The sequence below is a fragment of the Klebsiella sp. AqSCr genome, from assembly GCF_008452795.1.
GTDB lineage: Bacteria > Pseudomonadota > Gammaproteobacteria > Enterobacterales > Enterobacteriaceae > Klebsiella > Klebsiella pneumoniae.
In genome coordinates this window covers 11,110-123,998 of the sequence record NZ_MJDM01000005.1, presented here as the reverse complement: position 1 = coordinate 123,998, position 112,889 = coordinate 11,110, and the positions used below count along the sequence as shown (strand labels likewise).

Sequence of the window (112,889 nt, the reverse complement as noted above, 5' to 3'; positions counted from 1 at the left end):
TCGTCGGCATCCTGAACGGTTCGCATTCTGCAAGTCGCCAGGCTATATCTAAGACACCTTTCGCCCACAACGAGACACAAAGATGAGCAAGAAAATCCTAATGCTGGTCGGCGATTATGCCGAAGATTACGAAACGATGGTTCCTTTTCAGGCACTGCAGATGATTGGCCACCAGGACGATGCCGTCTGCCCGGATAAAGCCGCTGGCGACTATGTCATGACCGCAATCCATGACTTTGACGGCGCCCAGACTTATAGCGAAAAGCCGGGCCATCGCTTCACGCTGAACGCTGACTTCGCCGCAGTAAAGGCCGAGAACTACGATGCGCTAGTGATCCCCGGCGGCCGGGCGCCGGAGTATCTGCGCCTGAACGAGGAGGTTATTAAACTGGTACAGGCATTCGACGCCGCGCGTAAACCTATCGCCGCCGTCTGCCACGGCCCGCAGCTGCTGGCCGCCGCCGGTATTCTGCAGGGACGGACCTGCAGCGCCTATCCCGCCTGCGCTCCGGAAGTGCGCCTGAGCGGTGGGCACTATGCGGATATTGGTATCGACCAGGCGCATGTGGACGGTAACCTGGTTACCGCCCCCGCCTGGCCTGCTCATCCACAGTGGCTGGCGAAATTCGCCGCCCTGCTGGCGGAATAACCATACTGAGCCGGTGTTTTTGTTGAGCCACCCGCTCCCCTGCGGGAATCTATGCCTCAGCGCGGTGTTTAGTCTCGGGTAAACGCGCTGTTGTATGTTATGCCGATGGCGGGGATGCGCCACGATTTACCGCTTATCTTCAGGGGCCGGTTAAAAAACCAGCCCCTGAAAGATTTATCGCTGCCCTGACGGGCATCATCAATTCAGCAACGCGATCTGCTTGACCGCTATGTAATTGATTTTATAGATTATTTCAGGAGTTACGCGTTCTTTGATATCGCGGTCAACAAATACCCGAATGCAATATTTGATGATTTGATACTGATTTAACTTATCACCACATTCAATTAACGGTTTTATTTCGTAGCGGTTCTTAAGATCTTTCACCAAAAGCTTAACTTCGGTTTTATCCAGGTCTTTAAAGGCGCAGTCGGAGACAATATCAACGGCAAATTCATGTGGTTTGAAATGAGGCTGTAATACAGAAGTCAATAACCCGGTGAGTTGACTCTTCCACGCCTTATTTTCCTTGTCAGCGATGTTAGCTTTATACACAGAGTGTTTGGCCTCATAGACCTTCGACCATGGGTGTCGGTTAATAATGTCATCAAGTATTTTTTTATTAACCGCCTCGGTATCGCTGATATCTATCCATTCACCAACCTTGTCATTCAAAAAATAATCATCACTGCACGCCAAATAAAAATCCTTCAGCGCGTCGATGAAGCTTTCATCGCTATGGTCAACGATACGGTCGGTAACGTCAGCGATAATGACATTTTGTGGATCCTTGCTTTGCATAATCTCACATAATGTGCTCAACATCGTCGCAAAGGCGCGGTTTGTTTTATGGTAATATACCTGCGAAAAAAGGCTGGAGCGCGCCCCAATAAACTCAGCGATCGAATCAATCCCACTCTCTTTGTAAGCAAGGTACAATTTTCCCTGTTCCTCGACCGGGACAATTGACATAAACAAGCGATTGTAATCGTAGATGCCACACTTGACGCCAGAGAAATAGCCATCTCTGAGCAAGTAACCCATCCGGTCGGCATCGATCGGACAGGAAGAGATGATCGAGGTCATTAACGGCAGGATATCTGTTGCCTTTCCATTAATTTCCTCAATGATCTGTTGGTCACCGTATCTTTTTTCGATGATTTTTAACACATTTTCGATATTTATTTCGTCATCAATCTTACCTTGTTTTCTCAGATCATGATAAATCATCAGGCTGAATAACAGCGAAAGCTGTTCATGTTCAACTTTCTGTTCTGGCTTGCTTAATACATCAATGATCGAATGGTAGGCTGTGGGGAGAACATCGGAGAATTCGTGCTTACAAGGCATAAAACTCTCAAACTGGTGGGATACCGGCCCGTGCCCGATGTCATGCATCAGGGCAGCGAGTCTCAACTCCTGAATGTTGTGTTTTGGTATCTGATCGATATGACCAAACACATGGCCATCATCATATTTCTTTTGATACCGTATCGCATTCAGGCGTAAATTATTGAGTATTTCACTTGATAAATGCAGCACCCCGAGAGAGTGTTCGAAGCGGCTGTGCACCGCAGAGGGAAACACCTTATATAAAAAAGAGTTCTGTTTAATGTTGCGTAAGCGCTGGAAAAGGGGGTGATTGATAAAGGCAATCTCGAGTGTCGTCAAACGAATAGTGCCGTGAATGGGATCAAGGATCTTACTGGTCAATTCATTTTCAAAATCCATATCTTAAATCCTTTCATACGTGCATTAAATATATTTAGCATATTGACTGTTTATTCAACAACAATCTTGCGCATTCAGGCAATAAGGTCAATCACTAATATTTAACGAGCAACGCGGCAGATCATTATTTCCTTATCTCTCCACAGCGTCGCGCTATATCGGCATCCACTAACATATCGATTGACTACGGATGAAAACAGCCCCGGTTTTCTTCGCTCAGATGCGCATTCCCCCGGAAACCTCAATGCGCTGGGCATTCACCCAGCGATGATCATCGGATAACAGCGAGGCGATCATCGGCCCGATATCCTCTGGCAGGCCAGGTCGGCCCAGCGCCGTCATGTTCGCTACCGCCTGAGCGACCTGCGGGTTATCCCGCACCACCCCGTCGCTGAAATCGGTGGCGATGGCGCCGGGCGCCACGCAGTTCACCGTGATCCCGCGACTGCCCAGCTCAAACGCCATATAGCGAGTCAGGGTTTCCACCGCGGATTTCATGATCGCATAGGGCGCCCGGTTCGCCATCACGATGCGGGTGAGGCCGGACGAGACATTCACTATTCGCCCGCCATCGGCCAGCAGCGGCAATAGTTTTTGACTGAGGAAAAAAACGCTCTTCACGTGGATGCGATACAGCGCATCGAATTCCGCTTCTGTGGCGTTAAGAAATCCCATGCCGCTGGCGTTGCCGGCATTATTGACCAGATAATCAAATTTATCGGCGCCCAGCTCCGTCAGCGCGCCCTGAAAAGCGCTAACAAATGCGTCAAAGGTGTCGATTTCGCCGGCGCTGAAAGGCAACGCGATCGCCCGGGCGCCCAGTGCTTCAACCCGTGTAACCACCTCGTTCGCCTCGGCAAGACGCGTTTTGTAGGTCAGTACTACATTTACGCCGCGCTGTGCCAGCGCCTCGACGGTCGCGCGTCCCAGGCCGCGGCTGCCGCCTGTCACCAGGGCGATTTTTGCGCTATTGTTCATGTTTTCTCCTTTTCTCTCTGCTGAAAACATGAGCGATTATAAGCCCCTGAATGCCGACGATAAGACCGCGTTGGGCGACAGGATAGTTTTGCCAGCTGGAACAATGTCATGGATAAACTGGATACTCTGACCTTGTTTGTGCGCATCGTCGAACGGGGCTCATTCAGTGCCGCCGCCGCGGATCTGGGGGTTTCCCGGCCAGTAGCGACCGCGGCTATTAAAGCGTTGGAGGTCAGTCTCGGGGCGCGGCTGCTACATCGTACCACCCGGCACGTACGGCCGACGGCAGAAGGCTCGCTGTATTATCAGCGCTGCGTGTCCATTCTGGCGGCCCTTGAGGAGGCCAACCGCAGCGCCGGGGGGAGCATCTCCGGCACCATTCGGGTAGACGTGGCGGGCAACCTGGCGCGGACCCTGCTGCTGCCCGCGCTGCCGCAGTTTCTCGCCCGCTACCCGGACATTGCGCTGCAGATCGGCGAAAGCGAGCGTGACGTCGATCTGGTTCGCGAGGGAGTCGACTGCGTCATTCGCGGCGGCCATCTCCCCGACAGCGAGATGATCTGCCGGCCGCTCGCCGGGTTGCAGGAGATCACCTGCGCCAGTCCGGCCTACCTCGCCCGGTACGGCACCCCGCATACGATTGAAGGACTGACGGGCCACGTGATGATCGGGTTTGTTTCATCGCGCACGCAACGTACCTTGCCGCTGAGCTTTACCCAGGATGGCCGTCAGAGCGAGGTCAGTTTGCCCTGTCGGCTGCTGACTTCCGATGCCGACGTCGGCGCCGAAGCGGCAAGGCTTGGCTTTGGCCTGTATCAGGCCCCCTTGCCCCGCCTTGAGGCCGATCTGGCGTCGGGCGCGTTAACGGAAGTGCTCGCCGATTTTCGCCCTGCGCCGCTGCCGCTCTCCCTGCTCTATCCCAGTAATCGGCAGCTCTCTGCCCGGGTACAGGTATTTATCGACTGGGTGACGGCGCTGATGAAGCCTCCCCTGGCGCAGCAGGCATCCGGAAGGCTAAAATAACGTTTGCTATTATTCACGGCACGTGCGTTAATCGTTGAGTCGATTTACCAGACAAAAAGTTATTATCTGAGTACGTGTTCTCATCTCCAGGCGTTATCCCTGATACCACCTTCCTTTGAGCAGTCCCGTTAGTAGTTTGCTTTTTCTGTAAACAGGCCCTGTCAGATCCTTGTCGGCCCCTTAAAAAGTCCGCCATCTGACACAAAACCCGGCTTACCACCAACTAAAATCAGCCGCGTTAATTTTCCTGAAACGACCATTGTCTTTTCAACAGAACATCACCCATACAAGGTTTACATTATGATCGAACATATCCATTTTAGATGCCCATGCTGCCATGGCTCCCAGTACAGAACGTCCCAGTTTGATGTGACGGAAAAAAATCCCTTTGGTGCGAAATGCATTTTCTGCAAATCAGCCATGATGACATTAGATACCATCCGTCCTCATCACCTGGGCGTGCACTCCGCTGCCCAGGCACAGCAATAAGATGATGAAGCCGGTGAACGCGGGTAGGGAAATTCCCCCGGTGATTCACCCGGGGGCAACGTCTGTTCCCTCACCCGCAGCGATCGTCGGTGGCATGGCTTAGGCGGGTATCAGGCAACGCTTTTATCAGGGTCGTCACATTCTCCCCGGCGCGGGTTTCCACATTAAAATAGTCCACCGCGCGCAGAATAAGCCGCAAACCTCTGCCGCTTTCCGCTAACGGATCGACATCGAAGCGCTCATCGCCACGCGCCAGCGCCAGGCGCTCGGCCGGAAAGACCTCTCCCGCATCAATAAAGCGCAGCGTCACGCGGTCATTGGTAGCGAATATTTCCCGGGAGACTGCCGCTTTAAAGGCCACTGCGACGGAAGCATCCAACCGACATGTCACCGGCCAGAGGATCAACTGTCACCAGTCAGCTGCCCGTGACGATCGACTACCGCATTGACAACCATCGCGGCAAACGCGTGGGCGCTAACCAGCATACTGAACCCGTCGCCGCAGCGCAGGCGAGGAGATGGATATCGAATCAGCCGATGCCGCAATCAGTCGTGGATTTTCACCCCCAGACATCCGCGAACGAACTCAGGGTTGAAGTGTTTTACCGCTTCGCCAACATAGCCTAAATCCAGGGCGCTGATTTGCGCCATTTCGTTATCTGTTAATCCGAAATCCCAGATAGCAAAATTTTCTTCAATGCGCTCCTGGCGGGTGGATTTAGGGATCACCGTGACGCCACGCTGCACGTTCCAGCGCAGGATGACCTGTGCAATGGTTTTTTGATGGGCATCGGCAATCCCCTGCAGCATCGCCTCTTGATACGGATTATGTCTGCCGCCGCCTAACGGCGCCCACGCTTCCGGCTGAACGTGATAATGCTTCATGGTTTCCAGCGCCGCAGGCTGCGCGAAATAAGGATGCAGTTCAACCTGGTTCACCATCGGCCTGATTCTGACAGTTTCGCAGAAGTTAGCTAACACATGGGGGTAAAAATTGGAGACGCCGATCGCTTTCAGGGTACCGGCTTCATACGCGTCTTCCAGCGCGCGCCAGGCGCTGAAATAATCGCCCATCGCCTGATGTAGCAAATAAAGATCAAAGTATTCCAGGCCCGATTTTTTTAATGACGCGGCAATCCCGGCTTTCGCCATCCCGGTGTTGGCCATGTCCTGGACCCACAGTTTGGAGGTAATAAACAGCGCCTCGCGGGTACACAGACCTTCGGCGATGGCTTCGCGCACGGCCTCACCCACCGCATCTTCATTATCGTAGACGGCAGCGGTATCGATGAGGCGATAACCGGTGCGAATGGCGTTCAACACCGCCTGCTTACACTCCGCTTTATCGGTCACCTTGAAAACGCCGAAACCCAGCATCGGCATTTTGCGAGCGTTACTTAATACTGAATATTCCACGGTGAAGCTCCCCTCTTGTTAAAACACCATGGTAAGACAGGAACGCGGTCACGATTAGCCTGTCATTCCTGATTTGACTTATGCATTCAATTCATTAATCGCAGTGCGCTGAGATGATCTGATTTTGACAGAGAGCAGAAAAGTCACCCCTGCCGCGCCCAGCAGTAACAGACCGCTCAGTGCAAAAGTGCTGTGCCATCCCAGACTATCAAACACCAGGCCGCCTACCGTTGACCCGAGGGCTATCGATAGCTGGATCACGGCGACCATCAGCCCGCCGCCCGTCTCCGCATCCTCGGGCAGCGTCCGCGCAATCCATGTCCACCAGCCGGTGGGCGCCGCCGTCGCCAGCAGCCCCCACAGGCTTAACAGTACGGCGACCGATCCCGTGTGGTGTCCGGCCAGCAGAAGCGTTCCGGCAATTGCGGCCATTAACAACGGGATAGCCACCAGCGTCGGATAAAATCGGGCATTCAGAACGGTCGTAATAAGCAGCGTGCCGATAAAACCGGCGATACCCATTGTCAGCAATATCAGGGACAGACCAGAAGGACTGACTTGGGTCACCGTCTCCAGAAACGGTCGCACATAGGTAAATAAGGTAAACTGTCCCATAAAGAACAGTCCGCAGGCCAGCAATCCCAGGGATAGCGTAGAAAGACGGAACAGACGCAGCACCGATCCCTGCCGCTGTGGTGCGCGCGGACTTTTCATCGACGGCAGGCTAATGCATTGCCAGACGAAGGCCAGCACCGCCAGCGGGACAAGACATAAAAAGGCGCCGCGCCAGCCGACGGTGGCCCCCAGGTAGCTGCCCAGCGGCGCTGCCACAACGGTGGCCAGCGCGTTGCCGCCGTTAAAGATGGCCAGTGCGCGGGGGACCTGGCGTTGCGGCACCAGCCGAATGGCCGTTGCCGCCGACATCGACCAGAAGCCGCCGATGACGATCCCAATGAGCGCTCTGCCCAGCATATAAACCGGGAAACTGGACGCCAGGGCAATAATCACCCCAGAGGCCGCCATCAACGCCGTGAGCCCCAGCAGCAGCCATTTACGGTCCAGCGATCCGGTAAGACGGGATATCGTCAGGCTGGTCAGTACCGCCAGCGCGCCAGAAAGCGCAATGCCCTGACCGGCTAATCCCTCGGTAATGTGTAAATCACCCGCGATGGGTGTCAACAGACTGACCGGCATAAATTCTGAGGCAATGAGCACAAATACGCAGAGCGTCATCGCCAGGACGCCGCTCCAGTGTGCCCGGGTGTTATGTAATCCAGACATTATTTATCTCCGACAAAACAAAGCCGCCTGAAGGCGGCTTTGGGGATGTCTCCGGCACAGGAGAGCTATTGCAGGTTGGTTTTGAAAAATTGCGTGAATGTAGCAAAGGGAATTTTGCCCGCGACGTTGTCATAGAGATCGACGTGGTTTGCGCCAGGGACAATCACCAGCGCTTTCTCTGAGCTGCCGATGGCCTTAAAGGCATCTTCGGCAAAATAGCGTGAATGGGCTTTTTCGCCGGTCACGATAAGCGTCGGAATAGTCACTTCGCTGGCGTAACTCAGCAGCGGCATATTCATAAACGACAGCGGCATCGTCGCATTCCAGGCCCCGGTTGAATTAACCGAACGCGGATGGAAACCACGCGGCATACGGTAATAATCGAAGAACTCTTTCAGGACCGGGTTGGGGTTGGCGGGCAAGGTTTCCGGCAAAATACGATCGGCAGCGCTGACGTTGCCCTTATCATCAACATAAATGTCATGCCCACCGGGGACGAAGGTGCCGTTTGCCGCATCTTTCCAGCGCTGCACGTTCAGATAGCGCAGTACGGCGCGACGATCGGCAGTGGTATAGCGGTCTTTGCCATCGCCCACTCCATGCCCCATCGCGCGGCTCATGTCATACATTACGCTGGTCGCCACCGCTTTGACGCGTGTATCCATCGCCGCGTCGTTCAGGGCCATACCGCCCCAGCCACAAATGCCGAGCAAACCGATACGGTTGCGATCCACCTCTTTTTGCAGGCCCAGAAAGTCCACCGCGGCACTAAAATCCTCGGTATTGATATCCGGTGAGGCCACGTTGCGTGGGTAGCCACCGCTTTCGCCCGTATACGATGGGTCAAACGCCAGGGTGACAAACCCCTGTTCGGCCAGCGTCTGGGCATACAGGCCGCTGGACTGCTCTTTTACCGCGCCGAAGGGACCGCTCACGGCAATAGCTGCCAGTTTGCGTTCACCGCGATCCTTCGGCAGGTAGAGATCGCCAACTAAGGTTATCCCGTAGCGGTTCTGGAAGGTCACCTTACGGTGATCCACTTTCGAACTCTCAGCAAAAGTTTTGTCCCATTTTTCAATCATTGAAACAGGCGCATTCGGGTTAGTTGTCTCAGCAGAGCTCATCGTTGTGACTCCAGTTAATGAGGCGCAAAGCAGCATGGCAGGTATCGCGGCTGTCAGTTTTTTGGTGAAAACCGTCATCAAAATTCCCCTAAATAAACGTGATCAATGCAAGTCTTCAGTAGACAACGCTGCTGTGCTTTGTTGTCGTGCGCTTAGTGTAGCCAGCAGTAATGGTTCTGATTAGAGGCTGAAAAATGCTAAAATTAATACCATATTGTTCTAAATGGCATCTGGGTGACGAGGCGGGAGAATGGCGAAACGGGAAAACTATAATGACCTCTATCTGTTTATGCAGGTGGTGCGGGAAGGCAGTTTTACCGCCGCAGCACAACGACTTGGCCTGGCGCAGTCCGGTGTAAGCCGTGCGGTTCGTGAACTTGAAGAGCGGCTGGGCGTTCAGCTTCTGGTGCGTACCACCCGCCGGTTGTCGCTCACTCAGGCGGGTGAGCAGCTCTATCACAATGTCGAATCCGGTTTCGACGCCTTAGATATGGGACTCGCCACGCTGGCCCACTATCGTCAAACGCCCTCCGGTACGGTACGCATCAATGCCAGCCAGCATGCCATTGATAAAGTCCTGCTGCCGAAGCTGGCAGTATTTAAACACCGCTATCCCGATATCAGACTGGAACTGATCAGCGAAAGCCGGTTTGTCGATATTATTGCGCAGCGATTCGATGCGGGCGTGCGTCTGGGCCCGGAAGTCGGGAGTGGCATGATTGCGGTACGCATTTCGCCCGATATGGAGATGGCGGTGGTGGGTACACCGGAACATTTTCGCCGCTACGGCTTTCCACAAACGCCCGCCGATTTAGTCGTCCACCCCTGCATCGCTTATCAGTTCGGCGACGGCAGCCTTTACGCCTGGGAACTTAATGTGGATGGCAAAAAAATTACCCACCCGCCTCAGGGACAGTGGGCTTTCGCCGATAGCTACATGGAGGCCAAAGCGGCGAGGCTCGGTCTGGGGCTGGCCTATGTCCCGGAAGAGCTGATTACCGACGATCTCGCCCAGGGCACGCTTATCCGGGTGCTCCAGCGTTATAGCCAGCGTCTGGAAGGTTCATTTCTCTATTACCCGCACCGCAATGTGTCGCCCGCGCTGAGAGCGGTCATTGATACATTGCGAATGTAGCAAAGGTCGCCTGGATCGTGTTTTGAACTGTGGCAAGAGGTACCTCTATCCGCACTAAATCAAGACTCAATATTCGCAACCTTACGTGAGTCAGCCTCCCTTTGGAACCTGCTTTTTTAATATATCGTTAGCATTTTCAATGGGAAAAAGGATATATCCTTCGTTTTTTTTACATTTTACAACTTCCACATTAATATTATTTCCTCTAATATAGATAACACGGTAACTATCAGATGTTTCAGCGAGATACCTCGCATCTTTCCCTAACTCTGGAATCGTCCAGTACTTATTATTGCATCGAAAAGAGCTTCTGGTATCATAAGAATAAACCTTTTTGGTCACAGCATTAAATAACCAACCTGCGCTACCCAAATAAGAAATATAACTAATGCTAAAAAAAACGCAAGATAAACAAAATATCGAATAATGGATCATCGGAGGCACTTTAATTTTTCTTATCCGGAATAAATCTGTTGTACCTTCTAAAATCATACACCCCACGTGGGAAGTAATCAAAAAAAATGGAATGGCAAACAAAATCGAGAATGACCAACTAATATAAGGAACTTTAGCGATATCAACATCAAAAAACTCTTTAACAAAACCATTTGCAATCATCTTAGAAAAAAACAATATAATCGAGAACACAATAAAAAGGATTTTATTTATTATTTTGACTATCTTTTCTTTTACTCTTGACATACACAAAAAATAATAATTAACAAGCAAGAAAGTAAAATAGCCTGTTGAAATGGCTAAGAGAGCAAGACCATAATTCAAATCACTCCCTGAAAATACTATCGAGCCTGAAACAAAAAAAACCAAGATTAGTACCATCGAGTCTGTAATAATTCTTTTTAGTTTACCTCTTCGTCTGGGAAAGACACCTTTTATTTTCTTTTTTTCCTTAGTTGCAAAGGTCGAAACAGAGTAGAAACTTATAATATATGTGGAAATTGATAACATACCAGTAAATGTTATGATGATGAATAGATCAGTTTCCGGATGCTTCCTGGCATAGATCAAACTAAACAGGATGGCCAGCAATAGATTAAAACCAATCACTAATAGCATAGGTATTGAGCGAAGTATATTTGCCATCATTAATTTCCTTCTTTAACAAATAATATTGCAGACAGTTATAACAGAAATAGTTTCCTCTCGTCTATTCTATGGTGCTACCTAACATACCGGACATATGAAATCAATGTACATTGTTAGTAATTCAGGATTACAGAAAACTGGTATTTTCACTTAAGTCGATCTTCGGTGCGACCAGTTACTGAACATATAATATGCAAAGAACAGCTTTTTTATATATCTCGAACATGAAATATTATTTATTTCTGGTTCATCATTATAGGAAAGACGATATTAATTTTTAAGATCTGGCATAGATTAAAGCACCAAATTCTCAATTGGCTAATTTACTTATTAATAAATAACTGGCGCGGCAAGACGCGCCAGCTCGGGGATCAGCGATGGTTGCCTGACATTATCAGGCAACCAGTACCGGTTAGTGCTTCACGATATACATGGTACGGCTGTAGGCCACATCTTCCGGGTTGGTGATCGGGTAGCCTTTCAGCCACGGCTTAATCAATCGGCCGTTAGTGTACTGGTAGATCGGCGCGATCGGCGCTTTGACCATAATGATCTTTTCCGCCGCGTTATAATCGTCGTTACGCGCTTTGGCCGAATTCTCTACCGCCGCCTGGGCGAGGATTTTGTCGTACGCCGGATCGTTAAAGCGCGAAATATTTCCGCTGTGGGTGGAGGTCAGCAGCGACAGGAAGGTGGACGGCTCGTTGTAGTCCCCCACCCACGAAGCGCGGATCACGTCGAAATTGCCGGTGTTACGGCTGTCGATATAGGTTTTCCACTCCTGGTTCTGCAGCTTCACTTCCACGCCGAGGTTTTTCTTCCACATCGACGCCACCGCGATGGCAATCTTCTGGTGGTTCTCAGAGGTGTTATACAGCAGCGTCAGCTTCAGCGGACGATTCGGGCCATAGCCAGCGGCAGCCAGCAGGGCTTTCGCCTGGGCATTAAGCTCAGCCTGACTCATACTCTCAAACTGTGACGGCTGGGGGGTGAAGCCCGCCGTCACGTCCGGCGTGAAGCGCCAGGCCGGTTTTTCCCCGGTCCCCAGTACTTTCTCCGCCATCACCCGGCGATCGATGGTCATGCTCAGCGCCAGGCGTACCCGCTCATCCGCCGTCGGCCCCTTTTGGGTATTGAAAGCGTAATAGTAGGTACCCAGCTGCGGCGGGGTATACACCTGCCCCGGAATATCCTTCAGCAGTTTCTGGTACATATTTTTCGGGAAAGACTCGGTGATATCGATATCCCCTGCAAGATAGCGCTTGGTGGCGGCGGACTCCTGGTTAATCGGCACAAAGGTGACCTGCTGGATCACCGTTTTGGCGTTATCCCAGTAGTGCGTGTTCGGCACCACCACCAGCTTCTCATTGACCACACGGTCTTTCAGAACATAGGCGCCGTTGCCCACCAGGCTGCCGGGCCGCGTCCAGTTCGCCCCGCTGTCGACATTCGCCTTTTGCACCGGATAGAAGGCAAAGCTGGCGGTCAGGTTGCTGAACCACGGCAGTGGTTTATCCAGCTGCACCCGCAGGGTGTGGGCGTCGACGGCGGTGACTCCCAGGGTCTCCGGCGCGGCTTTGCCGTCAATAATGTTCTGCGCGTTAGCGATCCCCGCCAGCGCCGCGAACCAGGCGAACGGCGAAGTGGTTTTCGGATCCACCAGACGCTGCCAGCTATAGACGAAATCTTCGGCGGTAACCGGCGTGCCGTCGGACCAGCGGGCATTATCACGCAGGGTAAAGGTCCAGACGCGGTTATCGTTGCTCTGCCAGCGGGTCGCTACGCCTGGAACCAGGTTGCCTTTCGCATCCTGATTGACTAAACCTTCAAACAGATCGCGGATCACCTGGATTTCCGGCAGGCCCACCGCTTTGGCGGGATCTAACGAGGCGGGTTCATCTTTGATATGGAGCACTAACAGCTGTTTTTCCGCCAGTACCGTGCCCGGCGGTACGTCAGCCGCCCAGGCCAGAGAAGATACGCTGGCTAACCACAGCGCGCCGCATGTCAAAGCGACAGGATACTTCATAAGATCCCCTTTAAAATGAAAAAAATACCGCCAACAGAGCGATAATTATTTGTTTCATCACCTGAAATTGCAAACGACATATGATAGAAAATTGATGTGCCGTCGGATTTCACGCCTCAGGGAATGGGTTTGATCCCGATACGCTTTTCGCCAACACTAAATAATAACGACACACAGGAAGCCCTATGTCTATTTCACGTCCTCGCCCGCAGCGCGGCGACTTTCCGCCGGGAACCCGGCAGTATGGCAGCTCGGAACTGGGCGCGCCGCTGCTGTGGTTTCCTGCGCCGCAGGCCGACAGCCGTAGCGGGCTGATTATTGCCGGTACCCACGGTGATGAGAATTCGTCGATTGTGACCCTCTCCTGCGCCCTGCGCACCCTGAAACCCGAGCTGCGCCGCCACCACGTGGTGCTGACGGTCAATCCTGACGGCTGTCAGCTCGGGCTGCGCGCCAATGCCCGCGGCGTTGACCTCAACCGTAACTTTCCGGCAGCCAACTGGAAGCAAGGGGAAACGGTTTACCGCTGGAATAGCGCGGCGGCGGAGCGCGACGTGGTGCTGTTGACCGGCGAGCAGCCGGGTTCGGAACGGGAGACCGAGGCCCTGTGTCAGTTGATCCATCAGATTCATCCGGCGTGGGTGGTCTCCTTTCACGATCCGCTGGCCTGCATCGAAGATCCGGGCCACAGCCCGCTGGGTCGCTGGCTGGCCGACGCCTTCTCCCTGCCGCTGGTGGGCAGCGTGGGCTACGACACGCCGGGCTCCTTTGGCAGCTGGTGCGCCGATATCGGACTCCCCTGCATCACCGCCGAGTTCCCGCCGGTCTCCGCCGACGAGGCAACGGAGCGTTACCTGCCGGCGATGACCGATCTGCTGCGCTGGCAGGCTTAAAGATGAAGCACGCCGGTGCTGAACAGCAGCGCCGGCTCAACGTCCACCGCCAGCCATGTCGGGCCGTCGAGGTCAGCGAAGCGCGCCAGCGGCGCCAGAGGGAGCGCGGCGGCGATCCCGCGCGAGGTGCAAAGCATACAGCCCAGCATCCGTTCAAATCCCTGCCGTTCCGCCTCCCCGGCCAGAGCCAGCGCTTCGGTCAGGCCGCCCGTTTTATCCAGTTTGATATTGACCATCTCATAGCGCCCGCGCAGCCGCGGCAGGCTCTCCCGGGTGTGGCAGCTCTCGTCGGCGCAAATCGGCAGCGGATGAACGAAGTTTTCCAGCGCCGAGTCGTCGTCGGCGGGGAGCGGCTGCTCAAGCATCGCCACACCGAGGTCCGCCAGCAGCTGACAGCGCGCCGCCAGCCCCTCGCTGTGCCAGGACTCATTGGCGTCAACAATCAGCGTAGCCTCCGGCGCCGCCTGGCGGATAGCGATTAGCCGCTCGCTGATCAGTCGATCGTCGAGCTTCACCTTCAACAGCTGGGCCCCTGCCTGCCACAGCGCCGCGGCGCTGGCCGCCATCTGATCCGGCGTGCCAATGACCACCGTCTGGGCGGTAATCACCCGGTTAGGCAACGCCACGCCCAACAGCTGGGCCAAGGTTTTGCCTTCGCGCCGGGCCTGCAGATCCCATAGTGCGCAGTCAATGGCATTGCGCGCGGCGCCTGCCGGCAGCAGCCGCTGCAGCTGTTCGCGGGTAAGCCCCGCCTCCAGTTGCTCGCCGATCGCCATCACCTGGGCCATGACCGAGGCGATGCTCTCGCCATAGCGGGGATAGGGTGTGCATTCGCCTACCCCTTTCACGCCGTCCTCTTCCAGTTCCACTACCACCACTTTTGCCTCGCTGCGGCTACCGCGGGCGATCACAAAAGGGGTATGGAGCGGCCAGGCTTCCTCATACACTCGCACGTTACGCATTCCCTTGTCCTCTCTGGTAAATGTTAAATAGGGTTTGCCGTGTAGCTGGCGGATGTCATACACTACTCGCGACGTTAACTATATGTAAACAGGAAGATAACCATGTCACAAACCGTGCATTTCCAGGGCAACCCCGTTTCTGTTCAGGGCACCATTCCGCAGGCAGGCGCTAAAGCGCAGCCGTTTACGCTGGTCGCCAAAGATCTCTCTGACGTCGCGCTGAGCCAGTACGCCGGCAAACGTAAAGTACTGAATATTTTCCCGAGCATTGATACCGGCGTGTGTGCCGCATCAGTGCGTAAATTCAACCAGCTGGCCGCTGAACTGGACAACACCGTAGTGCTGTGCATTTCCGCTGACCTGCCGTTCGCCCAGTCCCGCTTCTGCGGCGCGGAAGGCCTGAGCAATGTGGTCACCCTGTCCACGCTGCGCGGCGCGTCCTTCCTCGCTGACTACGGCGTCGCCATCGCCACCGGTCCGCTGGCTGGCCTGGCTGCCCGTGCGGTGGTCGTTATCGATGAAAACGATCAGGTCGTCTACAGCCAGCTGGTGAACGAAATCACCGAAGAGCCGGACTACGACGCCGCGCTGGCCGCCCTGAAAGCCTGATAACAGATTGCCCGGGCGCATCGCGCTCGCGGACATTCGATCTGCCCAGCCCTCGCTCTGCGAGGGCTTTTTATTGCCGCGGCGCATAGCGGGAGATAGCCCGCGCCATCGCCGGGCCGGTCAGCAAAATGGTAAACAGCCGCAGCGTCTGTAGCGCCATAATAAACGACATGTCCGCCCGGGTGCCGGCGGCGATAATCGCCACCGTGTCCAGCCCGCCGGGACTGGTGGCCAGATAGGCGGTCATAAAGTCCATCTGCAGAATATGGGTCAGGGCAAGGGCCATCAGGGCGCACATCAGGATCAGTCCGATGATGGAGGCGATAATCTGCGGCAGCGTCTTGAGGGCCAGCAGAAAAATGGCTTTATTAAACTGGAGCCCCACCGTCCAGCCCAGCACCGCATAGGCCATCGCCAGCAGCCACTCCGGCAGCTCCAGCATCAGCCAGCCGCCGCCCTGGGCCAGCGCGCCAAGCAGCATCGGCAGCAGCATGGCCCCGGAGGGGATGCGCAGCCGCATGCCCAGCCAACAGGCCACCGCCGTCAGCAGCAGCGTGAAAGGGAAATTCAGGGTCAACGATGGAAACCAGACAATATCCTGAGTCATTTCTTGTGCTTCATTGCCCAGGGCATAGCGCACCACCAGCGCCGCCGCGCCGACGACAAACAGCACCCGCAGATACTGCATCAGCGCCACCAGCCGCACATCGGCCCCGTACTCCTGGGCCATCACCACCATTGCCGACGCGCCGCCGGGAGAGCTTCCCCAGGCGCCAGTGGCGCCCGGCAGCGCGCTGTAGCGGACCAGCAGCCAGCCGGTAAGGCCGCTTATCGCCAGGGTGGTCAACAGGATCGCCAGCACCAGCGCCCAGTTGTTGAATAGCACGCCAAAAACAGAGGGATTAATCGCCCGGGCGATCATGCAGCCGACAATGGCCTGCGCCGCCAGATAACAGGGGCGAGGGATGCTCAGCTTCACCCCGCGCAGGCTCAAAATGAGACCGGCGATCAGCGGCCCCAGCAGCAGCGCTGCCGGCAGGTGTATTCGTAACAGCAGCGAGGAAAAGAGAACAGAGAGCAGCAGCAATATCAGCCAGTGCCCGATCGCGCGACGCGACGCCAAGATGCACCACCCCGGAAAAAGGATTAAAAAACCAGTATATACAGGTTTGGCCCGCTTTGCAGGCCGGGATGCCGGCGACGTGAGTCGCCAGCCTGGCGGGATTATTCGTCACCCTTTTTCTGACTCAGACCATATTCACGCAGCTTATTGGCGATGGCGGTATGCGACACCCCCAGCCGCTTCGCCAGCTTACGTGTGCTGGGGTAGCTGCGATAGAGCTGGGTCAGCACCGAGCGCTCAAAGCGGCGGGTGATGTCGTCCAGCGACCCTTCCATGGCCTCCTCGCCCACCGGCAGCGAGGCGACGTCATGGTCCGGCAGCAGAATGTCCTGTGGACGCAGCTCAAATCCTTCCAGCTGGGTCAGTGCGCGATAGACGGCATTCTTCAGCTGGCGGACGTTGCCGGGCCAGCTGTAGCGGGTAAGCACCGTACTGAGATCGGCAGAGAGCTTCGGCCGCGGGATCCCCTGCTCGTCGGCAAAGCGGGCCACGAACAGCTCCGTCAGCGGCATGATGTCCTGCGGGCAATCGCGCAGCGGCGGCAGATACAGCGTCAGGACGTTGAGGCGATAGTAGAGATCTTCGCGGAAAAGCCCTTTCTGCACCAGCTCGATCAGGTTTTTCTGCGTCGCGCAGATCACCCGCACATCGACGTGCACTTCATGATCCTCGCCAACGCGGCGGAAGGTGCCGTCGTTGAGAAAGCGCAGCAGCTTGGTCTGCATGCGCGGCGACATCTCGCCAATTTCATCCAGCAGCACCGAGCCGCCGTTGGCTTGCTCGAAGAAGCCCTTCTTGCCCTGCAGCGCGTCGCCAAACAGCTCGCTCTCGACCGCGTCCTCGGGAATGGAGCCACAGTTGAGCGCCAGATAGGGTTTGCCCGCCCGCGGACTGGCCAGATGGCAGGCATGGGCCAGCAGATCTTTACCGGTGCCGGTGTCGCCGACAATCAGCAGCGGCGCGCTGAGCATCGCCAGCTTGCGCGCTTGCTCCACCACGTGGCGCATTTTCGGCCCCACCGCGAGGATCTGACTGAAAGCGCTGGTATCCTGGCTGGTCATGGTCTGCAGCTGGCGCCCCATGCGCACGGTTGAGCGCAACATCGCCACGGCGCCGGTCAGCACTCGCTCGTTATGCTCTCCTTCCAGATAGACCGGAGTCACTTCCAGCAGGTAGTTCTGCCCATTCACCACCACATGCTCCGCATGCGTCTCCTGCGGGCTGCTCTCCAGCCAGCGCTGAACGTTAAAATCGGCGATCAGCTGGGCCACCGGGTGGTTACGCAGCTTCGCCTGGCTTTGGCCAAACAGCAGGCAGCTGGCGGGGTTCGCCAGTTCCACCCGACCTTTGGTATCCAGCGACAGCACCGGCTCCGGCATCGCTACCAGCAGCGCGCTGAGCGCCAGGTGTTCACGTTCAGACGGCATCCAGGGCACGGTGCGCACGTCCGTCACGCCGGCGATACGGCGGATCTCAGCCATCAGGCTGCTGAACGTGGCGAATTCCAGTTCGGCGAAATTGAGGTAAATTCGGCCAATAGGGTCAATATCGATACCGCGCAGGTCAATACCACGCAGCACCAGCAAATCGAGCAATTCACGAGTCAGACCGAGACGGTCTTCACAAAAGACTTCAAGACGCATGGGAGTGTTCACCCTAAAAGTGCCAATGACGGGAGAATAATAGGCCAGGAATGGGTTTTCGGGAAGCTAACTGTCAACAATTATTGACAGTGTGGCGGAAAAATGGGCGCTGTGGCGTAAAGTCAGACGGTCAGTGGTTAAATCACCGGCCAGGCGGCCGGTGAGTCTTGGGTCAGGCGTGGAAAGCAGGCAGCCACTGACGGTTCTCAGCGATCACCTCATCCAACGCCAGTTCGAGCTTCTCGCCGCTGACGATCAGCGGATTCAGCATCAGAGCACGCCATGCGGTGTGGCGGTTGCCGGTGAGCGCGGCCTCGATAGTCAGCCGTTCAAATGATTTCATCAGCTGCAGCAAACGCAGGGTATCTTCCGGGAACGGCGCCACATTGAGAGGTAGCGGACCAGAAGCGGTAATCAGCGAGCTGACCTCTACCGCGCAGTCATCCGGCAGGCCATTGATGGCGCCGTTATTACGCGTATTGACGTGCATGATAATCCGCTTGTCGTTGTAGATGGCATTCATCAGCTCGCAGGCCGCCTCGGAATAGTACTGGCCGCCGCGCCCTTCCAGCGCCTTCGGTTTGACTGCCAGGTGCGGGTCGCGGTACTGGTCAAACAAGATTTTTTCCAGCTGCTTAACCACTTCCCCGCGGGTTCCTTCGCCGCCCGCCTCCGCCAGCTCCTGGCGCAGCAGATCGTCTTTCATGTAGTAATAACGCAGATAGGCGCAGGGGATCATGCCTAAGCCCTGCAGCAGATGCGACGGCCAACGGAACGGCGGAATGTTGCGCGGCACCAGCGGATCCCGACCGGCGTTGATCTCGGCTATCACCTCCGGCAGCCATTCTTTACCTTTGTGCAGGATCTGGCGCACGAAGATAAAGTGGTTCAGGCCGGCGACCTGCATCACCACTTCTTTTTCGTCAGCGCATTGCAGCAGAGTGGTTATCCCTTTTTGCATAATCACCGGCACGTTACACAGGCCGACGGCTTTGATGCGGCTGTGGCGCAGGATCGCTTCGGTCACCATCCCCGACGGGTTGGTAAAGTTCAGCAGCCAGGCGTCGGGACACAGTCGCTCCATATCGGCAGCGATCTCCAGGGCGATGGGAATGGTGCGACAGGCGTTGGCGAAGCCGCCAAGGCCATTGGTCTCCTGGCCGATCAAGCCATACTTGAGGGAGATACGTTCATCGCTGATCCGGGCGTCAAGGCAGCCGGCGCGAAACTGCGAGCAGACGAAATCGGCATCGCGCAGCGCGCTTTCCCGGTCAAGGGTGGCCACCACTTCAATAGTCAGCCCGGCTTTGGCGATCATTCGCCGCGCCAGTCCGGCGATAATCTCGACTTTCTCTTTGCCCTCTTCAATGTCCACCAGCCATAGCGAAGCGACCGGCATTTCGTGATAGCGGTTGAGCAAACCTTCAATCAGTTCCGGGGTGTAGCTGGAGCCACCGCCAATCACCACAATTTTGAGTCCTGACATGGTATACCTCGGTTTAGTTACGATATAACTATTTAAAACCGGCAAAACTGGCCTAACAAACGAATTAAATCGGCCTATGCATGAACTCAATTAATGCATAAGGGAGACAATCTGTGCTTGAGCAACAAAGCATCCTTGCGCTGCTGCAGACCTTTGAGGTGACCGCCCGCCACCTGAGCTTTACCCTTGCCGCGCATGAAATGAACCTTACCCAGGGAGCGGTCAGCCATCGGATCCGCAGGCTGGAGATGCACATCGGGTTTCGCCTGTTTATCCGCATGACGCGTAAACTGGCGCTGACAGAGGAAGGTAAGCGGCTGCTGGCGACGTTAAGCCATTCGCTGCGGGCGATTAACGATGAAATTGAGGATATTCGCGATCAGGATCTGCGCGGCACGCTGCATATTGGTATTGCGCCGACGCTGGCCCATCTGTGGCTGATGCCGCGTCTGCCGCGCTTTCAGGCGCAATGGCCGGGACTGAATCTGCAGTTTCGCGTGCGCGCCGGGGTGATGGATTTTAACGAGGAGCGGGTGGATCTGGCAATTTACTACGGCGCCACGCGCTACCCCGATCTTTATCAACAGCGGCTGATGGCGGAAAGTTTGCTCCCGGTCTGCTCCCCGCGTTATCGCCAACAGTATCGTCCGCTGAGCGGCGGCGACCCGGCGGCGCTCGTCTGGATCCATGCGTGCGAATCCACCGACGTACAGGATCAATTTGCGGAATGGCGCCTGTGGTGCCAGCACAGCGGACAGGCGTTACCTTTTGACGGCCGGTATTACGCGGTGAATAACCACTCGCTGGCCATCGAGATGGCGCTCAATGGACTCGGCGTGGTGATGGGGCGTAAAACGCTGATCCAGCCGCTGCTCGACGCCGGCAGGCTGGTGGCCTTGTCTGAAAATGAAGCGCCCTCGCCCTTTGGCTATGACCTGATCTGTCCGCAGGAGAACCGTTCCCGCCCGCGCTTTCGCGCCTTCAGCGAGTGGCTGGCGGCGGAATGCGCCTAATCGAATATTGCCAGTGTGCGCGTGCCAGAGCTTGACGTCGTAGGCCGGGCAAGGCGAAGCCGCCGCCCGGCAATGTCTCTGAGCGGAGGTTACTTCTCCGGGCGGGTTTTGCTTTTCTGCAGGGTCTCTTTCAACTGCCCAATCAGCTCGCGACGAAAATCGCCGAGTCGCGGTTTATCATCGGCGATCCACGGCAGCGGGCGGCACAGCTCCATCGCCTTGATCCCGAGACGGGCGGTCAGCAGGCCGGCGCCAATGCCCTGCGCGGCGCGCGCCGACAGCCGGGCCGCCAGATCCTGCGACATCCAGTCCATCCCCACCTCGCGCACCAGTTCGCTGGCGCCAGCGAAAGCGATGTTGAGCAACACCAGGCGAAACAGTCGCAGACGGCTGTAATACCCGAGCTCAATGCCGTACAACGTGGCAATTCGGTTGATCAGCCGCAGGTTCCGCCAGGCGATAAACGCCATATCCACCAGCGCCAGCGGGCTGACGGCAATCATCAGCGTCGACTCCGCCGCCGAACGGCTGATTTCCCGCCGCGCCTGGGCATCGAGCACCGGCTGCACCAGCTGCGCATAAAGGCTCACCACTTCACGGTCGCTTTGCGTTTCGTGGATCGCGGCATACCAGCGCTGCAGCGCCGGATGCGACTGATCCAGCCCGGCCTGCTGCGCCAGCTTCTCACAAAAGGCTTTCGCTTTACCGACCGCGTGACTGTGCAGCATATCGCGCGCTTCATCGCGTTCGTGGGCGCGCTGGCGCAGTCGCCACAGACGGCGCCACTCGGTGGCCAGCGAACCGACGCCGGCCCCGACGATCAGCGCCCCGGCGACGCAGCCGCCCAGCGCAATCCAGTCCTGGGTCTGCCAGGCGTTAGCCGTCCATTGCACGCCTTGCGCCACGACGCTGACGCCGAAGATCGCCAGTCCGGCGCTGACCATCCGCCGCCACAGGCTGCGTTTGGGTCGCAGAACCGACTCCACCACCGCTTCCGCCGCCCCCTCTTCCTCTTCGCCGGTCACCAGCCGCGCTGGCGCGAAGTTGTCGGCCTCCAGGGTGTCGAAGGCGCGAGCGCCTTTCAGCGGCGGAATTTTCTCCGCTTGCAGCGGCCCATCAAAATCAATCCGCGGTTTTAACGGTTCGCTCATCGCAGTTTATCTCCAATCAAAAATTCCAGCGCCGCGTCGAGACGAATGTGCGGCAAAGGCCGATCGACATCCATGACCTGCGGACGAAAGTTTTCAAACTGAAATCCCTGCTGCTGCCAGAAGGCCTGGCCCGGCAGGCGCGCCGGCACCTCACCGGGATAGATGGTCAACGGCTGGCCGTCGCTCAGGCGATTGCCGCGCAGGGCGGGAATTTTCTCGCCATTCACCTCAATCAGCCCGCTCTGGGTCGCCTGAATGGACGCCAGCCCCAGGCAATCCATACTGATCCCTTCAAAGGCGGCGTTCTGCCACGCGTCCTGAATCAGTTGCTGCAGGAGCGACACCATATTGCTGTGCTGATCGATCGTGACGTGATCGGCTTTGGTAGCGGCAAACAGCAGCTTGTCGATGACGGGCGAGAACAACCGGCGAAACAAGGTGCGCTGCCCGTAATGGAAACTTTGCATCAGCTGGGTCAATGCCAGACGCATATCGTTAAACGCCTGCGGCCCGCTGTTGAGCGGCTGCAGACAGTCCACCAGCACAATCTGCCGGTCGAAGCGCAGGAAGTGCTCTTTGTAGAACCCCTTCACCACCCTTTCGCAATAGTATTTGTAGCGTTCGCGCAGCATGCCGGCGTTGCTGTGTTTATCGGCCTGCGCCAGCTTGGCTTCGCCGACGGCGTCGACGTCGGGCCACGGGAAAAACTGCAGCGCCGGCGCGCCCGCCATTTCTCCGGGCAGGACAAAGCGCCCGGGTTGGATAAAGTGCAGCCCTTCACGCTTACAGGCGTGGAGATAGTCCGTCCAGGCGGCAGCGATATCCGCCAGCCGAGCCTCGTCGGCAGGAGCTAGCGGATCCAGCCCGGCGCACAGCTGCCGCCAGCGGGCCGACCACTCCGCACGCTGTCCCTGCAGGAGCCCGGTCATCTGTCGCGACCAGCTCAGATAATCCTGCGCCAGCATCGGCAGGTCGAGCAGCCACTCGCCCGGATAGTCGACAATCTCCAGATACAGCGTGGAGGTATCTTTAAAATGGCGCAGCAGGGAGTCATTCGAACGGTAGCGCAGCGCGAGACGGATCTCGCTCACCCCGCGCGTCGGGGTTGGCCACATGGGGGGCTGGCCGTACAGCTGGGCCAGCCCTTCGTCGTAGGTGAATCGGGGAATGCCAAAGTCCCGCTGCGGCACGCGCTTGACGCCGAGCAGCCGCTCTTCGCGTGCGGCGCTCAGCAGCGGCAGGCGGGCGCCGGTGTGGATATTCAACAGCTGGTTGACCAGCGCGGTGATAAACGCCGTTTTACCGCTCCGGCTCAGGCCGGTCACCGCCAGACGTAAATGCCGGTCAACCCCGCGGTTGACCAGCGCATTCAATTCAGTTTTCAGTCGCTTCATCGCCAGTCCGTTATGCCCTGAAGGTATGTCTCGTCATCATAAGCGATCTGCCGGGGATAAGCAGGACAACGTTAATCCTTTTGCGCCTTCCCCACGGCGGCATTATTTCATCCCGCGCGTGACGCGGTTGGCCAGCCGGCTGAGCAGCGGCTCCAGCGCCACCGCCAGCAGCATTTTCAGCGGCCGACGCGCGACCGATTTAACCGCCCAGCCGGCAACGCCCGCCGGGCCATAACGCAGCGCGGTCAGCAGCGCCAGCTTACCGACGATTTTCAGACCGGGCTTCACCTGCTGCCCGGCGCGTTGCCATTTGCTATTCATGCGTTGCCTCATTCGTTAGAAACAGGGTTTACAGCTGGCGAAAGCGGCTGCGCAGCGTAAAGGTGTCGGAGGTCACATACCGCTCCATTTCACGCAGACGCTGTTCACCGGAGGCCAGTTCGGCATCCACGGCGGCCAGCAGATCGCCATTGCTCGGCGCTTTATGACCGTACAGCTCGCTGTCCGGTATCGGATCCAGAGCAAAAGTCAAAATGATGTAGGCCACCAGGACAAAGAAAAAGAGGCCGAAAATCATCGCCAGCACGGTAATCAGACGCACCAGCTTCACCGGGACATCAAGATGCTGAGCAATACCCGCGCAGACGCCCTTCACCATCCCGCGCTGCGGGATACGCCACAGTTTTTTATTCAGATCCAGTCCGGCCATTATTTGTCCCTCCAGTTCGGATGTTCGGCATCCAGGATCGCTTCCAGCGCCTGAATGCGTTCGCGCATCCGCTTCGCGTCATCGGTCAACTGCAGCAGCCGTTGCTGCTCATTTTGCGTCAGACTGCCGTTGGCGCCGCGATTGTTGTAGTGCAGCCACAGCCAGACCGGCAGAACAAACAGCACAAACAGCGTCAGCGGAATGGCGAGAAAAAGCATGCTCATGTGTACTCCTTACAGGGGGTGAGCCGCGGCGCAACGCCGCGCCGCGCAATCATACTTACTGGTTGGACTGATTCATTTTGGCTTTCAACGCCGCCAGCTGCTCGCTGATTTCATCGTCCGCTTTCAGTTCGGCAAACTGCTGATCCAGCGTCTGCTGCTTGCCAAAGCGGTGGCTCTCCGCTTCCGCTTCCATCTGATCGATACGACGCTCAAAGGATTCAAAGCGCGCCATCGCCTCATCCAGTTTACCGCTGTCCAGCTGGCGACGCACATCGCGGGATGAACTCGCCGCCTGATGGCGCAGCGCCAGCGCCTGCTGACGGGCGCGGGTTTCGCTAAGTTTGTTCTCCAGCTCGCCAATCTCTTTTTTCATCCGCGCCAGGGTTTCATCCACCAGCTGCACTTCATGATCCAGCTGAGCGATAAGGTCGGTCAGCTTTTGTTTTTCGATCAGCGCCGCCCGGGCCAGATCTTCTTTCTCTTTGCGCAGGGCCAGCTCGGCTTTTTCCTGCCATTCCGCCTGCTGGGCGACCGCCTGCTCAATACGACGGGACAGCTGTTTCTTTTCCGCCAGCGCGCGGGCCGATGTCGAACGCACCTCAACCAGCGTGTCTTCCATCTCCTGGATCATCAGACGCACCAGCTTTTGCGGGTCCTCCGCTTTCTCCAGCAGGGAGTTGATGTTGGCGTTCACGATGTCGGCAAAACGAGAAAAAATACCCATAATTTCAATCCTCATAGTTCTGGTTTCAGGCATTCACCTGTGGCTTAGCTAATACAAATGGCGTGCCAACTTTTTATCTTATTGATTTTAAACAGGGTGGTTGCGAAACGTGCTGGGCATTGCTACAGTCACCTGGTTAATTACACTACTTAATGGCGAAATTCATCATGGCGCAGTACAAGGATAATCTGCTGGGCGAGGCCAACAGCTTTCTCGAGGTGCTGGAACAGGTTTCCCGGCTGGCCCCGCTGGATAAACCGGTGCTGGTCATCGGCGAGCGCGGCACCGGGAAAGAGCTTATCGCTAACCGTCTCCACTACCTCTCCAGCCGCTGGCAGGGGCCGTTTATCTCGTTGAACTGCGCGGCGCTGAACGATAATCTGCTCGACTCGGAGCTGTTCGGCCACGAAGCCGGGGCTTTCACCGGGGCCAGCAAGCGCCATCCCGGGCGCTTCGAGCGCGCCGACGGCGGGACGCTGTTTCTCGATGAGCTGGCGACAGCCCCAATGCTGGTGCAGGAGAAGCTGTTAAGAGTGATTGAATATGGCGAGCTGGAGCGCGTGGGCGGCAGCCAGCCGCTGCAGGTTAACGTCCGGCTGGTGTGCGCCACCAACGCTGACCTGCCGCAGATGGTCGAGGAAGGTCATTTTCGCGCCGACCTGCTCGACCGCCTGGCCTTCGACGTGGTACAGCTCCCCCCGCTGCGCGACCGGCAGAGCGACATCATGTTGCTCGCCAACCAGTTTGCCATCCAGATGTGCCGCGAACTCGGTCTGCCGCTGTTTCCCGGCTTTAGCGAACGAGCGACCGCGACGCTGCTCGGCTACCGCTGGCCGGGGAATATTCGCGAACTGAAGAACGTGGTTGAGCGCTCGGTGTATCGCCACGGCGACAGCGAACATGAGCTGGACGCGATTATTATTAACCCTTTTCGTCAGTCCCCCGGCTCTCCGCCGGAAGCCGCGCCCGGCGATGAGCTGCCCGCGCTACCGCTGGATCTGCGCGATTTCCAGCTCCAGCAGGAAAAACGCCTGCTGCAGCGGAGTCTGGAGCAGGCGAAGTATCATCAGAAGCAGGCGGCGGAGCTGCTGGGATTAACCTATCACCAGCTCCGCGCGCTGCTGAAAAAGCATCAGCTGTGAGAGGCGCGCGGCAGCAGCAGCGCGCTCACCGCCATCGCCCCCAGACATAAGACGGCGTTAAACCACAGGGCATACTGGGCGGCATGGGCCATGCCCAGCGGTAAAAACAGCGCGAAAAGTGACGCTGTCACGGCGATACCCATCGCCCCGCCCAGCGAGCTGCCCATCTTATAGATCCCCGAGGCGACGCCGATTTTGTTCTCCGGGGCATTGGCCACCGCGGTATCCGTCGATGGCGTGGCGTAGCAGCCCAGCCCGAGGCCAAACAGCACGTTGCTGGCGAACACCACCCCGATATACAGCGCCTTTTCGAGAAAGGTGCAGGATATCAGCGCGATGGCGATAGCGGTCAACACCGGACCGGCCATCATCGGCAGCCGGGCGCCATAGCGCTGCAGCAGCTTCTCGCCGACCCGGATCATCGCCAGGACGGTCACCAGATAGCCGAGGGTCATCATCCCGCTCTCCAGCGGCGTCAGGTGGTGCCCCTGCTGCAGCCAGATGCTGGCGATCATCATGGTGCCAATCGCTCCATTGATCAGAAAGTTCGACAGCACTGCCGCACCGTAGGCCCGGTTACTAAACAGCGCAAAATCAATCAGCGCCGCCTCGCCTTTGCGCATGCCGTTGCGGATAAATATCGTCCCCGCCGCCAGCGCCCCGGCCAGCATGGTCAACGACAGCGGGCTGCTCCAGCCCCAGCCGTGGCCCTTGCTGATAAACAGATTCACCAGCACCAGCGCAACAATCAGGCTCAGCAGACCGCCGACGTCCAGCTTATGCTGGCTGGCGCTGGCGCTGCGGCTCTCCGGCGTGCCGCGCAGCAAAAACAGCGCCAGCAGGGCAACGGCGATCGAGAAGACGAAGATCCAGCGCCAGCCCAGACCGGTGGCGATAGCCCCGCCGACGAAGGAACAGAGACCGCTGCCGCCCCACGAGCCGATGACCCAGAAGCTGACCGCCCGCTGCCGCGCACGCCCCTCATACCAGGTCTTAATCAGCGCCAGCGTCGCCGGCATAATGCAGGCTGCCGACAGCCCCTGCAGCACACGGCCGGCCAGGAACAGCCCCGGTCCCTGAGCAACCACCAGCATGGCGCTGCCGACGATACTCAGCCCCAGCCCGAGGGTGGTCATCCGCATCCGGCCAAACTTGTCCGCCAGGCCGCCGCTGGCGACCACGAAGCAGCCGCTGAACAGCGCGCTGAGACTGACGGCCAGAGTTAAGGTTTCAAGAGAGATATCAAGGCTGCTTTTCATCGCCGGCACCACGTTAATCACCGACTGGGCGAACAGCCAGAAGGTTAAAACGCTTAACACAATCCCCACCAGCAGGCGATCGTTGCCGACAAACGGGGTGTCGCTTATTGTGACAGTGCTCATCGCATGGCCCTCCCGTTTCTCGTGATTAGCGCAGATAGCGTTCCGTCAGGCCACACCACAGCGCCGCGCCGGTCAGCAACAGCGCGTCGTTGAAGTCATACCCCGGGTTATGCACCATGCAGCGATCCGGCTCATCGCCAGCGCCGATGGTGAAATAGCTGCCGTGGGGGTGCTGCTCCAGCATGAAGGCAAAATCTTCACTGCCCATAAACGGCTTCACCTCGCCCACCTGCTCTGCGCCAAACAGCGCCGTCGCCACCTCCCGCACCATGGCGTTCGTCGCCGGATCGTTACGCAACACCGGGCTGCCGTTGACGTGGGTCAGCGTGGCGGTGGCATTGAAGCTCTCCGCCTGGGCCACGGCGATATCATGGATCCGCTGCAGCACGGTCTCGCGCACCTGCTCATTGAGGGTGCGCACCGTGAGCTTCATCAGCACGTGATCGTTAATGATATTGGGCGCATGACCGGCCTGGATGCTGCCGACGGTCACCACCGCCGGCTCAAACGGGGTGATATTGCGCGAGACAATGGACTGTAGCGCGAGGGTAATATGGCAGGCCACCAGCGTGGCATCCACCGTATGCTCCGGCACCGCGCCGTGGCCGCCAACGCCCTTCACTTCAATATGCAGCGTATCGGAGGAGGCCATCATCGCCCCGTCGCGCAGGCCGATCTTGCCCAACGGCTGACCCGGCATATTGTGCAGGCCGAAGATGGCGTCGCAGGGGAACTGATCAAACAGACCGTCCTCGACCATTACCCGCCCGCCGTACAGCAACTCTTCCGCGGGCTGGAAAATCAGCTGCAGCGTGCCGGTAAACTGCCGGGTGCGCGCCAGATATTCAGCTGCGTAGAGCAGCGTGGTGGTGTGCCCGTCATGGCCGCAGCCGTGAAAGCGCCCTTCAACCTGGCTTGCCCACGGCTTACCGCTCCGCTCCTGCATCGGCAGGGCATCCATATCCGCCCGCAGGCCAAGGCGTTTTTTCCCCTCGCCGACGCGCAGCGTGCCCACCACTCCGGTGCCCGCCAGGCCGCGGTGAACCTCGTATCCCCACTCGCCAAGCAGTCGGGCGACCTCGCTGCTGGTCTGGTGCTCTTCAAAGCCGATCTCCGGCTGCTGGTGGAACCGACGACGCAGAGCGATAAATTGCGCCTCGTTAACCTGCAATGCTTCTAGCAACGGATGTGTCATTTTTGTTATTCCTGTGTTGTGTTTGCACGACACCTTCGAGTTTATGCGGGTGCCTCAGCTTGCAGGCGCGCTTTTTTGTTTTATATTGACGAAAAATCAATGAGTGTTTTTCATACATATCGGTTATGACAAAAAACAACCGGTTGTTTTTTGTCTACAGAGGAGAGCCATGTGGAGCACCATTCAGGCGACTTTAGCGTCACCGTACGCGATGTGCGTCAGCTGACCCAGCCGGAAAGCGATCTGCTGACGCTGCTGTGGGTGCTGGAGGGAAGCGTAAATCTGGCGGTGGCGGAAGGTGCGTCGCAGCCGCTCGTCGCCGACGGGCTGGCGATCGTTAACCGCAACCGTCGCTGGAGCCTGCGCAGCGCCGGGGCCAACGCCGTGATGATCCTCACCCTCTCCGCCAGCTGGCTGGCCCGCCTCGATAATGCCTTTTTTGCCGTCGATTACCAGATAACGCCGCGCACCCGGGATGCCGATGACGGCCTGCGTCGCCTGATGCGCCAGCTGCTGGTGAGCGGCCTGGTCAATCATCCTGGCCATTACCGACTGGAGGCCAACCGCTGGCTGAGTGAGATAGCGCTGCTGCTGGCCACGCGCTTTAGCCAGCCCATCGCCTCCACGCCCCGGCGCGATACCGAAAAATGGAGCCGGAGAATAGCCAGCGTGGTGGCGCGGATCGACGCTAACTATCAGCGTCGCCTCTCGTTGCAGGAGGTGGCGGCCGCGGAATTTGTCTCCGAGGCCTGGCTGTCACGCTTATTTCGCAAAGAGGTCGGGGTTAGTTTTGTCCAGTACCTCACCGCGCTGCGCCTGCGCCACGCCGCCGACCAGCTATTAACCACCCGCAAAACCGTCCAGCAAATCGCCCGCGAACAGGGATTCGCCAGTACGCGAATGATGAGCGATTTGTTTAAGCGCCAGCACGGCGTGACGCCGCGCCAGTATCGTGAACAGCATCCTCTGGAGCTTGCCCGACCGCGCCCGCCGCAGGCCGATCGCTGGCAGCCGGTGGCGGCCGACCGGCTGTATGCGCGACTCAATGAGCCGGAACCACGCGACAGGGAAAGTCCCCCCCTGCCGATCAACCCACCGCAGACCCGGGAGATCAATCTGCGCGATCGTCCAGCGCGCCCCGCAGCGCTGCGCCATACCCGGATGGTGGTGACCGTGCGCGAACTGGACGATCTGCTGCGCGAAGATGTGCGCCGGGAACTCGAACAGCTGCATCACGCCCTGCCGGTGTATGCCATCGATATCAACGATCCCTTTCTCAGCAGTCGGCTGTTCGGCACCGGCTGGGACGATCCGCAGATGGCCGGCTACGCCTGCTGGTACAACCTGCAGCAGATTTTTAGCTGGCTGGCGGCGATGGGCTGGCAGGTGATCCTGCACACCGGCGTCACCACCCGCAGTGACCTGCTGCAGCGCTTCCTGCAGCTCGCCGCCAACCATTTTCCGCCAGCCACGCTCAACAGCTGGCGCTTTGTCTGGCACTGGTCGCCACAGGCCAGCGAAGCTGCGCGCCAGGCCGCCTGGCGGCAGCAGCGCGGGGTCCTTCATCGCCTGCTGCCGCAGCCGCAGCTGGGGATCTGGCACCGCTTTGCTCCCAGCGATCCCGGGAACGATCCGCTGTTCCACTCGCCGCTGCTGGCAGAGGCGGATTTTCTCGCCTGCCAGGCAGATGCCAACGAACAGCTGGATCTGGCCCAGGCAGACAGCAGCCGCCTGGCCTCCAGTGAACATTATCCGCTGCACAAGTTGCGGCAGATCCACAGCGCCCTGCGCCAGCGTCAGCTCAACCTGCCGCTGTGGCTGCTCTCCTGGAATACGCTGACCGGCGATACGCGGGATACCAACGGCCGCTTTTTTCGCGGCGCGCTGCTGATGGATAATCTGCTGGGGGTGGCGGACCAGGTCTGGCTGGCGGGCTTCTGGTTAAATTCAGGCCTCCAGGGCGAAGCTCGCGCCAACGGCAAGCTCGATACCTCCAGCCTGGCGCTGCACTATCTGCACGGCCTGCCGCGCCCGGTTTACTGGGTACTCTGGCTCTGGCGGCGGCTGCGCGGCGAGATCCTGGTTCACGATAAAAACCTGCTGCTGCTTCACCACCAGGGTCACTACCAGCTGCTGCTGCGCAATACGGTGGTCTACAATCCCTGGCTCTCCAGCGAAGCGGCCTTTATCCAGCGCTTCAGCCAGCCCTACAGCGTGCGGCTGCAGGGCCTGGATGGCAGCTGGCGCATCAAACAGCACCTGTTCGATCAGCACCACGGCGCGTTGTTCCCGCTGGTGGACGCCTTTCGCAGCCGCAGCGGCCCTGACGCCGAGGATTATCAGTGGCTGATGCATCAGGCCCGTCCGGCGCTCAGCGTGGATGAAGCCAGGCTCGATGGCTATTGGCTGCGGATCGACTCGCTGCAGAGCAACGCGCTGGCGCTGTACGAGTTTACCCCTCAGTCGCCCACAGCCCCCTGAAGTAAACCGTGAATTTTCCGCTGGCTCTCCGTCGTTGCCGGATTAAAGACCAGCAGGGAAAGATCGGGACGGCCCTCCACGGCAAAGGAGGTAAATTCCAGGTCGAGCGGCCCCATCTGCGGGTGGTTAATGCGCTTATAGCCTTCTCCATGACCGGCGACGTCATGGCTTTGCCAAAAACGGGCGAACTCGACGCTCTGCTGGCTGAGCTCCGCGATCAACTGGTCAGTTTCTTTCGTGGCGCCCATCCGCGTGACGTCGGCGCGGAAGGCGTTGACGATAAGCTGTCCCACCCTCTGCCAGTCCTCCAGAGTGCAGCGGGCCTCCGGCCGGGTAAACAGGCGGCGCAGCACGTTGCGCTCCGCCAGCGGCAGTTGGCTGTAGTCGGTCAGCACCCTGGCCGCCGGCGCGTTCCAGGCGATGACGTCCCAGCTGGCGGTGCGGATAATCGCCGGAATGGTGAAAGCGTCAAGCACCCGCTGCAGCCGCGGCGTCATATCATCCGTCACCGTCAGCCGCGTCTGCGGCGGATGGCCAAAGGCGAGAATAAACAGATGCTCGCGCTCCGGGGTGGTCAGCCGCAGACCGCGGGCGATCCGCTCCAGCACCTCGCGGGAAGGCGCCCCGCCGCGCCCCTGTTCAAGCCAGGTATACCAGGTCGGGCTGATGCTGGCGAGCTGCGCGACCTCTTCGCGGCGCAGCCCCGGGGTGCGCCGGCGTCCCGCCGGGAAGCCAAACGTTGCCGGATCGAGACGCTGGCGGCGGGCGCGGAGAAAATCGCCTAAAGCATGGTTGTCAGAAGTGTTCATCATCTGCCTGTGGGTTCTGCCTGTTAGAATTTATACCCCGATAATGTCTCTACTTTTATAGTATGACATCGCAGGTAGGATACGCCTGAAACCCATTCAGGAGATCCATGATGCGTATATTTCTTACCGGCGCGAGCGGATTTATCGGCTCACGTATTCTTCCGGCGCTGCAGGCGTCGGGCCATCAGGTTATCGGCCTCGCGCGCAGCGAAAGCACCGCACAGGCCCTGAAGGCGGCCGGCGCCGAGGTGCATTGCGGCACGCTGGATGCCCCGGAGTCGCTGCTGGCTGGCGTCGGGAACGCCGACGCGGTGATCCATACCGCCTTCGACCACGACTTCAGCCGCTTTGCCGCTAACTGCGAGAAAGACCGCCAGGCGATCCTGGCCCTGGGCCAGGCGCTGCGAGGCAGCACGCGGCCGCTGGTGATCACCTCCGGCACGCTGATGGGCGACGACGGGAGCGGCGCCCCGGCCCGGGAGTCGTTCTTCAACTCAGCGCACCCCAGCCCGCGCACCGCCTCAGAGCTCGCCGGCCAGCAGTTGCTGGAGGCGGGAGTGGATGTCAGGGTGGTCCGCTTACCGCAGGTGCATGACACCGTGCGTCAGGGACTGCTGACCTGCTACATCGAACGCGCGATCGCCAACGGGGCGGTAGCCCTGCGCGGCGAGGGAAGCAACCGCTGGTCAGCCGCCCATGTCGATGACGTCGCACGTCTGTATGTCAGCGCGCTGCTTCAGGGCGCGGCCGGCGAGCGCTATCATGCGGTGGCCGAAGAGGGGATCGCGTCACGCGATATTGCCGCGGTAATTGCCCACGGATTAAACCTGCCGCTGACCCACCTGGATGAGTCGCAGGTCGACGCCTGGTTCGGCTGGTTTGCGCCGTTTACCGCCCTTGACCTGCGCGCCAGCTCGGCATGGACCCGCGAGCGCTTGCAGTGGCAGCCGGTTGGCCCCGGGCTGCTGGAGGACCTGCAGAATATGGACTATCATAAAGTGACACTGTCACAATAATCAAAACACGCTCCCCCTGTATCACACCCGACGGGTAAGGCTAGTCGCCCGTCGGGTCATCGGCTTTCTCCCCGCTATACTGAATCTATTCTCTAACGTCCGCACGCCGTCGCCGTTTGGTCAACCGCGGCCAAACAGAGCTGACTGGCGATATCGGCGATAAAAAGTTACCATGTTTCACTATACAGACTCGGTTCCGCGACTATTTTAATCAATTGACTGAATACTATACGCACCCGGTAACCGCATTATCCCTCAGGCTTGTTGAAGGCGGTGGTGAATGTCTATTAATCTTAATAAGATAGAGTTCAGCTCTATAATCAAACAGAAAATATGCGCCTGAAATTGTCATCTCTCCTGGCAGCCGTTTCCCTGCTGTGTGGGCCAGCTTTTGCCGCCCCTGCGCTCCCCGACCGCGCCGATATCCGCGATAGCGGTTTCGTCTATTGCGTCAGCGGCCAGGTTAATACCTTTAACCCGCAGAAAGTCAGCAGCGGCCTGATTGTCGATACGCTGGCCGCTCAGCTCTACGATCGTCTGCTTGACGTCGATCCCTATACCTACCGGCTGGTCCCCGAGCTGGCGGAGAGCTGGGAAGTTCTCGATAACGGCGCCACCTACCGCTTTCACCTGCGCCGCCACGTCCCGTTTCAACGCACGGCGTGGTTTACCCCGACGCGGGACTTTAATGCCGATGACGTCATTTTTACCTTTGGCCGTATTTTTAACCGCGACCATCCGTGGCACAACGTCAACGGCAGCAGCTTCCCCTACTTCGACAGTCTGCAGTTTGCTGACAGCGTGGAGAGCGTCCGCAAGCTGGATAATCAGACCGTGGAGTTTCGCCTCAAGCGGCCGGACGCCTCGTTCCTCTGGCATCTGGCCACCCACTATGCGTCAATTACCTCTGCCGAATATGCCGCCCGCTTAACGCAGGACGACCGCCAGGAGCAACTGGATCGCCAGCCGGTTGGCACCGGCCCGTTCCAGCTATCCGATTACCGCTCCGGACAATATGTTCGCCTGCAGCGCCACCCCGGCTACTGGCGCGGCAAACCGTTGATGCCCCAGGTGGTGGTCGACCTTGGTTCCGGCGGCACCGGCCGCCTGTCGAAACTGCTGACCGGAGAATGCGACGTGCTGGCCTGGCCGGCCGCCAGCCAGTTGACGATCCTGCGTGACGACCCGCGCCTGCGCCTGACGCTGCGCCCGGGAATGAACATCGCCTGGCTGGCCTTCAACACCGCCAAGCCGCCGCTGGATAACCCTGAGGTGCGCCATGCCCTGGCGCTGGCGATTAACAACCAGCGCCTGATGCAGTCCATCTACTATGGCACCGCGGAGACGGCGGCGTCCATGCTGCCGCGGGCCTCGTGGGCCTACGATAATGACGCTAAAATTACCGAATATAATCCGCAGGAGGCCCGCGCCCGCCTGAAAGCCCTGGGGCTGGAAAACCTGACCCTCAAGCTGTGGGTGCCCACCAGCTCGCAGGCGTGGAATCCCAGCCCGCTGAAAACGGCGGAGCTTATCCAGGCGGATATGGCGCAGATTGGCGTTAAGGTGATTATTGTGCCGGTAGAGGGACGTTTCCAGGAGGCGCGCCTGATGGACATGAGCCACGACCTGACGCTCTCCGGCTGGGCGACGGACAGTAACGATCCGGACAGTTTCTTCCGACCGCTGCTAAGCTGCGCGGCCATCGCCTCGCAAACCAACTTTGCCCACTGGTGTAACCGGGAGTTTGACGACGTGCTGCAAAAAGCGCTGCTCTCGCAGCAGCTCTCCTCGCGGATGGACGCTTACAAAGAGGCGCAGCGGATCCTCGCCCGCGAACTGCCGGTCCTGCCGCTGGCCTCGTCGCTGCGGCTGCAGGCCTACCGCTATGATATGAAAGGCCTGGTGCTCAGCCCTTTCGGTAACGCTTCGTTCGCTGGCGTATCGCGGGAAAATACCGAAGAGGTGAAAAAGCCATGATTATTTTTACCCTGCGCCGTCTGCTGCTGCTGCTGATCACCCTCTTTTTTCTGACCTTTGTCGGTTTCAGCCTGAGCTATTTCACCCCTCATGCCCCACTGCAGGGCGCTTCCCTGTGGAATGCGTGGCTGTTCTGGTTTGAAGGGGTGCTGCACTGGGATTTCGGCGTCTCCAGCATTAACGGCCAGCTGATTTCTGAGCAGTTGCGCGAGGTTTTCCCGGCGACCATGGAGCTGTGCATCCTCGCCTTCGGCTTTGCCCTGCTGATAGGCATTCCGGTGGGGATGATCGCCGGCGTAATGCGCAATAAATGGCCCGATACCCTGATCAGCGCCGTCGCGCTGGTCGGTTTCTCGATCCCGGTCTTCTGGCTGGCGCTGCTCCTGACCCTCTTCTTTTCCCTGACCCTCGGCTGGCTTCCGGTCTCCGGTCGCTTCGATCTGCTGTATGAGGTGAAAAACGTCACCGGTTTCGCGCTGATCGACGCCTGGCTTTCGGACTCGCCGTGGCGCCATGAGATGATCGTCAGCGCCGCCCGGCATATGGTGCTGCCGGTATTGACCCTGGCGGTCGCCCCCACCACTGAAGTGATCCGCCTGATGCGCATTAGCACCAGCGAGGTGTATGACACTAACTATGTAAAAGCGGCCGCCACCCGCGGCGTGTCGCGACGCAAAATTCTACTGCGCCATGTGCTGCACAACGCCCTGCCGCCGGTGATCCCGCGTCTCGGCCTGCAGTTTTCCACCATGCTCACCCTGGCGATGATCACTGAGATGGTGTTCAGCTGGCCTGGACTGGGCCGCTGGCTGATCAACGCCATTCGCCAGCAGGACTACGCGGCGATCTCCGCCGGAGTGATGGTGATTGGCGCGCTGGTGATTATTGTCAACGTGATTTCCGATATTCTCGGTGCCATGGCTAACCCACTGAAACATAAGGAATGGTATGCCCTACGATAGCGTTTATCTGGAAAAGCGTCCGCCCGGCGCGCTGCGCACCGTATGGCGTAAGTTCTATGGCGACACCACGGCGATGATCGGTCTGTACGGCTGCGCGGGCCTGCTGCTGCTCTGCGTCTTCGGCGGCTGGTTCGCCCCCTACGGCATCGACCAGCAGTTCCTCGGCTACCAGCTGTTGCCGCCGTCGTGGTCGCGCTATGGCGAAGTCTCCTTCTTTCTGGGAACCGATGACCTCGGCCGCGATGTGCTGAGCCGACTGCTGAGCGGCGCGGCGCCCACCGTCGGCGGCGCTTTTGTCGTCACCCTCGGCGCCACGCTGTTTGGTCTGGTGCTGGGTGTGATTGCCGGATCGACCCACGGCCTGCGCTCGGCGGTGATGAACCATATCCTCGACACCCTGCTCTCCATCCCCTCGCTGCTGCTGGCGATTATCGTCGTCGCCTTTGCCGGGCCGCATCTGAGCCATGCGATGTTCGCCGTCTGGCTGGCGCTGCTGCCGCGCATGGTGCGCTCCGTCTACAGCATGGTCCACGATGAGCTGGAGAAAGAGTACATCATCGCCGCCCGCCTCGATGGCGCCTCGACGCTGAATATTCTGCTGTTCGCCATCCTGCCCAATATCGCCTCCGGCCTGGTGACCGAGATCACTCGCGCCCTGTCGATGGCCATTCTGGATATTGCCGCGCTGGGCTTTCTTGATCTCGGCGCCCAGCTGCCTTCGCCGGAATGGGGAGCCATGCTGGGCGATGCGCTGGAGCTTATCTATGTGGCGCCGTGGACCGTGATGCTCCCCGGGGCGGCGATTATGCTCAGCGTACTGCTGGTCAACCTGCTGGGCGACGGTATTCGCCGGGCGATCATTGCCGGGGTAGAATAATGCCGTTACTCGATATTCGTCACTTAACCATTGAATTTAAAACCAGCGAAGGCTGGGTAAAAGCCGTCGATCGCGTCAGCCTGACGCTGACCGAAGGCGAAATCCGCGGCCTGGTGGGGGAATCCGGCTCCGGGAAAAGCCTTATTGCCAAAGCTATCTGCGGCGTGACCAAAGACAACTGGCGGGTCACGGCCGACCGCATGCGCTTCGATGACATTGACCTGCTGCGACTGTCGAACCGCGAGCGCCGGAAGCTGATCGGCCATAACGTGTCGATGATTTTTCAGGAGCCCCAGTCGTGCCTCGATCCCTCTGAGCGCATCGGCCAGCAGCTGATTCAGAGTATCCCCGGCTGGACCTACAAGGGCCGCTGGTGGCAACGGCTGGGCTGGCGCAAGCGCCGGGCCATCGAGCTGTTGCACCGCGTAGGCATTAAAGATCACAAAGATGCCATGCGCAGCTTCCCCTATCAGCTGACCGAGGGCGAGTGCCAGAAGGTGATGATCGCCATCGCCCTGGCCAACCAGCCGCGTCTGCTGATTGCCGACGAGCCGACCAACGCCATGGAGCCGACCACCCAGGCGCAGATTATTCGCCTGCTGACGCGGCTCAACCAGAACAACAACACCACCATCTTGCTGATCAGCCATGACCTGCAAATGCTCAGCAAATGGGCGGATAAAATCAACGTCATGTACTGCGGGCAGACGGTGGAGAGCGGGCCCAGCGAAGAGCTGATCACCCTCCCACATCACCCCTACACCCAGGCGTTAATCCGCGCGATCCCGGATTTCGGTAGCGCCATGCCGCATAAAAGTCGCCTCAACACCCTGCCTGGAGCGATCCCGCTGCTGGAGCAGTTGCCTATCGGCTGTCGGCTGGGGCCGCGCTGCCCGTACGCCCAGCGGGAGTGTATCGAAACGCCGCGTCTTACCGGGGCGCGCAACCATCTGTACGCCTGTCATTTCCCGTTGAACATGGAGAAAGAGTGAAATGGTCGAAACATTGCTGGAAGTTCGCCAACTGAGTAAGACCTTTCGCTACCGCACCGGCTGGTTTCACCGTCAGACGGTTGAGGCGGTTAAGCCGCTGAGTTTTACCCTGCGCGAACGGCAGACGCTGGCGATTATCGGCGAGAACGGCTCCGGGAAATCGACCCTCGCGAAGATGCTGGCGGGCATGGTGGAACCCACCAGCGGCGAACTGCTGATTGACGATCATCCGCTGACTTTTGGGGATTACTCCTACCGCAGCCAGAAGATTCGCATGATCTTTCAGGATCCGTCGACCTCGCTGAACCCGCGTCAGCGCATCTCGCAGATCCTCGATTTTCCGCTGCGACTGAATACCGATCTCGACGCCGAGGCGCGGCAGAAGCAGATAATCGACACCCTGCGCATGGTCGGTCTGCTGCCGGACCACGTCAGCTACTACCCCCATATGCTGGCGCCCGGTCAGAAGCAGCGTCTCGGCCTCGCCAGGGCGCTGATCCTGCGCCCGAAGGTTATCGTCTGCGATGAGGCGCTGGCCTCGCTGGATATGTCGATGCGCTCCCAGCTTATCAACCTGATGCTGGAGCTGCAGGAGAAACAGGGCATCTCCTATATCTATGTCACTCAGCACCTGGGAATGATGAAACACATCAGCGATCAGGTGCTGGTGATGCATAACGGCGAAGTGGTCGAGCGCGGCAGCACTGCCGATGTGCTGGCCTCGCCGCTGCACGACCTGACCCGGCGCCTGATCGCCGGCCACTTCGGGGAAGCCCTCACCGCCGACGCCTGGCGCAAAGACGGGAAATAGCTGGCAGGCAACGGCAGGGGCGGCCCTCACGCCGCCCTTGTCATTCAGGTGGAAGGGAAAAGACTCTGCGCCGGCAGCGACCGGCGGTCAAAGCGGCGCAGCGCGTAGTAAAGAACCCCGGTGCCAAACCAGCCTATTATCCATGAGACATCGTTACCGGCGAAGATCCACGTGAGCGAACCATGGAACAACGGGTTCTCAATGAACGGCAACTGGATAAGCACACCGACGATATACAGGGTGATCGCGTACAGGTTCCAGAACCCGTAGCGTTGCTGCGGGTCGCTTAGCGCCGGAATATCGATGGCGCCCTTCGAGATAAGATAATAATCCGTCAGACAGATGGCGCTCCACGGCACGAAGAACGCCAGCAGAAACAGAAGAAAATGCGTGAAATGCTTTAAGAAAGCGGGTTCGCTAAGCAACGCGATAATGCAGGAAGCCGTCACCATCAGCACCACGAATGCAATGCGACACTTTTGCGACAGCACGGTTTGCCGGCGGAAGGCGGAAACAATGGTGGTCAGCGACATAAAGCTGCCGTACGCATTGAGGGTAGTGAAGGTAATTTTACCAAAACAGATGGCGAAATAGATAACCATGGCCATCGCCTGACTCTTACCTAATCCCACCAGATAGCTCACCTCGTGACCAGGGAACGCGCTGCCGGCAATGGCCGCTGTCAGAACCCCGAGCGTCATCGACGTGTGGGTGCCCAATACGGTGCCGAAAAACACTGAGCACCACGTTTTCGTGGCGGAAACATCGCGTGGCAGGTAGCGCGAATAGTCGGATACATAGGGGCAAAAAGCGATCTGCCACGATGAGGAGAGCGATACGGCTAATAAAAACGTCGGCAGCGAAAAATGGTTATTGTGCGCGAGCGCACTGAGATCGGCCGAAAGTAGCAGCGTGATGAACATATAAACGAAGGCGAGAATTCCGACGATACTCGCCAGTTTGCCCAGCTTGTGGATCACCTTATAACCGAGGACGGCGATAACGATAATAATCGCACTGAATATCAGCATCCCGGCTACGTGGCTGATATTCAGTAGTTTGGCCATTGCCTGCCCGGCCAATACGGTGCCGCTGGCAGAAAAACCGATATACATGACGCAAACCAGCACCAGCGGCACCACCGCGCCAAAAACCCCAAACTGGGCGCGGCTAAGGATCATTTGCGGAAGTCCCAGTCGCGGTCCCTGCAGCGCATGCAGAGACATCACCGCCGCCCCCAGCATCTGACCGACCAGAAGCCCGACCAGCGACCACACTACATCGCCGCCCAGCACAACGGCTAAAGCGCCAGTGACAATCGCCGTAATTTGCAGATTGCCGCCAAACCAAAGGGTGAACTGGCTAAAAGGATGTCCATGCCGTTCGCTTTCCGGGATGTAATCAATCGACCGCCTTTCACTCATTCCAGCATAATTGCTCTTTGACTGCCCGTCTGTAGACGAAAACGAAGACATAGGTTCCTCACTCAAGTTATTAATATCACCTCACTCAATCGTTCTTGTATATACAAGCATTGACAACTCACCGCCTTGCATGCACTCTCATTTTGTGACGAATATGTAAAATATTTGTATTGCAGAAAGTTACTAAACTAGCTCAAGGCGGTGCTTATTGTTGACGCCGGAAGCGATTAACTAAGGTATGCTGCCCATGATGGTCCCTTTTCAACTTTCGACGCTCCCCGTCACGCCGTGGAAAAACGGCGGCGGAGAGACGCGCGAAATCATCTGCGTACCCGCTCCAGATGCCCCTTTTCTCTGGCGAGCGAGTATTGCCACCCTGCAGGCGGATGGCCCTTTCTCCCCCTTTCCTGGCGTCGACCGGGTCATTACTCTGCTGGCGGGGCAGCCGCTACGGCTGTGTGGCGAGAATATCGACCAACCGCTGGCGCTCTGGCAGCCGTGGGCTTTCCCCGGCGAATGGGCGCTGTCCAGCGTCGGGATCGTTGCGCCAGGGCTGGACTTCAATATCATGACTCAGCGCGGGCGCGCGTCGGCGACAGTTCAGGTCGTTAGCGACCTGCAATGCCCTGCCAGCGAGGGGGTCGCTTATGTTCTACAAGGCGAGTGGGATCTGGCCGGGCGACGCTGCGCGGCCGGCAGCGGCCTCTGCTGGCGCGGTGGATCCCCGCGGAATCTGCGTCCCGTGGGCAGCAATGGACGCCTGCTGCTGGCGGAGATCGCGCTCAAATAATCGTCAGGAGAGATGATATACTGCAGCTATCGCGATGTACTTTTGCCCCGCGCGGCGCGGACCGGCTGAAAAATATCGTGACACAAGGGGTCGTCAGTGGGATATAATTCCCGGCTAAATTTGAGTTATTTTGAAATAACAATGTTAACGTTATGATTGTTAAAGTAAAAATAAGCAATAACGATAAGGATTAAAGCTATGGGTTTTCTTTCCGGTAAGCGCATTTTGATCACTGGCGTCGCCAGCAAACTGTCCATCGCCTACGGCATCGCGCAGGCAATGCACCGCGAAGGCGCGGAACTGGCATTCACCTATCAGAATGAGAAACTGAAAGGTCGCGTAGAAGAGTTTGCTGCCGCGCTGGGTTCTGACATTGTGCTGCCGTGCGACGTTGCTGAAGATGAGAGCATCACCGCGCTGTTCACCGAGCTGGAAAAAGTCTGGCCAAAATTCGATGGTTTCGTCCACTCAATCGGTTTTGCCCCGGCTGACCAGTTAGACGGCGACTACGTTGACGTTGTCACTCGCGACGGCTTTAAAATCGCGCACGACATCAGCGCTTACAGCTTCGTAGCAATGGCCAAAGCCTGCCGCGGCATGCTGAACCCGGGTTCGGCTCTGCTGACGCTCTCCTACCTGGGCGCAGAGCGCGCGATCCCGAACTATAACGTGATGGGTCTGGCCAAAGCCTCTCTGGAAGCTAACGTCCGCTATATGGCTAACGCCATGGGTCCGGAAGGCGTTCGCGTCAATGCCATCTCTGCCGGTCCTATCCGTACGCTGGCCGCGTCCGGTATTAAAGATTTCCGTAAAATGCTGGCGCACTGCGAAGCGGTCACCCCGATCCGTCGCACCGTCACCATTGAAGATGTGGGTAACAGCGCAGCCTTCCTGTGCTCCAACCTGTCTGCGGGGATCTCCGGTGAAGTCGTTCACGTTGACGGCGGGTTCAATATCGCCGCCATGAACGAGCTGGAACTGAAATAAGTTCCTTCCCCTCCTCGCCCCGGTGAGGAGGGTTCTTCCATCCCCACGCCTTACTCCCCACCTGTTATTCCAATCGGCTATTTGTTAGCACGTATCAATATTTTCTCCTGCTTCCGGGTTACGCCAGGATAGTTCTGCATAAACGATCCGCGGAACGGCGGTTCGCCACATACCGAACAAGGAAAGCCCATGGAGCCACGCCGCGTGAATGGCAAAAATCACTGGTATCACGAAACCCAGTCAACAATCTGCCCGGTGGATGTCCTGCCGCTCGTCCCTGAAGCCGCCCATGTTGAAGACCGCTTTTTGCTGGACCTGACGCTGCCGGCCGCCTGGCTACGTGCCCACGCTGACTGGCTACACCCCGCACGCCAGCTGGCCGAACTGCTGTTTCCCGACCAGGTGGCGGTGAGTCGCCTGCAGACCTTTACCGCTTACGATCGACTCAGCACCGCGCTCACCGTCGCCCAGGTCTACGGCGTCCAGCGGCTGTGTAACCACTACGCCGCCCGCCTTGCTCCCCTGCCAGGCCCCGATTCCTCGCGCGAGAGCAACCGTCGTCTGGCGCAAATCACGCAATATGCTCGTCAGCTTGCCGGTTCGCCCTCGGTTATTAACGCTCTCTCCCGTAGCCAGCTGGACGAAGTGGGCTTAACCAGTCGGGACATTATTCTGTTCAACCAGATTATCGGATTCGTCGGCTTCCAGGCGCGGGCGATTGCCGTCCTGCAGGCGGCCCAGGGCTTTCCGGTGCGCTGGATCCCCGGTATGCCCCAGCAAGAGGAGGCACCCGCGGAACTGTTCGCCCCGCCGCCGGGAGCATGGCAGGCAGACATTGCGGATCCCGACCTGCAGTATGCCGATGATGAGCGTCAGCGGCGCATCGCCGGCTGGCAGTCGCTGCCCGGTCTGGGCGAGCTGGCGCCGCTGCTGGCCTGCGACCCACAGTTATTCGCGCCTCTGGAGACCTTGATCCGCCAGCTCAGCACGGATGATACCTTTGGCCCGCAGGTCGCCTTACTCACGGCGCGCACCAATGGCAGCCCCACCTGCTTTGACGCCTGGCTCCCCCACTGGCAGGGTGAAGAGGAGTTCGCCAGCCATCTGCGGGAGGGCGACCAGGCCCTCCATCACTGGCTCCAGCAGCATCCTCAGGCCCGGTCTCTCGTGACCGCGGTGCAGCTGTTAACACGCTCGCCTGACCGGTTTAGCGCCGCCCAGTTAACGCCCCTCGCGGAATATCGACTCTCTGAGCAACATGCAATCGATCTGTTGATCTGGAGCGGGCTGTGCGGATGGATGAATCGTCTGAAAATCGCCCTCGGCAATGTGCGTCAGCAGACGTAAATTGCTGAAACAGCGCTTGCTGCGGCAGGCATATTCGCGTAAAAATGTCAGCCGCTCTTTTAGCCACGAAAATACCTAATTATGTTTCAGGATAACCCGCTGCTAGCGCAGCTTAAACAGCAACTGCATTCCCAGACGCCGCGCGCGGAAGGGGTCGTTAAGGGCACGGAAAAGGGCTTTGGCTTCCTCGAAGTGGACGCTCAGAAGAGCTACTTCATTCCGCCGCCGCAGATGAAAAAAGTGATGCATGGCGACCGTATCGTCGCGGTGATCCATTCTGAAAAAGAACGCGAAAGCGCCGAGCCGGAATCGCTGGTTGAGCCCTTCCTGACTCGTTTTGTCGGTAAAGTCCAGAAGAAAGACGATCGCCTCGCTATCGTTCCTGACCATCCGCTGCTGAAAGACGCCATTCCCTGCCGCGCCGCCCGCGGCGTTGAGCACGATTTTAAACAGGGTGACTGGGCCGTCGCCGAGATGCGCCGTCATCCATTAAAAGGCGACCGCGGGTTTTACGCGGAGTTGACCCAGTTCATCACTTTTAGCGACGACCACTTCGTCCCATGGTGGGTAACCCTGGCGCGCCATAATCTTGAGAAAGAGGCACCGGACGGCGTCGCCACCGAGATGCTCGACGAGGGGCTGACGCGCCGCGACCTAACCGCCCTCGACTTCGTCACCATTGACAGCGCCAGCACCGAAGATATGGACGATGCGTTGTATGCCGAGTCCACTGCTGATGGCAAACTGCTGCTGACGGTCGCCATTGCCGACCCGACCGCCTGGATTGCCGAAGGCAGCAAGCTGGATAACGCCGCAAAAGTGCGCGCCTTTACCAACTATCTGCCGGGCTTCAACATTCCAATGCTGCCGCGCGAGCTGTCGGACGACCTCTGCTCCCTGCGCGCTAACGAAGTGCGCCCGGTGCTGGCCTGCCGGATGACCCTGGCGGCCGATGGCACCATCGAAGACAATATCGAGTTCTTTGCCGCCACCATCGAATCGAAAGCCAAGCTGGCCTATGACGACGTCTCTGACTGGCTGGAAGGCCGCGGCAGCTGGCAGCCGGACAGCGAGGCGATCGCGCAGCAAATTACGCTGCTGAAGGACGTGTGCCAGCGTCGTAGCGAATGGCGTCAGACCCATGCGCTGGTGTTCAAAGACCGTCCGGACTACCGTTTCGTTCTCGGCGAAAAAGGCGAAGTGCTGGATATCGTCGCGGAACCGCGTCGCATTGCCAACCGCATTGTCGAAGAGTCGATGATCGCCGCCAACATCTGTGCCGCCCGCGTTCTGCGCGACAAGCTCGGCTTCGGCGTTTATAACGTTCATACCGGTTTCGATCCGGCGAACACCGAGCAGTTGGCCGCCCTGCTGAAAACCCATGATGTGCACGTCGACCCGACGGAAGTGCTCACCCTGGAAGGGTTCTGCAAGCTGCGCCGGGAACTGGACGCTCAGCCGACCGGTTTCCTCGACAGCCGCATTCGCCGCTTCCAGTCGTTTGCGGAAATCAGCACCGAGCCGGGCCCACACTTTGGTCTTGGGCTTGAAGCCTATGCCACCTGGACCTCGCCGATCCGTAAGTATGGCGACATGATCAACCACCGTCTGCTGAAAGCCATCATTAAAGGCGAGACCATTGCGCGTCCCCAGGATGAAGCCACCGTGCAGATGGCGGAGCGCCGTCGTCTCAACCGGATGGCCGAGCGCGACGTCGCCGACTGGCTGTACGCCCGTTTCCTCAACGATAAAGCCGGGACCGATACCCGCTTCGCGGCGGAGATCATCGACGTCAGCCGCGGCGGGATGCGCGTGCGTCTGGTGGACAATGGCGCGGTCGCCTTTATTCCGGCCCCGTTCCTCCACGCCGTGCGCGACGAACTGGTGTGCAGCCAGGAGAACGGTACCGTGCAGATCAAAGGTGAAGTAGTCTATAAAGTGACTGACGTTATCGATGTCACTATCGCTGAAGTTCGCATGGAAACCCGCAGCATTATTGCGCGTCCGGCGGTCTGACGCCCCTTCACAGCGGTTCCTGCGGGAACCGCTGCTTCTTTCCTCTCTATCCAGCCATTTCCGTCGCACCGATTAAGGTTGTGCGTTTTTTTCGCTTCTCTTTTTCATTCATTTTTAGCATCATTGATTTCATTCGTTTTTGTTACCAGGATAATGCCATGTCAGATGTGAATGCCCACCTGCTCGCTCAACGTATCGATACCGTGCTGGATATTCTGGTTGCCGGTGATTACCATTCTGCGATCCATAATCTGGAGATCCTCAAAGCGGAGCTGCTGGCGCTGGCGGCGGACGATGCTGAACAACAAAACCAACCCAAGGCGCCCTGGGAAATCTGAATATCAGCCATGCCGCAGCCGGCCATATGGACCGGTTGCTCGCCATATAGCCCCCTAACAGTGATGTTGCTATGAACGCCCGACAACAAAGTATTTTGCAAGTGGTCATCGATAAAGGCCGCATGAGTGTCGCCGATCTGGCGAAGATGACCGGTGTCTCTGAGGTTACTATTCGTCAGGATTTGAATTTGCTGGAAAAGCAGAGCTATTTGCGCCGTACTCATGGCTATGCCGTACCGCTGGACAGCGAAGATGTCGAAACCCGCATGATGACCCATTTCGCCATTAAGCGTGAGCTGGCCAGCCGGGCTGCGGCGCTAGTGAATACCGGTGAAACGGTATTTATCGAAAACGGCAGCAGCAATGCCCTGCTGGCGCGTACGCTGGCCGAGCGCGGCGATATCACCATCATTACCGTCAGCAGCTATATCGCCCATCTGCTGAAAGAGACCCCAGGAGAGGTGATCCTGCTGGGCGGAATTTATCAGAAACGCAGTGAGAGTATGGTCGGTCCGCTAACCCGTCAGTTCATCCAGCAGGTGCATTTCAGCAAAGCCTTCATCGGGATCGACGGTTGGCAGGCGGAAACCGGCTTTACCGGCCGCGATATGATGCGTGCGGACGTGGTGAACGCCGTGCTAGAGAAGCATTGTGAGGCAATTATTCTTAGCGACAGTTCAAAATTCAGCGCGGTACATCCCTATCCGCTCGGTCCCGCCGGCCGCTTTAATCGCGTTATTACCGACGATCGCTTACCGGACGCCTGTCGCGAACAATTGCTCCGCAGCGGCCTGACCGTCGATATCGTGCCCTACATCTGATCCTCCGCCGCCCCATCTCCTGCCAAAGCGCCGGAAGGGGCGCTTTATCGCTCTGAGAGTATTCCGAGCCGCTAATTAAGACTTTTTACCTGACGATAAATTTTAAAAAAAGTAAAATTATTATTAGCGATATAACAGGAAGTGACTATCACCTGCGTGATTTTCGTGACACCTGCGCACCTTAACTTCATGGAATTGCCCTAAAGCTGCTTTATCAGGCTATGCTTAGAGGAGCGCTGTAATCCATGAATAGATTATTCAGGAGAAAAAAAATGATGACTTCAACGAGCAAAAAAATGGCTGCTGTCGTTCTGGCTGTCACTGTAGCAATGTCTCTGAGCGCTTGCTCTAACATGTCTAAACGCGATCGTAACACGGCTATCGGCGCTGGCGCCGGCGCTATCGGTGGTGCGGTGTTAACTGACGGTAGCGCGCTCGGTACCCTGGGTGGCGCAGCAGTCGGTGGTATTATTGGTCACCAGGTCGGAAAATAATTTAATTATCTGACGAAATAAAAGAATAATTCACACGAATTGACTTACGCACGTTAAATCATTCAAGGCCGCGGCATTTACCGCGGCCTTGTTATTTCAACCAGACCACTGGAGCAGAGGGAAAATAGCGATCAGCCACCGGCTAACTTGACCTTCATCCCTTTCGCCTCAAGCAGCGACTTGAGTAAATCCCGCTTATCGCCCTGGATCTCGATCACGCCGTCTTTCACCGCGCCGCCGCAGCCGCACTTCTTTTTCAACTCTGCCGCCAGAGCGGTTAGCGCAGCATCATCGGCATCAATCCCGCTAATCAGACAGACGCCTTTGCCCTTGCGGCCGCTGGTCTGGCGCTGGATCCGCACAATGCCGTCGCCTTTCGGGCGCACCGGCGCCGGTTTCGCCTCGTCGATACGCCCGGTTTCGGTGGAGTAGACCAGACGGCTGTTGGAATCGCTCATTATGCCCCCTTGCGCAGAGAATCGTTGATCGCCCGCAGCGTCGCGGCTGGATCCGCCGACTGAGTAACCGGGCGACCAATCACCATATAGTCTACCCCAGCTTCCTGAGCCTGCTCAGGAGTCATAATTCGCCGCTGATCGCCAGCGTCGCTGCCCTGCGGACGAATCCCCGGGGTCACCAGCTTAAACGCCTGCCCCAGCTCATGCTTAAAGCGCACCGCCTCCTGGGCTGAACACACCACCCCATCAAGGCCGCAGCGTTGGGTCAGCGCCGCCAGCTTCGCCGCGTAGTCAGCCGGAGATAAGGTAATGCCCAGATCCTGTAGATCGCTGGACTCCATGCTGGTGAGCACCGTGACAGCGATCAGCAGCGGCGCATCTTTGCCAAACGGCAGCAGCGCTTCGCGCGCGGCGGTCATCATTCGCGCGCCGCCGGAAGCATGGACATTCACCATCCATACGCCCAGCTCAGCCGCTGCGGCCACCGCGCGGGCGGTGGTGTTGGGAATATCGTGAAACTTAAGGTCCAGGAACACCTCAAACCCACGCTGATGCAGATCGCGGACAAACTGCGGGCCCAGCAGGGTGAACATCTCTTTGCCCACCTTCAGGCGGCAGTCGCGCGGGTCGATGCGGTCGACAAATGCCAGCGCTTTATCGCGATTATCATAGTCGAGCGCAACCACAACGGGAGAGGATGTGACAGCGCGGGAAGATGGGATAGCTGTAGACGTCATGACCAGACCTTAGTGTTGATGGGCGCCGGGGTGGCGCAAAAAAGGTAAACGGGCAGCATTCTACCTGTGAAGCGAACAAAATAACAGACTGCCGTACCTGCCCTGACCGGACGATGGCGCTGCCGGGGCCGCGCCTGGAGAGGAGTGAAGCGATAAGTATGTTGTAACTAACGGAGGGCTTTTTTTTGGCTTTACTGGCCGTCGAGACCGCGAATGGGTTTAATGGTCGCCCACGAGCGGCAGGACGGACAATGCCAGTAGAGTGTATGAGCGGTAAATCCGCATTTCTGGCAGCGATAGCGTGGTTTGCTGCGCACCTGCTCACCAACCATGTTTCGCAGCACCCCAAGGCTTTCTTTCGCCCGCCCTTCTTCCGCTTCGTTGAGATGGTAGTCCATCAGCTTATGGAAGACGCGCATGGTCGGGTGGCGTTCCAGCTGCCGGGTGACGTAGTTTTGCGCCGCTTCGACGCCTTCCCGTTGCTCAAGGATCTGCGCCAGCATCAGTTCGGCGGTCGCCCCGGCGTTCTCCTCCACGCAGCGGCGCAGAAAAACTTCCCATTCATCGGTTTTGCCGAGCTGCTGGTAGCAGGTCTGCAGCATCTCCAGCGTTTCACCCACCAGCTCTTTATCCTGATCGATAACCCGCTCGAGGCTCTCCACCGCTTTGGCGTAGTCGCCCTTTTCCATCCACACCCGGCCCATCATGATCGATACCCGGGCGCTGTTGCGGTCCGCGGCGGCGCCTTTTCTCAACAACGCCATCGCTTTATCCAGATCGTTGGCTGCCATCTGCTGCAGGGCCAGTTCGCACCAGAAGTTGGCGATTTCGCCACGATGTTTCTCTTTCCCTAGCTTCACCAGCCGTTCAGCCACTTCAATAGCCGACTGCCAGTCGCTGGTCGCCTGGTAAATCTGCAGCAGTTGCTGCAGCGCGCCGAGGCGGAAATCGGTCTCATCCACCAGCTGTTTGAACATGTCTTCCGCGCGGTCATACAGTCCGGCGGCCATATAATCCCGTCCCAGCTGCTGCACCGCTAACAGGCGCTGATCGTAGGTTAACGACGCGCTTTCCATCAGGCTCTGGTGAATTCGGATCGCGCGGTCGACTTCGCCGCGCGAACGGAACAAATTACCGAGCGTCAGGTGCGCCTCAACGGTACCGGTATCCTCTTTCAGCATATCAAGGAACAGGTCGACGGCTTTATCCTGCTGGTTGCTGAGCAGGAAGTTAACCCCCGCCACGTAATCTCGCGACAGGCGGCTCGCATCGTCCTGTTTGGACTGTTGTGCACTTCTGCGCCCCATGTCCCAGCCGTAAGCGGCGGCAACGGGTAAAAGCAGAAACAACAACTCCAGCATAAGAGGTTATTCCTTCACCGCAGGCACGCCTGCGTCGACAGCCGCCGGGCTGACGGGGGCAATCTGATGCTCAAGACGCTTAATTTTCCGCTCCGCGCGCGCCAGTGAGACACGCACCCGCAGCCAGAACAGGCCGCAGATCAGCCAGCCAATGGCAAAGCCCGCGGCAAACAGCACCGCCAGCAGCGTCGATATGCGGAATTCACCCTGAGCGAGTAAATAGTTGAAAGTGACCTGTTGGTCATTCTGCGCCCCCAGCGTCACTGAAATGACGAAGATTGCTAACACCAGTAAGAAAATGAGTAAATATTTCACATGACTTCCCGTTATGTGGGTTGCGCGAAAAAAGCCCGCTTTCAGCCCTATAAAGTATCATTTTCGCCGCAGCGGTGGAATGAAAAAGCATGGCAACTCTTCAGGATATGCGGTCGGATGCCGCTAAAATCAACATTATTCCGCTTCAGGCATCCGTTTTTTAATATCCTGCGCCTCTTCTCCGGGCGGCGAGAGCGGCCCACAAAGGCGCTGCGTCAGCCAGCAGGCCACCGTGACCAGCAGCCAGGAGATCAGCGTGGCGACGATGAGATCCAGCGGCCAGTGCATGCCCAGCGCCAGGCGACTGCCCATCACCGCCGTCGCCCACACCAGCAGCACCGCGATTGTGCCCCAGCGGCGACGCGGCCACAGCAGCCCCGCAGCGAGTAACGCCCAGCTGGCGGCAAACATGGTGTGACCTGACGGGAAAGCAAACCCCGTCTCCTTCTGCCAGTGTTTGCGTAAAAATGACGGAATGTCCTGCGCCTGCGCCAGCTGTTCATGCACCAGTTTAGCGCGTTCTTTACGCTTTAACGCGTAGAATTGCGTCACCGGCACCTGCCTTGTGTTTTCCAGCCAGATGACGAACGGTCTCGGCTCCTGGACCCGCGCCTTGACCCAGGATTTCGCCCCCTGTCCCGCCAGGATAGCGGCGGCAAGGATAAGGAACAGGATCAACGCCGCGCGCAGCCGAAAGCGCAGACACCAGAGGAACCAGCCGCAAAGCACGACATGAGTGATAATTCCCCACGGCTGGGTCACCGTTTCCGTCACCCACCACAGGCTTTTCAACATGGCAACCGGCAGTCCAGGCTGCCACAGCCACCCGGAAAGCCAGACCGTGAGGGGCATAACCAGCAGCAGCGCCGCCGCGAGAGCAGTTCGTCGGGCTATCAACAGCATTTTCTCTCCTTCTCCTTGTAGATGAACATCATAGCGGAAAGTAGATCGTTTGTGCGCTTTCCACACGGCTAACCGTTCGCGATTAGGAGAACGTCCAGGCGTTGTGGCAAAATAGCGGGAAACAGAAAGCACAGTCAGGTGCTGACAGAATCTGGAGAATCACATGCAGCTTAAACGTGTGGCAGAAGCCAAACTGCCAACCCCCTGGGGCGATTTCCTGATGGTGGGTTTTGAAGAACTGGCAACCGGACAGGATCATGTCGCGCTGGTGTATGGCGATATATCAGGGCAGTCGCCGGTCCTCGCCCGCGTACATTCAGAGTGTTTGACGGGCGATGCCCTGTTTAGCCTGCGCTGTGATTGCGGCTTTCAGCTGGAAGCGGCTCTGTCGCATATCGCTGAAGAAGGTCGGGGGATCCTGCTGTATCACCGCCAGGAAGGACGCAACATTGGTTTATTGAATAAGATCCGCGCCTACGCGCTGCAGGATCAGGGCTACGACACTGTCGAAGCGAACCATCAGCTTGGCTTCGCCGCCGATGAGCGCGATTTCACCTTGTGCGCCGACATGTTCAAATTGCTCAACGTTGAGCAGGTGCGGTTATTAACCAATAACCCGAAAAAAGTGGAAATTCTTACCGAAGCCGGGATCAACATTGTGGAGCGGGTGCCGCTGATCGTCGGGCGTAACCCGAAAAACGCTCACTATCTGGACACCAAAGCCGCCAAGATGGGCCATCTGCTGAACAGCAAGCCGACGGAATAAACCGGTGGAATAACCGAAAAAGGGCCAGCGATGCTGGCCCTTTGTTTCACAGCATATTACGAATAACGTAGTGCAGGATGCCGTCGTTGCGGTAGTAGGTGAGTTCGGTCGCAGTGTCGATACGGCACCGACAAGGGATCGCTTCCTGCGAGCCGTCAGCGCGAGTCAGGGTCACCGGCACCGTAGCGCCAGGCTGAAGCGACTGCAGATTACTGATATCAATCCGCTCTTCCCCGGTCAACCGCAGCGTTTTGCGGGTGACGCCCTGCGGGAACTCCAGCGGCAAAATGCCCATTCCGATCAGGTTGGAACGATGGATACGCTCGAAGGACTCGGCGATCACTACCCGAATCCCCAGCAGGCGCGGCCCCTTCGCCGCCCAGTCACGGCTGGAACCTGATCCATACTCCTTACCGGCAATCACCGCCAGCGGTGTGCCCTCAGCCTTGTACAGCATCGCCGCATCGTAGATCGCCATCGGTTCAGGATCCGGCAGATGGCGGGTCATGCCCCCTTCCACCCCTGGGACCATTTCGTTACGGATGCGGATATTGGCGAAGGTGCCACGCATCATCACCTCATGGTTACCGCGACGGGAACCATAGGAGTTAAAGTCGCGCCGGGCAACCCCATGCTCCTGCAGATAGCGGCCTGCCGGACTATCGGCTTTGATGCTCCCCGCCGGCGAAATGTGGTCCGTGGTGACTGAGTCGCCCAGCATGGCGAGGATCCGCGCGCCGCGAATATCCTCTACCGGCAGCGGCTCGGCGCCCATCTCGTCAAAGAACGGCGACAAGCGAATATAGGTCGAGTCCTCCTGCCAGTCGTAGGTATCTGACGCCTCCACCTTGATCGCCTTCCACTCCTCAGTGCCGGAAAACACTTCCGCGTACTCTTTGCGGAACATCTCGGTGGAGACCTGTTCCACCGCGCGGGCAATCTCCTCCCCGCTCGGCCAGATATCTTTCAGATAGACCGGCTCGCCATTCTTGCCCTGTCCCAACGGCTCGCGGGTGAGGTCGATATTCATGTTCCCCGCCAGCGCATAGGCGACCACCAACGGCGGCGAGGCCAGCCAGTTGGTTTTCACCAGCGGATGAATACGCCCTTCGAAGTTACGGTTACCGGAGAGCACTGCCCCGACGGTCAGATCGCCTTTTTTGATCGCTTCTTCGATAGGTTCAGGCAATGGACCGGAGTTACCGATACAGGTGGTGCAACCATATCCCACCAGATTGAAGCCGAGCTGGTCGAGGTAAGGCGTCAGGCCGGCATGGGCCAGATAATCCGACACCACTTTCGAGCCTGGGGCCAGGGAAGCTTTCACCCACGGCTGCGGCTGCAGGCCGCGTTCAACGGCTTTTTTCGCCAGCAGGCCGGCGGCCATCAACACGCTGGGGTTAGAGGTATTGGTGCAGGAGGTAATCGCTGCAATAGCCACCGCGCCATCCGGTAGCGAATAGTGATGCCCGTTCAGCGTATAGTCAACCGGCTGACGCTGACGCTGAAGGTGGTTAACCTCCAGCTCGCCGCTGGCGGCGAAGGCTTTCGGAACATCGCCCAGCGCCACGCGATCCTGCGGTCGCTTCGGCCCGGCGAGGCTCGCTTCGACGCTGCTCATATCCAGCGCCAGGGTACTGGTAAAGACCGGCTCATCGCCAGGCTGGCGCCACATGCCCTGGGCTTTAGCGTAGGCTTCCACCAGCGCGACCTGTTCTTCGCTACGGCCGCTGAGACGCATGTAGCTGAGCGTTACGTCATCGATAGGGAAAAAGCCACAGGTGGCGCCATACTCCGGCGCCATATTGGCGATGGTCGCCCTGTCGGCAAGGGGTAAGGTATCCAGGCCGTCACCGTAGAATTCAACAAACTTGCCGACGACGCCATGCTGACGCAGCATTTGGGTAACCGTCAGTACCAGGTCAGTGGCGGTGATGCCTTCGCGCAGTTTGCCGCTGAGCTTAAAGCCCACAACATCGGGGATCAGCATTGACACCGGCTGGCCCAGCATAGCGGCTTCCGCTTCAATCCCGCCCACGCCCCAGCCCAGCACGCCAAGACCATTAATCATGGTGGTATGGGAGTCGGTGCCCACCAGCGTATCCGGCCACGCCATCCACTGGCCGTTCACCTCCTCGCTCCAGACCGCCCGGCCAAGGTATTCCAGGTTCACCTGGTGGCAAATACCGGTGCCCGGCGGCACCACGCTGAAGCGGCTGAAGGCCTGCTGCCCCCAGCGCAGAAAAGCGTAGCGTTCGTGGTTCCGCTCCATTTCCAGGCGGACGTTGTCTTCGAAGGCCTCGTCGTCGCCGAAGCGGTCAACGGTCACCGAGTGGTCGATCACCAGGTCAACCGGCGATAGCGGATTAACCTTCGCCGTATCGCCGCCAAGGCGTTTCACCGCCTCGCGCATGGCGGCCAGATCCACTACCGCCGGCACGCCGGTAAAGTCCTGCATCAGGACGCGTGCCGGACGGTAGGCGATTTCCCGGTCGGCATGGGCCTGTTGCAGCCAGCCGGCCAGGGCGCGAATATCTTCTTCAGTTACCGAGTCACCGTCCTGCCAGCGCAGCAGGTTCTCCATCAGCACCTTCAGCGACTTGGGCAGTCGACTGATCTCGCCCAGCTGCTTCTCCGCCAACGGCAGACTGTAGTAATGCCAGGTTTTATCGTTGACCTGCAGCGTGTCCTTACTGGCTTCTCGTAGGGTTGACGACATAGCTCCTCCTTTATCTCAGGGATGGCATACCCTGATTCTCCTCAGGGTCTCCATTAAAGATAACACATACTGAGCATAACACTTTGATAACAACCCAAATTGCTAAATACGACGAGACAGAGAGAGAGGAAACGGGAATTATCCGAGAGCAGGCGAAATAGCACCAAAATAGTGCAAAGAGGGCGTATGCCGATATTGTATTAGTACACGAGGACAAAAAAAGAGCTAATCGGCCAGCTGGCAGTGATTAGCTCTGGTGAGTGATTTCAGGTTGGATGAATCCAGCGGCAAAATATATTCTCCCTGTATTGCCGGTCACTGATTTTATATTACAGTTTCCTTTCACTGTCATAAAAATGACATGTATCTACAACGATGACCTACAGCTTTAGCTGACAATCCAGATGTTGCAGATGGTGAGCGCGATGATGCTCCAAAACATCGCCAACCCTACCAACACTACGCCCCATACGCGACTACGCAGAACGGGATCGATTTCGGTTTTGTCATTCTCGTATGACATCGCCAGTTTCATGTAATCGATATTACTTATCATATTGTCACCACCAATTGCTCAAATCATCAGGTACAGATAAATCTTAATTATGGATAAAAGATTAATCCAGTGAATTTAGGCCTGATGGAATATATTTAACCGGTTATTTGATCGCGGCGGGCATAATGAAAAACGTGTTGCCAAAAATTATTAATTTTGTGATTGGTTCGAGGTTTAAGTTGTTAAATACAGTCCATCATAGTTAATGGCACTCCTCGCAGGGAGTGCCATTATTATTTTCAGGGTTATTTTTCCGGAAGTTTTATATCTTTGAACATCGCTTCAATATCTTCATTCGAGCGTAAAGCCACCGCGGTATCTACCACGTCCCTGGTCAAATGGGGAGCAAAACGTTGAATAAAATCATACATGTAGCTTCGTAAGAAGGTGCTACGGCGGAAACCTATCTTAGTGGTGCTGTGGCTGAAAATACCGTTCGCATCCAGCTTCACCAGATCCGGGTCAGAGACCGGATCCACCGCCATGCTGGCGATTACCCCTACCCCCAGCCCCAGGCGAACATAGGTTTTGATGACGTCGGCATCGGTGGCGGTAAAAACAATGCGCGGCGTCAGGCCCGCACGGTTAAACGCGGTATCCAGTTCGGAGCGGCCGGTAAAACCAAAGGTATAGGTTACCAATGGATACTGGGCCAGTTCCTCTATGGACACCGAGCCCTTGGTGGCCAGAGGATGCTCGGGGGTCACTACAATCGACCGGTTCCAGTGATAGCATGGCAGCATCACCAGATCGTCATACAGATGCAGCGCCTCGGTGGCGATGGCGAAATCGGCATTGCCTTTCGACACAGCCTCCGCAATCTGAGTCGGCGAGCCCTGATGCATATGCAGCGACACCCGCGGGTAGCGTTCAATAAACCCCTTGATCACTCCCGGTAACGCATAGCGCGCCTGGGTATGGGTGGTGGCGACGTAAAGAGACCCTTTGTCAGGCCAGGTATGCTCTCCGGCGACAGATTTGATGGCATCGACTTTCGACAGCACTTCGCGGGCGATGCGGATGATCTCCTGCCCGGCCGGCGTCACCTGGGTTAAGTGTTTACCGCTGCGGGCAAAGATCTGAATGCCCAGCTCATCCTCCAGCATGCGGACCTGCTTACTGATACCCGGCTGAGAGGTATAGAGCCCTTCGGCGGTGGATGAAACATTCAGGTTATGGTTAACCACCTCAACGATGTAGCGAAGCTGTTGTAGTTTCATGGCTGATATCCGTTTGCGCGTAAAATGAAGCCGCTTAATACACTTTACGTTCAGGCAACTTGTCGCCGATGAAGGCCCTGGGCTCCCGGCAGTTGGCCATAGTGGCGCCGCAATGCATCCTGAAAGCGATGATGTATAAGACGTTTTAATAATAAAAAAGGCATTAACTATAACCACTATATCATTTATATCAACACTGTATAGACGCTAACGAAAAATAATATAGGTGGTTATAAGGGGAGGAAATTAACGCAAAGAGGGGAAGACGACACGGCAGAGAAATGCACTCTCTCTGCCGGTCGCCTGAGCAGGAAAAGCGCGCTTTTCCTGCCCGAACGAACGCCATTACTTTTTGGCTTCCGTCCACTTACCGTCGATAAAGAAAGCTGACCAGCCGGTCGCTTTGCCCTCTTTTTCAGACGCCACGTACTGCTGCTTGGTTTTACGGCTAAAGCGTACCAGCGTTTTATTGCCTTCCGGATCCTGCTGCGGCGCATCGGCGAGATAACGCAGTTTTTCCGGCAGACGATCGCGGAAGCGGTACAGCTCCTCCACCAGCGGCGCACGCGTTTCCCGTGATTTCGGGAAGGTGTTGGCCGCCAGGAAGACGCCCGCCGCCCCGTCGCGCAGCACAAAGTAGGCGTCAGACTTCTCACACGGCAGCTCCGGCAGCGGCACCGGATCTTCCTTCGGCGGAGCCACTTCGCCATTGCGCAGGATCTTACGCGTGTTCTTACACTCGTCGTTGGTACAGGCCATGTATTTACCGAAACGCCCCATTTTCAGGTGCATTTCAGACCCGCACTTCTCGCACTCCACCACCGGGCCGTCATAGCCCTTGATGCGGAATTCGCCCTCTTCAATCTCGTAGCCGTCGCAGGTCGGGTTATTACCACAGACGTGCAGCTTACGCTTAGGATCGATAAGGTAGCTGTCCATCGCCGTCCCACACTTCTGGCAGCGACGTTTGGCGCGCAGCGCGTTGGTTTCCGCGTCATCGCCTTCCAGCACGTTGAGGACTTCGTTCTCCGGCACCAGGTTGATGGTGGTTTTGCACCGCTCTTTCGGCGGCAAGGCATAGCCCGAACAGCCGAGGAAAACGCCGGTGCTGGCGGTACGGATCCCCATTTTACGGCCGCAGGTCGGGCAGTCGATGCTGGTGAGCACCATCGGGTTCGGCTGCATGCCGCCCTCTTCCGGATCTTTCTCTGCCGTCGCCAGCTGGGTGGTAAAATCGCCGAAGAAGTGGTTCAGCACCTCTTTCCACTCGGCCTGGTGGTTCGCAACCTGGTCGAGGCGATCCTCCATCTGCGCGGTAAAATCGTAGTTCATCAGATCGCGGAAGTTTTCTTCCAGCCGGTCGGTAACGATCTCGCCCATTTTTTCGGCGTAAAAACGACGGTTTTCCACCCGCACGTAGCCGCGATCCTGAATGGTCGAAATGATCGACGCGTAGGTCGACGGACGGCCAATCCCGCGTTTTTCCAGCTCTTTCACCAGCGAGGCCTCGCTGAAACGCGCCGGCGGCTTGGTAAAGTGCTGCGCAGGCGTCAGCTCCACCAGGCTCAGGCGGTCGCCCTGTTTGACCAGCGGCAGCGTTCGGTCTTCATCGCCCTTGCGCAGCGCCGGCATGACTTTTGTCCAGCCGTCGAAACGTAAAGTGCGACCGCGCGCTTTCAGTTTGAAATCACCCGCAGCCACGGTCAGCGTGGTGGAGTCGTACTGCGCCGGCGTCATCTGACAGGCGACAAACTGGCGCCAGATCAGCTGATAAAGCTTCTGCGCATCCGCTTCCATATCTTTCAGCGTTTCCGCCAGCACGTTCACATCAGACGGACGAATCGCTTCGTGCGCTTCCTGCGAGTTTTCTTTGCTGGCGTACTGGTTCGCGCTATCCGGCAGATATTTTTTGCCAAACTTGTCACTGATGTAGCCGCGAACCATGTTCAGCGCGTCCTGACTCAGGTTGGTGGAGTCGGTACGCATATAGGTGATGTGCCCTGCCTCATAGAGTCGCTGAGCCATCATCATGGTCTTTTTCACGCCGAAGCCCAGACGGGTGCTGGCCGCCTGCTGCAGGGTGGAGGTGATGAACGGCGCGCCCGGCTTGCTGCTGGTCGGCTTATCTTCACGCTCCAGTACGCTGTAGCTGGCTTTTTCCAGCAGCGATACCGCCGCCATGGTCTCATCGCGGCTGACCGGACGGAACGGCTTATCGTCCTTATGGGTCACCTGCAGCGGCAGGGCGTCACCGCCCGGCGTGGTGGTGCTGGCGTCGACTTCCCAGTACTCTTCCGGGACGAACGCTTTAATTTCACGTTCACGCTCCACCACCAGGCGGACCGCGACGGACTGCACGCGCCCGGCAGAAAGACCACGGGCGATTTTTTTCCACAGCAGCGGCGAAACCATATAGCCCACCACGCGGTCCATAAAACGACGCGCCTGCTGGGCGTTAACCCGATCGATATTCAGTTCGCCCGGCTTTTCAAAGGCCTGACGAATAGCGTTTTTGGTGATCTCATTGAACACCACGCGGCTGTAACGCTGTTCATCGCCGCCGATGACTTCCCGCAGGTGCCAGGCAATGGCTTCCCCTTCGCGGTCAAGGTCGGTTGCGAGATAGATGTGGTCAGCTTTTTCCGCCAACTGTTTGAGTTCTGAAACTACCTTTTCTTTACCCGGAAGTACTTCATAGTGCGCATTCCAGTCATGCCATGGGTCCACGCCCATACGGTTAACCAGAGCACTACGTTCGTCCTTTTTAGGTTTTTTAGCCCCTTTGGTGGCGGTAGAGTCGGCGCTCTTTTTGGAAGCTGATCCACTGGTCGGCAAATCGCGGATATGACCGACGCTGGATTTCACCACGTAGTCATTACCCAGATACTTATTGATCGTTTTGGCTTTTGCCGGGGACTCAACGATAACGAGAGCTTTACCCATATTCACCTTTACCTAATTTGATTCATCCAGGAATACATCGCACATTCATACACCCTCCACTGGCGACTGCCTCATATGTTGCGGCACCGTCGGTGAATATCAACCCTGAACACCCGTTTCATCTCCGTAAAACCAGGCGCTTGAGTTTGCTGACTTTTTCTCGTCAGGTGACATAGCACGAAGAATTTTTGGCCGAATGTCAAGCAAATCTGTTGCCAGATCGCCGAAAGCGTCACACTGTACCTGATAAAATTCGTTACGCAACTTTATTAGCATGCAAAAGCAAATCCCGCCAGTAAACGGCTGTTTCTCCACTGGTTACCATTACCCCTGATTTATGCATGGAAAATTTGCCCCACGCCGCCGCGCGGCGTAAACTACGCGCGGAGAAAAAGAGGAGTCCGTTATGCAAGGTACAACCCAACCAATCGATCGCCAGACGCTGCTCGAAAAAGCCAACAAACTTATTCGCGAACATGAGGATACGTTAGCCGGTATCGAAGCCACCGACGTCGTTCAGCGCAACAATGTCCTGGTGTTTAGCGGTGAGTTTTACCTTGATGAGCAGGGACTACCGACGCCGAAGAGTACAGCGGTATTTAACATGTTTAAGTATCTTGCTCACGAGCTGTCGGACAAGTACCACCTGGTCGATTAAGACCAGTGAAAACAATAACGCGAGGCCCAGGCCTCGCGTTATGTTATTTACATCAGCGGTTTCTGACCGCGCTGCCACCAGCGCAGCAGAAGCCGATCGGCGCTCTCCGCCGCGCTACCGGTGAAGCGGTCGAGCATCTTCTTACGCTGTTGATAACGCACCCCGATCACCTCGTGGCTCTCCATCAGCCCCAGCAGCAGCTCATCGCTGGTTTCAACCGCATCCACCAGACCTTTTTCCAGCGCCTGCACCCCGTACCAGTGCTCGCCGGTGGCCACCTGCTCAATATCAAGTCCCGGACGCATCCGGTGGACGAAATCCTTGAACAAATGATGTGTCTCATTAAGATCCTCGCGGAACTTGCGCCGCCCTTCCTCGGTATTTTCGCCCAGCATGGTGAGCGTTCGTTTGTACTGCCCGGCGGTGTGCAGTTCGATATCGATATCTTTATTCTTCAGGAAGCGGTGCAGGTTCGGGATCTGCGCCACCACGCCAATAGAGCCAAGGATCGCAAACGGCGCCGAGACAATTTTGTTCGCCACGCAGGCCATCATATAGCCGCCGCTGGCCGCCACTTTGTCGACCGCCACCGTCAGCGGGATCTGCTTGTCGCGCAAGCGCTGCAGCTGAGAGGCGGCCAGACCGTAGCCGTGCACCACCCCGCCGGGACTTTCCAGGCGAATCACCACCTGATCGCGCGCTTTCGCCGCCGCCAGTACCGCGGTGATCTCTTCCCGCAGGCTATTGACCTCATGGGCATCCATACTGCCTTTGAAATCCAGCACCCAGGCGCGCGGCTTGCCTTCCGGCTCGGCATTGCCCAGCTTCGCCCGCGCTTTGGCCGCCTTCGCCTCTTGTTTTTGCTTTTTCTTCTGCGCCTTATGCCACTGCTTCTGCTGCGGGCCGTCCAGCAGCGCCACCGCCAGCGATTCCTTCATCTCTTTATAATGCTCGCTAAGATTGGTCACCCGCAGCTCGCCGCGCTGCTTCTTGCGCTGAGCGAGGTTGACGATAATAGCGGCAATCACCGCGATGGCGACGACAACCGTCGCGATCTTGGCTAAAAATAAGCCGTACTGAGCAAGTAATTCCACGTTTTCACCTTGTGTAAAGCACTGACGTTGCTGCACAGTGTACCTCAGCCGCTGGCGAGAAGTCTTTGTGCTTTGTGTTCTCTGCGCAGCGGATTCTGTTTTTTTTCGCGCGGCTGAAATCGTTGCAAGATATTAATTTTGTGAATACTTTCCGCTTCGCCGATTGCAATGGCGGGCGCTTTCAGGCATAACAGCGCAAAAGTGAGATACCAAAGATGAAGCGCGATCGGGAACCGATCGCCCAAGGAGTTGCCGTGCATTATCAACCACAACGTCACTTGCTGAAAGATCGCATCATCCTGGTCACCGGGGCCAGCGACGGGATTGGTCGTGAAGCGGCCCTGACCTACGCGCGCTATAGCGCCAGCGTTATCCTGCTGGGTCGCAACGACGACAAACTGCGCACCGTCGCCCAGGAGATTGAGCGTGAGGGTGATATTCCCCCTCGCTGGTTTACCCTCGACCTGCTCACCTGTACGCCCCAGGCGTGCCAGCAGCTGGCGCAGCAGATCAGCATGCACTATCCCCGCCTTGACGGCGTGCTGCATAACGCCGGCCTGCTCGGCGACATCTGCCCAATGGAAGAGCAGAAGCCGGAGGTCTGGCAGCAGGTGATGCAGGTGAACGTTAATGGCACCTTTATGCTGACCCAGGCGCTTCTTCCTTTATTACTCCGTTCGGAATCGGGCTCGCTGGTCTTCACCTCATCCAGCGTCGGTCGTCAGGGCCGCGCCAACTGGGGCGCCTATGCCGTTTCCAAATTCGCCACCGAAGGGATGATGCAGGTGCTGGCCGACGAGTATCAAAGCCGCCACCTGCGGGTAAACTGTATCAACCCCGGCGGCACTCGCACCGGAATGCGCGCCAGCGCGTTCCCGACGGAAGATCCGCTGAAACTGAAAACCCCCGCTGACATTATGCCCGTCTATCTGTGGCTGATGGGTGACGACAGTCGTCGCAAGACGGGAATGACCTTCGACGCCCAACCGGGACGTAAACCAGGAATTGCCCAATGAGTGATGAACGCTACCGCGAACGCCAGCAGCGGCTGAAAGATAAAGTTGACGCCCGGGTGGCGGCGGCCCAGGACGAGCGCGGCATTGTGATGGTCTTTACCGGCAACGGCAAAGGCAAAACCACCGCCGCCTTTGGCACCGCGACCCGCGCCGTCGGCCATGGCAAAAAAGTCGGCGTGATCCAGTTTATCAAGGGGACCTGGCCTAACGGCGAGCGTAATCTGCTGGAGCCTCACGGCGTCGAATTTCAGGTGATGGCCACCGGCTTCACCTGGAACACCCAGGATCGCGACAGCGACACCGCCGCCTGCCTGGCGGTCTGGGAGCATGCCCGCCGTATGCTCGCTGACGACCAGCTCGATCTGGTGCTGCTGGACGAGCTGACCTACATGGTGGCGTATGATTACCTGCCGCTGGAGTCGGTGCTGAGCGCCCTGCGTGAGCGCCCTGCCCATCAGTCGGTGATCATCACCGGCCGCGGCTGTCATCGCGATATTATTGAACTGGCCGATACCGTCAGCGAACTGCGTCCGGTCAAGCATGCATTTGATGCCGGGATTAAAGCGCAGATGGGGATAGACTACTGAGGGCCTGATAGCGCGGAAGGAAGTAAGCGTTCCGGCGGCAAGTCACCGGAACGCATAACATTAACCGTTAGTCTTATTGCGAGTACTGGAACGACGGTTGCTGTTGTTACCCTGGCGCGGATTAGCGCTGGTCTGGCTGTGACGCTTCACCGCCCGACGGATCTGATTGGCTTTCAACCGCCGACGGTCTTTCTCGACGGCAACCTTAGAGCTGGTTTCCGGCGTGAGCTCCACCAGCTCGCGCAGGTAGTTGGTCTGCGCCAGGTCCAGCTCGGTATAGCCGCCGCGCGGCAGGCCTTTCGGCAGCAGAATATCGCCGTAGCGCACGCGGATCAGACGGCTGACCTGCACGCCGACCGCTTCCCACAGGCGACGCACTTCGCGGTTACGCCCTTCGGTCAGGGTAACGTTATACCACTGGTTAATCCCTTCGCCGCCGGTGAATTTGATGGTTTTAAACGCTGCCGGACCATCTTCTAACTGTACGCCGCGCGACAGCTGGCGCAGCTTATCATCATCCACCTGGCCGAAAACGCGAACGGCGTACTCACGCTCGACTTCACGGCTCGGGTGCATCAGGCGGTTGGCCAGTTCGCCATCGGTGGTGAACAGCAGCAGGCCGCAGGTATTCACGTCCAGACGACCAACGGCAATCCAGCGCGCGCCGCGCAGTTTAGGCAGACGATCAAACACCGTCGGGCGTCCTTCCGGATCGTTACGGGTGCACAGCTCGCCTTCCGGCTTATAGTAAGCCAGCACGCGGCAGATCTGCTCGGCAGACTCTTTCACCGAGATCAGATGACCATCGATACGAATTTTTAAACCAGGGACAATTTCCACACGATCGCCGAGGGTGGCGATTTTGCCGTCGACGCTGACGCGGCCAGCTTCGATTTTCGCTTCAATTTCACGGCGGGAGCCGTGGCCGGCGCGGGCCAGCACTTTTTGCAGTTTCTCGCTCATTGAGCTTCCTTAAGGTGTCGCCTTCCCAGGCGTCTGGTATGCTTTATGAAACAATGAGGCCAAAAGCACAACTCATTGTTACGTATATACTTTTAACGTAAAGTCTCGTCGGCGCGTTCAGGATATCCACCGCGAGCCCGTATTCGTGGCCGAACATACTACACTAACTTCGTCGGGAAAGCTTCTGTTCGCCGCGCCCCGTCTTTAGTATGGAACAGATTTTCCTCATTCTCCTGTGCCCATTCACGCATACAGATCTTTATCGGACAGCGCCCCCCTCACTACGCGCGCTCCTCAGCAACGGCCGGGCGCTGGCCAAGCAGCCAGTCGCGAAAACAGCGGTTGGCAGGCGCCAGCAGCGCGGTCTCGTGGTAAACCAGATGATAGGCCAGCGGACAGGCGATGGGCTGCGCCAGAGGATTAACCAGCCGCCCCTGCGTCAGCGCAGGCGCTATGAATGAGCGTCGCAGCAACGCCATCCCCATACCGGCGAACGCCGCCTCCGTCACGCCGTTGGAATCAGTGAACACCGGCCCACGCCGCGCGAAGTGCGGCGCCAGCCCCACGGCCTCACACCACAGCGCCCAGTCTTCACGATGTTCATCGTGCAGCAGCGGATACTGCAGTAGATCGCTCGCATCGGTGAGCGTCCGGCGCGGAGCAATCAGTTGCGGGCTACAGACCGGCATCAGATCGTCATCCAGCAGGCGGTAAGCCTGCAGTTCCGGCCAGCCGCCGACACCATGACGCACGGCAAAATCGATCCCTTCACTCAGCAAATCCACTCGCCGGTTGGTGGTGCCGATCTGGATCTCTATCTGCGGATAGCGTCGTTCAAAATCAGCCAGCCGCGGCAGCACCCACTGAATGGCGAAGCCGCTGGTACAGCTGATAGCCACCTTTTCTGGTCCCGGGGGCACCTGCAGGCGCTGGGTGGCGGCGGCTATCTGATGAAACGCCGGCTGAACGGCCCGCAGGTAGATCTCTCCCACCGCCGTTAACTGTAACCGTCGCGGAGTACGGATAAATAGCGGGACATTCAGCGTCTCCTCAAGGCGGGCAATCTGCTGGCTGACGGCGCTGGGCGTGACGCAAAGCTCACTGGCGGCCAGCTTCAGGCTGAGCAGCCGCGCCGCCGCCTCAAAGCAGCGCAACGCATTCAGCGGCGGGAGTTTCATGGGTATGGAACCTCAGTTAAGAAAAACTTAATCATGTAAGCATAACGCGTTTGTCGCACGCTGCACGTGGGTTCTACAGTTGACTTCCTTCGTGACTACAAGGAGTCAATCATGCGTGTTATCGACTATGGCCGCCTGCTGCTGCTCGCCGCCCTCTGGGGCGCCAGCTTTTTGTTTATGCGCATCACCACCCCGGCCTTCGGGGCGTTGAACAGCGCTTTTCTTCGCGTACTGTTCGCCGCTATCGCGCTCGGGCTGTTACTCGGCGTGCAGGGTAAATGGAGCGGGTATCAGGGAAAATTCACATCCACTCTGCAGCTGGGGGTCATTAATTCAGGCCTTCCTTTTCTCATGTACTGCCTTGCCGCGCAATGGCTGCCGGCAGGGTACTCCGCCACGCTTAACGCCACGGCGCCGATGATGGGGGTGCTGATCGGCGCGTTATGCTTTGCAGAACCGTTAACCCTGCGCAAAGGCGGCGGCGCGATACTGGGCGCCATTGGCGTGGCGGTGATCGCGCGCCCGACATCTGGCCTTAGCGCCGCCCTGCTGCTGCCGGGGATTGGCGCCTGCCTGACCGCGACCGCCTGTTACGGTCTGGCCGGCTTTCTGACCCGCCGCTGGATCCAGCAGCGAGGCGGCCTCGAGGCTGAACGCGTCGCGCTGGGTAGCCAGGTCGGCGCCACGCTGTTTCTGTTTCCTTTCTTTCTCTGGTCCTGCTGGCATGGGCCTGCCGTAGACTGGCGGCAGAGTCTGCCGTGGATAGCGATAGTCATGCTGGGCGTGGTCTGCACGGCGGCAGGGTATATTCTCTACTTCCGCTTGATTGCAGATATAGGGCCGCTGCGTTCGCTGTCGGTGACCTTTTTGATCCCACCTTTTGCGGCGCTGTGGGGCTATCTCTGCCTCGGAGAGACAGTGGAGGAAGGATTGATTCTCGGCGCGCTGCTGGTTTGTGTAGCGCTATGGATGATTATCGTGCCGTCGGGGCGAAAACGCGGGGTACCGGACGGCGCATGATGCACCGCCCGGCAGATAGCCTTAGAGAAACGGCCTCACGTCGCCGACGCCTTCGCGCAGCACCACCGGGGTGTCTTCAGTGAGATCGATAACCGTGGTCGGCTGCTGCCCAAGGAAACCGCCGTGAATGATGAGGTCCACCACTTTCTCCAGACGATCTTTGATCTCTTCCGGGTCGGATTCGGTAAAGTCGCTGCCGGGCAGCATCAGCGACGTGGAGAGCATCGGCTCGCCTAAGGTCTCGAGCAACGCCTGAGCGATGGGGTTAGACGGGACGCGCATGCCGATGGTTTTACGCTTCTCCTGCAGCAGCCGACGCGGCACCTCTTTGGTCCCCTTAAGGATAAAGGTATAGTTGCCCGGCGTGTTGTTTTTCATCAGGCGAAACGCCACATTATCCACAAAAGCGTAGGTTGACAGCTCGGACAGATCGCGGCACATCAGGGTAAAGTTGTGGCCGTCCGGCAGCTGACGAATGCGGCAGATCCGCTCCATCGCCCCCTTGTCTTCAATTTTGCAGCCCAGCGCGTAGCCGGAGTCGGTAGGATAAACGATTACCCCGCCCTTACGCACAATCTCCACCGCCTGGTTAATCAACCGCGCCTGCGGGTTATCCGGATGGATATAAAAAAACTGGCTCATACTTCCCTCTCAATTTTTATTCGGCGGCCGCTTCCCAACTGTGCCAGACGCCTTCCACGCCGGCAGGAAGCCAGAGCTTACGGCCAAGTTCGATCCACGCGCAGGGCTGATGAAAATCGGATCCCTGCGACGCCAGAAGACCAAACTGCACGGCCAGGGTGGCCAGCTGGGCGCGTTCATGGGGCGCCTGCTGACACTGGGCCACTTCCATGGCATCACCGCCCTGCTCGCTAAAGTGGGCCAACAGCCGCTTCAACCACTTGGCGGAGAGATCGTAGCGCCCGGGATGGGCAATCACCGCCTTGCCGCCAGAATGATGAATCACATCAATCGCTTGTTTTATTGTACACCACTGCGGCGGCACGTAACCGGTTTTCCCGCGGGCAAGGTATTTTTTGAAGACTTCCGCCATGTTTTTCGCATGGCCGGCCTCCACCAGAAAACGGGCAAAATGGCCGCGGGTGACGGCGCCACCGTCCGCCAGTCGCAGCGCCCCTTCCCAGGCGCCGGGGATCCGCGCCTTCTCCAGGCGCTCGGCAATCATCTGACCGCGCTGCTGGCGCCGCGCTTTCTGCTCCTCCAGCAGGGCGGTCATCGTTGGGTGCGCAATATCAATATTCAGACCCACAATATGAATCTCGTGATTCTCCCAGAGGGTGGAAATCTCGACGCCGTTCACCAGGGTCAAGGGTAATCCGGCGCGGGCGATCTCCTCCCGGGCCGCCGGGATCGCCGCCACGCTGTCATGGTCGGTGATCGCCAGGGTGCCGACGCGCATCTCATGGGCGCGATGGACCAGTTCCTGCGGAGTCAGCCGCCCGTCAGAGGCGGTGGTATGGCTGTGCAGATCGTAAATCACTGCGTATTGGCTGTCGCTCAAAAGGACTCCTGCTGGACATCAACGTAAATAAGCGCATTATCATACCGACAGGCAGAGAAAATCTGCAAACAAGGGTTGACTTTATTCCATTGAACTAGTTAACTAGTACGCAAGTTCACATGAAGGGGTATCACGATGAAAATGCACTTTATCACTCTGCACAGCTGGTGGCGCACCTCCTGACGACGGGCGGCGTGATCGCGTTTTGCATTCAGCATACAGATACCCGGCCCGCCAATGAGCGGGCTTTTTATTGGACAAAAATAATACGAACAGGCGAGAACAATAATGCAAACATCCAAACCGGCACTCGAGCTTCTCACCAGCGACGCCATCTACCGGGAGAACCCGACGGCGTTATTCCACCAACTGTGCGGCGCCCGTCCGGCGACGCTGCTGCTGGAATCCGCTGACATCGACAGCAAAGATGACTTAAAAAGCCTGCTGCTGGTCGATAGCGCGCTGCGCATTACGGCCCTTGGTGACACTGTCACTATTCAGGCCCTCTCCGCCAACGGCGCGGCGCTGCTGGAACTACTGGACGGCGCGCTGCCCTCCGGGATCAACAATCAGCGCCAGCCCAACGGCCGCATCCTGACCTTCCCGGCCGTCAGCGCCCTGCTCGATGAAGACGCCCGTCTCTGCTCACTGTCGGTGTTTGACGCCTTCCGTCTCCTGCAGGAGCTGGTGAGCGTTCCGGACAACGAGCGCGAAGCGATGTTCTTCGGCGGCCTGTTCGCCTATGACCTGGTGGCCGGTTTTGAAGATCTTCCCCAGTTGCAAAGCGACACCGCCTGCCCGGACTACTGCTTCTATCTGGCGGAAACCCTGCTGGTCATCGACCATCAGACCAAGCATACCCGCATTCAGGCCAGCCTGTTCACCCCGCTGGAGAGTGAAAAACAGCGCCTGGAGCAGCGCCTGAGCCAGCTGCGTCAGCAGCTGAACGAGCCGCCGGCGCCGCTACCGGTTACCACCGTGGCCGAAATGCGCTGCGACGTTGACCAGAGCGATGAAGAGTACGGCGCGGTGGTGCGCAAAATGCAGCGCGCGATCCGCGCCGGGGAAATCTTCCAGGTGGTTCCTTCCCGCCGCTTCTCGCTGCCCTGCCCATCGCCGCTGGCCGCTTATGATGTGCTGAAGAAGAGCAACCCCAGCCCGTACATGTTCTTTATGCAGGACAATGATTTCACCCTGTTCGGCGCCTCGCCGGAAAGCTCGCTGAAGTATGATGCCGTCAGCCGTCAGATTGAGATCTACCCCATCGCCGGCACCCGGCCACGCGGCCGCCGCGCCGACGGCTCGCTGGATCGCGACCTCGACAGCCGCATCGAGCTGGAAATGCGCACCGATCATAAAGAGCTTTCCGAACACCTGATGCTGGTGGACCTGGCGCGTAATGACCTGGCGCGCATCTGCACCCCGGGCAGCCGCTATGTCGCTGATTTAACCAAGGTTGACCGCTACTCCTTCGTGATGCATCTGGTCTCCCGTGTAGTAGGCGAATTGCGTCAGGATCTCGACGTCCTCCACGCCTATCGCGCCTGCATGAATATGGGCACCCTCAGCGGCGCGCCGAAGGTCCGCGCCATGCAGCTGATTGCCGCCGCCGAAGGTAAACGCCGCGGCAGCTACGGCGGCGCGGTGGGCTATTTCACCGCCCACGGCGACCTCGACACCTGCATCGTCATCCGTTCCGCCTACGTGCAGGAAGGTATCGCTACCGTCCAGGCCGGAGCCGGCATTGTGCTCGACTCGGTTCCCCAGTCGGAAGCGGATGAGACCCGAAATAAAGCCCGCGCGGTGCTGCGCGCCATTGCCCAGGCCCATCACGCGAAGGAGATTTTCTGATGGCTGACATTCTGCTGCTCGATAATATCGATTCCTTTACCTATAACCTGGCAGACCAGCTGCGCGCCAACGGCCATAACGTAGTGATTTATCGCAACTCCGTTCCGGCGCAGGCGCTGATTGAGCGTCTGGGCACCATGGACAACCCGGTGCTGATGCTCTCCCCGGGCCCGGGTACGCCAAGCGAAGCCGGCTGCATGCCGGAGCTACTGACCCGTATGCGCGGCAAGCTGCCGATCATCGGCATCTGCCTCGGCCACCAGGCCATTGTCGAAGCCTACGGCGGCTATGTCGGCCAGGCGGGGGAGATCCTCCATGGCAAAGCCTCCAGCATTGAGCACGACGGCCAGGCGATGTTTGCCGGTCTGGCTAACCCGCTGCCGGTGGCGCGCTACCACTCGCTGGTCGGCAGCAATATTCCCGCCGGGCTGACGATTAACGCCAATTTCAACGGTATGGTGATGGCGGTGCGTCACGATGCGGACCGGGTGTGCGGCTTCCAGTTCCATCCGGAATCGATCCTTACCACCCAGGGCGCACGGCTGCTGGAGCAGACCCTGGCCTGGGCGCTGCAGAAGCTGGAGCATACCAACACCCTCCAGCCGATCCTCGAGAAGCTGTACCAGGCGGAAACCCTGAGCCAGCAGGAGAGCCACCAGCTGTTCTCCGCCGTCGTGCGCGGCGAAGTGAAGCCTGAGCAACTGGCCGCCGCGCTGGTCAGCATGAAAGTGCGCGGCGAGCAGCCGCAGGAAATTGCCGGCGCCGCTACCGCGCTGCTGGAAAACGCCGCGCCGTTCCCGCGCCCGGACTACCTGTTTGCCGACATCGTCGGCACCGGTGGCGACGGCAGCAACAGCATCAATATCTCCACCGCCAGCGCCTTTGTCGCTGCGGCCTGCGGGTTGAAAGTGGCGAAACACGGCAACCGCAGCGTCTCCAGCAAATCAGGCTCTTCTGACCTGCTGGCGGCCTTCGGCATTAATCTCGATATGAACGCCGATAAATCCCGCGCCGCGCTTGATGAGCTGGGCGTCTGCTTCCTGTTCGCGCCGAAGTACCACACCGGTTTCCGCCACGCGATGCCGGTCCGTCAGCAGCTGAAGACCCGCACCCTGTTCAACGTGCTGGGCCCGCTGATCAACCCGGCGCATCCGCCGCTGGCGCTGATTGGCGTCTACAGCCCGGAACTGGTGCTGCCGATCGCCGAGACCCTGCGCGTGCTGGGTTATCAGCGCGCGGCGGTGGTGCACAGCGGTGGGATGGATGAAGTTTCACTGCATGCGCCTACGGTGGTGGCCGAACTGCATAACGGGGAAATTAAAAGCTATCAGCTGACCGCCGACGACTTCGGCCTGACGCCTTACCATCAGGCGCAGCTGGCGGGCGGCACCCCGGAAGAAAACCGTGACATTCTGACGCGCTTGCTACAAGGTAAAGGTGAAGCCGCTCACGAAGCCGCCGTCGCCGCCAACGTCGCCATGTTGATGCGTTTACACGGGCATGAAGATCTGAAAGCTAACGCTCAGCAGGTACTGGATGTGCTGCACAGCGGCGCGGCCTATGACAGAGTGACCGCCTTAGCGGCAAGAGGGTAAATAATGCAAACCGTTTTAGCAAAAATCGTTGCCGACAAAGCGATTTGGGTGGAAGCCCGCAAACAACAACAACCGTTAGCCAGTTTTCAAAATGAGATCGTTCCGACGCAGCGCAATTTCTATGACGCACTGGCCGGCACCCGCACCGCGTTTATTCTCGAGTGCAAGAAGGCCTCGCCGTCGAAGGGGTTGATTCGCGAGGATTTCGATCCGGCAGCGATCGCCAGCATCTACAAGCACTACGCCTCGGCGATCTCGGTGCTGTGTGATGAGAAATATTTCCAGGGCAGCTTCGATTTCCTGCCGATCGTCAGCCAGGTCGCGCCGCAGCCGATCCTGTGTAAGGACTTCACCATCGACCCTTACCAGATCTACCTGGCGCGCTACTATCAGGCCGACGCCTGCCTGCTGATGCTCTCGGTGCTCGACGATGAACAGTATCGTCAGCTCTCGGCGGTGGCTCACAGCCTGAATATGGGCGTGCTCACCGAAGTCAGCAATGAAGAGGAACTGGAGCGCGCCATCGCCCTGAAGGCGAAGGTGGTGGGCATTAACAACCGCGACCTGCGCGATATGTCGATTGACCTTAACCGCACCCGTCAGCTGGCGGCGCGTCTCGGCCCGGATGTCACGGTGATCAGCGAATCCGGCATCCATACCTATGCCGAAGTGCGCGAGCTGAGCCACTTCGCCAACGGCTTCCTGATCGGCTCCGCCCTGATGGAGCAGGCGGATCTGGAAACGGCGGTTAAACGCGTGCTGCTCGGCGAGAACAAAGTGTGCGGCCTGACGCGCCCGCAGGATGCCCAGGTGGCCTGGGAGTCCGGCGCCGTTTACGGTGGGCTGATCTTCGTCCCGACCTCGCCGCGAGCGGTGAATGACGCCCAGGCCAAAGCGGTGATCGCCGCTGCGCCGCTGCAGTACGTCGGCGTCTTCCGCAATGCGCCGCTGGAGGAGGTGGTCGCCCGCGCGCAGGCTCTGGGGCTGGCCGCCGTGCAGCTGCACGGTGATGAAGACCAGGCCTATATCGACGCGCTGCGCGACGCCCTCGCGGACAACGTCCGCATCTGGAAAGCGCTGAGCGTCGGCGAAACCTTCCCGGCCCGTACGCTCCACCATGTCGACAAGTACCTGCTCGACAACGGCCAGGGCGGCAGCGGCCAGCGCTTTGACTGGAGCCTGCTGCAGGGCCAGGATCTGCGCAACGTCATGCTGGCGGGCGGCCTCGGCGCCGATAACTGTGTGGAAGCGGCCAAAAGCGGCTGTGCCGGACTCGATTTCAATTCAGGCGTAGAGTCGCAACCCGGGATTAAAGACGCCAGCAAGCTGGCCTCCGTATTCCAGACGCTGCGCGCATATTAAGGAGCAATAATGAGCACTTTACTGAACCCCTACTTCGGCGAATTCGGCGGCATGTATGTGCCGCAGATCCTGATGCCCGCCCTGCGCCAGCTGGAAGAAGCCTTTGTCAGCGCGCAGAAGGACCCGGCCTTTCAGGCGGAATTCACCGACCTGCTGAAAAACTACGCCGGTCGTCCGACGGCCCTGACCAAATGCCGGAATCTGACCGATGGCACCCGCACCACCCTGTACCTGAAACGCGAAGATCTGCTGCACGGCGGCGCGCACAAAACCAACCAGGTGCTGGGCCAGGCTCTGCTGGCCAAACGGATGGGCAAAACCGAAATTATCGCCGAGACCGGCGCCGGCCAGCACGGCGTCGCCTCAGCGCTGGCCAGCGCCCTGCTCGGCCTGAAATGCCGTATCTACATGGGGGCCAAGGACGTCGAGCGCCAGTCGCCGAACGTCTTCCGTATGCGCCTGATGGGCGCCGAGGTGATCCCGGTGCACAGCGGCTCCGCCACGCTGAAAGATGCCTGTAACGAGGCGCTGCGTGACTGGTCCGGCAGCTACGAAAAGGCGCACTATATGCTGGGCACCGCCGCCGGTCCGCACCCGTTCCCGACGATTGTGCGTGAATTCCAGCGCATGATTGGCGAAGAGACCAAAGCGCAGATCCTTGAAAAAGAGGGCCGCCTGCCGGACGCGGTGATCGCCTGCGTCGGCGGCGGATCAAACGCCATCGGCATGTTCGCTGATTTTATCGAGGAAACCAACGTCGGCCTGATCGGCGTGGAGCCCGCCGGACACGGTATCGAGAGCGGCGAGCACGGCGCGCCGCTGAAGCATGGCCGCGTTGGGATCTACTTCGGTATGAAGTCGCCGATGATGCAGACCGCCGACGGCCAGATCGAAGAGTCTTACTCCATTTCCGCCGGGCTGGACTTCCCGTCCGTTGGGCCGCAGCACGCGTTTCTGAACAGCACCGGTCGCGCTGACTATGTGTCGATCACCGACGACGAAGCGCTGGACGCGTTTAAAGCGCTTTCCCGCCACGAAGGGATTATCCCGGCGCTGGAGTCCTCTCACGCTCTGGCCCACGCGCTGAAGATGATGCGCGAGAACCCGGAAAAAGAGCAGCTGCTGGTGGTTAATCTCTCCGGCCGCGGCGACAAAGACATTTTCACCGTACATGACATCCTGAAAGCGCGAGGGGAAATCTGATGGAACGCTATGAGACGCTGTTTGCCCAACTGAAAAATCGCCAGGAAGGCGCCTTCGTCCCCTTTGTCACCCTTGGCGATCCGGGACCGGAGCAGTCGCTGAAAATTATCGATGCGCTGATCGAAGGCGGCGCCGATGCCCTTGAACTGGGGATCCCTTTCTCCGACCCGCTGGCGGACGGCCCGACCATCCAGGGCGCGGCCCTGCGCGCCTTCGCCGCGGGAGTGACCCCGGCGCAGTGCTTTGAGATGCTGGCGGCGATCCGCCAGAAGCATCCGACCATCCCAATCGGCCTGCTGATGTATGCCAACCTCGTCTTCAGCCCGGGCATCGATGCGTTCTATGCCCAGTGCGCCCGCGTCGGCGTCGACTCGGTGCTGGTGGCCGACGTGCCGGTGGAAGAGTCCGCCCCGTTCCGCCAGGCGGCGATGCGCCATAACATCGCGCCGATTTTCATCTGCCCGCCCAATGCGGATGACGACTTACTGCGCCAGATTGCCTCTTATGGCCGCGGCTACACCTATCTGCTGTCGCGCGCCGGAGTGACGGGTGCGGAAAATCGCGCCGCGCTGCCGCTGCACCACCTGGTGGAGAAGCTGGCGGAATATCACGCCGCGCCGCCGCTGCAGGGCTTTGGTATCTCCGCGCCGGAGCAGGTGAGCGCCGCTATTGACGCCGGAGCCGCCGGGGCTATCTCCGGTTCCGCCATCGTCAAAATCATCGAACGCCACCTCGATGAGCCGCAGACCATGCTCGACGAGCTGAAAGCCTTCGTCCAGAGCCTGAAGGCAGCGACCAAAACCGCCTGACCATCAGCCGCCTGGCATCGCGCCAGGCGGCGATGATTTCTGCAAACTGTCGGCGTATTTGCGCGTTAAGCGAAACAGCGCCTGCACTTCATCTTCCGGCCACTGCGCCAGCACCTGATTCATTAACCGCCGCCGCGCTACCGCAATACTGTCGATCATCTGTTGTCCGCTGGCGCTAAGCGTCACTTCGCTGATCCGTCGATCATGACGGTTCGGTTGCTTACAGGCGAGTCCCTGGGCTTCCAGTTTTTTCACCTGGCGGCTGACGGTGGTGTAATCGCGCCCTAAATGATCCGCCAGCTCAACCACCCCCACCGGGCCATGGCGCCCTACCGCCACAAGCAGCGGAAACAGCATCTGTTCCAGCTGGACGCCGGCTGCCTGCAGGATCTGCTCATCGCGCAGCGGCTGATTCATTACGCTGATGATATCCAGCAGCGCGCCGTGAAAGTCGGTAATGTCGTAGTCATTATGTGCATCTTGCATGTATTAATTTTCCGCGTATAGTGCTGCAAAACAATATGTGTATTTTACACATAATTCCCGACAGGAGATAATTTATGAAAGCAGCCGTGGTTTTTGATCTCGCAGAAGGCCCGGTTTGGGCCGATTTTATCGACCCGCAGCCCGCGCCCGGCCAGACGCTCATTGACGTCCGCGCCGCCGCGATAAGCCATGTGGTTAAGGCCCGGGCATCCGGACGCCATTACAGCTTCGACGGCAATCTGCCCTTTGTGCCTGGTATCGATGGCGTCGGCACCACACCTCAGGGCCAGCGCGTCTACTTCGCCTTCCCCACCGCCCCCTTCGGCAGTATGGCGCAGCGGGCGCCGGTCGCCCTGCAGAATTGTCTGCCGCTGCCGGATGCGCTCGATGATATCCAGGCGGCGGCAATGGCCAACCCCGGTATGTCCGCGTGGGCATCGCTGGTGACACGCGCCCAGCTTCAGGCCGGCGAAACGGTGCTGATTAATGGCGCCACCGGCAGCGCCGGTCAGTTGGCGGTACAGATTGCCCGCTATCTGGGGGCGAAAAAAATCATTGCAACCGGGCGCAATGCGCAGTCGCTCGCGGCGCTGGACGCCGATGAGTGTATTCAGTTAACCGCTGATGATAAAACCTTGAGCGGGCAATTTTCAGCGGTCAGCGCCGCGCAGATCGATGTGGTCATCGATTACCTGTGGGGACACAGCGCGGAATTATTATTGCCGGCACTGGCGAAATATACCCCTGCCGGCAGTCCGGTGCGCTATGTGCAGGTGGGTTCCCTGGCTGGCGCCGATATCGCGTTAAATGGCGCAGTGCTGCGTTCCGCCCCGCTCCTGCTGATGGGCAGCGGGATCGGTAGCCTGTCGGTATCGCAACTGCTGGCGGCGACCGGCGAAATGCTGCAGGCGGCGGTGCCGGGGAAATTGACCGTCGCCACCACCCCGCGGCCGCTGCAGGAGATCGCGGCGGCCTGGCCACAGGACGACAGCCAGAAGCGCACGGTTTTCACCCTCGGATAAAAAATCGCTTCCGCACAAAAGATGGGGTTGATATCTTAAATGAGAAATATTATCTTTCTCATCACTGAATAGTTGAGTAAATCACTCAGGTATTCAGTACGACATTGCTCACATTGCTTCCAGTATTTTTGCCCGCACTTGTGCGGGCTTTTTTTACTCGCGACACACCTCACGCACCCGCTGCCGCAGCCAGCGGTGGCCGGGGCCTGCTCCAGACGCGGATGCCACGCCTGCGAAACCGTAATCACCTCGGTACTGACCGGCAGCGGATCGAGAGCCGCCAGCAAATTAAAATCGGGATCGTTCATTATCGCTCCAGTCGCCAGACAGGGCGTTTGCTGCAAGATATGAGTGCACTGGCGGCGTCTTCCGCCCGATCTCGGGCCTGATTATAGTGAAGACCTCCTTTCTGCAGCGAGAGACATCATGAAATCCGATCAGCACAACACTATCCTCATCGTCGGCGCCTCGCGCGGCCTTGGCCATGCTATGGCGGCGACGTTCCTGCAGCACGGCTGGGAGGTCATCGGCACCGTGCGCGATTTATCATCCCACACGCCGCTCCACGACCTGGCCAAGACGCATCCCCTGCGGCTACGCCTGGCGACGCTCGACATTCGCGATGAAGCCCAGCTGGCCGCGCTGCAGGCGACGCTTCCCCCGGCAAGCCTCGATATGCTGTTTGTCAACGCCGGTACCACCAATCGTGACCCATCGCAGACCATTGGCGACGTCTCCACCGAGGAGTTTTACCAGGTGATGCTCACCAATGCCCTGGCGCCGATGCGGGTTATCGAGCGCCTGCAGCAGGCCGTTAAACCGCAGGGGCTGCTCGGCGTGATGTCCTCTGGCCAGGGGAGCCTGACCAATAACCTTACCGGCCAGCGGGAACTCTACCGCGGGAGTAAAGCTGCGCTGAATATGTTTATGCGCAGCTTTGCCGCTCGCCCCTCCTCGGCCTCCCATCCGCTGGTGGTGATGGCCCCGGGATGGATCCGCACCGAGCTCGGCGGGGCAGATGCCCCGCTGACCATCGAAGAGACGATCCCACGCCTGGTGAACGTCCTGCTCGACAAACGGCAACGTCCGGGACTGGAGTATCTGGATTACCAGGGCCGTACCGTGCCCTGGTAATCCGTGCCGGAACAACCATCATATGGCCGCCCGGAAGTTAACCCCGCCCGGCGCGGCTTGCTACCGACCTTATTCTGCAGCACATTCCCTATATTTCCGCTTTATCGTTCAAAAAATGTGAATTATGTAAATCGAAGTGAAGAAAGTTGTTTTAAGGTCAACTTTTCTATGTAAATATTAAGGCAAATGATAACTATTCTTTTTATCATTTATAGAATCACGCCGGGTCAGCGCAAGCCAGACGACGAATAACGTCGCTTTTGCGCGGTGTGATATGTGCTCATAACAAAAAATAAGCCTGCATTTATCATGGAAAAAAACGCTTCTCTGCCTTTCGGCAGTTTCAACTCATTGGCATTGTTTACAGGTCTGTGTCTGGGAGCCTCGCCGGCAGCAGGCATCGCAGCGGAAAATTCGGTCAAAAATAGTGAAGAGACGCTGGTAGTGGAAGCCGCTCCGCCTTCACTCTACTCCCCCGGCGCTTCCGCCGATCCCAAGTTCAATAAACCGCTGGTCGATACCACCCGCACCATCACCGTGATCCCGGAACAGGTGATTAAAGATCAGGGCGTCACCAACCTGACTGACGCCCTCAAAAACGTTCCCGGCGTGGGGGCGTTTTATGCCGGGGAGAATGGCAGCTCAACCACCGGGGATGCCATCTTTATGCGCGGCGTGGATACCTCTAACAGCATCTATGTGGACGGCATTCGCGACATCGGCAGCGTGACGCGCGATACCTTCAATACCCAGCAGGTGGAAGTCATCAAAGGGCCCGCCGGCACGGACTATGGCCGCAGCGCGCCCTCCGGCTCGATCAATATGATCAGCAAGCAGCCGCGCCTTGACTCCGGGATCGACGGCTCGGCCAGCATCGGCAGCGCCTGGTCGCGCCGGGGCACTCTCGACCTGAACCAGGCGTTTAGCGACAACGCTGCGTTCCGTCTGAACCTGATGGGGGAAAAAACCCATGACTCTGGTCGGGACCGCATTGAAAACGAACGCTATGGCATCGCACCGTCGCTGGCCTTCGGCCTTGATACCCCAACTCGTCTGTATCTGAACTATCTGCACGTCCGGCAGAACAACACCCCGGATGGCGGGATCCCTACCGTCGGCCTGCCGGGCTATTCGGCGCCTTCGCCGAAGTATGCCGCACTCAACTCCGCCGGGAAGGTCGATACCAGCAATTTCTATGGCACCGACTCCGATTACGATAAATCTACTACCGACAGCGGTACCCTGCGCTTCGAACACGATCTGACGGAGAATACCACCGTGCGCAATACCACCCGCTGGTCGCGAGTGAAACAGGAGTATCTTTTGACCGCGGTGATGGGCGGCGCGAACAATATCACCGCCCCCGATATCAATGACGTCAACACCTGGAGCTGGTCGCGTCTGGTTAATACCAAAGATGTCAGCAACCGCATTCTGACCAACCAGACCAATATCACCTCGACCTTCGATACTGGCTCGATAGGCCATGACGTCAGCGCCGGCGTGGAGTTTACCCGGGAAAACCAGACCAACTATGGCGTTAACGCCAGGACCGCGCCGGCGGTGAATCTCTACCATCCGGTGAGCAACCTGTCGATTGGCGGGCTGGACAGAAACGGGGCGAACGCCAACGGCCAGACCGATACCTTCGGGATTTATGCCTTTGATACGCTGACGCTGACCGAGCGGATTGAGATCAACGGCGGGCTGCGTCTCGACAATTACCATACCAAATATGACAGCGCCACCGCCTGCGGCGGCAGCGGACGCGGGGCTATCGCCTGCCCGCCCGGACAGTCGACCGGCAGCCCGGTCACCACTGTCGATACCGCTAAATCCGGCAATCTGGTTAACTGGAAAGCCGGGGCGCTGTACCGCTTAACCGAGCAGGGCAATGTCTACGTCAACTACGCCATCTCACAGCAGCCGCCGGGAGGCAGCAGCTTCGCCCTGGCCGCCAGCGGCAGCGGCAACAGCGCTAACCGAACCGACTTTAAGCCGCAGAAGGCAAAATCCAGCGAGCTGGGCACCAAGTGGCAAATCTTCGACAACCGTCTGCTGCTCAGCGCGGCATTATTCCGCACCGATATTGAAAACGAAGTGGCCGCCAACGATGACGGAACCTGGTCGCAGTACGGCAAAAAGCGCGTGGAGGGGTATGAACTCTCCGCGACCGGAAACCTGACCCCGGACTGGACGATTATCGCCGGCTACACTCAGCAGCATGCGACAGTGACGGAGGGACAGAACGTTGCACAGGATGGATCTTCCGCCCTGGCCTACACCCCGAAACATGCCTTTACGCTGTGGACGCAGTATCAGGCCACCAGCGATCTGTCCGTCGGCGGCGGTGTGCGCTATGTCGGAAGCCTGCGCCGGGGCAGCGATGGTGCGGTCGGTACCCCGGATCACACCGAGGGCTACTGGGTTGCCGACGCCAAACTGGGCTATCGGGTCAACAGAAACCTCGATCTGCAGCTCAATATGTATAACCTGTTTGATACCGATTACGTGGCCTCCATCAACAAGAGCGGCTATCGCTATCATCCGGGCGAACCCCGGACCTTTATGCTGACGGCGAACGTCCATTTCTGAGTCTGCGCGTGGGGCCGTTGCGCCCCACCTTTTAGAGAGAACACCGCGATGATGTATCACATTCCTGACGTGCTATCGACAGACCAGGTGGCGGAATTTACCCGGCAGCTGGCGCAGGCCGAGTGGGTCGACGGGCGGGTTACGGTGGGTAGCCAGGGGGCGGCCGTCAAACAGAACCAGCAGATCGATACCCGAACGCCGCTGTATGCCCGCCTGCAGGCCGCTGTGCTCGATATGCTGCGCGGCCATCCGCAGTTTTTTTCCGCCGCGCTGCCGCGGACGATTTCCGCGCCGTTGTTTAACCGCTATGGGCCAGGGGAGACCTATGGTTTTCACGTCGATGGCGCCGTTCGCCAGAACGGCGAGGCGGGCTGGATGCGCACTGATCTGTCAGCGACGCTGTTCCTTTGCGATCCGGAGAGCTATGAGGGTGGCGAACTGGTGATTGAAGACACCTATGGCCAACATCGGGTGAAGCTCCCGGCCGGGCATCTGGTGCTCTATCCCGCCAGCAGCCTGCACTGCGTCACCCCGGTCACCCGCGGCGTCCGCCAGGCCTCTTTCCTGTGGATCCAGTCGATGGTCCGCGACGATAAGCAGCGTGCGATGCTTTACGACCTGGACCGCACCATCCAGTCTCTGAAGGCCCGCTTTGGCGACGGAGAAGAGGTCCTCTCCCTGCTCAACATGTATCACAACCTGCTGCGCCAGTGGACGGAAGTGTGATCCGCTGTTGATGACAGAGGCTTGCGGCAGACAGGTGTGACGAGACAATGAACTGGCCATCCGTTGGCCAGTTTACAGAAGAATTTAGAACCGATAGCCTGCGGAGAACATAAACACCCACGGATCCAGACGGGTGCTGACTTTCTGGTCCACGCCGCCGGCTTTGAATTTCACATCGGTATCGATATCCATGTACCACACCGACATATTCAGCAGCCAGTCGCGGTTAATCAGATAATCGAGGCCGACCTGCCCCGCCGCGCCCCAGGAGTCCTTCAGGCTCAGATCGGAAAGCCCGGCCGCCTTGCCGGTATCGTTAAAGTCTTCATTAAAGAAGGTGGTGTAGTTGATACCGGCCCCCACGTACGGGCGCACCTTGCTTTGCGCATCGCCAAAGTACCACTGCGCCATCAGGGTGGGCGGCAGCTGATGGACGGTGGCGATAGTCCCGGTTGGCCCGGTGCCGACCTTATGGCGGAACGGCGTCGCGGCAAGCAACTCCACGCCAATGTTATCGGTCGCCATATAGGTAAAGGTTAAACCCAGCTGGGTATTGTTACTGACGTTGAAACTGCCAAGGCTGCCTAACACATTGTCAGAGCCCTCCGTCGGTCGGACGGTGGCGGTCCCGGCACGAATGAAAAACTCACCCGCTTCATGCGCCCAGACGCTGCCGGTAGAAAGCGTGCCAAGAATCAATGCCGCCGCTGCTAACTTCTTCATATCCACTTCCTCATTATGGTTTTTCAGCGCGGCCAAATATACCTATAACGAGTTACGTTTGATCTGTTTTAGATCACACTAAGTCCTCAGATTTAACATTTATTGATCCAGATTAATTTTCGCTACCGATCGCAATGCCTTGAATTGTTCGCACATCAATTTTCACTTTTCGCGCAAAAATTTATTTCTGCCCCTCTTGCCGTCGCTGAGGCGGCTGGATAAGTTAACTGCCGACAATCTGTGTTGATGCGTTTTTTTCAGGTGTAATTATGAGTGAAATCAACCCGTGCATGACGTGCGGTGCCTGTTGTGCGTATTTTCGAGTCTCTTTCTACTGGGCGGAAGCCGACGATGCGGGCGGCCTGGTGCCCTCCGCGCTGACCGAACCGCTGACCCCTTTCCTGCGCTGCATGAGCGGCACCAATCAGCGCCAGAGCCGCTGCGCGGCCCTGTCTGGCGATATCGGCGACGCCGTTCACTGCACTATTTATGAAAACCGGCCTTCGCCGTGTCGCGAATTCGCCATGTCCGGGGAAAATGGCGAGGAAAACGATGCCTGCAACCGGGCGCGGGCGCGCTACGGCCTGCCACCATTGCGGCCTCTTTACAAAGATATACCTGCCCTGACCGGCGCAGAGAGTGCTACGACGGAACGATTTGCGGTACAATCGCCGGCTAGTTAACACCTGCGACACTCAAGGAGAATGCATGTCTATCACGGCGAAGTCCGTCTACCGTGACACCGGGAATTTTTTTCGTAATCAGTTCATTACTATTTTACTGATTGCGCTGTTGTGCGCGTTTATTACGGTAGTACTTGGCCATGCCTTTTCACCCAGCGACGAGCAGCTGTCGATACTCAGCGAAGGCGATAACCTCGCCGGTAGCGCCGGGCTGTTCGAGCTGGTGCAGAACATGACGCCGGAGCAGCAGCAGGTTCTGCTGCGCGCCTCGGCGGCATCAACCTTCTCGGGTCTGGTAGGTAATGCGATCCTCGTCGGCGGCGTCCTGCTGCTGATCCAGCTGGTCTCCGCCGGTCATCGCGTTAGCGCCCTGCGCGCCATCGGCGCCTCGGCGCCGGTACTGCCCAAGCTGCTGCTGCTGATCCTGTTCACCACCTTCCTGGTGCAGATGGGGATGATGCTGGTGCTGGTGCCCGGCGTGCTGCTGGCCATCGTGCTGGCCTTTGCGCCGATCATGCTGGTACAGGACAAAATGGGCATCCTCGGCGCCATGCGCAGCAGCATGCGCCTGGCGTGGGCCAATCTGCGGCTGGTGGCGCCGGCTATTATCGGTTGGCTGGTGGCGAAAACCCTGCTGTTACTGTTTGCTTCCAGCTTTGCCGCCCTGACGCCAAACGTCGGCGCGGTGGTGATTAATACCATCAGCAACCTGATTTCCGCCCTGTTGCTGATCTATTTATTCCGCGTGTATATGCTTATCCGCAGCTAATTTTAACCAGGACCGGGGCCTTCCCCGGTCCGTCCTGAAAGACGGGATCGATGTATGAAGCAGTTTCTGGATTTTTTACCGCTGGTGGTCTTCTTTGCCTTTTATAAGCTTTACGATATCTACGCCGCCACCACGGCGCTGATTGTGGCGACCGCCGTCGTGCTGATCTACAGCTGGGTGCGCTACAGGAAAGTGGAAAAAATGGCGCTGATCACCTTCGTGCTGGTGGCCGTCTTCGGCGGGTTAACCATCTTCTTCCATAATGATGAGTTTATTAAATGGAAGGTGACGGTGATCTATGCCCTGTTCGCCGGCGCGCTGCTGTTCAGCCAGTGGGTGATGAAAAAGCCGCTGATCCAGCGCATGCTGGGTAAAGAGCTGAGCCTGCCGCAGCAGGTCTGGTCGCGACTTAACCTGGCCTGGGCGCTGTTCTTTATTCTCTGCGGGCTGGCCAATATCTATATCGCCTTCTGGCTGCCGCAGAATATCTGGGTTAACTTTAAGGTCTTTGGTTTAACCGCCCTCACGCTGGTCTTTACCTTGCTGAGCGGGATCTACATCTACCGTCATATGCCGCAGGACGACCACCACTAACCCCTCCGCCGGCGCGCCATCGCGCGCCGCGCTCGCCCCCTATAAGCTTACTGCACTGGCAAACATTCCCTGCAACCACACAACCTCAGCGCATACGCTGACAGCTTCCCGGCCACACTGTGCAGGCTCTCTTCACGATTTCTCTCAACTGCATAAAAAGTTGCGGTAATTGTGAGGATTTTATGGAGATTCATCTCGTTACATTGTAATGATAATTGTTATCATTAATATTCTCGATCTCATTTTGCATTGTTTTGAAAAGGATATTTACATGAGATCGCCGCAATATTCTGTGCCCACGACCCTGGCGCTGGTCATATCCAGTCTCCTCGCCCCTAACGCCTTTGCTGAAGAATCAGAACAAGATACCGAAACGATGATTGTGCGCAGTACGGCGGAAGAGGCGCTTAAGCAACAGCCCGGGGTGTCGATTATCACGGCTGAGGATATTGCTAAGCAGCCGCCGGTCAACGATCTCTCAGACATCATCCGTAAAATGCCCGGGGTGAACTTGACCGGCAACAGCGCCAGCGGCAGTCGGGGCAACAACCGCCAGATTGATATCCGCGGCATGGGGCCGGAGAACACCCTGATCCTGATAGATGGGGTACCGGTCACGTCACGTAACGCGGTTCGCTATAGCTGGCGCGGCGAACGCGATACCCGGGGCGACAGCAACTGGGTACCTGCCGAAATGGTCGAACGGATTGAAGTTCTCCGCGGTCCGGCAGCCGCGCGCTATGGTTCCGGCGCGGCGGGCGGAGTGGTCAATATCATTACCAAACGTCCGACCAACACCTGGCACGGTTCGCTGTCTTTCTTCACCAACCAGCCGGAAAACAACAAAGAAGGCACGACCAATCGCGCTAACTTCAATCTCAGCGGCCCACTGGCCGGCGAGGCGCTGACGATGCGCCTGTATGGCAATATCAATAAAACGGAACCCGACGCCTGGGATATTAACCATGCGCAAAACGGCTCTTACGCTGCGGGGCGCGAAGGGGTCCGCAATAAAGACATTAACGCGCTACTGTCATGGAAAATGACCCCGCAACAAATTCTCGATTTCAGCTACGCCTATAGCCGTCAGGGGAATATCTATGCTGGCGATACCCAGTACAGCAACGGCAATCTTAGCCCGAACGGGCTGGTGGACTCCCTGTACGGCCACGAAACTAATCGCCTCTATCGCCAGTCCTGGGGACTGACCTACAACGGTCTATGGGATTGGGGCCAGTCCAAAGCCGGTGTTTACTACGAGAAAACCAACAATACCCGCCTGCAGGAAGGCTCTACCGGCCGCGTCGAAGGCATGATCAACAGTGAAGATTATGCCACCAGCCGTCTGGAATCCTGGCGTACTACCTCGGAATTCAATGTGCCTTTCTTCTGGCTGGCGGACCAGACGCTGACGCTGGGAATGGAATGGAACCATGATCAGCTCGACGACCCGGCATCGATGCAGGCCACTAACAGCAACGGCGAGACTATCCCTGGGACCTCGGGCGACCCTACGCAACGCAGTACCAAAAACAGCGCCACCCTCACCGGTATCTATCTGGAAGATAATATCGAAGCCGTGCCCGGCACCAACCTGATCCCCGGCATTCGCTTCGATTATCATAATCAGTTTGGCAGTAACTGGAGCCCCAGCCTCAATCTGTCCCAGGAGCTCGGCGATATGTTCACACTGAAGGCCGGTATCGCGCGCGTGTTTAAAGCGCCAAACCTCTATCAATCCAGTAAAGGCTATTTGCTCTCCACCCGCGGCAACGGTTGTCCAAACACGATCGCTGAAGGCAGCTGCTACCTGCTGGGTAACCCTGACCTCGACCCGGAGATCAGTATCAACAAAGAGATCGGTATCGAATTTAACCTTAATGGTTACGCTGCCGGGGTCACCTGGTTTCGCAACGATTACAAAAACAAAATCGTCTCCGGAACAGAGGTACTGGGCTATACCTCCAGCGGCAATAATATTTTGCAATGGCAGAACGGCGGCAAAGCCGTGGTCGAGGGGCTGGAAGGAAATCTGCTGATCCCGGTGCTGAGAGATGTCCTCAGCTGGCGGACCAATGCCACCTGGATGCTCAAATCTGAAAGTAAAGAGACAGGCAACCCGCTGTCGGTTATCCCGAAATATACCGTTAACACGATGCTCGACTGGCAGGTAAACGACGCCCTGTCTGCGAATGTGAACTGGACGCTTTATGGCCGTCAGAAGCCGCGTCAGTATGCGGAGATCCGCAACGAAACCGGGACCCTTGCCACCACCGAGGTTGGCGCCTATTCCATCGTGGGTATTGGTACTCAGTATCAGCTAAACCGGGATATTCGCCTGAATGCCGGAATAAGTAATCTATTTGATAAACAACTGTATCGCGAAAAAGCCGGCGCCTCGACCTACAATGAGCCTGGCCGCGCGTATTACGCCGGCGTTACCCTCTCCTTCTGAACCACCGCGCCCGCGCCAGCGGGCGTATTCCCCTATTCTCACTGCGCTATTTTCATAGTAGCATCCCGCTGATCGTCTTTGACCACAGCAGAGTAGAGCATGACAACAACAGATCTCGCCCCAAAGGGCGAAATGGTTTTACGCACCCTGGCAATGCCGGCGGATACCAATGCCAACGGGGATATTTTTGGCGGCTGGCTGATGTCGCAAATGGATATTGGCGGCGCCATTATGGCCAAAGAGATCGCCCAGGGTCGCGTGGTGACCGTGCGGGTGGATGGGATGACCTTTTTACGTCCGGTCGCCGTTGGCGACGTGGTGTGCTGCTACGCCCGCTGCGTGAAGCGCGGCAACACCTCGGTGACAATCAATATCGAAGTGTGGGTGAAAAAAGTCTCTTCAGAACCGATTGGCCAGCGCTACAAGGCGACGGAAGCGCTGTTTATCTACGTTGCCGTTGATAATCAGGGAAAACCACGTCCTCTGCCAGCGGAATAAGAAGGTGCCCGGCTTGCCGGGCACCTGACTTACAGAAAGCCCAGCAGCGAAAAGAAGAAGTAACCGATGACAATCACGATCACCGGCAGCACGTACAGTGGGAAATACTGCACCAGGATCGTATGGCGCGGTACCACAATGCGTTCAGCGAGCTGCTCGCGGGTTAACCCATCTGCGCCTTTAGCCTGTTCGAGGATCAGCTGATCCTCAATCCCCTCGCGAAGAAATTTCGCCTGCCGCGCCATTCGCGCGCCGGAAGCCTGCAGGGCCATGCCGACAAACACCAGAATGAAGATGATCCAGAAGCCGATGTTCAGGCTATGGTGAAAATCCGGCAGCGGCGAGTTGTACCAGAAAAAGTTCAGGAACGGCGTGTTAAAGCGCATCATCTCAATCATCACGTGCGCAAAATCCATCATTACCGCATCAATGCCGGGTTTCTTTTCACTGTGCTCATACATAAATTTGAACACAGAAATCAGCGTCGACAGCACGGCGGGAATAAAGATAACCCATCCTAAAATGCGTTTGATAACCGCTATGCGTCCAGCTTGTTGGTACGTCATGAGTTCCCCTTGTTAAAGACGCGTTGGTGGTTCGCCTGCTGCCTGTTGCGTGGCGCTGGCTTCCCTCGCTCCCCCGAGTATGTCGGGTATAAGTCTATCTGCCACGGCGAATTTCGCCCAATAATGCGCGGTATGATATACCATGATTGCCGATTCGTTTATCTGATTACGCAACAGGAGAAGGACATATGTCAGCGAAGCGCCGCATTGAGGCCGCGATATTTGATATGGACGGGTTGCTGATTGACTCGGAGCCGCTCTGGGATCAGGCGGAGGTCGAGGTCATGGAGAGCCTGGGAGTGGATACCCGTCGCCGCGATGAACTGCCCGACCTGCTCGGTCTGCGAATCGACCTGGTGGTGGATCTGTGGTACGCGCAGCAGCCGTGGCACGGCGTAGACCGGGCGGAAGCTACCGCGCGCATTATTCGTCGCGCCATTGAGCTGGTGGAAGCCTCACGCCCGCTGCTGCCGGGCGTACGCGAGGCAGTGGCCCTGTGTAAAGCTCAGGGCTTAAAGGTGGGCCTGGCCTCGGCCTCGCCGCTGATGATGCTGGAGAAAGTGCTCGATATGTTTGAACTGCGCGACCAGTTTGATGCTCTCGCCTCCGCGGAGCATTTACCCTGGAGCAAACCGCACCCGCAGGTCTACCTCAACTGCGCCGCTGCCCTGGGAGTCGACCCGCAGCGCTGCGTCGCGCTGGAGGATTCGGTCAACGGCATGATCGCCAGCAAAGCCGCGCGCATGCGGTCTATCGTGGTCCCGGAAGCGGAGAACAGCCGCGACCCGCGCTTTGCGCTGGCGGACGTCAAGCTTCCGTCACTGCTGGCACTCACTGCTGAGAACTTGCTCGGCTAAGACCGCTGGCGGGTGCAACAATCGCTGTCACGCCGCCAGCAACAAAATCAAAACATTGTTTCATTTTAATTGTAATTTTGTTTTCCTCCCTCTATGCTGGTCACAGGTGGCGTCATCGTACGCCAGTAGATCAGCTGACAGAGGTGAATATGGTACTGAACGCCTTCGACCTGACGGGTAAGGTCGCCATCGTGACCGGTTGCGATACCGGCCTGGGACAGGGAATGACGCTGGGCCTGGCGCAGGCCGGGTGCGATATCGTCGGCATCAACCGTAAAATTCCCCATGATACGGCCGCCCAGGTGCTGGCGCTGGGCCGCCGCTTTCACGCCATTCAGGCGGATCTCAGCCAAGAGAATGATATGAGCGGTCTGGTCGACCAGGCGGTGGCGGCGATGGGCCGGGTCGATATTCTGGTCAACAACGCCGGAATTATCCGCCGCCATGATGCCCTGACCTTCACGGAAAGCGACTGGGACGCGGTGATCGACCTGAATCTCAAAGCGGTTTTCTTTCTCAGCCAGGCGGTCGCCAGGCAGTTCATTCGCCAGGGGGAAGGCGGGAAAATCATTAACATCGCCTCGATGCTCTCGTTTCAGGGCGGGATCCGCGTCCCCTCCTACACCGCCTCGAAAAGCGGCGTGCTGGGTTTGACCCGTCTGCTGGCCAACGAATGGGCTGGCCAGGGTATCAACGTCAACGCCATAGCGCCCGGGTATATGGCCACCAATAACACCCAGGCGCTGCGCGAAGATGAAGAGCGTAACCAGGCGATCCTCGAGCGCATTCCCGCTGGTCGCTGGGGAGCGCCGAAAGACCTGCAGGGGCCGGTGGTGTTTCTCGCCTCATCAGCGGCCGACTATATTAACGGCTATACGCTGGCCGTCGATGGCGGATGGCTGGCGCGCTGAGAGTTTGTGACAAAGAGTTACACCGTCACCTCTTCCGTACACTGTATAAAAACCCTATACTGTATGAATCGACAGTTTAGGGTGTGTTATCATGACGGCGGAAGGCCATCTCTTCTTTTCAATCGCCTGCGCAGTATTTGCCAAAAACGCAGAGTTAACGCCGGTGCTGGCGCAGGGCGACTGGTGGCATATTGTGCCCTCGGCGGTATTGACCTGCCTGCTGCCGGACATCGATCACCCCAAGTCGTTTCTTGGCCAGCGGCTGAGCTGGATCTCAAAGCCCGTGGCGCGGGCCTTTGGCCACCGCGGCTTCACCCACAGCCTGCTGGCCGTCTTTGGCGCGCTGACGCTGTTCTATCTGAAAGTGCCTGACAGCTGGATTGTCCCGGCAGACGCTCTCCAGGGCCTGGTGCTGGGCTATCTCAGCCACATTCTCGCCGATATGCTCACCCCCGCCGGTGTGCCGCTGCTGTGGCCCTGTCGCTGGCGCTTTCGGCTGCCGATCCTTGCGCCGCGCAAGGGCAATCAGCTCGAACGCGCCTTGTGTATGGCACTGTTCGTCTATGCCGTCTGGATGCCGCAGACGCTGGCGGATAACAGCGCGATACGCTGGTCATCCGGGGTGATCAATTCCCTGCAGATCACCTTCAATCGCTTTATAAGTCACCAGAGTGGGCGATAAAGCGGCGGAAAACGCCATTTGGTTATAACCCATTCCATTTGAATATAAGTCCTTGATAACGCCTTCTGCTAACCTTGCCGTCATAAGAGCTGGTTATCCACCAGCCCAGGTTATAAAAATATCAGGAGAACGGGGATGAACTTTCCATTAATAGCGAACGTAGTCGTGTTCGCCGTATTACTGTTTGCGCTGGGGCAAACACGCCATAAACAGTGGAGCCTGGCCAGAAAAGTGCTGGTCGGTCTGGCGACTGGCGTGGTATTTGGTCTGGCGCTGCAGCTGATCTACGGGTCTGACAGCCAGGTGCTGAAGGATTCCATCCAGTGGTTCAATATCGTCGGCAACGGTTACGTCCAGCTGCTGCAAATGATTGTTATGCCGCTGGTCTTCGCCTCCATCCTTAGCGCGGTGGCCCGCCTGCACAATGCCTCGCAGCTGGGGAAAATTAGCTTCCTGAGCATCGGTACTCTGTTGTTCACCACCCTGATCGCCGCCCTGGTTGGCGTGCTGGTGACCAATATGTTCGGCCTCACCGCCGAGGGTCTGGTCCAGGGCAGCGCGGAGACCGCCCGTCTGAACGCCATCCAGAGCAACTATGTGGGGAAAGTAGCGGATCTCAGCGTCCCGCAGCTGATCCTTTCCTTCGTGCCGAAGAACCCGTTTGCTGACCTGACCGGGGCTAACCCAACCTCCATCATCAGCATCGTCATTTTCTCGGCGTTCCTCGGCGTCGCAGCGCTTAAGTTGCTGAAAGAGGATGTGGAAAAAGGCCAGCGCGTGCTGACCGCGATCGATACCCTGCAGGGCTGGGTAATGAAGCTGGTTCGTCTGGTCATGCAGCTGACCCCTTACGGTGTGCTGGCCCTGATGACCAAAGTGGTTGCCGGGTCGAATTTGCAGGACATCATCAAGCTTGGCGGCTTCGTGGTAGCCTCGTACATTGCGCTGGGTATTATGTTTGTCGTCCACGGCCTGCTGCTGGCGATTAACGGCGTCAGCCCGCTGAAGTACTTCCGTAAAGTCTGGCCGGTGATCACCTTCGCCTTTACCAGCCGCTCCAGCGCCGCCTCCATTCCGCTGAACGTTGAGGCGCAAACCCGTCGTCTCGGCGTACCGGAGTCGATTGCCAGCTTCTCCGCCTCCTTTGGTGCCACCATCGGCCAGAACGGCTGCGCCGGTATCTATCCGGCAATGTTGGCGGTGATGGTCGCGCCGACCGTGGGCATCAACCCGCTGGATCCGATGTGGATTGCCACCCTCGTGGGCATCGTCACCGTCAGCTCGGCGGGCGTCGCCGGGGTGGGCGGCGGCGCGACCTTCGCCGCGCTGATCGTCCTGCCGGCGATGGGCCTGCCGGTGACCCTGGTAGCCCTGCTCATCTCCGTCGAACCGCTGATCGATATGGGGCGTACCGCGCTGAACGTTAACGGCTCAATGACCGCCGGGACGCTGACCAGCCAGTGGCTGCGCCAGACCGACAAGTCGATCTTCGATAGCGAGGAAGAAGCCGAACTGGCGCATCGCTAAACGGCAAGCACAAAAAAAACCGCTGATCATTCAGCGGTTTTTTTATTTCTGCAGCCGACTCAGGCTTCAATCTCACCTTCCTGACGCACCTGGTTAGCCCAGCGCTGCGCCGACTCCGGCACGCTGAATGCCGGTGAGCGACGGAAATGCTCCCCCATCAGCAGAAAAGCGACATACTTCCCGCGCAAAATCCAGACATCGCGAAAATGGTCCATTTTCACGGCATGTTCCGGGGGCGCAGGCTCCACGCGCGGCACGTAGCTAATGACAGGGCGATTTTGTTGGCGCAATGGTTTCATAACAAATGGATTCACTAAACATAGCGGGAAACAGAAACCTCTATCATAGCCGATTGTGGCCCCGTTCGTCGCCCCTTCGCCGCCGATGCGCATTTTAGGATAACTCCCTGCCCCCTCGCCGGGCGCAGACAGCGTAATGTTCTATAGTTAGAAGGGTTTTGGTCTATCAACGACCACTTTTAGCAATGAAAGCAGGAGACGAGTAATGTCTGATAAGCACCCGAACCCTCACCAACAGCAGGCACCGGTCCACGACAGCGAGGAAGCGCAGCCGGGTCTCGATTCGCTGGCGCCGGACGATCGGGAGTGGCGCCCCACGCCGAAACCTACCGCTCCGGGCGTCGAACCCACCGCCCCAGGCAGCCTGAAAGCGCCCGATACTCATAACAGCAAACTGGATTCCCTGGAGGCGCAACGCAAAGGGGGGGAAGATTTTCCGCTGACCACCAACCAGGGCGTGCGCATTGCTGACGATCAGAATTCGCTGCGCGCCGGTAGCCGCGGCCCAACGCTGCTGGAAGATTTTATCCTGCGGGAGAAGATCACCCACTTTGACCACGAGCGTATTCCGGAGCGTATCGTTCATGCCCGCGGCTCTGCCGCCCACGGCTACTTCCAGCCCTACAAAAGCCTGGCTGCGTTGACTAAAGCCGATTTTCTTTCGTCAGCCGATAAAATCACCCCGGTGTTTGTACGCTTTTCCACCGTGCAGGGCGGCGCGGGGTCGGCGGACACCGTCCGCGATATTCGCGGCTTCGCTACCAAGTTTTACACTGACGAAGGGATTTTTGACCTGGTGGGCAACAACACACCGGTCTTCTTCATCCAGGACGCGATGAAGTTCCCCGACTTTGTCCACGCCGTGAAGCCTGAACCCCACTGGGCCATCCCACAGGGGCAGAGCGCCCACGATACTTTCTGGGACTATGTTTCCCTGCAGCCGGAAACGCTGCACAACGTGATGTGGGCGATGTCGGATCGCGGCATCCCGCGCAGCTATCGCACCATGGAAGGCTTCGGGATCCATACCTTCCGTCTGATTAATGCCGAGGGCAAAGCCACCTTCGTTCGCTTTCACTGGAAACCGGTCGCCGGCAAGGCGTCGCTGGTGTGGGATGAAGCGCAGAAGCTGACCGGCCGCGACCCCGATTTTCATCGCCGCGATCTATGGGAGGCCATCGAAGCCGGGGACTACCCGGAATTTGAGCTTGGCCTGCAATTGATCCCCGAAGAGAATGAATTTGCTTTTGACTTCGACCTGCTCGATCCCACCAAGCTGATCCCCGAGGCGCTGGTGCCGGTGCAGCGGGTTGGCAGAATGGTCCTCAACCGCAACCCGGATAACTTCTTTGCCGAAAATGAACAGGCGGCCTTCCATCCCGGACATATCGTCCCGGGCATTGATTTCAGCAACGATCCGCTGCTGCAGGGGCGTCTCTTCTCTTACACCGATACGCAAATTAGCCGCCTGGGTGGGCCGAACTTCCATGAAATCCCCATCAACCGTCCGACCTGCCCGTATCATAATTTCCAGCGTGACGGGATGCACCGGATGGACATTGACACCAATCCGGCCAACTACGAGCCCAACTCGATTAACGACAACTGGCCGCGCGAGACGCCGCCTGCCGCCAAACGCGGTGGCTTTGAGTCCCTCGCCGAGCGCGTCGACGGCGAAAAAATCCGCCAGCGCAGCCCTTCGTTCGGCGAATATTACGCCCAGCCGCGTCTGTTCTGGCTGAGCCAGACGCCGATTGAACAGCAGCATATTATCGATGGTTTCAGCTTCGAACTCAGCAAAGTGGTCCGCACCTGGATCCGCGAGCGGGTGGTCGATCATCTGGCCCACATTGATACTAAGCTTGCGGAAGCGGTTGGGGCGAACTTAGGCATCGAACTGAGCGACGATCAGCGCAACATTACCCTGCCCGCCCCGGTCAATGGCGTGGAGAAAGACCCCAGCCTCAGCCTCTACGCCGACGCCGAAGGCGATGTGAAAGGTCGCGTGGTGGCAGTCCTGCTCAACGAACGCACCTCAGCGCAGGATCTGGTTCAGCTCCTGCAGGCGCTGCAGGCCCAGGGCGTGCACAGCAAGCTGCTCTACTCGCGAATGGGCGAAGTCATTGCCGACGATGGTTCTCCGCTGCCGATCGCCGGCACCTTCGCCGGCTCCCCGTCGCTGACGGTGGATGCGGTGGTGGTGCCCGGCGGCGACCTCAGCGCCCTGAGTCAGAGCGGTGACGCGCGCTATTACCTGCTGGAAGCCTATAAACATCTGAAGCCGATCCTGCTGGCAGGGGATGCGCGGCAGCTGACGTCCGTTCTGCATGTTCCGACCCAGGGTGAAGAGGGGGTCATCGTCACCGATGCGCTCGACACGCCAGCGGCGGACAAACTGCTCGCCCTGATGACGGCCCACCGCGTGTGGTCGAGAAGCCCGAAAATCGCCGCTATTCCGGCGTAGTAAAAAGCCCGGCACGCTGTGCCGGGCTTGATTCACTTTCCCTTTCCCCCGTCGGGCTTACACGTCGCGGTAGGTTCCCAGACGATAACCCCGCTCGGCCACCGCCGCTTTCAGCGAGGCAGATGTCAGCACATCAAGCTCATCCAGTCGCGGATAGCAGTAGGCGCTGCCCATAATGATCCGATCGACATAAGCCGGATGACACATCACCTCCAGGGAGCGCTCCCCGCGGGCGATGGAGGCATCCAGCGTCTGCAGAAACAGTTCCTCAGAGACCGCTTCGCCGTAAAACTCGCTGCTGAAGCCGGCGCTGCTGCGCGCCGCCTGCTGGTCGAGCCCACTCTGCGCCGCCACCTGGCGGTCAATGCGTAACGCAATGCCCTTCTCGCGGGCAAAGGCCGCGACGATGGGATAAATCTGGGCGAACATATGCACATGGTGATGGCTGTCGATATGCGTCGGCTCATGGCCGAAGAGTTCGACAAAACGACGGTACTGACACGCCAGCTCGTGGGCGATCTCTTCCAGCGGCAGGCTATCTTCTTCCGCCTGCTGCCAGATCCATTTGCCCAGCCGGCCATCGCGGGTTAATCCCGGCATGGCCGACAGCGGCTCGCCCAGCGTCAGCACAAAGTGCATACCGACCGCCAGCTCCGGAGTACTGCGGCTCAGCTGGGCGGCGTGGTCAATGGCCGCGCCGTTGACCAGCGCGGTGGTCGATGTCACCACGCCGTTGCGACAGGCCTCGATAATGCCGTAGTTCTGCCCTTTACTGAGGCCGAAGTCGTCGGCATTGACGATCAATACGCGTTCCATTTGCTACTCCCGTTACGATTTTAGTTTTTCGATCGTCGCCGCAAAGTTCGGCAGCCATTTTTCATGCGCCAGAATCATCTCCCGCGCCAGCTGTTCGGCGTCACGATCGGAATGGATCAGCGGGCTTAAGTTCAGCGCCAACAGGACATCGTTCAGCTCACCGCTGATCGCCGCCTGGCTGGCCGCCACTTCGAACCCCTTGATGGTGTAGATAAGCCCTAACACCTTCTCATCGAAATGAGTAATGCGCGGCGTCGGCTTCGCGCCGTCGCGGCCTAAGGTGCAGCTCATCTCTACCGCCCAGTCCGCCGGGATATTATCGACATGACCATGATGCGGGATATTCACATAGTGCTCAGTCTGCTTGTCGTTATAGATGGCATTGATTACTTCGCAAGCGGCATCAGAGTAATAGGCCCCGCCGCGCTGCTCCAGCTCCTTCGGCTTAACGTTAAGATCCGGGTTTTTATACAGCTCGAACAGCTGTTTCTCCACCTTCTGCACCACCTGGGCGCGCGCACCGCCTTTGTAGTACTCGCCCATCTCAATCGCCAGCATCTCTTTTGGCTTAAAGTAGTAGAGCAGGTAAGAGCATGGGATCAGGCGCAGGGAGCGGATCAGCCCTTCGCTAAACGGCAGGTCGAAGATGTTTTTCACCGAGTTCGCGGTCAGACGGCCGGAGGCCACGCCGTCCAGCAGCTCATCGAAGCGCGAGACACCGTTAACCAGCACGTCGCGGACGAACACCAGGTGGTTCAGACCAAACAGGTCGATATTCAGCTCATCGCTCGGGCTCAGCTGCAGCACGTCGGTGATGAACATCTTCATGCCGATAGGAATGTTGCACACGCCGATAAAGCGTTTGAAATTGGTGTGGCGATAGACCGCCTCGGTGACCATGCCCGCCGGGTTGGTGAAGTTGATGATCCATGCGTCGGGGCAAATTTCCTGCACATCTTTCACGATATCGAAAATCACCGGGATGGTGCGCAGTCCTTTAAACAACCCGCCCGCCCCGTTGGTCTCCTGGCCCAGGTAGCCGTGACTCAGCGGGATGCGCTCATCTTTTTCACGCGCCTTCAGCTGGCCCACGCGCAGCTGGGTGGTGACGAAATCTGCGCCCTGCAGCGCTGCGCGGCGATCCAGCGTTTTATAGACTTTCATCGGCACGCCGGCTTTTTCCACCATCCGCTCGCACAGCGCGTGGATAATATCGAGCTTCTCCTGTCCCTCTTCGACGTCTACCAACCACAGTTCGCTTACCGGCAGTTCATGATAACGTTTCAGAAATCCTTCCAGTAATTCCGGGGTATAGCTGCTGCCGCCGCCAATAGTGACTACTTTTAATTTCTGGCTCATCTTTTTCTCCCTTAGGCGCTGCGCCTGGACGCAGGCCGCTCTCCGCAACAATGCGGACAGTTAACTTGAATGATTTTCGGTATAAACCTGGCGGCGAACGCCGCGCGGGTTTAATTAATACTGGTCAAATGTTTGCGATAACTGCTCGGCGTAAACGACGTCAGTTTTTTAAAGGTTTTAATAAACAGGCTCGGGCTGCTGTACCCTGATTCATACGCAATATCCGTCACCGAATAATTGGTAATTTCCAGCTGTTTTTTGGCAAAGTTGATACGGATATCATTAATTATCTGCATCGGCGTTTTACCATAATAGCGCTGGGTCGCCCGGGTTAAATATTCCTGCGTTTTTCCGGATAAGCGAACCATATTTTCGAGAGCGCCTTCACCGAATTTCAGCTTATCATGCATGGCTTCCACGGTATTTTTTAACCATTGCGGCGTCACGTCGGCAACCGGCTCTTCACGATAGTGACGTAAACGGTTAATGACATAAAAGGAGACCAGCTCGATAAATTCGTCAAATTCCGTTTCGCGAAAATTGAGTGAGGCGATGACCGACTCAACGTAGCCGAGAAAAGCGCTCTGCACGGCGTAGACTTGCGAAGCCACCAGACCAAACGGCAGCAGCGGCAGGTAGTGTTTCTCAAAGAAGCGTCTGCTGATGCCGACGTTAAGGATGCGCGTCGCCCCGAACTCGTAAAAGCTCTGGTGGTGCGAGCCCATCGGGATAAAGACGAAATCCCCGCGCTCCAGCAGCACCCGTTTGCCATTGATCTCCTGGTAATAGCGCCCGGTTAACACCACGGTAAATTCGTAGTAATCATGCTGGTGAAGCCCGCTCACGCTTTCCGTTTTGTTATAGATGACCACATGAAAGTTCTTCCCGTTGAACAGCTGTTGTTCTCTGGCGGTACTGATCTCGGTGGTCATCATTCTGGGCTGCCTCATCGTCGCGATGGCCTATTGTACCTTCTCGTGCAGCTCAATCAATTCGGCCACCAGCTCACGAGCCAGCATGGAGGTCATCAGATGGTCCTGGGCATGCACCAGCACCAGGCTGACCTTCATTTTCCCTTCGCCCTCGTCGCTTTCGATAAGCTGGGTCTGCACGCGATGCGCCTCGCTCAGCGCCTGGCGCGACTGCTCCATCATCGCTTTCGCTGCGGCAAAGTCGCCCTGCTTCGCCTGCTTCAGCGCGCCATAGGCCAGGCTACGGGCTTGTCCGGAGTTGATAATCAGCCCCATCACTACCTCTTCGAGGTCATTTTCCGGGGTCTCTACCGCGTCGATGTTGTCCAGATCAAACATAATATTTCCCTCATTTATCAGGCGGTACGGGACGCTGCCCGTACCGCGCGGTATCAGAATTTCAGTGCGTTAGCGATGTCTTCTTCGCTCTCTTCCTGCTCGATAACGGTCTGCGCTTTATTCGACAGCACCACAAACGGCAGGTAGACCAGGGTAGCGACGCCAAGGTTGAACAGGGCCACCAGCAGGGCGGCAACGCTGCCGTTACTGTTAAAGAACGCTCCCAAACCGGTCGGCATAGTCCACGGCGCCAGGTTGGTCACCGGTGGGATAATCCCCAGGCTGTAGGCCGCCAGCGTAATGGCCGCCAGAATCGGCTGAACCAGCACGAACGGGATGAACATCACCGGGTTCATGATGATCGGCAGACCAAACAGAATCGGTTCGTTAATCTGGAAGATGCCTGACGGCAGCGCCAGCTTGGCAACCTGACGATGGTCAGCGCGGCGAGAAGCGATAAAGATGGCGATAATCAGACCCAGCGTCGCCCCGGAGCCACCCAGCAGGATGTAGGAGTCGAGCATCGGTTTAGCCCAGAAGTGGAACTGTTTGCCCGCTTCGATGGCCGCATCAACAGAGCCGTACTGGTTGTACAGCGCGATGTTTTCCAGCGCCCACGGCGTCATGATGCCGTTATCCAGGGCGGTAAGCGCCAGAGAACCGTGCACACCGAAGAACCACAGCAGAGAGTTAAAGATAACGTATGCCCAGCCAACCACGCTGCCCATCGCCGCCAGCGGCGTCGAGATAGAGTCCATGATGATCTGGTGGAAGTTGCTGCCATAGCTCGCCAGGGCCCACGAGATAATGCCGAAGATGGAGAGGATCAAGAAGCCCGGGATCAGCGCTGAGAAAGAGCGTGATACCGACCCCGGCACGCTGTCCGGCAGTCTAATCACCCAGTTGCGACGGATCACGAAGGTGAACAGTTCCGCAACGACCAGACCGATAATCATCCCGGAGATGATGTTCTGCCCGCCCAACCAGTTGGCGCCCACCGCATAGGCTTCGCCCACGCTATACGGGGTCACGGTCATGAAGGCCGCCACCGCCAGCAGGCCAGCTGCCATCGGGTCAACTTTGCGCTCTTCCGCCAGCGCGGAGCCGATAAAGAACGGCGCCATTAGCGACATAATCCCGAGGGTGCCGTTATAGACGTTTCCGCCGATAGCCTTAAAGCCGTTTAAGGTTTCAATGGTGGAGGCATCCAGGCGAATGCCCATGGAATAAAAGAAAGAGCCTTCGCCGAAGCTCAGAAAAACGTTGTTAATTAACACAAACATGGCCCCGGCGAGGGTCAACGGCATTAATTTAATAAATCCATTTTTTATTGCATTAATATGCGGCTGCTTTCCTATTTTCACTGCAAAAGGAAGGAGTACCTTTTCAAGCGAATCGATCACTTTACTCATAGTCAATACCCTTAAAAGCCGCAATAAACTATTACGGCGATGATGTATGAAATTACTCTTTGACGGGAAAATAAACTCATTATTTTTTGACGTCCGGCAACAGTCAGCCGCCAGGCGTCAAAATACATCGAGTTTTAAAAGTTAAAATTATTGTGCTGCAGCTTTCTTAATAGCCGCGACGGCGGCTTTCAATACCCCTAAACCATCAACTTTGCCATAGAGAAGGGAGTCGATAACTTCAACCGGTTTATTCGGCAGCAGGCGCTGAATTTCCGGTAACATATACGCAATTTGTGGCCCTAATAATACTACGTCGGCTTCCGGCCCTTTTTCGCCCGCGAGGGTTTCGGGATAGGCTTCAATAATGACCGGGACTTCATATTTTTCCGCCTGCGCGCGCATTTTGGAGACCAGCAGTGACGTGGACATGCCTGCCGAGCAGAAGAGATAAATGTGTTTCTTTTCCATGAACGCTTCCTCAATGTGTGAGACCAGGGCCTTCAGTAACCGCTGAGAGCCGGTAAGACTGGTAACATCCGGTTAATTCTGTTTATGAGTTGAGTATACGGCAAGCTGAGCCGCCAGGATAATTCGCTGTTGAACAGAATTGTCTCTCATTGACCTCCGGTTTTGACTACCCTCACATTTTCATCCAAATAATTCGCGCAATTAAATAAGCATCATGACTCACAAAAAAGCCCGACCAGTGGTCGGGCTTACGTAGAAGTCAGTAAACAGTAGGAAGCTTACCTGGCGTTGCGCGGGTCGGTATCATACTCGGCGCAGGTCTGGTAGCCGGAGTTCATGACGTGACCCGTTTCGTCGAGGGCCACAAAGTAGGTTTCAACTTTACCATCTCGTTGACCGAGGATATAGGTCTGGCAGGTGCCGCGGGCATGGACCATGGTGACTTCCGTTGAAGGTTTGCCGGCGATCTGCATCACCTGCTGACGCGACATCCCTTTCTTCACATCTTTCACCACCGGCTGGGTAAACTGGTCTTTGGTACGATCGTAAGCGGTACAGCCCGCCAGTAAGGTTAACGCGACGGTGACGCCCAGTATTCCTGCTAAGCTTTTGTTCATTTTGGTTCCTCTTTTCTACTGTGTAACGATAAGCCTGGAATAAATAGTGTTATTTTTCAAGCCGAACAGCGAAATCATGTCAGGTTATGTTATTGCGTAAACAGGATTGTTCTGCCGACGTCGGACGGCGGCGCAATGCGCGGTACAGCATCTATAATGAAAACCTATGTCATTGATTGCCTTCTTTTCCGGCAGTCAAAACCCCGGTCCTTGTCGTTTCAGCGGCAAAGAGGTAGCTTTAAGCCAACAGCTTGCCAAACAGATTCACTTTCGGAGGGCGCGATGACGCTACAACAAGAGATTATTCAGGCGCTGGGCGCAAAGCCGCAGATTGATGTCGCAGGCGAGATCCGCCGCAGCGTCGATTTCCTGAAGTCATACCTGCAGACCTACCCGTTTATTAAATCGCTGGTGCTGGGTATCAGCGGCGGTCAGGACTCCACCCTGACGGGAAAACTGTGCCAGATAGCGATTAACGAACTGCGTGCCGAAACCGGCGACAGTAGCCTGCAGTTTATCGCCGTCCGTTTACCCTATGGCGTGCAGGCTGATGAGCAGGACTGCCAGGACGCCATCGCATTTATCCAGCCTGACCGGGTGTTGACAGTCAATATTAAAGCTGCGGTGCTGGCCAGCGAACAGGCGCTGCGCGAAGCTGGCATCGAACTGAGCGACTTCGTTCGCGGAAATGAAAAAGCCCGTGAGCGAATGAAGGCCCAGTACAGCATCGCCGGAATGACCAAAGGAGTTGTGGTCGGTACCGACCATGCGGCGGAAGCGATTACCGGCTTTTTCACCAAATATGGCGACGGCGGCACCGACATCAACCCAATTTTCCGCCTGAACAAACGTCAGGGCAAACAGCTGCTGGCCCATCTCGGCTGCCCGGAACATCTGTATAAGAAGCTGCCCACCGCCGACCTGGAAGACGATCGCCCCTCCCTGCCGGATGAAGTGGCCCTGGGTGTCACCTACGAGAACATCGACGATTATCTGGAAGGCAAAACGCTGGACCCGAGCATCGCCAAAACGATCGAGGGCTGGTATCTGAAAACCGAACACAAGCGTCGGCCGCCGATCACCGTCTTTGACGATTTCTGGAAAAAATAGTCTCTCCCCCCGCCCCGGCCTGCGCCGGGGTTATTTTTTGTCCTTTTCGCCGCAAAAATGGCCTGCTATACTGGATGGATAGACAGTACCAGGAGTTATTGTGGCCAGAAAGCAATCAGCCCCGCGTCTCGAGTTTGAGGCGGCGGCGATCTATGAATATCCCGAACATCTTCGCCCGTGGCTGGAGGCGCTGCCGAAGCTGCCGGGCGTCTATCAGTTTCACGGCGACAGCGACACGATGCCGCTCTATATCGGTAAGAGCGTCAACCTCCGCAGCCGGGTGTTATCCCACCTGCGCACCCCTGAAGAGGCCGCGATGCTGCGTCAGTCGCGGCGTATCACCTGGCAGCGCACCGCTGGCGAGCTGGGAGCGCTGCTGCTGGAGGCGCGGTTGATTAAAGAGCAGCAGCCGCTGTTTAACAAGCGGCTACGGCGTAACAAGCAGCTCTGCGCCTGGCTACTTGCGGACGACCGGCCGCAGATTGTCTATGCCCGTGAGGTTGATTTCTCGCACCAGCAGCATCTCTATGGCCTGTTCGCCAACCGGCGAGCGGCGCTGCAGATGCTGCAGAGCCTCGCTGACGAACAGCGCCTCTGTTATGGCCTGCTTGGTCTGGAACCACTCAGCCGCGGCCGCGCCTGCTTTCGCTCCGCGCTGGGCCGCTGCGCCGGGGCCTGCTGTGGAAAGGAGAGCGTGGAGGCGCACAGAGAGCGCCTGCTGGCGCAGATGAGCAGACTGCAGCTGGTGTGCTGGCCGTGGGCGGGGCCCGTGGCGCTGGAGGAGCGCGGCCCGGACATGACGCAGTATCACGTCATTCATAACTGGCTGTGGCTGGGCGCCGTTGAATCGCTCGACCAGGCGGCGGAGTTGACCCGTCTGCCCGCCGGATTTGACCAGGATGGTTACAAGATCCTCTGTAAGCCTTTGCTCAGCGGAGACTATCCGCTGCATCCGCTTGGCTGAGAAGCCACCAATAAAAAACCGCCGGCCCTGCCCAACGCCTGATGGCATTATTGGGCAAGACCGGCGGTCTTGATTCGGTGCGCTAAATTATTCAGCAGGTGCAGGCATTTTACCTGCCGGCGCGTTGCGTTCTGTCAGATGCTTCTCAAAATTAGCATTGAACTGTTTTTTCTGCTCTGGGGTCAGAATGTTGTAGATCTTGTTCTGCGTTTCCAGGCGGGACAGCGCCATCGCTTTATGCTGCGCTTCCATCTTATCGATCTGCGCTTCCGCCTTCGCCTTATCGAAGGTGTCGCTGGCGATCAGATCGTGCATCGCGCGGCGTTCTTCAAGGGACGGACGTTTCATATTTTCGCGCTGGCTCTTCATGATGTCGCGGATCTGCTGCTTCTGCGCATCGGTCAGGTTCAGGCCTTTAAACATCATGTCATGCTGACCCGGGCCGCCTTTATGATGCATCATCATCGGCTTGCTGTCGCTCGGCGCGGTGGTGGTATCGGCGGCGTGTGCCAGGTTAGCCGCGCCCAGAGCCAGAGTAGAGGCAACAAACAGTGCAGTGAGTTTCTTCATCATTCAATCCTTACTTTACGTTATTCTTACGGCGCGTTGCCGTGTTGACGAGATTAACTTTACGACGTTAATCGTCAATTAGTCAGAGCAAGAGTAAAACAATGAAAGTGTAAAAAACAGTTTCTCGCCAATTATGGAGAAAATAAGGAATTTAGCCGAAGAATTGCAATAAAAAATAAATAACTTACTGTTTTGCAGAGAAATTATGGAGAGTATAAAGGAGGGGAGATTAAAAACAAAGCATTTTACCAGGAATAATCTGCAAATTTACAGTGGAGCACGAAAAAATAAGATGGCGAAAAAAGACGCGCGCAATAAAGCAGGCCGCCCGGCGGACGGCTTGCCCTCAGGATAATTTCTCCAGCATCAGGCCGGCGCGCAGTCCTTTCGCCACCGTCGGGTTAGGAAACAGAACATACTCCGTCTCAGGCCCCACCACATACCGCGTCTCGCCCTCCTCCGCCAGCAGCGTGCCGGGTTCGAAGGGGGTGAAGTTCAGCGTCTGATCCGCCATATGCAAGCGGAAATCATCACTATGGCGGGTTAGCTGCTGTACCACCCGGTAGCGCAGCGGCGCCGGGGCGTCGGCAATGGCCAGATCCCCCACCAGCAGCCGGGAGAGCGCCCGCTGGACGGCGGCAAACTGCGTCAGATCGTTTTCCCCCAACGGCAGCGCTTTGCCCAGCTCAAGGGTGCAGGCCAGCGCCGCGAACCGTTCGCAGCTGAAGTGGGTGAAGGTCCCGCCGGGCTGGCGATGAAACACCAGCGCCTCCAGCCCGGCGCCGCCCAGCCAGTGAAGAAAATCCTCCTCCCACGGCGTATCGCGGGCCGGGAGCACGCCGAAGCGCGGATGTAGCGACCCGCGGATCGCGGTATGCAGATCGAGGTGCCAGCGCGGGCCATCGTGGTCGCGATAAAAGCGGGCTACCGCCTGCTCCAGCCGCTGCGCCCGCTGCGTCTCCTCACTGAGCGGAAACTGCCGCCAGCGCTCGCCAAACATGCGGTTCATATCGCTGTGCAGATAGCGCTTATTCGCCCGCAGCGCTGGTGGGTTGCCGACGATCACCAGCAGCCGCCAGCGCAGCGGGAGCGCCTCGCGGACCAGTCGCTGCACCAGCTGGTCGACTATCTCCACCGGCGCCGTTTCGTTGCCATGAATGGCGCAGGAAAGTACCAGCCCGCGCTCGCAGCGCGCATGCGGCGTCAGCTCAAGGATCCCCTCCCCGAGCCAGTGCCAGCGGAAATGGGCCGTCTCGCCGTGAAAATGGTGGGGCAAACGCCCCGCCAGGGTTAATGCCAGAAAATGTTCCACCGCGCCCCCTTATTGCTGAAATGGATAAACCGAACCGAGCTGCAGGATCTGGGTCAACCGATCCAGCGCGTCGCGCCCTTCCCGCAGCAGCTGCGGGTCGGCGAGGTCGGCCTGGGTGAGACGATCGCGATAGTAGCGATCCACCCAGTCATTGAGGGTGGCAAACAGCGTATCGTTCATCAGGACGTGCGGATTGACCGCCTGATACTCCTCGGCCGTCAACACCACCCGCAGGCGCAGGCACGCCGGACCGCCGCCGTTGGCCATGCTCTCGCGCAGATCGAACACCCGCAGGTCGGCGATGGGGTTATCCCCGGCCAGCAGCTCATTGAGGTATTCCCAGACGCCGGCATGCTCCTGCGCTTCCTGAGGCAGGATAAGCGCCATGCTGCCATCCGCCCGGCTCAACAGCTGGCTGTTGAACAGATAGGTGGCAACCGCCTCTGCCACCGAGACCCGGCTGGCGGGAACCACCAGCGGCGTAAAACCCGGCACCCGCTGCGCCAGCTGCTGGAGAAGCGTGGTCTGGTCGGCAAAGGCCTGCTCATGGCAGAACAGGACCTGACGGTTGCTCACCGCGATGACGTCGTTATGAAAAACCCCCGTGTCGATCGCCGCCGGATGCTGGCGGGCGAAGATCAGCTGGCGGGGATTGACCTGATTGAGGCGCGCTACCGCCTGGCTGGCCTCAAGGGTTTGCCGCGCCGGATAGCGACGCGGCGCCTCCTCGCTCCCCCGGCGGCGGCCATAGACAAAGAGCTGGACGCCGGGAGCACCATACTCGCCGCCGAGACGATTATGGTTCGCCGCCCCTTCGTCGCCAAACCAGGCCGAGGCGGGCAGCGCCGGGTGGATAGCAAATCGCGTGCGGTCGGGGAAAATCGCCTGCAGCAGCGCCTCTGTAGTCGGTGCTTCGCTGGCGCGGTGGAATTTATCCTGCAGATTCGCCACCGTCAGATGCACCAGGCCATCCAGCGAATCGGCGGAGGGACACACCGTCGCCGCGTTCGCCACCCACATCGCCGAGGCCGAACTCACCGCCGACAGCAGATCCGGCTCCTGCTGCGCCACCCGGGCCACCACCTGCTCATCGCTGCCGCTAAAGCCCAGCTGGCGCAGAAGCGGCACGTTGGGACGCTCCTGCGGCGGGATCACCGCCTGCGGGTAGCCAGCGTCGGCGAGGGCTTTCATTTTTTTCAGCCCCTGCTTGGCCGCCAGCTGCGGGTTAGACACCCGATAGCGATGCCGGGTGGAAGCCTCATTGCCAAAGGAGAGCCCGGCGTAGTGATGGGTCAGCCCGGGCAGACCGTCAAAGTTGACTTCGCGGGCGGTCATGACGCCTCCCTGGCCAGAAAGTCGAGCCCCGGGCTCAGGCTGGCGGGCAGCGTCAGGGTCGGCGATTCAAGGCTGGCCATCGGCCAGGCGCAATAATCGGCGGCATACCAGGCCCCCGGACGATGGTTACCGGACGCCCCGGTGCCGCCGAACGGCGCGGTACTCGCCGCCCCGGTCAGCGGTTTGTTCCAGTTAACTATCCCTGCCCGCGCCTCGAGCAGCAGTCGATCGAACTTCTCCCGTTCCGGGGAGATTAACCCACAGGAGAGGCCGAAGCGGGTAGCGTTGGCCAAGGCAATCGCCTCCTCGAAAGTGTCGTAGCGCCAGACCCCAAGCAGCGGGCCAAACACCTCTTCATCCTCGACATTGGCCACGTCGCTCATGTCGACAATCCCCGGCGTTAGCAGCGACGTCCCGGCCTGCAATATCCGCGGCTCCAGTAGGGTGACCGCGCCAGCGGCGACCCGCTGCAGCCAGGCCTGATGCACTTTCTGCGCGGCTTGTTCAGAGATAAGCCCGCCGAGAAACGGCTGCGGCTCGGCGTCCCACGCCGCCGGGATCAGCCGTTGGCTCACCGTCACCAGCCGGGAGAGGAAGGCATCGCCCGCCTCTCCGCGTCGGACCAGCAGACGCCGGGCGCAGGTGCAGCGCTGGCCAGCGGTAATAAAGGCGGACTGGATGGTCAGATGCACCGCGGCATCCACGTCCCGCGGATCGTCGACGATCAGCGGGTTATTGCCGCCCATCTCCAGCGCGAGGATCTTCTGCGGTTGCCCGGCCAGCTGGCGATGCAGATGAAAACCGGTGGTTGAGCTGCCGGTAAACAGCAGCCCGTCGATATCCGCCTGACCGCTGAGCGCCTCGCCGGTTTCCCGACCGCCCTGCACCAGGTTGAGCACCCCGGCGGGCAGGCCGGCCTGCTGCCATAGTTTCACCACCGCTTCGCCGCTGCGCGGGGTGAGTTCGCTGGGTTTAAAGACCACGGTATTGCCCGCCAGCAGCGCCGGCACGATGTGCCCGTTCGGCAGATGGCCGGGAAAGTTATAGGGGCCAAACACCGCCAGTACGCCGTGCGGCCGGTGACGCAGCGTGGCGGCGCCGTCGGGCAGGTCGCTGTGCTGTTCGCCGGTGCGGACGTGGTAGGCCTTCACCGAGATCGCCACCTTGTTGATCATCGCCGTCACTTCCCCGGCCGCCTCCCAGCGCGGCTTTCCGGTCTCGGCGCCGATAACCGCCGTCAGCTCCGCCTTACTGGCTTCCAGCAGAGCGGCAAACTTTTCAACGATCGCCTGACGGGCGGCAAACGGCAGCCGCGCCCAGGACGGGAACGCCTGGCGGGCAGCCGCCACCGCCTCGGCAACCTGCCCGGCATCCGCCGCCTCGCCCTGCCAGACAACCTTCAGGTTAACCGGATCCTGTTTACTGAAACCTGGCCCACGGCCGGGCCGCCACTCGCCGTTAATCCACAGACTCATGCAGTTTTCTCCTCAGGGATCAGGCGCACCATGCGCACCTGGTCGCCGGCATGACACTTCAGCATATCCAGTTCGCGGGCGCTGAGGGTCAGGGTGTCGCCATCCGGATCGGCATGCACCAGCAGAGCGCGGAACTGGTGATACTGTTCATTCGCCACCAGGCACAGCGGCCAGTCACCGGGCGAGGTTTCACCTGCCTCGGTGGTCACCAGACGGCTTTTGCGGATCGCCCGCACCCGGTCGATGTCGCACTCCAGAGTCGGGCCGCCGTCGAAAATATCGATGTAGTTCAGGTAGCGGAACCCCTCTTTCTCCAGCACCGTCCGGGCCGGGGCGGTCTGCGGATGAACCTTGCCGATCACCGCCTGTGCCTCAGGGGAAAGGAAATCGATATACAGCGGATGCTTGGGCATCAGGGCGGCAATGAAAGCCTTCTGTCCGGTGCCGCACAGGTAGTCGGCACGGGAAAACTCCATGGCGAAAAAGCGTTTGCCCAGGCTCTCCCAGAACGGCGAGTAGCCCTGCTCGTCAATCACCCCGCGCATCTCGGCGACCACCTTCTCATTGAAGCGCTCGCGAAAGGCGGCCATAAATAAGAAGCGTGATTTCGACAGCAGATAGCCATTGCCCTCTTTGCGCCACTGCGGGTCGAGGAACAGGGTGCACAGCTCGCTGCTGCCGGTATGATCGTTGCTGAGAAACAGCGTCGGCAGCGCCTGATAGACGTTGAGCTCCTTCGAGGCATGGACCTGGGTGCCGACCCGGTAGTTATACCAGGGATCGTTGAGCCCCACCGCCACCTCGATCGCGCAGATGCCCACCACCGCGCCGCTTTCGCTCTCCTCCAGCACAAAGACATAGCCCTGCTCGCTTTTCGGTAGCTCGCCGCGCCAGGTCTGCTGCGAGCGGGCGATCCGCGCTGCGAGGGTCGCTTCATCCACCGGCAGCGAGGTCAGCCCGCCGCCGGTCTCCGCTGCCAGCTTCAGCAGCCCGGGCAAATCGCCCGGCTCCACCGGTCGAATAACCATCATGATGAGACTCCTGCCACGAAACGCGCGCAGGCCCGCTCGACGCGATCCAGCCCGCTGTTCACCTCTTCTTCACTGACGTTCAGCGCCGGCGCGAAACGCACCACGTTGGCGCCGGCGATCAGAATCATCACCCCCTCTTCCGCCGCCAGGTTACTGAGGGTTTTCGCCTTCCCGGCCCAGGCGTCGTTTAGCACGCAGCCGAGCAGCAGTCCCAGGCCGCGGATCTCCTTGAACAGGCCATAGCGGGCGTTAATTGCCTGCAGGCGTTCACAAAACCACTGATGGCGCTGTCTGACGCCGGAGAGCACTTCCGGGGTGTTGACGATCGACAGCAGTTCGCCGGCCACCGCCCCGGCCAGCGGGTTACCGCCGTAGGTGGTGCCGTGGGTGCCGACGGTCATCACGCTGGCACAGGCCTCTGTCGCCAGCAGCGCGCCAATAGGGAAACCACCGCCCAGCGCTTTGGCGGTGGTCAGCACATCGGGCGTCACGCCGTAGTGCATATAGGCATACAGCTCGCCGGTGCGCCCGACCCCGGTCTGCACTTCATCGAAAATCAGCAGGGCGTTGTGCTGGTCGCAAAGCTGACGCAGGCCGCGTAAAAACTCGACGCTGGCCGGCACCACGCCCCCTTCGCCCTGCACCGGCTCGACGATCACCGCGCAGGTCTGCTCATTGATTAAGGCCTTTGCCGACTCGAGATCGTTAAATACGGCATGCTGGATCTGCGGCGGCAGCGGGGCGAAATCCCGGGAATAGGCCGGCTGACCGCCCGCCGAGACGGTGAACAGCGTCCGCCCGTGGAAAGCGTTTTGAAAGGCGACGATGCCACTTTTCTCGCTGCCAAAGCGATCGTGGGCATATTTACGCGCCAGCTTGAGCGCTGCCTCATTGGCCTCGGCGCCGGAATTACAGAAGAAGACCCGGTCGGCGAAGGTAGCATCGATAAGCATTTTGGCCAGACGCAGGATCGGCTCATTGGTGTAGCCGTTGCCGGTATGCCAGAACTTGCCGGCCTGGTCGGTCAGGGCTTGCACCAGACGCGGATGGGCATGCCCCAGCGCGTTCACGGCGATACCGCCGGCAAAATCGATATACTCTTTGCCCTGCTGATCCCACAGCCGTGACCCGGCGCCCCGCACCGGAATAAACGCCGCTGGCGCGTAGACCGGCATCATCCATTCATCAAAGTGGTTACGCGTAATTGACTGAGACATATCGACCTCTTCCGGTAAATTAAAAGTAGCAATAATGTTAATAAATATGAGTTATTACGCTGTAAATGTAGATTGCACGGTTCGTGCCAGCCAGCGATAAAAATGCATAAATCGGATGAGATAACGCAGAATCAATGAGTTACAGCCGAACGCTATTCACATAAAATGCATATTTAGTGAATAAGTATCCGACAAAGGGGGATAAACAGTGATTAAAGAAGATAAATTATGCAATGGTAAGATATAATTCTGTAATTGTGATCCTCTGCGAAATTTATCGTAGCTATTTGCCCTTTTTTGGCGCGGCATGCCCGCAAAAGGGGCACCCACAGCACGCTCATGCGCAGCGATTGGCAGAATGACGCATCCGGTGGCAGCCAGCCTGGCGAATTTCTGCTACCATCCCTGCACTATTCACCTTGCACAGTGGCAGCGACTATGAAATTCGTCTCTTTTAATATCAACGGCCTGCGTGCCCGCCCACACCAACTGGCCGCCATCGTCGAAAAACACCAGCCGGACGTGATTGGCCTGCAGGAAACCAAAGTTCACGACGACATGTTCCCTCTCGAAGAGGTCGCCAGGCTCGGCTATAACGTCTTTTATCACGGGCAGAAAGGCCATTATGGCGTCGCGCTGCTGACCAAAGAGACGCCGATTGCCGTCCGCCGCGGTTTCCCGGACGATGGCGAAGAGGCTCAGCGCCGCATCATTATGGCGGAGATCCCGTCGCCCTTCGGCAACGTCACAGTGATTAACGGCTATTTCCCGCAGGGTGAAAGCCGCGATCATGAAACCAAATTCCCGGCCAAAGCGGCGTTCTATCAGAATCTGCAGAACTATCTGGAGACCGAACTCAACAAAGAGAATCCGGTGCTGATCATGGGCGATATGAACATCAGTCCTACCGATCTGGACATCGGTATCGGTGAAGAGAACCGCAAACGCTGGCTGCGCACCGGCAAATGTTCCTTCCTGCCGGAAGAACGGGAATGGATGGACCGCCTGCTGGGCTGGGGCCTGGTGGATACCTGGCGTCAGGCTAACCCCGACAATCATGAGCATTTCTCGTGGTTTGATTACCGCTCCAAAGGCTTCGACGATAACCGTGGGCTGCGCATCGATCTGCTGCTGGCCAGCCAGCCTCTGGCGCAGCGCTGCGTGGAAACCGGGATCGATTACGAGATCCGCGGGATGGAAAAACCGTCCGACCACGCGCCGGTGTGGGCCACCTTCCGGCCATAATTCACGCCCTTCTCTCGCCTCCCGCTGTGCGGGGGGCAGAATTTCCTGAGCAAAATCAACAAAGCGACGGTAAACCATTGTGACGGTCGTCGGAACAGGATACTGTCGCGCGCACTTTTTGATGTCCACTGCGTCCAGACTGTACAGGAGCACCTCTCATGCAAAAGAAGCCGTCATCCGGCCATTGGTAAAGGGCTGGGACTTCTCGCGCTGGTGGCCACGCTGGCCGTTATCAGCCACCGCGTCGGTCTCCACGATCTGCTGACTCACCTGCATCTGCTTCAGGACACCCTCCGCCATCAGGGCGCCTGGGGATATCTGGTCTATGCTGCGCTGTTTATCATTGCCACCCTGTGTCTGATCCCCGGCAGCCTGCTGGTGATCGCCGGCGGGATGCTCTTCGGCCCGCTAACAGGCTCCCTGCTCTCCTTTGCCGCCGCCACCCTCGCCTCTTCGCTGTCGTTTTTAATCGCCCGCTGGCTTGGACGCGATCTGCTGCAGCGCTATGTGGGCCATACCACCGTCTTTCAGGCGATTGAGCGCGGTATCGCCCGCAGCGGCTGCGATTTCCTGATCCTCACCCGCCTGGTGCCGCTCTTTCCCTACAACATTCAGAATTACGCCTACGGCCTGACGGCGATCCGCTTCTGGCCCTTTACCCTGATCTCGGCCGTGACCACCCTGCCGGGTCTGGTCATCTATTCGGTGATGGCCAGCGAACTGGCCCGCGAGGGGGTGACCCTCGCCTTCGCGCTCAAACTGAGCCTCGCCGGCGGGCTGCTGTTTGCCCTGGTGCAGATAGGCAAACGGTTTGCCCGCGCCCGTCGCGTGGCGGCGTGCAGTGAGGAGGTGCGCCATGACCCAACCTGATCGCCGTCACCTGCGCCGCGCCCGGCTGGCCCTTGCCGTCGTGGTCGCCGCCGCTCTGGCCGCCTGGCTGTGGTTTCCTGGCGGGCGTACCTTTCTGCAGCAGAGTCTGACGGCGTTAGCCTCCCTGGATCCGCAGCAGGTCAGAGGGTTTATCGCCGCCTGGGGGCCGCAGGCCGCGCTGGTCTCATTTGCGCTGATGATCCTCCAGGCGATCGTCGCTCCGCTGCCGGCTTTCCTGATTACCCTGGCGAACGCCGCCCTGTTCGGCGCCTTCTGGGGCGGGGCGCTGTCGTGGTTCAGCGCCATGGTCGGGGCCGGGCTCTGCTTCTGCATCGCCAGAGCGCTGGGGCGCGAAGTGGTGGAGAAACTCACCGGCCGCGCGGTGCTGCGCAGTGCCGACGGCTATTTCACCCGCTTTGGCCCGCAGACGATCCTGGTCTGCCGCCTGCTGCCGTTTGTCCCGTTTGACCCGGTCAGCTATGCCGCCGGATTAACCTCGCTGCGCTTCTGGCCCTTTATGCTGGCCACCGGCGTGGGCCAGCTCCCGGCGACTATCGTTTATTCCTGGGCCGGGAGTCTGCTCACCGGGGGCACCTTCTGGCTGGCCACCGGGCTTTCGCTGCTTTTTGCCCTGGCGGTGGTCATCTCTATCGCCAAAAATATTTACCGTGAACGTCATAAGAGATCGTCGCCATGAGCTTACCCCCACTGGATTCTGTCCCCCTGATCCTTCGTCCGCAGGCCTGGCTGCACCGCCGGCATTACGGCCAAGTGCTGAGCCCCATTCGCTGGTGGGGACGGATCCCATGGCTGTTTTACCTGGTTTCGCTGTTCGTGGGCTATATTGAACGCCGCCGCTCGCCGCTGGATCCGGTGCTGCGCTCGCTGGTCAGCGCCCGCATCGCCCAGCTGTGCCACTGCGAATTCTGTATCGATATCACCAGCATGACCCTCGCGGCGCGGAGCGGGAGCCAGGACAAGCTGCTGGCGGTCGCCGACTGGCGCAGCAGTACGCTGTTCAGCGAAAAAGAGCGCCTGGCGCTGGCCTATGCCGAAGCCGCCACCCAGACGCCGCCGGCGGTGGATGATGCCCTGCGTAGCGCGATGGCCGCGCATTTTGGCGCCCGGGCGCTCACCGAGCTGACCGCCCTGATCGGCCTGCAAAATTTATCAGCGCGGTTCAATGCCGCGATGGCGATCCCGGCTCAGGGGTTGTGCCAGATACCCACCTCTTCCTCGCAGAATAAGGAGTAACGATGCGCCGTTTGCGTGATTACAGCCTCTGTCTGTGCCTGCTGCTGCTCTGGCCGCTGGCGGTTAATGCCGACGACAGCTGGCGGCAGATTCAGACGGAAGCCCGCGGACAGACCGTCTGGTTTAACGCCTGGGGCGGCGATCCGGCCGTCAATCGCTATCTGGCGTGGGTCAGCGAAGAGGTCAAACGCTATTACGCAATCGACCTGCGTATTGTGCCTGTCGCCGACGCCGCCGACGCAGTGAAACGCATCCAAACCGAGGCGCAGGCCGGTCGTCGCCAGGGCGGGTCAGTGGATCTGCTGTGGATCAACGGCGAAAACTTTCGCACGCTTAAGCAGGCCGATCTGCTGCTCACCGGCTGGGCCGAATCGCTGCCCAACTGGCGCTATGTCGATCTGCAAAAGCCGGTACGGGAAGATTTTTCTGTCGCCACCGAGGGCGCGGAGTCGCCGTGGGGCAGCGCCCAGCTGACGTTTATCGCCCGCCGCGGGCAAACGCCGCAGCCGCCCACCAGCCCGCAGGCCCTGCTGGCCTTCGCCAGAGCCCATCCGGGCAGCGTAACCTACCCGCGGCCGCCGGACTTCACCGGTACCGCCCTGCTGGAGCAACTGCTGATCGCGCTCACCGACCAGCCAGCCGCCCTGCGCCAGCCGCCGCAGCCGGCGACCTTCGCGGCGGTCACCGCCCCGCTGTGGCGCTATCTCGATGCGCTGCACCCGGCCCTGTGGCGGGCGGGCAAGGATTTCCCGGCGTCGCCGGCGCGGATGGACGCCATGCTCAACCAGGGCACCCTCCGCCTGTCGCTGACGTTTAACCCCCTGCACGCCCGGCAGAAAGCCGCCAGCGGCGAATTACCGACGGACAGCTACAGCTTCGGCTTTACCGTGGGGACCCTCGGCAACGTCCATTTCGTTACCATCCCGGCTAACGCCCGCGCTATCGCTGGCGCCAAAGTAGTGGCCAATTTCCTGCTCTCCCCTGAGGCGCAATTGCGCAAGGCCGATGCCGCCGTCTGGGGCGATCCGAGCGTACTGGATCCGCAGCGTCTGCCTGATGGCCAGCGCCAGGCGCTGGCGGCAGCCCTGCCGCAGGATCTGCCGCCGGTGCTTGCCGAGCCTCACGCGGCATGGGTTGACGCGCTGGAGCAGGAATGGCTGCGCCGCTACGGTACCCACTGATCCTGCTGGCCTGGGGGGCGATGGCGGCGATCTATCTGCCGCTGCTCCCCGCCGCCGGGGAACTGGTGGGCGCTGCGCGCTCCCCAGCCCACTGGCGGGCGCTGTTCGCCGACCCGCAGCTGAGCCAGGCGCTGGCCGCCACCCTCGTCTCCACGCTGTTGTCCGTCGGCGGCGCGCTGCTGATCGCCCTGACCATCGTCGCCGCCCTCTGGCCTTCGGCCCGCTGGCGGCGGCTGGCTTCCCGTCTGCCGCTGCTGCTGGCGGTGCCCCATCTCGCCCTGGCGACGGCGGCGCTGCTGCTGTTCGCCGAAGGGGGCTGGCTCTGGCAGCGGCTGCCGTTTCTGACGCCGCCGGTCGACCGGTACGGCATCGGGCTTGGCCTGACGATGGCCCTGAAAGAGAGCGCCTTTGTGCTGTGGGTGATTTATGGCCTGCTGGGAGAGAAACGCCTCGCCGACCAGGCGACCGCCCTGAAGAGCCTCGGCTACGGCCGCTGGCAGTGCCTGCGCTGGCTGGTGCTGCCCGCCCTGCTGCCCGCCCTCGGCATGGTGCTGCTGGCCACCACCGCCTGGAGCCTGTCGGCGGTAGACGTCGCCCTGGTGCTGGGGCCCGGCAATCCGCCCACCCTCGCCGTGCTGGCGTGGCAATGGTTAAGCCAGGGCGATGAGCTGCAGCAGGCCAAAGGGGCGCTGGCCAGCCTGCTGCTGATGGCGATCCTCGGCGGTGGTTTGTTCTGGCTTACCTCGATCCTGATGGCAACGATAA

109 protein-coding genes, 2 pseudogenes and 1 other annotated feature are annotated in these 112,889 nt (G+C 58.5%); of the genes and pseudogenes, 54 read left to right on the top strand and 57 right to left on the bottom strand.

Going from position 1 to position 112,889, the window contains the following annotated elements; all coding sequences use genetic code 11:
• Positions 1–82 precede the first annotated feature (82 nt).
• Complete coding sequence (locus BHE81_RS04415) at positions 83–649, top strand: DJ-1/PfpI family protein (protein ID WP_023342872.1); 567 nt, start codon at positions 83–85, stop codon at positions 647–649.
• 198 nt (positions 650–847) lie between these two features.
• Here the strand turns inward: BHE81_RS04415 and BHE81_RS04410 are convergent, their stop codons facing one another.
• Positions 848–2,380, bottom strand: coding sequence for an HD domain-containing protein (locus tag BHE81_RS04410; RefSeq protein WP_101850595.1), 1,533 nt, complete (start codon positions 2,378–2,380; stop codon positions 848–850).
• A 216-nt stretch (positions 2,381–2,596) separates the two neighbouring features.
• Positions 2,597–3,358, bottom strand: a complete 762-nt coding sequence (locus tag BHE81_RS04405) for an SDR family NAD(P)-dependent oxidoreductase (RefSeq protein WP_023279949.1) — start codon at positions 3,356–3,358, stop codon at positions 2,597–2,599.
• A 108-nt stretch (positions 3,359–3,466) separates the two neighbouring features.
• Between BHE81_RS04405 and BHE81_RS04400 the strand changes: the two genes are divergently transcribed.
• Together BHE81_RS04400 and BHE81_RS04395 are read left to right on the top strand one after the other, a co-directional pair.
• The gene (locus BHE81_RS04400) at positions 3,467–4,381 is read left to right on the top strand and encodes a LysR family transcriptional regulator (protein ID WP_023316767.1); all 915 of its coding nucleotides are present in this window, start codon (positions 3,467–3,469) and stop codon (positions 4,379–4,381) included.
• A gap of 300 nt (positions 4,382–4,681) precedes the next feature.
• Complete coding sequence (locus tag BHE81_RS04395; RefSeq protein ID WP_004176439.1) at positions 4,682–4,870, top strand: hypothetical protein; 189 nt, start codon at positions 4,682–4,684, stop codon at positions 4,868–4,870.
• Positions 4,871–4,940: 70 nt separating this feature from the next.
• Here BHE81_RS04395 and BHE81_RS04390 read toward each other — a convergent pair.
• From BHE81_RS04390 to BHE81_RS04370, 4 genes and pseudogenes are all read right to left on the bottom strand, one after another.
• A pseudogene (locus BHE81_RS04390) lies at positions 4,941–5,204 on the bottom strand (ATP-binding protein); the annotation flags it as partial.
• Between the two features lie 212 nt (positions 5,205–5,416).
• The gene (locus tag BHE81_RS04380) at positions 5,417–6,286 is read right to left on the bottom strand and encodes an aldo/keto reductase (RefSeq protein ID WP_023342875.1); all 870 of its coding nucleotides are present in this window, start codon (positions 6,284–6,286) and stop codon (positions 5,417–5,419) included.
• A gap of 78 nt (positions 6,287–6,364) precedes the next feature.
• Positions 6,365–7,567, bottom strand: coding sequence for an MFS transporter (locus tag BHE81_RS04375; RefSeq protein WP_023342876.1), 1,203 nt, complete (start codon positions 7,565–7,567; stop codon positions 6,365–6,367).
• 65 nt (positions 7,568–7,632) lie between these two features.
• Positions 7,633–8,769: an alpha/beta hydrolase gene (locus tag BHE81_RS04370; protein ID WP_024623005.1), complete on the bottom strand. Its 1,137-nt coding sequence runs from the start codon at positions 8,767–8,769 to the stop codon at positions 7,633–7,635.
• A 172-nt stretch (positions 8,770–8,941) separates the two neighbouring features.
• Here BHE81_RS04370 and BHE81_RS04365 point away from each other — a divergent pair, with 172 nt between their 5' ends.
• Positions 8,942–9,826, top strand: a complete 885-nt coding sequence (locus BHE81_RS04365) for a LysR family transcriptional regulator (RefSeq protein ID WP_023302037.1) — start codon at positions 8,942–8,944, stop codon at positions 9,824–9,826.
• 90 nt (positions 9,827–9,916) lie between these two features.
• Here BHE81_RS04365 and BHE81_RS04360 read toward each other — a convergent pair whose 3' ends face one another.
• The 3 genes from BHE81_RS04360 to BHE81_RS28055 all read right to left on the bottom strand — a co-directional run bounded on the left by BHE81_RS04360 (position 9,917) and on the right by BHE81_RS28055 (position 13,072).
• Complete coding sequence (locus BHE81_RS04360) at positions 9,917–10,930, bottom strand: hypothetical protein (RefSeq protein ID WP_024623006.1); 1,014 nt, start codon at positions 10,928–10,930, stop codon at positions 9,917–9,919.
• Positions 10,931–11,342: 412 nt separating this feature from the next.
• Positions 11,343–12,959 (bottom strand): peptide ABC transporter substrate-binding protein, encoded by a 1,617-nt coding sequence (locus tag BHE81_RS04355; protein ID WP_023302039.1) that lies wholly within the window; start codon positions 12,957–12,959, stop codon positions 11,343–11,345.
• Positions 12,956–13,072: a hypothetical protein gene (locus BHE81_RS28055; RefSeq protein ID WP_004148146.1), complete on the bottom strand. Its 117-nt coding sequence runs from the start codon at positions 13,070–13,072 to the stop codon at positions 12,956–12,958. The genes BHE81_RS04355 and BHE81_RS28055 overlap by 4 nt, the downstream gene beginning before the upstream one ends.
• Before the next feature lie 72 nt (positions 13,073–13,144).
• Between BHE81_RS28055 and mpaA the strand changes: the two genes are divergently transcribed.
• Positions 13,145–13,852: a murein tripeptide amidase MpaA gene (mpaA, locus tag BHE81_RS04350; RefSeq protein ID WP_004152134.1), complete on the top strand. Its 708-nt coding sequence runs from the start codon at positions 13,145–13,147 to the stop codon at positions 13,850–13,852.
• Here the strand turns inward: mpaA and ycjG are convergent.
• On the bottom strand, positions 13,849–14,814 hold the full coding sequence (gene ycjG, locus BHE81_RS04345; RefSeq protein ID WP_023312988.1) for an L-Ala-D/L-Glu epimerase: 966 nt from the start codon (positions 14,812–14,814) through the stop codon (positions 13,849–13,851). The two genes, mpaA and ycjG, sit on opposite strands and share 4 nt — an antisense overlap.
• Before the next feature lie 102 nt (positions 14,815–14,916).
• Between ycjG and tpx the strand changes: the two genes are divergently transcribed.
• Positions 14,917–15,423: a thiol peroxidase gene (gene tpx, locus BHE81_RS04340; protein WP_004152131.1), complete on the top strand. Its 507-nt coding sequence runs from the start codon at positions 14,917–14,919 to the stop codon at positions 15,421–15,423.
• 70 nt (positions 15,424–15,493) lie between these two features.
• Here the strand turns inward: tpx and BHE81_RS04335 are convergent, their stop codons facing one another.
• The 3 genes from BHE81_RS04335 to BHE81_RS04325 all read right to left on the bottom strand — a co-directional run bounded on the left by BHE81_RS04335 (position 15,494) and on the right by BHE81_RS04325 (position 19,675).
• Entirely contained in the window at positions 15,494–16,546 is a 1,053-nt protein-coding gene (locus BHE81_RS04335) for an AbrB family transcriptional regulator (RefSeq protein ID WP_004183734.1), read from the bottom strand.
• A gap of 101 nt (positions 16,547–16,647) precedes the next feature.
• A complete protein-coding gene (gene tyrR / locus BHE81_RS04330; protein WP_002901979.1) occupies positions 16,648–18,189 on the bottom strand; it encodes a transcriptional regulator TyrR in 1,542 nt (513 codons plus the stop codon).
• A 172-nt stretch (positions 18,190–18,361) separates the two neighbouring features.
• The gene (locus BHE81_RS04325; protein ID WP_002901977.1) at positions 18,362–19,675 is read right to left on the bottom strand and encodes a 6-phospho-beta-glucosidase; all 1,314 of its coding nucleotides are present in this window, start codon (positions 19,673–19,675) and stop codon (positions 18,362–18,364) included.
• A 143-nt stretch (positions 19,676–19,818) separates the two neighbouring features.
• Here BHE81_RS04325 and BHE81_RS04320 point away from each other — a divergent pair, with 143 nt between their 5' ends.
• On the top strand, positions 19,819–20,688 hold the full coding sequence (locus BHE81_RS04320) for a LysR substrate-binding domain-containing protein (RefSeq protein ID WP_223174956.1): 870 nt from the start codon (positions 19,819–19,821) through the stop codon (positions 20,686–20,688).
• 89 nt (positions 20,689–20,777) lie between these two features.
• Here BHE81_RS04320 and BHE81_RS04315 read toward each other — a convergent pair whose 3' ends face one another.
• From BHE81_RS04315 to pspA, 6 genes are all read right to left on the bottom strand, one after another.
• Positions 20,778–21,839, bottom strand: a complete 1,062-nt coding sequence (locus BHE81_RS04315) for a TIGR01620 family protein (RefSeq protein ID WP_004140239.1) — start codon at positions 21,837–21,839, stop codon at positions 20,778–20,780.
• On the bottom strand, positions 21,836–23,233 hold the full coding sequence (locus BHE81_RS04310; protein WP_002901917.1) for a YcjX family protein: 1,398 nt from the start codon (positions 23,231–23,233) through the stop codon (positions 21,836–21,838). Before BHE81_RS04310 ends, BHE81_RS04315 begins: the two co-directional genes overlap by 4 nt.
• 102 nt (positions 23,234–23,335) lie before the next feature.
• Entirely contained in the window at positions 23,336–23,554 is a 219-nt protein-coding gene (gene pspD, locus BHE81_RS04305; RefSeq protein WP_002901915.1) for a phage shock protein PspD, read from the bottom strand.
• Between the two features lie 28 nt (positions 23,555–23,582).
• Positions 23,583–23,942, bottom strand: coding sequence for an envelope stress response membrane protein PspC (gene pspC / locus BHE81_RS04300; RefSeq protein ID WP_002901913.1), 360 nt, complete (start codon positions 23,940–23,942; stop codon positions 23,583–23,585).
• Positions 23,942–24,166, bottom strand: a complete 225-nt coding sequence (gene pspB / locus BHE81_RS04295) for an envelope stress response membrane protein PspB (RefSeq protein WP_002901911.1) — start codon at positions 24,164–24,166, stop codon at positions 23,942–23,944. Before pspB ends, pspC begins: the two co-directional genes overlap by 1 nt.
• A 55-nt stretch (positions 24,167–24,221) precedes the next feature.
• On the bottom strand, positions 24,222–24,890 hold the full coding sequence (gene pspA, locus BHE81_RS04290) for a phage shock protein PspA (protein WP_002901908.1): 669 nt from the start codon (positions 24,888–24,890) through the stop codon (positions 24,222–24,224).
• A gap of 152 nt (positions 24,891–25,042) precedes the next feature.
• On the opposite strand from pspA, the gene pspF reads away from it, so the two are divergent.
• Positions 25,043–26,032 carry a phage shock protein operon transcriptional activator gene (pspF, locus tag BHE81_RS04285; RefSeq protein WP_004148137.1) on the top strand — a complete coding sequence of 330 codons (990 nt, stop codon included), beginning with the start codon at positions 25,043–25,045 and terminating at the stop codon, positions 26,030–26,032.
• Here pspF and BHE81_RS04280 read toward each other — a convergent pair.
• Together BHE81_RS04280 and BHE81_RS04275 are read right to left on the bottom strand one after the other, a co-directional pair.
• Entirely contained in the window at positions 26,023–27,414 is a 1,392-nt protein-coding gene (locus BHE81_RS04280; RefSeq protein WP_021441611.1) for an MFS transporter, read from the bottom strand. The two genes, pspF and BHE81_RS04280, sit on opposite strands and share 10 nt — an antisense overlap.
• 25 nt (positions 27,415–27,439) lie before the next feature.
• Positions 27,440–28,609: a M20 aminoacylase family protein gene (locus tag BHE81_RS04275; protein WP_002901900.1), complete on the bottom strand. Its 1,170-nt coding sequence runs from the start codon at positions 28,607–28,609 to the stop codon at positions 27,440–27,442.
• A gap of 171 nt (positions 28,610–28,780) precedes the next feature.
• On the opposite strand from BHE81_RS04275, the gene BHE81_RS04270 reads away from it, so the two are divergent.
• Entirely contained in the window at positions 28,781–31,090 is a 2,310-nt protein-coding gene (locus BHE81_RS04270) for a helix-turn-helix domain-containing protein (protein WP_021441609.1), read from the top strand.
• On the opposite strand, the gene BHE81_RS04265 is transcribed toward BHE81_RS04270, so the two are convergent.
• Positions 31,069–31,899, bottom strand: a complete 831-nt coding sequence (locus BHE81_RS04265; RefSeq protein ID WP_019705465.1) for a helix-turn-helix transcriptional regulator — start codon at positions 31,897–31,899, stop codon at positions 31,069–31,071. The genes BHE81_RS04270 and BHE81_RS04265 overlap by 22 nt on opposite strands.
• A 107-nt stretch (positions 31,900–32,006) precedes the next feature.
• Here BHE81_RS04265 and BHE81_RS04260 point away from each other — a divergent pair, with 107 nt between their 5' ends.
• The 6 genes from BHE81_RS04260 (at position 32,007) to sapF (ending at position 38,534) form a co-directional block, all read left to right on the top strand.
• Entirely contained in the window at positions 32,007–32,915 is a 909-nt protein-coding gene (locus tag BHE81_RS04260) for an SDR family oxidoreductase (protein ID WP_172622138.1), read from the top strand.
• Positions 32,916–33,248: 333 nt separating this feature from the next.
• Entirely contained in the window at positions 33,249–34,892 is a 1,644-nt protein-coding gene (gene sapA / locus BHE81_RS04255) for an ABC transporter substrate-binding protein SapA (protein ID WP_004140258.1), read from the top strand.
• Complete coding sequence (sapB, locus tag BHE81_RS04250) at positions 34,889–35,854, top strand: putrescine export ABC transporter permease SapB (protein WP_002901816.1); 966 nt, start codon at positions 34,889–34,891, stop codon at positions 35,852–35,854. Before sapA ends, sapB begins: the two co-directional genes overlap by 4 nt.
• On the top strand, positions 35,841–36,731 hold the full coding sequence (sapC, locus tag BHE81_RS04245) for a putrescine export ABC transporter permease SapC (protein ID WP_004151901.1): 891 nt from the start codon (positions 35,841–35,843) through the stop codon (positions 36,729–36,731). The genes sapB and sapC overlap by 14 nt, the downstream gene beginning before the upstream one ends.
• The gene (gene sapD, locus BHE81_RS04240) at positions 36,731–37,723 is read left to right on the top strand and encodes a putrescine export ABC transporter ATP-binding protein SapD (RefSeq protein WP_004140266.1); all 993 of its coding nucleotides are present in this window, start codon (positions 36,731–36,733) and stop codon (positions 37,721–37,723) included. Before sapC ends, sapD begins: the two co-directional genes overlap by 1 nt.
• Before the next feature lies 1 nt (position 37,724).
• Complete coding sequence (gene sapF / locus BHE81_RS04235) at positions 37,725–38,534, top strand: putrescine export ABC transporter ATP-binding protein SapF (RefSeq protein WP_004140269.1); 810 nt, start codon at positions 37,725–37,727, stop codon at positions 38,532–38,534.
• A 44-nt stretch (positions 38,535–38,578) separates the two neighbouring features.
• Here sapF and BHE81_RS04230 read toward each other — a convergent pair whose 3' ends face one another.
• Positions 38,579–39,958, bottom strand: a complete 1,380-nt coding sequence (locus tag BHE81_RS04230) for a purine-cytosine permease family protein (protein ID WP_172622137.1) — start codon at positions 39,956–39,958, stop codon at positions 38,579–38,581.
• Positions 39,959–40,205: 247 nt separating this feature from the next.
• Between BHE81_RS04230 and BHE81_RS04225 the strand changes: the two genes are divergently transcribed.
• From BHE81_RS04225 to osmB, 7 genes are all read left to right on the top strand, one after another.
• Positions 40,206–40,748, top strand: coding sequence for a HutD family protein (locus BHE81_RS04225; protein ID WP_004152967.1), 543 nt, complete (start codon positions 40,206–40,208; stop codon positions 40,746–40,748).
• A 198-nt stretch (positions 40,749–40,946) separates the two neighbouring features.
• Positions 40,947–41,735 carry an enoyl-ACP reductase FabI gene (gene fabI / locus BHE81_RS04220; protein WP_004140277.1) on the top strand — a complete coding sequence of 263 codons (789 nt, stop codon included), beginning with the start codon at positions 40,947–40,949 and terminating at the stop codon, positions 41,733–41,735.
• Positions 41,736–41,924: 189 nt separating this feature from the next.
• Positions 41,925–43,082: a carboxymuconolactone decarboxylase family protein gene (locus tag BHE81_RS04215; RefSeq protein WP_004183728.1), complete on the top strand. Its 1,158-nt coding sequence runs from the start codon at positions 41,925–41,927 to the stop codon at positions 43,080–43,082.
• Positions 43,083–43,163: 81 nt separating this feature from the next.
• Positions 43,164–45,098 carry an exoribonuclease II gene (locus BHE81_RS04210; protein ID WP_002901787.1) on the top strand — a complete coding sequence of 645 codons (1,935 nt, stop codon included), beginning with the start codon at positions 43,164–43,166 and terminating at the stop codon, positions 45,096–45,098.
• Between the two features lie 158 nt (positions 45,099–45,256).
• On the top strand, positions 45,257–45,436 hold the full coding sequence (locus BHE81_RS04205) for a hypothetical protein (RefSeq protein WP_002901786.1): 180 nt from the start codon (positions 45,257–45,259) through the stop codon (positions 45,434–45,436).
• Between the two features lie 71 nt (positions 45,437–45,507).
• A complete protein-coding gene (locus tag BHE81_RS04200) occupies positions 45,508–46,257 on the top strand; it encodes a DNA-binding transcriptional regulator YciT (RefSeq protein WP_002901785.1) in 750 nt (249 codons plus the stop codon).
• 275 nt (positions 46,258–46,532) lie between these two features.
• A complete protein-coding gene (gene osmB, locus BHE81_RS04195; RefSeq protein WP_002901783.1) occupies positions 46,533–46,751 on the top strand; it encodes an osmotically-inducible lipoprotein OsmB in 219 nt (72 codons plus the stop codon).
• Positions 46,752–46,882: 131 nt separating this feature from the next.
• Here osmB and yciH read toward each other — a convergent pair whose 3' ends face one another.
• The 5 genes from yciH to pgpB form a co-directional block, all read right to left on the bottom strand.
• Positions 46,883–47,209, bottom strand: a complete 327-nt coding sequence (gene yciH / locus BHE81_RS04190; protein ID WP_002901782.1) for a stress response translation initiation inhibitor YciH — start codon at positions 47,207–47,209, stop codon at positions 46,883–46,885.
• On the bottom strand, positions 47,209–47,946 hold the full coding sequence (pyrF, locus tag BHE81_RS04185) for an orotidine-5'-phosphate decarboxylase (RefSeq protein ID WP_004151907.1): 738 nt from the start codon (positions 47,944–47,946) through the stop codon (positions 47,209–47,211). Before pyrF ends, yciH begins: the two co-directional genes overlap by 1 nt.
• A 191-nt stretch (positions 47,947–48,137) precedes the next feature.
• Complete coding sequence (gene lapB / locus BHE81_RS04180; RefSeq protein ID WP_085875004.1) at positions 48,138–49,307, bottom strand: lipopolysaccharide assembly protein LapB; 1,170 nt, start codon at positions 49,305–49,307, stop codon at positions 48,138–48,140.
• A 6-nt stretch (positions 49,308–49,313) separates the two neighbouring features.
• Entirely contained in the window at positions 49,314–49,622 is a 309-nt protein-coding gene (locus BHE81_RS04175; RefSeq protein ID WP_002901780.1) for a LapA family protein, read from the bottom strand.
• A gap of 135 nt (positions 49,623–49,757) precedes the next feature.
• Positions 49,758–50,525, bottom strand: a complete 768-nt coding sequence (gene pgpB / locus BHE81_RS04170) for a phosphatidylglycerophosphatase B (RefSeq protein WP_002901779.1) — start codon at positions 50,523–50,525, stop codon at positions 49,758–49,760.
• Positions 50,526–50,688: 163 nt separating this feature from the next.
• On the opposite strand from pgpB, the gene ribA reads away from it, so the two are divergent.
• The gene (gene ribA / locus BHE81_RS04165) at positions 50,689–51,291 is read left to right on the top strand and encodes a GTP cyclohydrolase II (protein WP_002901778.1); all 603 of its coding nucleotides are present in this window, start codon (positions 50,689–50,691) and stop codon (positions 51,289–51,291) included.
• A 46-nt stretch (positions 51,292–51,337) separates the two neighbouring features.
• Here the strand turns inward: ribA and acnA are convergent, their stop codons facing one another.
• The 4 genes from acnA to topA all read right to left on the bottom strand — a co-directional run bounded on the left by acnA (position 51,338) and on the right by topA (position 58,729).
• A complete protein-coding gene (gene acnA / locus BHE81_RS04160) occupies positions 51,338–54,010 on the bottom strand; it encodes an aconitate hydratase AcnA (protein ID WP_004176472.1) in 2,673 nt (890 codons plus the stop codon).
• A 388-nt stretch (positions 54,011–54,398) separates the two neighbouring features.
• Positions 54,399–54,566 (bottom strand): YmiA family putative membrane protein, encoded by a 168-nt coding sequence (locus BHE81_RS04155; RefSeq protein WP_002901776.1) that lies wholly within the window; start codon positions 54,564–54,566, stop codon positions 54,399–54,401.
• A gap of 245 nt (positions 54,567–54,811) precedes the next feature.
• Positions 54,812–55,786, bottom strand: coding sequence for an HTH-type transcriptional regulator CysB (cysB, locus tag BHE81_RS04150; RefSeq protein WP_002901772.1), 975 nt, complete (start codon positions 55,784–55,786; stop codon positions 54,812–54,814).
• A gap of 345 nt (positions 55,787–56,131) precedes the next feature.
• Positions 56,132–58,729, bottom strand: coding sequence for a type I DNA topoisomerase (gene topA, locus BHE81_RS04145; RefSeq protein WP_002901763.1), 2,598 nt, complete (start codon positions 58,727–58,729; stop codon positions 56,132–56,134).
• Positions 58,730–59,135: 406 nt separating this feature from the next.
• On the opposite strand from topA, the gene BHE81_RS04140 reads away from it, so the two are divergent.
• Positions 59,136–59,387, top strand: a complete 252-nt coding sequence (locus BHE81_RS04140; protein ID WP_002901761.1) for a YciN family protein — start codon at positions 59,136–59,138, stop codon at positions 59,385–59,387.
• A 47-nt stretch (positions 59,388–59,434) separates the two neighbouring features.
• Here BHE81_RS04140 and sohB read toward each other — a convergent pair whose 3' ends face one another.
• Together sohB and BHE81_RS04130 are read right to left on the bottom strand one after the other, a co-directional pair.
• On the bottom strand, positions 59,435–60,481 hold the full coding sequence (gene sohB, locus BHE81_RS04135; RefSeq protein ID WP_002901758.1) for a protease SohB: 1,047 nt from the start codon (positions 60,479–60,481) through the stop codon (positions 59,435–59,437).
• Positions 60,482–60,525: 44 nt separating this feature from the next.
• Positions 60,526–60,741 carry a hypothetical protein gene (locus tag BHE81_RS04130; RefSeq protein WP_004210741.1) on the bottom strand — a complete coding sequence of 72 codons (216 nt, stop codon included), beginning with the start codon at positions 60,739–60,741 and terminating at the stop codon, positions 60,526–60,528.
• Between BHE81_RS04130 and BHE81_RS04125 the strand changes: the two genes are divergently transcribed.
• Both BHE81_RS04125 and cobO read left to right on the top strand, forming a co-directional pair.
• On the top strand, positions 60,736–61,497 hold the full coding sequence (locus tag BHE81_RS04125) for a YciK family oxidoreductase (protein ID WP_024623009.1): 762 nt from the start codon (positions 60,736–60,738) through the stop codon (positions 61,495–61,497). The genes BHE81_RS04130 and BHE81_RS04125 overlap by 6 nt on opposite strands.
• On the top strand, positions 61,494–62,084 hold the full coding sequence (gene cobO / locus BHE81_RS04120) for a cob(I)yrinic acid a,c-diamide adenosyltransferase (protein ID WP_002901749.1): 591 nt from the start codon (positions 61,494–61,496) through the stop codon (positions 62,082–62,084). Before BHE81_RS04125 ends, cobO begins: the two co-directional genes overlap by 4 nt.
• A gap of 60 nt (positions 62,085–62,144) precedes the next feature.
• Here cobO and rluB read toward each other — a convergent pair whose 3' ends face one another.
• Together rluB and gcvA are read right to left on the bottom strand one after the other, a co-directional pair.
• Entirely contained in the window at positions 62,145–63,047 is a 903-nt protein-coding gene (gene rluB, locus BHE81_RS04115; protein WP_002901746.1) for a 23S rRNA pseudouridine(2605) synthase RluB, read from the bottom strand.
• A 281-nt stretch (positions 63,048–63,328) separates the two neighbouring features.
• Positions 63,329–64,225, bottom strand: a complete 897-nt coding sequence (gene gcvA / locus BHE81_RS04110; RefSeq protein WP_023302044.1) for a transcriptional regulator GcvA — start codon at positions 64,223–64,225, stop codon at positions 63,329–63,331.
• Positions 64,226–64,336: 111 nt separating this feature from the next.
• Here gcvA and BHE81_RS04105 point away from each other — a divergent pair, with 111 nt between their 5' ends.
• Positions 64,337–65,245, top strand: a complete 909-nt coding sequence (locus tag BHE81_RS04105) for a DMT family transporter (protein ID WP_004179459.1) — start codon at positions 64,337–64,339, stop codon at positions 65,243–65,245.
• 21 nt (positions 65,246–65,266) lie between these two features.
• Here BHE81_RS04105 and BHE81_RS04100 read toward each other — a convergent pair whose 3' ends face one another.
• Positions 65,267–65,887: an L-threonylcarbamoyladenylate synthase gene (locus BHE81_RS04100; protein WP_002901738.1), complete on the bottom strand. Its 621-nt coding sequence runs from the start codon at positions 65,885–65,887 to the stop codon at positions 65,267–65,269.
• Between the two features lie 16 nt (positions 65,888–65,903).
• The gene (gene rnm, locus BHE81_RS04095; protein WP_002901735.1) at positions 65,904–66,767 is read right to left on the bottom strand and encodes an RNase RNM; all 864 of its coding nucleotides are present in this window, start codon (positions 66,765–66,767) and stop codon (positions 65,904–65,906) included.
• Positions 66,768–66,926: 159 nt separating this feature from the next.
• Positions 66,927–67,022 (top strand) — a sequence feature (Trp leader region).
• Between the two features lie 33 nt (positions 67,023–67,055).
• On the opposite strand from rnm, the gene BHE81_RS04090 reads away from it, so the two are divergent.
• Genes BHE81_RS04090 through trpA form a run of 5 tightly spaced genes read left to right on the top strand, consistent with a single transcriptional unit; the run spans position 67,056 to position 73,587 of the window.
• The gene (locus BHE81_RS04090) at positions 67,056–68,618 is read left to right on the top strand and encodes an anthranilate synthase component 1 (protein ID WP_004176488.1); all 1,563 of its coding nucleotides are present in this window, start codon (positions 67,056–67,058) and stop codon (positions 68,616–68,618) included.
• Positions 68,618–70,213 carry a bifunctional anthranilate synthase glutamate amidotransferase component TrpG/anthranilate phosphoribosyltransferase TrpD gene (gene trpD / locus BHE81_RS04085; protein WP_004148109.1) on the top strand — a complete coding sequence of 532 codons (1,596 nt, stop codon included), beginning with the start codon at positions 68,618–68,620 and terminating at the stop codon, positions 70,211–70,213. The genes BHE81_RS04090 and trpD overlap by 1 nt, the downstream gene beginning before the upstream one ends.
• 3 nt (positions 70,214–70,216) lie before the next feature.
• Positions 70,217–71,575 carry a bifunctional indole-3-glycerol-phosphate synthase TrpC/phosphoribosylanthranilate isomerase TrpF gene (trpCF, locus tag BHE81_RS04080; RefSeq protein WP_023302045.1) on the top strand — a complete coding sequence of 453 codons (1,359 nt, stop codon included), beginning with the start codon at positions 70,217–70,219 and terminating at the stop codon, positions 71,573–71,575.
• Positions 71,576–71,584: 9 nt separating this feature from the next.
• Positions 71,585–72,778 (top strand): tryptophan synthase subunit beta, encoded by a 1,194-nt coding sequence (gene trpB / locus BHE81_RS04075; RefSeq protein ID WP_004148107.1) that lies wholly within the window; start codon positions 71,585–71,587, stop codon positions 72,776–72,778.
• A complete protein-coding gene (trpA, locus tag BHE81_RS04070) occupies positions 72,778–73,587 on the top strand; it encodes a tryptophan synthase subunit alpha (protein ID WP_002901728.1) in 810 nt (269 codons plus the stop codon). Before trpB ends, trpA begins: the two co-directional genes overlap by 1 nt.
• A gap of 3 nt (positions 73,588–73,590) precedes the next feature.
• On the opposite strand, the gene BHE81_RS04065 is transcribed toward trpA, so the two are convergent.
• The gene (locus BHE81_RS04065) at positions 73,591–74,073 is read right to left on the bottom strand and encodes a MarR family winged helix-turn-helix transcriptional regulator (RefSeq protein ID WP_023279917.1); all 483 of its coding nucleotides are present in this window, start codon (positions 74,071–74,073) and stop codon (positions 73,591–73,593) included.
• 74 nt (positions 74,074–74,147) lie between these two features.
• Here BHE81_RS04065 and BHE81_RS04060 point away from each other — a divergent pair, with 74 nt between their 5' ends.
• Positions 74,148–75,095, top strand: coding sequence for a quinone oxidoreductase family protein (locus BHE81_RS04060; protein WP_023279916.1), 948 nt, complete (start codon positions 74,148–74,150; stop codon positions 75,093–75,095).
• A gap of 35 nt (positions 75,096–75,130) precedes the next feature.
• On the opposite strand, the gene BHE81_RS04055 is transcribed toward BHE81_RS04060, so the two are convergent.
• Positions 75,131–75,403 carry a hypothetical protein gene (locus BHE81_RS04055; RefSeq protein ID WP_004163829.1) on the bottom strand — a complete coding sequence of 91 codons (273 nt, stop codon included), beginning with the start codon at positions 75,401–75,403 and terminating at the stop codon, positions 75,131–75,133.
• A 118-nt stretch (positions 75,404–75,521) separates the two neighbouring features.
• Between BHE81_RS04055 and BHE81_RS04050 the strand changes: the two genes are divergently transcribed.
• The 3 genes from BHE81_RS04050 to ybiX all read left to right on the top strand — a co-directional run bounded on the left by BHE81_RS04050 (position 75,522) and on the right by ybiX (position 79,550).
• Positions 75,522–76,229 (top strand): SDR family NAD(P)-dependent oxidoreductase, encoded by a 708-nt coding sequence (locus BHE81_RS04050; RefSeq protein ID WP_004183694.1) that lies wholly within the window; start codon positions 75,522–75,524, stop codon positions 76,227–76,229.
• A gap of 309 nt (positions 76,230–76,538) precedes the next feature.
• Positions 76,539–78,824 carry a catecholate siderophore receptor Fiu gene (locus BHE81_RS04045; RefSeq protein ID WP_023342878.1) on the top strand — a complete coding sequence of 762 codons (2,286 nt, stop codon included), beginning with the start codon at positions 76,539–76,541 and terminating at the stop codon, positions 78,822–78,824.
• A gap of 48 nt (positions 78,825–78,872) precedes the next feature.
• Positions 78,873–79,550 carry a PKHD-type hydroxylase YbiX gene (ybiX, locus tag BHE81_RS04040; protein WP_004140326.1) on the top strand — a complete coding sequence of 226 codons (678 nt, stop codon included), beginning with the start codon at positions 78,873–78,875 and terminating at the stop codon, positions 79,548–79,550.
• Between the two features lie 84 nt (positions 79,551–79,634).
• Here the strand turns inward: ybiX and ompW are convergent, their stop codons facing one another.
• Positions 79,635–80,273: an outer membrane protein OmpW gene (gene ompW / locus BHE81_RS04035; protein ID WP_002901634.1), complete on the bottom strand. Its 639-nt coding sequence runs from the start codon at positions 80,271–80,273 to the stop codon at positions 79,635–79,637.
• A 269-nt stretch (positions 80,274–80,542) separates the two neighbouring features.
• Here ompW and BHE81_RS04030 point away from each other — a divergent pair, with 269 nt between their 5' ends.
• The 5 genes from BHE81_RS04030 to yciA all read left to right on the top strand — a co-directional run bounded on the left by BHE81_RS04030 (position 80,543) and on the right by yciA (position 85,272).
• Entirely contained in the window at positions 80,543–80,956 is a 414-nt protein-coding gene (locus BHE81_RS04030; RefSeq protein WP_002901633.1) for a YkgJ family cysteine cluster protein, read from the top strand.
• Positions 80,957–80,981: 25 nt separating this feature from the next.
• Entirely contained in the window at positions 80,982–81,725 is a 744-nt protein-coding gene (locus BHE81_RS04025) for a YciC family protein (RefSeq protein ID WP_002901632.1), read from the top strand.
• A gap of 54 nt (positions 81,726–81,779) precedes the next feature.
• On the top strand, positions 81,780–82,319 hold the full coding sequence (locus tag BHE81_RS04020; protein WP_023279914.1) for a septation protein A: 540 nt from the start codon (positions 81,780–81,782) through the stop codon (positions 82,317–82,319).
• Between the two features lie 271 nt (positions 82,320–82,590).
• A complete protein-coding gene (locus BHE81_RS04015) occupies positions 82,591–84,774 on the top strand; it encodes a TonB-dependent siderophore receptor (RefSeq protein ID WP_110246672.1) in 2,184 nt (727 codons plus the stop codon).
• A 99-nt stretch (positions 84,775–84,873) separates the two neighbouring features.
• Positions 84,874–85,272 carry an acyl-CoA thioester hydrolase YciA gene (gene yciA / locus BHE81_RS04010; protein WP_002901629.1) on the top strand — a complete coding sequence of 133 codons (399 nt, stop codon included), beginning with the start codon at positions 84,874–84,876 and terminating at the stop codon, positions 85,270–85,272.
• A 29-nt stretch (positions 85,273–85,301) separates the two neighbouring features.
• On the opposite strand, the gene BHE81_RS04005 is transcribed toward yciA, so the two are convergent.
• Positions 85,302–85,838: a YniB family protein gene (locus BHE81_RS04005; RefSeq protein WP_023279913.1), complete on the bottom strand. Its 537-nt coding sequence runs from the start codon at positions 85,836–85,838 to the stop codon at positions 85,302–85,304.
• Positions 85,839–86,026: 188 nt separating this feature from the next.
• Here BHE81_RS04005 and hxpB point away from each other — a divergent pair, with 188 nt between their 5' ends.
• The 4 genes from hxpB to BHE81_RS03985 all read left to right on the top strand — a co-directional run bounded on the left by hxpB (position 86,027) and on the right by BHE81_RS03985 (position 89,815).
• Positions 86,027–86,695, top strand: coding sequence for a hexitol phosphatase HxpB (gene hxpB, locus BHE81_RS04000; RefSeq protein WP_004140335.1), 669 nt, complete (start codon positions 86,027–86,029; stop codon positions 86,693–86,695).
• A 149-nt stretch (positions 86,696–86,844) separates the two neighbouring features.
• Positions 86,845–87,606: a 2-dehydro-3-deoxy-D-gluconate 5-dehydrogenase KduD gene (kduD, locus tag BHE81_RS03995; RefSeq protein WP_004176511.1), complete on the top strand. Its 762-nt coding sequence runs from the start codon at positions 86,845–86,847 to the stop codon at positions 87,604–87,606.
• 91 nt (positions 87,607–87,697) lie between these two features.
• Positions 87,698–88,288 (top strand): metal-dependent hydrolase, encoded by a 591-nt coding sequence (locus BHE81_RS03990; RefSeq protein ID WP_002901611.1) that lies wholly within the window; start codon positions 87,698–87,700, stop codon positions 88,286–88,288.
• Positions 88,289–88,423: 135 nt separating this feature from the next.
• Positions 88,424–89,815, top strand: coding sequence for an L-cystine transporter (locus BHE81_RS03985; protein ID WP_004151918.1), 1,392 nt, complete (start codon positions 88,424–88,426; stop codon positions 89,813–89,815).
• A gap of 59 nt (positions 89,816–89,874) precedes the next feature.
• Here the strand turns inward: BHE81_RS03985 and cedA are convergent, their stop codons facing one another.
• Positions 89,875–90,129, bottom strand: coding sequence for a cell division activator CedA (gene cedA / locus BHE81_RS03980; protein WP_008807754.1), 255 nt, complete (start codon positions 90,127–90,129; stop codon positions 89,875–89,877).
• 190 nt (positions 90,130–90,319) lie between these two features.
• Between cedA and katE the strand changes: the two genes are divergently transcribed.
• Positions 90,320–92,578, top strand: coding sequence for a catalase HPII (gene katE, locus BHE81_RS03975; RefSeq protein WP_002901554.1), 2,259 nt, complete (start codon positions 90,320–90,322; stop codon positions 92,576–92,578).
• A gap of 57 nt (positions 92,579–92,635) precedes the next feature.
• Here katE and chbG read toward each other — a convergent pair whose 3' ends face one another.
• The 8 genes from chbG to osmE all read right to left on the bottom strand — a co-directional run bounded on the left by chbG (position 92,636) and on the right by osmE (position 98,560).
• Positions 92,636–93,394 (bottom strand): chitin disaccharide deacetylase, encoded by a 759-nt coding sequence (gene chbG, locus BHE81_RS03970; protein WP_023279912.1) that lies wholly within the window; start codon positions 93,392–93,394, stop codon positions 92,636–92,638.
• A 12-nt stretch (positions 93,395–93,406) separates the two neighbouring features.
• Entirely contained in the window at positions 93,407–94,753 is a 1,347-nt protein-coding gene (locus tag BHE81_RS03965; protein ID WP_004209901.1) for a 6-phospho-beta-glucosidase, read from the bottom strand.
• 110 nt (positions 94,754–94,863) lie between these two features.
• Positions 94,864–95,688: a transcriptional regulator ChbR gene (gene chbR / locus BHE81_RS03960; protein WP_002901552.1), complete on the bottom strand. Its 825-nt coding sequence runs from the start codon at positions 95,686–95,688 to the stop codon at positions 94,864–94,866.
• Between the two features lie 27 nt (positions 95,689–95,715).
• Positions 95,716–96,063, bottom strand: coding sequence for a PTS N,N'-diacetylchitobiose transporter subunit IIA (gene chbA, locus BHE81_RS03955; protein ID WP_004140356.1), 348 nt, complete (start codon positions 96,061–96,063; stop codon positions 95,716–95,718).
• Positions 96,064–96,116: 53 nt separating this feature from the next.
• The gene (chbC, locus tag BHE81_RS03950; protein WP_004148091.1) at positions 96,117–97,475 is read right to left on the bottom strand and encodes a PTS N,N'-diacetylchitobiose transporter subunit IIC; all 1,359 of its coding nucleotides are present in this window, start codon (positions 97,473–97,475) and stop codon (positions 96,117–96,119) included.
• 11 nt (positions 97,476–97,486) lie between these two features.
• The gene (locus BHE81_RS28050) at positions 97,487–97,603 is read right to left on the bottom strand and encodes a hypothetical protein (protein WP_004217133.1); all 117 of its coding nucleotides are present in this window, start codon (positions 97,601–97,603) and stop codon (positions 97,487–97,489) included.
• Between the two features lie 19 nt (positions 97,604–97,622).
• Positions 97,623–97,943, bottom strand: a complete 321-nt coding sequence (chbB, locus tag BHE81_RS03945; protein ID WP_002901547.1) for a PTS N,N'-diacetylchitobiose transporter subunit IIB — start codon at positions 97,941–97,943, stop codon at positions 97,623–97,625.
• Positions 97,944–98,221: 278 nt separating this feature from the next.
• Positions 98,222–98,560, bottom strand: coding sequence for an osmotically-inducible lipoprotein OsmE (osmE, locus tag BHE81_RS03940; RefSeq protein WP_002901544.1), 339 nt, complete (start codon positions 98,558–98,560; stop codon positions 98,222–98,224).
• Positions 98,561–98,842: 282 nt separating this feature from the next.
• On the opposite strand from osmE, the gene nadE reads away from it, so the two are divergent.
• Positions 98,843–99,670, top strand: a complete 828-nt coding sequence (nadE, locus tag BHE81_RS03935) for an ammonia-dependent NAD(+) synthetase (RefSeq protein ID WP_004151921.1) — start codon at positions 98,843–98,845, stop codon at positions 99,668–99,670.
• Between the two features lie 100 nt (positions 99,671–99,770).
• Positions 99,771–100,634, top strand: a complete 864-nt coding sequence (cho, locus tag BHE81_RS03930) for an excinuclease Cho (RefSeq protein ID WP_004176514.1) — start codon at positions 99,771–99,773, stop codon at positions 100,632–100,634.
• A gap of 87 nt (positions 100,635–100,721) precedes the next feature.
• Here cho and spy read toward each other — a convergent pair whose 3' ends face one another.
• From spy to BHE81_RS03900, 6 genes are all read right to left on the bottom strand, one after another.
• Positions 100,722–101,207 carry an ATP-independent periplasmic protein-refolding chaperone Spy gene (gene spy / locus BHE81_RS03925; RefSeq protein ID WP_004217130.1) on the bottom strand — a complete coding sequence of 162 codons (486 nt, stop codon included), beginning with the start codon at positions 101,205–101,207 and terminating at the stop codon, positions 100,722–100,724.
• A gap of 343 nt (positions 101,208–101,550) precedes the next feature.
• Positions 101,551–102,516 (bottom strand): succinylglutamate desuccinylase, encoded by a 966-nt coding sequence (gene astE / locus BHE81_RS03920; RefSeq protein WP_004224242.1) that lies wholly within the window; start codon positions 102,514–102,516, stop codon positions 101,551–101,553.
• Positions 102,517–102,525: 9 nt separating this feature from the next.
• Entirely contained in the window at positions 102,526–103,851 is a 1,326-nt protein-coding gene (astB, locus tag BHE81_RS03915) for an N-succinylarginine dihydrolase (RefSeq protein ID WP_016947395.1), read from the bottom strand.
• The gene (astD, locus tag BHE81_RS03910) at positions 103,848–105,326 is read right to left on the bottom strand and encodes a succinylglutamate-semialdehyde dehydrogenase (RefSeq protein ID WP_023302051.1); all 1,479 of its coding nucleotides are present in this window, start codon (positions 105,324–105,326) and stop codon (positions 103,848–103,850) included. Before astD ends, astB begins: the two co-directional genes overlap by 4 nt.
• The gene (astA, locus tag BHE81_RS03905; protein ID WP_004183681.1) at positions 105,323–106,357 is read right to left on the bottom strand and encodes an arginine N-succinyltransferase; all 1,035 of its coding nucleotides are present in this window, start codon (positions 106,355–106,357) and stop codon (positions 105,323–105,325) included. Before astA ends, astD begins: the two co-directional genes overlap by 4 nt.
• Entirely contained in the window at positions 106,354–107,574 is a 1,221-nt protein-coding gene (locus BHE81_RS03900) for an aspartate aminotransferase family protein (RefSeq protein ID WP_009309117.1), read from the bottom strand. The genes astA and BHE81_RS03900 overlap by 4 nt, the downstream gene beginning before the upstream one ends.
• 438 nt (positions 107,575–108,012) lie before the next feature.
• Between BHE81_RS03900 and xthA the strand changes: the two genes are divergently transcribed.
• From xthA to BHE81_RS28570, 6 genes and pseudogenes are all read left to right on the top strand, one after another.
• Positions 108,013–108,819: an exodeoxyribonuclease III gene (gene xthA, locus BHE81_RS03895; RefSeq protein ID WP_002901486.1), complete on the top strand. Its 807-nt coding sequence runs from the start codon at positions 108,013–108,015 to the stop codon at positions 108,817–108,819.
• 213 nt (positions 108,820–109,032) lie between these two features.
• Positions 109,033–109,689, top strand: coding sequence for a TVP38/TMEM64 family protein (locus BHE81_RS03890; RefSeq protein ID WP_004140389.1), 657 nt, complete (start codon positions 109,033–109,035; stop codon positions 109,687–109,689).
• A complete protein-coding gene (locus BHE81_RS03885; RefSeq protein ID WP_004151923.1) occupies positions 109,676–110,386 on the top strand; it encodes a TVP38/TMEM64 family protein in 711 nt (236 codons plus the stop codon). Before BHE81_RS03890 ends, BHE81_RS03885 begins: the two co-directional genes overlap by 14 nt.
• Entirely contained in the window at positions 110,383–110,943 is a 561-nt protein-coding gene (locus tag BHE81_RS03880; protein WP_023285006.1) for a carboxymuconolactone decarboxylase family protein, read from the top strand. Before BHE81_RS03885 ends, BHE81_RS03880 begins: the two co-directional genes overlap by 4 nt.
• A 2-nt stretch (positions 110,944–110,945) precedes the next feature.
• The gene (locus BHE81_RS03875) at positions 110,946–112,124 is read left to right on the top strand and encodes an ABC transporter substrate-binding protein (RefSeq protein WP_004224226.1); all 1,179 of its coding nucleotides are present in this window, start codon (positions 110,946–110,948) and stop codon (positions 112,122–112,124) included.
• A pseudogene (locus BHE81_RS28570) lies at positions 112,097–112,889 on the top strand (thiamine ABC transporter permease); the annotation flags it as partial. The gene BHE81_RS03875 and the pseudogene BHE81_RS28570, both read left to right, overlap by 28 nt.

What these genes read in the sequence shown, in the direction of transcription:
- BHE81_RS04415 (WP_023342872.1), top strand. Translation starts at nt 83, where the DNA reads ATGAGCAAGAAAATCCTAATGCTGGTCGGCGATTATGCCGAAGATTAC.
- BHE81_RS04410 (WP_101850595.1), bottom strand. Translation starts at nt 2,380, where the DNA reads ATGGATTTTGAAAATGAATTGACCAGTAAGATCCTTGATCCCATTCAC.
- BHE81_RS04405 (WP_023279949.1), bottom strand. Translation starts at nt 3,358, where the DNA reads ATGAACAATAGCGCAAAAATCGCCCTGGTGACAGGCGGCAGCCGCGGC.
- BHE81_RS04400 (WP_023316767.1), top strand. Translation starts at nt 3,467, where the DNA reads ATGGATAAACTGGATACTCTGACCTTGTTTGTGCGCATCGTCGAACGG.
- BHE81_RS04395 (WP_004176439.1), top strand. Translation starts at nt 4,682, where the DNA reads ATGATCGAACATATCCATTTTAGATGCCCATGCTGCCATGGCTCCCAG.
- BHE81_RS04375 (WP_023342876.1), bottom strand. Translation starts at nt 7,567, where the DNA reads ATGTCTGGATTACATAACACCCGGGCACACTGGAGCGGCGTCCTGGCG.
- BHE81_RS04370 (WP_024623005.1), bottom strand. Translation starts at nt 8,769, where the DNA reads ATGACGGTTTTCACCAAAAAACTGACAGCCGCGATACCTGCCATGCTG.
- BHE81_RS04365 (WP_023302037.1), top strand. Translation starts at nt 8,942, where the DNA reads ATGGCGAAACGGGAAAACTATAATGACCTCTATCTGTTTATGCAGGTG.
- BHE81_RS04360 (WP_024623006.1), bottom strand. Translation starts at nt 10,930, where the DNA reads ATGATGGCAAATATACTTCGCTCAATACCTATGCTATTAGTGATTGGT.
- BHE81_RS04355 (WP_023302039.1), bottom strand. Translation starts at nt 12,959, where the DNA reads ATGAAGTATCCTGTCGCTTTGACATGCGGCGCGCTGTGGTTAGCCAGC.
- mpaA (WP_004152134.1), top strand. Translation starts at nt 13,145, where the DNA reads ATGTCTATTTCACGTCCTCGCCCGCAGCGCGGCGACTTTCCGCCGGGA.
- ycjG (WP_023312988.1), bottom strand. Translation starts at nt 14,814, where the DNA reads ATGCGTAACGTGCGAGTGTATGAGGAAGCCTGGCCGCTCCATACCCCT.
- tpx (WP_004152131.1), top strand. Translation starts at nt 14,917, where the DNA reads ATGTCACAAACCGTGCATTTCCAGGGCAACCCCGTTTCTGTTCAGGGC.
- tyrR (WP_002901979.1), bottom strand. Translation starts at nt 18,189, where the DNA reads ATGCGTCTTGAAGTCTTTTGTGAAGACCGTCTCGGTCTGACTCGTGAA.
- BHE81_RS04325 (WP_002901977.1), bottom strand. Translation starts at nt 19,675, where the DNA reads ATGTCAGGACTCAAAATTGTGGTGATTGGCGGTGGCTCCAGCTACACC.
- BHE81_RS04315 (WP_004140239.1), bottom strand. Translation starts at nt 21,839, where the DNA reads ATGAGCGAACCGTTAAAACCGCGGATTGATTTTGATGGGCCGCTGCAA.
- BHE81_RS04310 (WP_002901917.1), bottom strand. Translation starts at nt 23,233, where the DNA reads ATGAAGCGACTGAAAACTGAATTGAATGCGCTGGTCAACCGCGGGGTT.
- pspD (WP_002901915.1), bottom strand. Translation starts at nt 23,554, where the DNA reads ATGAATAGCAAATGGCAACGCGCCGGGCAGCAGGTGAAGCCCGGTCTG.
- pspC (WP_002901913.1), bottom strand. Translation starts at nt 23,942, where the DNA reads ATGGCCGGACTGGATCTGAATAAAAAACTGTGGCGTATCCCGCAGCGC.
- pspB (WP_002901911.1), bottom strand. Translation starts at nt 24,166, where the DNA reads ATGAGCATGCTTTTTCTCGCCATTCCGCTGACGCTGTTTGTGCTGTTT.
- pspA (WP_002901908.1), bottom strand. Translation starts at nt 24,890, where the DNA reads ATGGGTATTTTTTCTCGTTTTGCCGACATCGTGAACGCCAACATCAAC.
- pspF (WP_004148137.1), top strand. Translation starts at nt 25,043, where the DNA reads ATGGCGAAATTCATCATGGCGCAGTACAAGGATAATCTGCTGGGCGAG.
- BHE81_RS04280 (WP_021441611.1), bottom strand. Translation starts at nt 27,414, where the DNA reads ATGAGCACTGTCACAATAAGCGACACCCCGTTTGTCGGCAACGATCGC.
- BHE81_RS04275 (WP_002901900.1), bottom strand. Translation starts at nt 28,609, where the DNA reads ATGACACATCCGTTGCTAGAAGCATTGCAGGTTAACGAGGCGCAATTT.
- BHE81_RS04265 (WP_019705465.1), bottom strand. Translation starts at nt 31,899, where the DNA reads ATGAACACTTCTGACAACCATGCTTTAGGCGATTTTCTCCGCGCCCGC.
- BHE81_RS04260 (WP_172622138.1), top strand. Translation starts at nt 32,007, where the DNA reads ATGATGCGTATATTTCTTACCGGCGCGAGCGGATTTATCGGCTCACGT.
- sapA (WP_004140258.1), top strand. Translation starts at nt 33,249, where the DNA reads ATGCGCCTGAAATTGTCATCTCTCCTGGCAGCCGTTTCCCTGCTGTGT.
- sapB (WP_002901816.1), top strand. Translation starts at nt 34,889, where the DNA reads ATGATTATTTTTACCCTGCGCCGTCTGCTGCTGCTGCTGATCACCCTC.
- sapC (WP_004151901.1), top strand. Translation starts at nt 35,841, where the DNA reads ATGCCCTACGATAGCGTTTATCTGGAAAAGCGTCCGCCCGGCGCGCTG.
- sapD (WP_004140266.1), top strand. Translation starts at nt 36,731, where the DNA reads ATGCCGTTACTCGATATTCGTCACTTAACCATTGAATTTAAAACCAGC.
- sapF (WP_004140269.1), top strand. Translation starts at nt 37,725, where the DNA reads ATGGTCGAAACATTGCTGGAAGTTCGCCAACTGAGTAAGACCTTTCGC.
- BHE81_RS04230 (WP_172622137.1), bottom strand. Translation starts at nt 39,958, where the DNA reads ATGAGTGAAAGGCGGTCGATTGATTACATCCCGGAAAGCGAACGGCAT.
- BHE81_RS04225 (WP_004152967.1), top strand. Translation starts at nt 40,206, where the DNA reads ATGATGGTCCCTTTTCAACTTTCGACGCTCCCCGTCACGCCGTGGAAA.
- fabI (WP_004140277.1), top strand. Translation starts at nt 40,947, where the DNA reads ATGGGTTTTCTTTCCGGTAAGCGCATTTTGATCACTGGCGTCGCCAGC.
- BHE81_RS04215 (WP_004183728.1), top strand. Translation starts at nt 41,925, where the DNA reads ATGGAGCCACGCCGCGTGAATGGCAAAAATCACTGGTATCACGAAACC.
- BHE81_RS04210 (WP_002901787.1), top strand. Translation starts at nt 43,164, where the DNA reads ATGTTTCAGGATAACCCGCTGCTAGCGCAGCTTAAACAGCAACTGCAT.
- BHE81_RS04205 (WP_002901786.1), top strand. Translation starts at nt 45,257, where the DNA reads ATGTCAGATGTGAATGCCCACCTGCTCGCTCAACGTATCGATACCGTG.
- BHE81_RS04200 (WP_002901785.1), top strand. Translation starts at nt 45,508, where the DNA reads ATGAACGCCCGACAACAAAGTATTTTGCAAGTGGTCATCGATAAAGGC.
- osmB (WP_002901783.1), top strand. Translation starts at nt 46,533, where the DNA reads ATGACTTCAACGAGCAAAAAAATGGCTGCTGTCGTTCTGGCTGTCACT.
- yciH (WP_002901782.1), bottom strand. Translation starts at nt 47,209, where the DNA reads ATGAGCGATTCCAACAGCCGTCTGGTCTACTCCACCGAAACCGGGCGT.
- pyrF (WP_004151907.1), bottom strand. Translation starts at nt 47,946, where the DNA reads ATGACGTCTACAGCTATCCCATCTTCCCGCGCTGTCACATCCTCTCCC.
- lapB (WP_085875004.1), bottom strand. Translation starts at nt 49,307, where the DNA reads ATGCTGGAGTTGTTGTTTCTGCTTTTACCCGTTGCCGCCGCTTACGGC.
- pgpB (WP_002901779.1), bottom strand. Translation starts at nt 50,525, where the DNA reads ATGCTGTTGATAGCCCGACGAACTGCTCTCGCGGCGGCGCTGCTGCTG.
- ribA (WP_002901778.1), top strand. Translation starts at nt 50,689, where the DNA reads ATGCAGCTTAAACGTGTGGCAGAAGCCAAACTGCCAACCCCCTGGGGC.
- acnA (WP_004176472.1), bottom strand. Translation starts at nt 54,010, where the DNA reads ATGTCGTCAACCCTACGAGAAGCCAGTAAGGACACGCTGCAGGTCAAC.
- BHE81_RS04155 (WP_002901776.1), bottom strand. Translation starts at nt 54,566, where the DNA reads ATGATAAGTAATATCGATTACATGAAACTGGCGATGTCATACGAGAAT.
- cysB (WP_002901772.1), bottom strand. Translation starts at nt 55,786, where the DNA reads ATGAAACTACAACAGCTTCGCTACATCGTTGAGGTGGTTAACCATAAC.
- topA (WP_002901763.1), bottom strand. Translation starts at nt 58,729, where the DNA reads ATGGGTAAAGCTCTCGTTATCGTTGAGTCCCCGGCAAAAGCCAAAACG.
- BHE81_RS04140 (WP_002901761.1), top strand. Translation starts at nt 59,136, where the DNA reads ATGCAAGGTACAACCCAACCAATCGATCGCCAGACGCTGCTCGAAAAA.
- BHE81_RS04130 (WP_004210741.1), bottom strand. Translation starts at nt 60,741, where the DNA reads ATGCACGGCAACTCCTTGGGCGATCGGTTCCCGATCGCGCTTCATCTT.
- cobO (WP_002901749.1), top strand. Translation starts at nt 61,494, where the DNA reads ATGAGTGATGAACGCTACCGCGAACGCCAGCAGCGGCTGAAAGATAAA.
- rluB (WP_002901746.1), bottom strand. Translation starts at nt 63,047, where the DNA reads ATGAGCGAGAAACTGCAAAAAGTGCTGGCCCGCGCCGGCCACGGCTCC.
- gcvA (WP_023302044.1), bottom strand. Translation starts at nt 64,225, where the DNA reads ATGAAACTCCCGCCGCTGAATGCGTTGCGCTGCTTTGAGGCGGCGGCG.
- BHE81_RS04105 (WP_004179459.1), top strand. Translation starts at nt 64,337, where the DNA reads ATGCGTGTTATCGACTATGGCCGCCTGCTGCTGCTCGCCGCCCTCTGG.
- BHE81_RS04100 (WP_002901738.1), bottom strand. Translation starts at nt 65,887, where the DNA reads ATGAGCCAGTTTTTTTATATCCATCCGGATAACCCGCAGGCGCGGTTG.
- BHE81_RS04090 (WP_004176488.1), top strand. Translation starts at nt 67,056, where the DNA reads ATGCAAACATCCAAACCGGCACTCGAGCTTCTCACCAGCGACGCCATC.
- trpD (WP_004148109.1), top strand. Translation starts at nt 68,618, where the DNA reads ATGGCTGACATTCTGCTGCTCGATAATATCGATTCCTTTACCTATAAC.
- trpCF (WP_023302045.1), top strand. Translation starts at nt 70,217, where the DNA reads ATGCAAACCGTTTTAGCAAAAATCGTTGCCGACAAAGCGATTTGGGTG.
- trpB (WP_004148107.1), top strand. Translation starts at nt 71,585, where the DNA reads ATGAGCACTTTACTGAACCCCTACTTCGGCGAATTCGGCGGCATGTAT.
- trpA (WP_002901728.1), top strand. Translation starts at nt 72,778, where the DNA reads ATGGAACGCTATGAGACGCTGTTTGCCCAACTGAAAAATCGCCAGGAA.
- BHE81_RS04065 (WP_023279917.1), bottom strand. Translation starts at nt 74,073, where the DNA reads ATGCAAGATGCACATAATGACTACGACATTACCGACTTTCACGGCGCG.
- BHE81_RS04060 (WP_023279916.1), top strand. Translation starts at nt 74,148, where the DNA reads ATGAAAGCAGCCGTGGTTTTTGATCTCGCAGAAGGCCCGGTTTGGGCC.
- BHE81_RS04055 (WP_004163829.1), bottom strand. Translation starts at nt 75,403, where the DNA reads ATGAACGATCCCGATTTTAATTTGCTGGCGGCTCTCGATCCGCTGCCG.
- BHE81_RS04050 (WP_004183694.1), top strand. Translation starts at nt 75,522, where the DNA reads ATGAAATCCGATCAGCACAACACTATCCTCATCGTCGGCGCCTCGCGC.
- BHE81_RS04045 (WP_023342878.1), top strand. Translation starts at nt 76,539, where the DNA reads ATGGAAAAAAACGCTTCTCTGCCTTTCGGCAGTTTCAACTCATTGGCA.
- ybiX (WP_004140326.1), top strand. Translation starts at nt 78,873, where the DNA reads ATGATGTATCACATTCCTGACGTGCTATCGACAGACCAGGTGGCGGAA.
- ompW (WP_002901634.1), bottom strand. Translation starts at nt 80,273, where the DNA reads ATGAAGAAGTTAGCAGCGGCGGCATTGATTCTTGGCACGCTTTCTACC.
- BHE81_RS04030 (WP_002901633.1), top strand. Translation starts at nt 80,543, where the DNA reads ATGAGTGAAATCAACCCGTGCATGACGTGCGGTGCCTGTTGTGCGTAT.
- BHE81_RS04025 (WP_002901632.1), top strand. Translation starts at nt 80,982, where the DNA reads ATGTCTATCACGGCGAAGTCCGTCTACCGTGACACCGGGAATTTTTTT.
- BHE81_RS04020 (WP_023279914.1), top strand. Translation starts at nt 81,780, where the DNA reads ATGAAGCAGTTTCTGGATTTTTTACCGCTGGTGGTCTTCTTTGCCTTT.
- BHE81_RS04015 (WP_110246672.1), top strand. Translation starts at nt 82,591, where the DNA reads ATGAGATCGCCGCAATATTCTGTGCCCACGACCCTGGCGCTGGTCATA.
- yciA (WP_002901629.1), top strand. Translation starts at nt 84,874, where the DNA reads ATGACAACAACAGATCTCGCCCCAAAGGGCGAAATGGTTTTACGCACC.
- BHE81_RS04005 (WP_023279913.1), bottom strand. Translation starts at nt 85,838, where the DNA reads ATGACGTACCAACAAGCTGGACGCATAGCGGTTATCAAACGCATTTTA.
- hxpB (WP_004140335.1), top strand. Translation starts at nt 86,027, where the DNA reads ATGTCAGCGAAGCGCCGCATTGAGGCCGCGATATTTGATATGGACGGG.
- kduD (WP_004176511.1), top strand. Translation starts at nt 86,845, where the DNA reads ATGGTACTGAACGCCTTCGACCTGACGGGTAAGGTCGCCATCGTGACC.
- BHE81_RS03990 (WP_002901611.1), top strand. Translation starts at nt 87,698, where the DNA reads ATGACGGCGGAAGGCCATCTCTTCTTTTCAATCGCCTGCGCAGTATTT.
- BHE81_RS03985 (WP_004151918.1), top strand. Translation starts at nt 88,424, where the DNA reads ATGAACTTTCCATTAATAGCGAACGTAGTCGTGTTCGCCGTATTACTG.
- katE (WP_002901554.1), top strand. Translation starts at nt 90,320, where the DNA reads ATGTCTGATAAGCACCCGAACCCTCACCAACAGCAGGCACCGGTCCAC.
- chbG (WP_023279912.1), bottom strand. Translation starts at nt 93,394, where the DNA reads ATGGAACGCGTATTGATCGTCAATGCCGACGACTTCGGCCTCAGTAAA.
- BHE81_RS03965 (WP_004209901.1), bottom strand. Translation starts at nt 94,753, where the DNA reads ATGAGCCAGAAATTAAAAGTAGTCACTATTGGCGGCGGCAGCAGCTAT.
- chbR (WP_002901552.1), bottom strand. Translation starts at nt 95,688, where the DNA reads ATGATGACCACCGAGATCAGTACCGCCAGAGAACAACAGCTGTTCAAC.
- chbA (WP_004140356.1), bottom strand. Translation starts at nt 96,063, where the DNA reads ATGTTTGATCTGGACAACATCGACGCGGTAGAGACCCCGGAAAATGAC.
- chbC (WP_004148091.1), bottom strand. Translation starts at nt 97,475, where the DNA reads ATGAGTAAAGTGATCGATTCGCTTGAAAAGGTACTCCTTCCTTTTGCA.
- BHE81_RS28050 (WP_004217133.1), bottom strand. Translation starts at nt 97,603, where the DNA reads ATGTATTTTGACGCCTGGCGGCTGACTGTTGCCGGACGTCAAAAAATA.
- chbB (WP_002901547.1), bottom strand. Translation starts at nt 97,943, where the DNA reads ATGGAAAAGAAACACATTTATCTCTTCTGCTCGGCAGGCATGTCCACG.
- osmE (WP_002901544.1), bottom strand. Translation starts at nt 98,560, where the DNA reads ATGAACAAAAGCTTAGCAGGAATACTGGGCGTCACCGTCGCGTTAACC.
- nadE (WP_004151921.1), top strand. Translation starts at nt 98,843, where the DNA reads ATGACGCTACAACAAGAGATTATTCAGGCGCTGGGCGCAAAGCCGCAG.
- spy (WP_004217130.1), bottom strand. Translation starts at nt 101,207, where the DNA reads ATGATGAAGAAACTCACTGCACTGTTTGTTGCCTCTACTCTGGCTCTG.
- astB (WP_016947395.1), bottom strand. Translation starts at nt 103,851, where the DNA reads ATGACCGCCCGCGAAGTCAACTTTGACGGTCTGCCCGGGCTGACCCAT.
- astD (WP_023302051.1), bottom strand. Translation starts at nt 105,326, where the DNA reads ATGAGTCTGTGGATTAACGGCGAGTGGCGGCCCGGCCGTGGGCCAGGT.
- astA (WP_004183681.1), bottom strand. Translation starts at nt 106,357, where the DNA reads ATGATGGTTATTCGACCGGTGGAGCCGGGCGATTTGCCCGGGCTGCTG.
- BHE81_RS03900 (WP_009309117.1), bottom strand. Translation starts at nt 107,574, where the DNA reads ATGTCTCAGTCAATTACGCGTAACCACTTTGATGAATGGATGATGCCG.
- xthA (WP_002901486.1), top strand. Translation starts at nt 108,013, where the DNA reads ATGAAATTCGTCTCTTTTAATATCAACGGCCTGCGTGCCCGCCCACAC.
- BHE81_RS03885 (WP_004151923.1), top strand. Translation starts at nt 109,676, where the DNA reads ATGACCCAACCTGATCGCCGTCACCTGCGCCGCGCCCGGCTGGCCCTT.
- BHE81_RS03880 (WP_023285006.1), top strand. Translation starts at nt 110,383, where the DNA reads ATGAGCTTACCCCCACTGGATTCTGTCCCCCTGATCCTTCGTCCGCAG.
- BHE81_RS03875 (WP_004224226.1), top strand. Translation starts at nt 110,946, where the DNA reads ATGCGCCGTTTGCGTGATTACAGCCTCTGTCTGTGCCTGCTGCTGCTC.